Genomic DNA, 111796 nt, shown 5'->3' on the forward strand with positions numbered 1-111796 from the left:
GGCTTGATGTATCGCCAGGACATGGCGGACGACCATGGCATGCTGTTCGTCTTCGAGGTCCAGCAGCAGGTTGGCTTCTGGATGCACAACACGCCGATGCCGCTCGATCTGATCTTTGTCGGCCAGGACGGCAAGATCCGCGCGGTCAAGCACGGCGAGCCGCAATCCGACGCCGTCATTTCGCCCGGTGTACCCGTGCGCTTCGTGCTCGAACTCAAGGCAGGCACTGCCGCCAGGAACGGCATCGAGTATGGCGACCTTTTGCGCCATCCGGCCGTGGGCACGGTATCCGGCCCCGGCATGCCGCCGGCCGACAATGGCGATGCGCCAAATGGCGGTGGCGGTTGAGCACGCAGGCGGGATCGCAGATGCAGTCTTTCACCCATGACGGCTTCGAGCTTGCCTTCCTGGATCGCCAGCCGGCATCGGGCGAGGGCGACCCGGTGCTGATGATCCACGGCTTTGCCTCGAGCCATTATGTCAACTGGGTATCGCCCGGCTGGTTCAAGACGCTGAACGATGCCGGTTACCGCGCCATCGCCTTCGACAATCGCGGCCACGGCTCGTCGTCCAAGAGCTATGAGGAGGCCGACTATACGCCGATCAAGATGGCCTCCGATGCCGCCGCCTTGCTCGGCCATCTCGGCATCGAGCGCGCGCACGTCATGGGCTATTCGATGGGCGCGCGCATCGCGGCGTTCATGGCACTGTCCGATCCGGACAAGGTGGCGACGCTGGTTTTCGGCGGTCTCGGCATCGGCATGATCGATGGCGTTGGCGATTGGGATCCTATTGCAGCGGCCCTGCTTGCGGATGATCCCGCCGCGACCAGCCATCCGCGCGGCCGATCGTTTCGCGCCTTCGCCGACCAGACCCGCAGCGATCGCCGTGCCTTGGCCGCTTGCATCGCCAAATCGCGCGAATTGCTGAGCGAGCAGGATATTGCGCGCATTGCCCAGCCGACGCTGGTCGCCGTCGGCACCACCGACGACATTGGCGGTTCGCCCGATGAGCTTGCAGCATTGATGCCGAACGCCAGGGCCTTTCACATCGAGGGCCGTGACCATATGCTGGCCGTCGGGGACAAGACCTTCAAGCAGCGCGTGCTGGAGTTCTATGCCGAAAATCCGCTCTGAGCGGACGGCGATGCATCAGGCGGATTTGATGCTTGTGCTCAGTCCGGCGCTCTCGCTGCTTGAACCGACTTCGCCATCACGCACAGCAGCTCGAACATCATCGTCGCGCCGGCGAGCGCCGTCATTCCGCCCAGGTCGAAAGGCGGCGCCACCTCGACGACGTCGGCACCGACAATGGTCAATCCGTCGAGCAGGCGGACCATTTCCTGGGCCTCGCGGGTGGTGAAGCCGCCTAGCTCGGGCGTTCCGGTCCCAGGCGCCATCGACGGGTCGATGCAGTCGATGTCGAAGGTCACATAGATGGGCGTATCGCCGACGATGCCGCGCGCCTCTTCCATGACGCTGGCCGCGCCCCGCCTGACGAACTCCTCCATGTAGATGATGCGGATGCCCTGGGCGACCGCCCAGTCATGTTCGCCGGGTTCGTATATCGAGCCGCGGATGCCGATCTGGACGATGCGCTTGGGATCGAGCAGTCCTTCTTCGATGGCGCGGCGGAAGGGCGTGCCATGCGTATAGGGATTGTCGCCGAAATAACGGTCGTTGGTGTCGGAATGCGCGTCGAAATGGATCATGCCGACGGGCGCCTTGCGGGCCACGGCGCGCAGCACCGGCAACGTCGTCAGATGATCGCCGCCCGCTGCAAGCGGAATGGCGCCCGCCGTGACGATCGCCGCGATGCCGTCCTCGATGCGCTTCAGCCCGTCCAGGAGGTTGATTGGATTGACCGAGAGATCGCCGACATCGGCGACATTGGCGATGCTGAACGGCTCGGTCCCCGAGACGTGATGGGCGCGCCGCATCAGGCTCGACTGGTTGCGGATTTCGCGCGGGCCATGCCGCGCACCGGCGCGATTGGTGGTGCCACCGTCCCACGGTATGCCGACGAGCGCGATGTCGAGCCCCTCCGCACTCGCCACGGCCGGCAGTCTCATGAAGGTCGAAAGTCCGGCGAAACGAGGAACGGCGGAGGCATCGATCGGCTGGAAGAAATTGCTGCTCATGGTGTCGGCACCTCAGAAGAATTCACGTTTGACGATTTCCGCAATGCGGGTCTCGCAGTCGTCGAGCAGCCACCGGCCCTTTTCGGCCGATGAGCCCTCGGTCAGCGACAGCACGCCGGATGGCGGCACTTCCTCGGCTGGCTTGGGATAGCGATCATATGGCCTGAACTGCGCCGGGCCGTCATGCAGTGCCTTGCCGAGGTCGACGAACTCGGGACGCAGCGCCAGCATCATCGAGGTCTCGATGACGCTCGCATGTTCCAGCTCGATGCCGGGATAACCATCGGGGAACACTTTCGCCAGCGTCTCTGTGCGCACCATTTCCCAATGATCGATGCGCAGGATCGTCAGATCCGCCGCACGCTCGCGGCCGATGGCGTCGAGCGCCAGTTCGATGCCTTCGATCGACGGGCCGATGTTCTCGTAGTGGCCGTTGAGGACAACGATGCGCCGGACCTTCTGGCGATAGAGATCGCAGATCACATCCTTGACCAGCAGCGAAAACGTATGCGCCGTGATGTTGATCGTGCCGGGGAAGGCCGGGCCGCCGCCTGTTCTCGGCTGCGAGCGGTTGCCGTAGGCAATGGTCGGCGCGACGAGGCCGCCAACCTGCTTCGCCACCGTCTCGGCGATGGCGGTGGGAAGCACAACATCGACGTTCATCGCCATGTGGTGGCCGTGCTGTTCGGTCGAGCCGAGCGGCAGGAAGATGGGAGCGCCGGCGGCGATCCGCTTCTCGGCTTCGGGCCATGGCAGTTCAGCGAGGAAAACTCGGTCTTTCATGATCATCTCGTTTCAAAGCATCGCCGCGCCACCATTGGCGCCCAGGCATTGTCCAGTGAAGAAGGTGGCGCCGGGGCCGGCAAGGAAGACCACCGCGGAGGCGATTTCATCCGGCCGGCCGATCCGCCCTAACGGGTGTGTCGTTTCAAGCGCGCGCTGGCTCTCGCTCAGCGCCTCGAAACCGAGAAGCGGCGTGTCTGTCGGCCCCGGCGCCACGGCGTTGACCAGGATGCGAGGCGCAAGCTCGCGCGCCCAGGATCGGGTCAGGCCGAGCAATGCGGCCTTGGTCGCGCAATAGACCGAGGCGCTCGCCCGGCCGAGATAGGCAAGCTCGGAGGCGATGTTGATGATGCGGCCGCCATCGGGAAGGTACGGCAGGACTTCCCGCGCCACGATGATGGCGCCGCGCACATTGACGGCAAACATGCGGTCGACATGGTCGAGCGAAATCGCGCCAAGCGGTGCTTCCTGCAGGATGCCGGCATTGTTGATCAGGATGTCATAGCCGCCGATCCGTTCCGCTCCTTGCCTGACCGCGGCAATAATGTCGGCCTCATTGGCAAGGTCGCAGGCAAGGATCGGGATATCGCCTTCGGATGCCTTGAGATCGAAGCCGAGAACCATGGCTCCGGCGTCCCGCAAGGCGAGCGCGGTCGCGCGGCCGATGCCGCTGGCCGCACCGGTGATCAGCGCGCGTTTTCCGTGCAGCGGGGTTACCAAGGCACTTCTCCCCTGTCGACGCCGAGCGACTGCCCGGTGATGTTGGCCGCGAGATCCGACGCCAGGAACAGGTAGGTGCCGGCCATGTCGGCCGGCTCCATCAGGCCGGGCAGGGCTTGCGCGCCGACCATGTCTTCGAGCAGTGCTGGTTCACTGACGCCGCCTTGCTCGGCCATGCGGCCAAGCGAGCGCATCGATGCTTCCGTGCGGACCCATCCCGGACAGACCGCATTGACGCGGATGCCTTTCGATCCAAGTTCCTTGGCCCAGGTTTTCGTCAGGCCGATGATGGCGTGCTTGGAGGCGACATAGGCGCCGAACCGCGCTTCGGCGACGCGGCCCCAGATCGATGCGGTGTTGATGATCGAAGCGCCGGCCTGCATGCGCGGCAAGGCGCGCGCGGTGACAAGCGCCGTGCCGATGACGTTGATCTCGATGATGCGCCGGAAGGCGGCTTCGGCCTCGTCGCTGCTGTCAGTGATCGGCGTCATCAGCTCGAGGCCGGCATTGTTGATGAGCACGTCGATCCGGGAGATCGGTCCGAGGGCCGCGCCGACCGCCTCGCGGTCGGCGATGTCGGCCTCCGTGCCTGTGGCGCCCAAGTCGTGGGCCCGTTCGTGCACGGCCACGTCGTTGGCAATGAGGTGCAGGCTGGCGCCGGCCTGGGCGAAGCCCTTGGCGATGCCGAGCCCGATGCCTCGGCTCGCTCCGGTGATCACGACCGTCTTTCCGGAAAAGGAGAGGCTCATACGACCACTCCGGTTTCGTTGCGGATCAGATGCAGGACCTTGTTGCGCAGCTCGAAGAATTTCTGGGTTTCGCGAATCTCCAGCGGCCGGTCCGGGCCAAGCTCTGCCGCCACGTCGATATCGGCGACGATCGAGGCTGGACGGCGCGAGAACAGGATGATCCGGTCGGCGAGAAATACGGCTTCTTCGACGTCGTGGGTGACGAAGATGATGGTCTTTTCCTCGCGGATCTGGATCTGCCGCAGCTCGACCTGAAGCCGCTCGCGCGTCAGCGCGTCGAGCGCGCCGAAGGGCTCGTCCATCAACAGCACGTCCGAACCCGCGGCGAGCGTGCGGGCTATGGCCACGCGCTGGCGCATGCCTCCCGAGATACGGTTTGGATAGGAGTCGGCAAAGTCTGCGAGCCCGAACAGCTTGAGATAGTGGCTGATACGCTCGGCTCTTTCGGTGGCACCGAGGTCCTTCCTGTAGCGCATGCCGAAGGCGATGTTGTTTTTGACCGTCAGCCAGGGAAACGACGAATAGGACTGGAACACCATGCCGCGCCGACGGTCCGGCCTGACGACCTTTTCCCCACCGAGCAGGATCGAGCCCGAACTCGGTTCGTCGAGGCCGCCGACCATGCGCATCAGGGTGGTCTTGCCGCAGCCCGAGGGGCCGAGGAAGACGACCAGCGAATTGCGGTCGAGGCCAAGGCTGGTGTTTCGCACGACATCGACGGGGCCAAAGGACTTGGCCGTGTCGACGAATTGAACATATCCGGTCATGTCATGCTCCTTACAGATACCGGAACAGCCGGCGGTGAAGCAGGCGCAAAAGCTGGTCGGTGACAAGGCCGATCAGGCCGATGACGACGACGCCGGCCATGACCTCCGGTGTCTTGACGAAGCGCCGGGCCGTCCAGATCACATAGCCGATGCCGGAATCGGCGGCGACGATCTCGGCGATGATCAGATAGGTCCAGCACCAGCCGAGCGTGATGCGCAGATTGTCGAGCAGCGTCGGCCCCATCCAGCGCAGAGCGACGTCGACCATGACCTGCCTCGAATTGGCGCCGACGGTGCGGGCGACCTCGACGAACTCCTGCGGCACGCGCCGCATGTCGTCGGCGACGAGCAGCACGAGCTGGAAGAACGTCCCCAGCCAGAGCAGGAAGATCTTGGTTTCCTCGCCGACGCCGAACCAGATGATGGACAGCGGCACCAGCGCGGGGACCGGCAGATAGCGGATGAAATCGATCATCGGCTCGAGGGCGGCGCCGACGATCCGGTAGCTGCTCATCATGATGCCGATCGGGATCGCCATGACGGCGGCCAGCAGGAAGGCAATCCAGACACGGGTGGTCGAAACCGCGACGTGCCAGAGCAGGTTCTGTTCGGTCAGCATCGTCCATAGCGCGACGACGACGCGGCTCGGCGACGGCAGGAACTGCGGGGCAATGATGCCCGCGCGCGCCGCCAGCTCCCACAGGGCAATAACGAGCGCAGCCGCAGCGACACTGACGGCGAACTCCAGCATCGGCGATCCGCGTCCGCGGAAGACGAACAGGCTGCTGAACAAATCACTATCCCCGGATGATCGAAAGAACGGTCGTCACCGGCGGTAAGCCGGAATGACATCGCTGCCGACAGCCGAGACAAGCTGCCGGCCCGGCCGCGCGGCCGCTATTTCGCCGGGATCTTGTTGATCGCCGAATTGTCGATCTGGTCGGCCGCCACCAGTCTGTTGTCGGCGGCGCCGTTCTCCAGGTTTAGATCCATCACCGTGTCGAATATCCCGTGCAACGTGCCTTTTTCTCCCGGCTTGCCCATGTAGGCCAGGGATTCTGCAAGCGTCGTGTAGGACAGGCTGGAGTTGACGATGTCGGCCACTTCGGCAGGCGTCAGGCCGAAATGCTTGGACGCCATGTCGGCGAATTTTTCCGGCTCGGCCTTGATGAAATCGACCGCCTCATAGATGCAGCCGAGGAATTTTGCGTATTTGTCGGGGTTCGCCTTGAAGTCGTCGTTGCGGGCGATGATCGCGTCGATGATGATGCCGCGATGATCCTTGGACGAGATCAGCATGCGGGCACCGGTGCGGGTCGAGGCCTTCAGCGCCTGCGACATGAACGGTTCGTAGGTCGCGATCGCCGCGATCGATTCATCGACGAAAACCGCACCCGTATCGGCCGTCGCGATGTCCTTGATCTGCAGATCCTTCAGCGACAGGCCCGCCTGCTTCAGCTCCATCTGCAACAGCAGGCGCGAGGGGATGTTGGGCTCGGCCGCGACAACCTTGCCCTTGAGATCGGCAACCGACTTGATCTTGTCATCGGTGATGACGCCGTCGCCACCGACGGATTCGTCGATCGTTCCGATGATGATGCCGGGCGTCGAAGCATCGCGCGGGCGGCCCTGATATTCGCCGACCGAGCGCATCTGCATCTCGATGTCGCCGCGCGCCATCGCCGCCATGACGTTGGTCAGGTCATCCTCGAACTTGATGCTGACATCAAGGCCCTTGGCGGTGAAGCAGCCAAGGTCGCTGGCGATATGGACAGGCGCAAATCCCAGCCATGTCGGCGCCAGGATGCGGATCTGGTCGGCGCTGAGGGCGAGCTGCGAACTGGCGAGCAGCAGGGCTGCGGACAAGGCGGTGCCGAGTAACGGTTTCATGATTGTTCCCCAATTTTGTTCCGTACAGGCTCGCGATTTCTGACATTGATGTAAATGAGTTTATTTAGAACGATACATCGAATAACATCGATGTATCGTTCTGTGCATCATGGGGGGCGCCATGCGCCGGCTGGACAATATCGACATCCGCCTGCTGCGCGTTTTCGTGGCGCTGGCCGATTCAGGCGGGTTCGCCGCTGCGCAAATCACGCTCAACCTGTCGCAGCCGACGCTGAGCACGCATCTGGCGGAGCTGGAGAAACGCATCGGTGCGCAGCTCTGCCATCGCGGGCGCAAGCAATTCCGCCTGACCGAGGTTGGACAGGCAACCTACGATGCGGCGCAGAAGCTGTTCCGGGACCTTGACGATTTCGGACATCGCATTAATGCAGCCAGCGGCAGCCTGTCGGGCCGCTTGCGGGTCGGCACGTCGGATGGGGTCTTCACCAGTGGTGAACTGGGTATCCAGCACGCCCTCAGCCGCTTCATGGGGCCCGATTCCGACGTCTTCATCGACCTTTCGGTGGGTACGCCGTCCGAACTCGAGCAACAAGTTGCCGATGGCGGTCGCGACGTCGTCATCGGGCCGCTGTCGCAGAAAGCGCCTGGGGTCGTCTATCGCGACTATTGCGGCGAACCGCATCTTCTCTATTGCGGCCGTCGGCACCCGCTCTTTGCGATGCCCGATTCAAGGATCGATCAAGGCGCCGTCGACGCTGCGCGGTTCTCGGTGCGCAGCTATCGGCATTTCGACGACCTCTACCTGGTCGGCCATCCCAAGGCGAGTGCATCGGTCGTGCACATGGAAGCGCAGTTGATGCTGATCCTGTCGGGCAACTTCATCGGCTTTCTGCCGTGCCATTTTGCCGATCCCTGGGTCGCGGCCGGAGACATGCGGGCAATCAAGCCAAGGGCCTATTCGTTCAGTTCCATACACCGCGTCGCCTATCGCAAGACCGACGCCCAGCGCTCGCTTGTTCAGGCGTTTCTCGGTGCATTGTTCGATGCAACGCCCGTGGCGGGATAGGGAGACATGCAAGCGCGCCACCGGCGAAGATCACAAAGGGGTTTGCAGGGCCTGCAATGACCGCGTCATGTTTTCCCTGGCCTGCGGTTCGAAGCGCTGGCGAAACTCTTCAGTGTGGAAGATGTGCGGGCGGGCGAGGAAAGTCTTCAGGACAGCACTGCGTCCGGCCCGCCACATCGGCTCCTCCACCCAGTGGTACTCGCGCCGCACGGCGCGCTCATAGGCGTCGAAGGCGTCCGGCGCGGCTCCCAGGATCGACAGATCCATATCCAGGAAAAGACTTGCGTCCCGTGTGGCCGCCGCGTCTTCGAACGGCGACACCTGGTGCGTGGCGGTGGCGACGATCATTGCCGAGATGCGGTTGAGGCGTGAAGGATTTGCGCGGCCCGCCAGCTTTTTCTCGGCAAGGGCAGCACTTTGCGCCTCATTGTCCTTGGCCTTGCTGTCATAGACGGCATCGTGGAACCAGATCGCCGCTTCGATCGCCTCGGGGTCGCCGAGCAATTCTCGACAGTCGCCAGCGAGCGCCAGCATTGCCTCGATATGGAAAAGGTTGTGATAGTGGCGGCCTGGCGCCCGGTAGAGAGCCGAAAGCTCGCTTTTCAGCGCGTCGTCGATCAAGGGTTCGTTTTCCATGGCTGCTTGAATTCCCGCGAACCAAATCCATTTGACAAAGCACTAAGGAAAATTGAGTTCAATCGTGCTATCATCTGGCTTATATGTGCGGCCAGGCAACAGGCAAGCACAACAGGCAAGCCAGGCAGGACGCAGGACGAGACGGCGATGAACAGCATCAGCATTTCCCGACACAGCGCATTGAAGCCCGTCGATCCGATCTGGCGTTCGATCCGCGACGAGGCCATGGAGGCTGTCAACCGCGACCCGCTGCTCGCTGCATTCCTCTATTCGACCATCCTCAACCAGGACAGCCTGGAGGAAGCAGTCATTCACCGGCTGGCCGAGCGGCTGGCGCACCAGGACATCGGCTCCGATCTCATCCGCCAGACGTTCAAGTCCATGCTGGCCGACGACAAGGAGTGGCCGACGACGGTGCGTGTCGACATCCAGGCCTATTATGATCGCGATCCGGCTTGCGATCGCTTCATCATGCCTGTGCTCTATTTCAAGGGTTTCCACGCCATCCAGACCCATCGGCTGGCGCATTGGCTGTGGAATCAGGGGCGCAAGGATTTCGCGCTCTACCTGCAGAGCCGCTCGTCTTCGGTGTTCCAGACCGACATCAACCCGGCCGCCCGCATCGGCAAGGGCATCTTCATCGACCATGCCACCGGCCTCGTGGTCGGCGAGACCGCTGTCATCGAGGATGACGTGTCGATCCTGCACGGCGTGACACTGGGCGGCACCGGCAAGGCCGGCGGCGACCGCCACCCCAAGATCCGCTACGGCGTGCTGATCGGCGCCGGCGCCAAGATCCTCGGCAACATCGAAATCGGCCATTGCTCGAAGATTGCCGCCGGCTCGGTGGTGCTGTCGCCTGTGCCGCACAACAAGACAGTTGCCGGCGTGCCGGCCCGCGTCGTCGGCGAGACCGGCTGCGATCAGCCGTCGCGCCAGATGGACCAGCTTCTGCCGTCGCAGACGATGGATCAGGTCGTCAGCTTCGACATCTGATTTTCACGAGGCCGCCGCCTGCTGCCGGATTCCGGCCGCTGGCATGAGTAGGTGGTTGTCTCGCCTTATCAGGCCGCTTGCCTTTACATCGCCATTGTCGACGTGCCAGAAGCGCGTTCGAACGAGCAAGCCCGATGATCGGAGAAGACTGTTGAAGCCGGACGAAATCAGAAAGCTGGACGCCTATTTCAAGCGCGTCTTCCAGAACCCCAAGCTCGAGGTCAAGGCACGGCCGCGCAAGGACGATTCGGCCGAGGTCTATGTCGGCGACGAATTCCTCGGCATCGTCTTCAAGGACGAGGACGACGGCGATTACAATTTCTCGATGGCGATCCTCGACATCGATCTGGCCTGAGCCAGCGATTTTGCGCTCGGCCGGCTCCGCCTCGAATGCGGCCGGCCGGCCGCACCTTCCGAGGCTTTCTTACTGTCCTGTTTTCAGGACGCGCCCGGCTTCAGTGGCGATTGCCGCGTCGAGCGCCTGCCAATCGCCCAGAAACTCCCTTGGGAAGCGATAGGTGAGGCTGAGCTCGTCGCCGACCTGGATGTCGCGCTCGCAAGGCGCCAGCGATTGGTCGGCACTCGGTCCGCTCAGGCAACGGGCCACGAACGGCTCCTTGCCGGGGCGATTGCCGACAACCAGCACCTCGTTCAGATAGCCTGATTTCTCGTTGAAACCATAAATCATCGTGCCGCCAGGCCCGACAATGCCGGGTTGGGTGATCAACGAGCTGTAGATCGGCGCGAAGCGGCCACTCATGTCACGCGACATCATCTGCTGTTCGAAGGCCAGAAAGACGATGCTTTTGGCTGTCCCCGTATGGTTGAAATCATCCCGCGCCGCCTCGCTGTAGCCGTCCATCTGGGGATAGCGCAGATAGAGGTCGAGCCGCGAGGCGATGCCGTCGCGCCGGGCCTGGGCGAAACGGATGGCGTTGGCCGGGACCGTGATGACATTGTTGCCGATCACCACCTGGTGCATCGTTGCGTCGTCGGTGTATCCGGCCATGGCGATCGAATGGCCGAACCATTTGCCTGCAAGGCTGATCGCTGCTGAAAGCAGGGCCAGCGCCGCGAATCCGTAGAGCACCCGCTTCATCAGCCTAGAATCGACCACAGTGAGTTCGTTGGCGAGCACTGCCTGCTTCATCTCAGTCCTCGGATCTCGGGCCGTCCGTCCGCCTCCAGTGTCCCTGGGCGGCACACATCGTACGGCACGGCTCTTGCAGCCTGCGTGGAACGACTGTGCAATTTCATGGTAAATGGAAAGTTAAGATGGGACCGCTGGAACTCACACTCTTTGCTTTTGCCGTCGGGTTGACGGCCTGCGGGCTGGCCGGATCGGCTATGGAACTGGTGTCGGGCCGCAAGGTCGCCTTCACCGAACCCTATGTGTCGCCGTCACATGTCTTGCGCTCGCTGCTCGCCACGGCCTGTGCCGGACCCTTCATGCTGGTCAATGATGCCATCGATGCCCGGCGTCAGCGCCGCATTTCAACGTTGGCGCTGATGTCCTGCGGCTGCACGGCAATTGCGTGGACCTTGGCGCTGGGCGTCGTCGTGCTTGCCATTGCCTCATGGACGGTCCGTCTCCTAGGGTCCGAGCTGCCAGGCTGAGACGATTCGGAGAGCAGAAATGCCGCTTTATGCGATCGATGGAACAGAGCCCAGCTTCGCCGATGCGGATTCGAACTGGATCGCGCCCGATGCGACGCTGATCGGCGACGTCAGGGTCGGACGCAATGCCGGCTTCTGGTTTGGCGCCGTCATCCGTGGCGACAATGAGCCCATCGTCATCGGCGCCGATACCAACGTGCAGGAACATACTGTCATGCACACCGATCCCGGCTTCCCGCTGACGATCGGGGAAGGCTGCACGATCGGCCACCGCGCCTTGCTGCATGGCTGCACGATCGGCGACAACAGCCTGATCGGCATGGGCGCCATCGTGCTGAACGGCGCGAAAATCGGCAGGAATTCTCTGGTTGGCGCCGGTGCGCTGGTCACCGAAGGCAAGGAATTCCCGGACAATTCGCTGATCGTCGGCTCGCCTGCCAAGGCGATCAGGGTGCTGGACGACGCGGCCGTGGCAAGGTTGCGCGGCTCGGCGGCGCACTACGTTGCCAACGGCAAGCGCTTCCAGGCGGGGTTGAAGAAGGTCTGAGGTCGGCCTGGCATTTGCTGGCGGTGGTTCGTAGCGCCCCAACTCACTGTCTGTCGGAGTTGCGCCCGGCCATCGCATCGCGCAGCAAGGAGGCACCGGCTTCAAAGCCGGCAATCTCGGCTTCCTCGATCACGTTCCTGTAGTCATCGATGCGGGTTTCGAGCACCGGGTCGGCGCCCGCCGCCAAAAGCAGGCCGATCGCATCGACACTGCGGATGGCCACCGAATAGTGCAGCGGAGTCCAGTCGTTGACGCCCCGCATGTTGGGGTCGGCACCGCCGTCGATCAACACCCGCACGATGTCCAGCCGGTCGGCGCGGTCGGTGGACAGCGCTGCAATGATGGACGGAAACCCGCCGTGATCCTGATAGTTTGGATTCGAGCCGGCATCCAGCAAAGACGAGATGAAGCCGACGGGGCTCCAATAGATCGCATATTCCAGCGGATGCCCGAGGCCGAGCTCGAACGGCATGCGCTCGTCGAACCAGCGGGAAGAGCCGCCCAACGCCACGCCGAGGCCCTCGAAGTCGCCGGCCTTGAAGGCATCGTCGATAACGTTGAACAGGCGATGGCGCTCGCATCGATCTTCCGGGATTTCCAACATGGCCGTGATCCAGAAGGCGAAACTGACGGCCTATAGTGCCTCGATCTTCCGGGCGTGGGAAGGCGGGACGATTCGACTGAATGAGATTGGGATCTTCAGCCTACCGCAGGCTGATTGGTTTTCGATTCTCCGCCAGAAATGGCGGAGCCGGCCCGGGGACGGGGCCGGCTCCTTTCACCCGGTCGTTGGGGACGGGGAGGGTGGGGACTCGACCGGGTTTCTCCTGAAGCGCCTCGCATTCACGCGGCGCGCTTGAGCTCTGTTCTAGCGGACGCTGGCGACCGCGTCGGAGCGGCCGTCATTGATCGTCACCCAAACGCCGGAATTCTGGTCCGACTGGCGCTTGAGATAGGTGTAGTCGGTGTCCGTCCAGGACAGGACCTTGGTTTCCAGATTGTCGAGGATGAATTCTCCGAGGCTGGTGCGCACGGTCAGCACCGCGTGGCCGTCGCCATTCGGCTGGCGCGCCACCGTCATCAGCAGATTGCCGGCGGGGACGCCGGCATCCATCAACTCGCGGCGCTTTTCCAGCGCGTAGTCCTCGCAATCGCCATAGCCATTGGCCGGATAGGCCCAATATTCCTCGACACCGTAGTTTTCCATGTCGGTGCGCGGCTTGATGCGGGTGTTGACCGAATTGTTGATGTTGACGATCGTCGCCCACAGTTTGCGGGTCAGTTCGACCGGCGCACCCTTCGGGGTCCGTTCGCTGCATTCGCCAGGACTGCGCTGGCAGAACTCATAATGGCCAACAGGCTGGGTGGTGCGTCCGCCGGTGTGCATATAGGCCGGTCCCGCGGCATATGCTGATCCCCAAGCGGAAAGCTGCATCGCCATTGCCACCAGCAACAGCTTGCCCCTCGTTTTCTTCATTGTTGTAGTCTCCCCGTTCGAAGGAGACATTGCCACATGCGGATTTATTTGACGCAAAAGCTCGAAGTAGATATTGAGTAAAACTCCAGTAGAATAAACGTAAAATTTGAATCATTTCAGTATTAATTCGTTTGGATTTTGAGGCGCCAATCTCGACGCGCGGAGGGCTGCCAAGCCCCGCCAAGAGTGGCCTAAGCATGCAGGTCATGGCGTCGAAAACAAAAAACCGGCCACAAGGGCCGGTTTTCCTGGAGTGTCGCTGTCGGGCCTGTTCAGGTGCGTGGCGTGTTGAATTCGGAATCGAGCGTTTCGGGGCGCTGGATCACAGCGAATTCGATGGCGACGCCGTCCTCGAAATGACGCACGACCTGCCCGCGCATGGTGCCAAGCATAACCTGGATGCCAATCGCCGGCTTGACGTCGATCTCGACCGCGGCGCCGGAGAGCGAAAGGTCGATGATTCGGCACTGGTACTGGCGGCCGTCGGTGAGCTGCAGCACGCTGGTCGGATTGCGCGGCGCGACGCGCTCGTGGCGGCGATCTTCCGGCAGGTCGAGTTCATGCTTGTTGGCGAGCCAGGTCAATTGCGCGGCCAGCTTGTCCTTCTTGCGATCCGACGCGATGACGGTCATCGCGAAACCATCCTGCAAGGTGCGGGTGACGACACCTTCGATGCGGCCGATATGATCGATGTAGGCAATGATTTTTTCGCCGGGCATGCCGATGCGGTCGGTGCGAAACGCGACATTGCCCGGTGACATGTCGACGACCTGGCAGGGGTGTTCGGTGCGGTCTTCCAGCATGAAGCGTCCGTAGATTTTAACCCGGACGCGCTGAAAGTTACGCCTTTCAGCTTGGGACGGCGCATAGTCGACCGCCGCTGACCTCATGACTGCCTACACCCCGTTTGGCATCCCGCGCGCCGATGCGAGGAACTTCATCAGAGAAGTACAACAAAGCGGGTTAACAAAGGGAAAAAGCGGGCGCTCCAGGGTTTCCTTTTTGCAGGTCGCGGTGCCAAAACAGCCGCGCAGTTTTGGGCGACGTGCATCAGGCCGCAAACGGACTATTCCTCGCGCCCGCCATCGAACACGACGAGATGGCGGATGCGGCGCGCCCGGCCGAGCGCCGAGATCGTCTCGGGTGCTCCAAGTTCATCGGGAACGAGCGAGGGAACATCGATCGCCGGGCGATTGTTGAGAAGCTCCTTCTCCGGATCGATGACGCGTATCGAATCGATCAACGCGTCGGTGATCGGATCGGCACCCAGCCAGAAGGGCTTCTCCACGGCGCTGATGACGCCCAGGCAACGCGGATTTTCGACACCGCCGTCCAGCGGCAGGGCAAGCAGTTCGAACTTGTTGGAGCGCCCGTTGCGGCTGAAACCCTCATAGCTGATGAGCACGACCGACTTCTGCTCGAAGACGCCATGGATCAGCCGCGAGACGAGCCGCTGATCCTTCTCGCGCCACAGCGATGGAAAGGAAAACCCCTTGAGTTCGCGGCCGTAGCAGGCGCAAAGCCTGGTGCCGGCCAGCCGGAATACGGCCTGTCCGCGCGTGTCCCGCTCCAGGATAAAGGTGTCGGCCAGCAGCGACTTGATGTCGGCCGGCTCGACCTCCGAACGCTTCGGGGCAGGGCGTCCATCACGCAGGCGGTTCCAATATTGGAACAGCGTGATCGATCCATTCTGGTTCATACTATGCTGCTCCGCGCATTCTGTCGTCTGATGTCCCATCGGTGAACAGAAGGGCGCCCTCCGATGACCTACATGCGTTGCGGAGCAGGAAGCGTGCCAGCGTCGTTAACACTTGTTCACGGGTCGGGGCCGTTAAGGTTAACAAGTGGTTTACGTTGCATCGAAGCGAGCCCCGTGGCACACAAAAACCACTCCAGAAGCGGTCGTTTCGCGACGATCGGCAGCACTTCAGTCAAGAGTTTTAGGGGAGCAGGGGGCTCGACCAGCCGTTCAAGGGAAACCTTGAACGGCTTCTTTTTTGATTCGCGCCGCGGCGATTCGCGGTTTGCGGTTCGGTCCGTGGTGATCTAGATGCTCGAGCCCCGAATCCCGCAGAGTGCAATTTCAAATGAGTGAACCGGCATCTCCCTCGGAAGTCGACCCGGTCGAGGGCGCACCTGAACCGCGGCGCGAGCCGGTGTTCAACCTGCCGCCCGTCGTGCTGGCGGTGATCGGCATCTGTGTCGTCGTCTACCTGTTGCAGCAATATGTGTTGAGCGAATCCCAGCAGATGACATTGCTGTATGACGGGGCCTTCATCCCCGTTCTCTACACCGGGCAATACGGCTTCGACTGGTTCCTGTTTTCGCGGCCCTTCACTTATGCCTTCATGCATGGCGGCTTTGCCCATATCGCCATCAATATGGTGTGGCTCGCCGCGTTTGGTTCACCATTGGCAAACCGTCTGGGAGCGCTGTGGTTCGCGCTGTTTTTTGCCGCAACCGGGCTGGCTTCGGTCGCGCTTTTCTGGGCGATGCATCCTTATGGTGAGGCGCCGCTGGTCGGGGCTTCCGGTGCGATATCGGGCATGATGGGGGCTGCGGCGCGTTTCGGCTTCCGCACCGACCGTTCGGCCGGCAAGGCCGCCTTCGCCGGCCCTGTGCTGCCGATCGCATTCGTATTGCGCCTGCGCGGTGTCGTGATCTTCCTCGCCATGTGGATGGTCATCAATCTCGCCACCGGCCTGCTCGGGTTTGCCCCAGGGGTAGATGGTCAGATCGCCTGGGAGGCTCATATTGGCGGCTTTGTCGCGGGCTTCTTCGGCCTGCGCTGGTTCGACAGGCGATGGCAGGCGCCCGAGTGGGAAACGACTGACCACCGCACTTGAAATGCAACCGATCACGGCGCACGATGTTCACTCTTACGTGAAGGCCGGTCAGGGCAGGAACCGGCAGGCAAAGCAGAGGAGGACGCCATGACGGTGAAGGCAATTCTCGAGAGAAAAGGCCATGACGTGTTGACGCTCGGGCCGAACGAAAAGCTGAGCGAAGCCATCCGCATCCTGGCAGAGCACAAGATCGGTGCGCTGGTCATCACCAATGGCGATCGCAAGATCGTCGGCATCCTGTCAGAGCGCGACATCGTCCGGGTTGTCGCCCGGGAAGGTGGAGCCGCGCTCGATATCGCGGTGCGTTCGGCGATGACGCCGAAGGTGAAGATCTGCAACGAAAATCACACCGTCAACGAGGTGATGGAGATTATGACCCGCGGCCGTTTCCGCCATCTGCCGGTGGAAAAGGACGGCATGCTCGATGGCATCGTGTCCATCGGCGACGTGGTCAAGCGCCGCATCGAGGATGTCGAGCGCGAGGCCGACCAGATCAGGGCCTATATCGCCACTGCCTGAACGGTGAGGCGAACCGCCGGCCGGAGAACCGACCGGCGGAACCGCGGGCTACCTGTTGTCGAGTTCGGAGCGGACGAGTGCGAGCCCGCGCCGGGTGATGCGGTAGGGGCCGCCTCCCGACGAAGAAACCGCCTTCTTCCGCTTCAGCTTTCGAAACAGGTCGAGATCGACGTCCGGATAGTGCCAGCCGTCGCGGGTCAGGCATTTGACGGAGGCGATCCGCTTCTTGTCGTTCTTTTCGATTTCAATGCGTCCGCCCTGCGCGAGCAGGTGCAGGATGCGCTGTTCAGTGCGCGAAATATCCATGTGAGAGTTTTCCGGGAAAACAAAAAATGCCGCCGCCGCGAAGCTTCGCGGCACGGGGTTTCAGGTTTTCTGCCCTGCCTCGCCAAGAGGTCAGGGCCTTACCGGGACTGAGCGTAAGTGGACATCCACTCTCCATTGGAATGAGCGTCCTATAGGCGAAAGCGGCTGAAAAGGCCAGTCCGTGGCTTTGCGCTTGTCTCTTTTGGCGGTTTGCACTAGCGAATGATTTCACGTTCGACGTGAAATTCACGTTCAAACGTGAAATCACTCACCGCAATTCGCAGGCCGCCATGTCCCTCATCGACACCCGTACTCCTGACGCAAAACGCCTGATCCCCGGCGCCACCGGCGACTGGGAGATCATCATCGGCCTCGAGGTCCATGCGCAGGTCACGTCGGAAGCAAAGCTGTTTTCGGGCGCCTCGACGGCCTTCGGCGCGCCGCCCAACGCCAATGTCAGCCTGGTCGATGCGGCGATGCCGGGCATGCTGCCGGTCATCAACGAGGAATGCGTCAAGCAGGCGATCCGCACCGGCCTGGGGCTGAAGGCGCAGATCAACCACAAGTCGGTCTTCGATCGGAAGAACTACTTTTATCCCGACCTGCCGCAGGGCTACCAGATCTCGCAGTTCAAGCAGCCGATCGTCGGCGAAGGCACGGTGATCGTTTCGGTCGGCCCGGACCGCCAGGGCGAATTCGAGGACATCGAGGTCGGCATCGAGCGGCTGCATCTGGAGCAGGATGCCGGCAAGTCGATGCACGACCAGCATGCGACCATGTCCTATGTCGATCTCAACCGCTCCGGCGTGGCGCTGATGGAGATCGTCTCCAAGCCGGACATGCGCTCGGCCGACGAGGCCAAGGCTTATGTCACCAAGCTGCGCACCATCGTGCGCTATCTCGGCACCTGCGACGGCAACATGGACGAAGGTTCGATGCGCGCCGACGTCAACGTTTCGGTGCGCAAGCCGGGCGGCGAGTTCGGCACGCGCTGCGAGATCAAGAACGTCAACTCGATCCGCTTCATCGGCCAGGCCATCGACTATGAGGCGCGCCGGCAGATCGCCATTCTCGAGGATGGCGGCAAGATCGATCAGGAGACGCGGCTGTTCGACGCCGTCAAGGGCGAGACGCGCTCGATGCGCTCCAAGGAAGAGGCGCATGATTACCGCTACTTCCCCGATCCCGACCTTTTGCCGCTGGAATTCGACCAGGCCTATGTCGATGCGCTGGCCAAGGAATTGCCGGAACTGCCGGACGACAAGAAGGCGCGGCTGATCGCGTCGCTCGGCCTGTCCGTCTATGACGCCTCGATCCTGGTGTCGGAAAAGCCGATCGCCGACTATTTCGAGAAGGTGGCCGCCGGCCGCGACGGCAAGCTCGCCGCCAACTGGGTCATCAACGATCTGCTCGGGCAATTGAACAAGGCCGGAAAAGACATTGAAAACGCTCCGGTTTCGCCCGAGCAGCTCGGTGCGGTCATCGATCTGATCAAGGATGGCACCATCTCCGGCAAGATCGCCAAGGACCTGTTCGAGATCGTCTGGAATGAGGGCGGCGACCCTCGCCAACTGGTCGAGAGCCGTGGCATGAAGCAGGTCACCGACACCGGCGCCATCGAGAAGGCCGTCGACGACGTTATTGCCGCCAACCCTGACAAGGTCGAACAGGCGCGCGCCAAGCCGAGCATGGCCGGCTGGTTCGTCGGCCAGGTGATGAAGGCGACCGGCGGCAAGGCCAACCCGCAAGCCGTCAACGACCTCGTCAAGGCCAAGCTGGGCATCGAGTAGCGCCGTGTTCGTCCGCACCGCAGGTGAACGCGACCTTGCCGCTGTGCGGACGCTGCTGGTGGAAACGTGGCATGCGACCTATGACGCCATTTATGGCGCTGCCAAAGTCACCGAGATCACCGACGAATGGCACTCGATCGCTTCGCTCCGCTCGCGGCTGACGCGGCCGAATTCGGAATTCCTGGTGGCCGATGACGGCAAGCGGATCGGTGGCATGGCTTTCGCCGCCGCCACCGCCGATGCGAAAATCATCCTGCTGAACCAGCTCTACGTCCATCCGGACTGCCAAAGGCGCGGGATCGGGCAAGCACTGCTCGACGAGGTCGAGGCCAGTTTCCCGGAAGCGCGAACGCTGCGCGTCGAGGTCGAGGTCGAGGAGGCCAATGGCGGCGCCATCGCCTTCTATCGGTCGAAAGGGTTCTTGCCTGTCAGTGCCGCGGAGGAGTCCCGTGATACCTCAAGGCCGACGACGCTGAGTTTCGAGAAGTCGCTCGGATAGATTGACACCGGATGAATAGAGCGATCCGGCCATGCGTCATCGCGGCGTTTGCTGTGCCGGCTCACGACGGATATGCAAGGGCATGACCAAACTGTCCCGCATTACAGCGCTGGCGCTGCTCGCCATCATCATTTTCGCGACCTTGTCGCCGATCCAGATGCGGCCGCACCTCGCTGAAGCGAATGTCGAGCGTGCCTTGGCTTATGTCCTGCTGGGCTTCGCCCTGGCGATCGGCTTCCCCAACCGACTGTATCAGGTCGTCATCTTCGTGGCTGTGACCGCCGGCATGCTGGAACTGCTTCAGCTCATTGATCCCGGTCGCCATGCACGCCTCATCGATGCATTGGTGAAAGCCCTTGCCGGGGTGGTTGGGATCGTCGCGGGACACCTGATCGTCAGGGCCGGCCGACAAAAGAGCGAGAGCTAGGCGCGGCAGCAATCCGCCGCGGAGGATCGAGCCTTCGCGCTAGGCAGCGGGAACCCCCACATTGTCGATCAGCCTGGTCTTGCCGAGCCATGCTGCCGCGAGAAGACGCCCTTCGCGGTTTCGGCGCCATGGCGCAAGCGTCAGGCTTTGGCGTACCTCGACATAGTCGACCTTCTGAAAGCCGGCGGCGATGAGGGCGCGGCCGGCCTCTTCGGTTGCGTCGCTCTGCCCGGCGCCTGCCGCCAGCGCCGCAGCCGTATTGCGCAATGTGACGTTGAGTTGGCGGGCGATCTTCAGTTCGGCCTCATCGAGATAGGCGTTGCGTGACGACATGGCGAGACCATGCGCGTCGCGGATCGTCGGTGCGCCGATGATCTCGACAGGCAGGTCCAGGTCGCGGCAGAGCTGCCTCACCACGCAAAGCTGCTGGTAGTCCTTCTCGCCGAAGACCGCACAGTCGGGCGTTGCCTGCAGGAGGAGCTTTGCCACCACGGTGGCGACGCCGTCGAAAAAGGTCGGCCGAAAGTCCGATTCGAGCCCGGCTGAGGGGCCGCCGACCGAGATTTTCGTGGCGAAGCCGGCGGGATACATCTCGCCAACCGTCGGTGTGAAGGCAAGGTCGGCGTTTGCCGCGCCCAGTTGGTCGAGGTCGCGGGCGAGTTGGCGCGGGTACTTGTCGAGGTCTTCGCTCGGCGCGAACTGCGTCGGATTGACGAAGATCGACACGACGCAGCGCTCGGCTTTTTGGAGCGCGATCCTGACCAGCGAGATGTGTCCGTCATGCAAAGCACCCATGGTCGGCACCATGGCGACACGAAGGCCGTCGCGCCGCCAGTCCCGGATTTGCGCGCGCAGTGCGGCTACGCTGTCGACGACGACGGGTTGGCTCATGTGTCGTCCCTGCTGTTTGTCGCCGAAAAGACATGGCCGGGGCCGGGGAATGTCCGGCCCCGCACCTCGGCTGCATAGGTTTCCGCTGCATGCGAGATCACGCTGCGCAGGTCGGCGTATTCCTTGACGAATTTCGGCACGCGATCGACGGTCAGCCCGACCATGTCGTCGATGACCAGGATCTGGCCGTCGCATTCACCGCTGGCACCGATGCCGATGGTCGGAATGGCGAGGCGGCGGCTGATATCGGCGGCGACCCTCTCGACCGTGCCTTCGATGACCACCGAGAAAGCGCCGGCATTCTCGACGGCGAGCGCATCGCGAAGCAATGCCGCAACAGCCTCCTCGGTGCGGCCCTTGATCTTGTAGCCGCCGTCCTTCTCGACCGATTGCGGCTGCAGGCCGATATGTCCCATCACCGGAATCCCGGCGGCGACGATGGCCTCGATCTGGCTGACCATGTCGACGCCGCCTTCGAGCTTCACCGCCTGGCAGCCGGTTTCGTCGACGACCCGCCGCGCCGAGGCGACGGCTTGCGCTGCCGTTGCCTCATAGGTGCCGGCCGGCAGGTCGACGACGACGCAGGCTCTGGCCGAGCCGCGCATCACGGCCTGCCCATGTGCGATCATCATCTCCAGCGAGGCGCCCAGCGTCGTCTTGTGGCCATGCAGGACCATGGCGACACTGTCGCCGACCAGAAGCAGGTCAACATGGCGATCGAGCAGACGGGCGATGGGATAGGTATAAGCGGTCAGGCAAACGATCGGCGTGCCGCCCTTGCGGTGGCGAATCGCCTCGGCGCTGATGCGAATGTCGGTGGTCGGCAATTCCGTGGCCAATCGTCACCTCCTTGGCCTCAAGCCGGGCTGGATGCAGGCATGGGCGCGCAGAGCTTTAGAAATACCGCAAAGGCTTGGCAAGCGTGCATGCAGCGACCGGGAGGATCACAGGCTTGTGTCGGGCTTCAGGCAAGCCATTTGCGCGCACGCCGTGGCAAAAGCCTTGCCTTCGGCAAGGCCTGACGCCATAAGCAGGAAAACGGGCGCTGCCGGCGCGAGGGTTTTGAAATGAAGACTTTCCTTACGCAGTTTTTCACCTGGTGGAACAGCCAGACGATAGGAACCCGCCTGCATACCTGGCGGTACGGCAAGAAGGTCGGCCAGGACGAGACCGGCAATTTCTATTACGAAGGCGGCATCGATTCGGAAGGCCGCACGCGCCGTTGGGTCATCTACCGCAATTATTCGGAAGCTTCGGCGATACCGCCCGGCTGGCACGGCTGGATGCACCACCGTGTCGACGTCGCGCCGTCCAGCGAGGACTACAAGCCGCGCGACTGGCAAAAGCCGCATCAGCCCAATCTGACCGGCAGCCCGGCGGCCTATCGCCCGAAGGGCTCGGTGCTGACCAATCAGCACCGCCCGCAGGTCACCGGCGACTACGATGCCTGGACACCCGGGTCGTAGCGACAGGGTGCAAGCCGGTCCTTTATCGCCACAATTGGTGTTTAGCTGCTTGCTGATCAGAAAACGGCGACTAGCCTTGGCGATCGACAGAATCACCCGGGCGCGAACCACCGGTATCTTTGCATGAGCTTTTCTTACTCAATATCGGCTAGTCTGGCGTTAGCCGCCGGTCTTGCCGTCAGCACCGTGGCCTTCGCCGCTTCGCCTGAGCCCGCGGCACCCGCGCCGGCGCCGCCCGCGGGAGCGGACCGGGTCACCAATGCCGTTGCCGAGTTTGCCGGGATCGACAAGATCACCGGCCGCATCATCACCTTCGATGTCTATATCGACGAGACGGTGCAGTTCGGTGCTTTGCAGGTGACGCCGCGCGTCTGCTATTCGCGGCCACAGACCGAAGAGCCGAAGACAGATTCCTTCGTCGAGGTCGACGAGATCACGCTGGACCGCAAGATCCGCCGCATCTTCACCGGCTGGATGTTTGCCGAAAGCCCCGGCCTCAATGCCGTCGAGCATGCCGTCTATGACGTCTGGCTGAAGGCTTGCAAGCAGAAGTCGGATGTGCCGGCGCCCGATGGCGCCAAGGCAGACTCGACCAAAGCCGAGGCGCCCAAGCCCGCCGCGGCCAAACCGAAAGCCGCGATTGCTCCGGACGTGACAGAGCCTGGCGTGACGGAGCCGGACGCTTCGGACCCCGATACGACCGACACCAACTGATCCTCCGGAACCGTCCCTGCCACCATACGTTGGGGCACGGATGAGCGCGCATTTATGCGCAGGGAGGATTTTCCGATGTCAGACAGCAAGCGGATCACGGCCGGCAAGGCAGAGTTGCTGGAACTTGAAAAGGGATTCTGGACGGGCGACGCGGCCTACTATGCGGCCAATGTCGACACCGAATGCCTGGTGGCGTTTCCGCAGATGGCACAGGCGATGGACAATGCGGATCTCGCCAAGACCGCAACCAAGCCCAACCGCTGGCGCGACCTGAAAATCGACCTCAAGGGTATTATCGAGCCGGGCAGCGACATCATCATGCTGACCTACGAGGCACATGCGACACGCGAGAACGGCGAACCTTACGCCGCGCTGGTCAGCACCGGCTATGTCCATCGCGTCAATGGCTGGAAGATGATGTTCCATTCGCAGACGCCATTGGAAGCCGCCACTGGGAAGTAGGCTCAATCTTCAGGGATAGAATACGGCCTCGCCCTTCAGCGCGTCGGCCAGCAACTTTTCATATTTGCCGCGCGGCACGTCGACGGCGCCGAAGCGCTTGAGGTGCTCGGTGGTGAACTGCGTATCGAGCAGCGCGAAGCCGCGTGCCTTCAAGCGCTCGACGAGATAGAAAAGGCAGGTCTTGGAAGCGTCCGTCTCCCTGGCGAACATGCTCTCGCCAAAAAACACCCGGCCGAGCGACACGCCATAGAGGCCACCGACCAGTCGGTCCTCGCGCCACGCCTCGACCGAATGACAATGGCCTATCCGATGCAACTCGACATAGGCTTCGCGGATCGGCGCATTGATCCAGGTCGAGCGCCGTTCCACGCGCTTTTCGGCGCAGCCGTCGATGGTCGCTTCGAAATCGAAATCGAAACGGATGTCGAAGGGGTTCTTCTTGATCGTTTTCCTGAGGCTTTTCGGCGCGTGAAAACCATCGAGCGGAATGATGCCGCGCGTCTCCGGCCGCACCCAGAACACCTCCGGGTCGCCGGCACTTTCGGCCATCGGGAAGACGCCCGAGGCGTAGGCCTTGAGCAGAAGGTCGGTGGGGATGCGATAGCCGGGCGCGTAGGGGCGGGTCATCGCGTCTCCGCGCTACTCTTCCTTGGCCAGGTATTTTTCCAGCCAGTGGATGTCATAATCGCCATTGGCGATGTCGGCATTGCCGACGAGATCGCGAAACAGCGGCAACGTCGTCTTGATGCCGTCGACGACGAACTCGTCCAGGGCGCGGCGCAAGCGCATCATGCACTCGACGCGATTACGCCCATGCACGATCAGCTTGCCGATCAGGCTGTCGTAATAGGGCGGGATCTTGTAGCCGGAATAGACGCCGGAATCGACGCGGATGCCGAGACCACCCGGTGTGTGGAAATGGGTGATCGTACCGGGCGAGGGGGTGAAGGTGCGCGGGTCCTCGGCGTTGATGCGGCATTCGATGGCGTGGCCGTTGAACTTGATGTCCTCCTGCTTCACCGAGAGGCCGCCACCGGAGGCGACGCGGATCTGCTCGTGGACGAGATCGATGCCGGTGATCGCTTCCGTCACCGGATGCTCGACCTGCAGGCGCGTGTTCATCTCGATGAAGTAGAACTCGCCATTCTCGTAGAGGAACTCGATCGTGCCGGCGCCGGAATAGCCGAGGTCGGCGATCGCCTTGGCGCAGATGCCGCCGATGCGGGCGCGCTCTTCGGCATTGAGGGCGGGCGAGGGCGCCTCTTCCCAGACCTTCTGGTGGCGGCGCTGCAAGGAACAGTCGCGCTCGCCGAAATGCACGCCGCGGCCAAAGCCGTCACCAAACACCTGGACTTCGATATGGCGCGGCTTTTCCAGGTATTTTTCGATATAAACGGCATCGTCGCCGAACGCCGCACCGGCTTCCGTGCTCGCCGTCTGCAGGGCGACCTCCAGGTCAGCCTCGGTGAGGGCGACCTTCATGCCGCGTCCGCCACCGCCGGCCGATGCCTTGATGATCACGGGATAGCCGATCTCGGCGGCAATGCGCCTGGCTTCCTTCTGATCGGTGACAGCGCCGTCCGAACCGGGCACAACCGGAATGCCGAGGCGCTTGGCGGTTCGCTTGGCCTCGATCTTGTCGCCCATGATGCGGATATGGTCGCCGGACGGACCGATGAAGGTGATGTTGTGCGCGGCCAGTATGTCGGCGAACTTGGCGTTCTCCGACAGGAAGCCGTAACCCGGATGCACGGCGTCGGCGCCGGTGATTTCGCAGGCCGCAACGATCTGATGGATGTTGAGATAGCTGTCGCGCGATGGCGGCGGACCGATGCAGACGCTCTCGTCCGCGAGCCGCACATGCATGGCGTCGGCATCGGCGGTCGAATGCACCACCACCGTCTGGATGCCGAGTTCCTTGCAGGCGCGCAGCACCCGGAGGGCGATTTCGCCGCGATTGGCGATGAGGATCTTCTGAAACATCAGGCCCGCTCTATTCGATCACGACGAGCGGCATGCCATATTCGACCGGCTGCGAATCCTCGAAAAGGATCGCGGTCACCGTGCCGGCGCGTGGCGAGGGGATCTGGTTCATCGTCTTCATTGCTTCGATGATCAGCAAAGTCTGGCCTTCCTTGACCTTCTGGCCGACTTCGATGAATGCCTTGGCGTCCGGCGACGGCGCCAGGTAGGCGGTGCCGACCATCGGCGAGGTGACTGCGTTCTTGGAAATATCTGCCACAACGGGCAGAGCTACGGAGGCAGCTTGCGCTGCTGCCGGCGCATAGGCTTGCTGCGGCGCCGCGATTGCATGAACAGCCGGCGCCTGCCGCGAGACGCGCACCTTCAGGTCGCCCAGTTCAACCTCGATCTCGGTGAGGTTGGTGTCGTTCAGTATGCCCGCCAGATCGCGGATCAGTTGCTGGTCAACACCGGTCTTCTTTATCGACATTTTCGAGCCTTCTGTTTGTTGGCCGGTCATAGGCGTGCGGCCAGCGCCTGTAGCGCCAGCGTATAGCCGAGCGGCCCAAAGCCACAGATCATGCCGACGGCGACCGGCGCGACCATGGAGACGTGGCGGAATGGTTCCCGCGCATGGATGTTGGAAAGATGAACTTCGGCCACCGGCAACGGTGCGACGGCGCGAATGGCGTCGTGGATGGCAATCGAGGTGTGGCTGTAGGCGCCCGGATTGATGACGATGCCGACAGCCTTGTCGCCAGCTTCCTGAATCCAGTCGACAAGGTCGCCCTCATGGTTCGACTGGCGGAAATCGATCTCGAACCCCAGCGCCGTGCCTGCCTGCTTGCAGTCGTCGGCGATCGCGGCAAGCGTCTTGCCGCCATAGATGCCCGGCTCGCGCTTGCCGAGCGCGTTTAGATTGGGACCGTTCAGGACGAAAACCGTTTTCAAAAAGCCGACCTTTCCCGGCGCCGTCATCAAGCCGGCGCGCTGGGCCCTCTATAATGGGCATAGCCGCCCGCGGAAAGAGCGCAAGTGCGTTCTTTCACTGTCCACAACAGGCGGAAATGTGCCCGTGAGAAATAGCTGGCGAGCAAGATCAGAGCGCGGCTTTCGCCGCCTCGATCTTTTCTGCCAGCACTTCCTGCCCGAGTGCTCCGAACACCACCTCGTTGCCGACGACATAGGACGGCGTTCCGGTGATCGCCAGCTTGTTGGCAAGATCGTAGGTCTTGGCGAGGGCCTCGTTGATTGTCGGGTCCTTCATCTTCTCGCGCAGCGCCGCTTCGTCGGCGCCGAGCGACAGCGCGACCTTGATGGCCGCCGCCTCGGTGGCGCGTCCCTGGCCGCCGAGCAACGCATTGTGGAACTCGCCGTACTTTTCCGGGTGCATCAGGTGGAACGCCATCGAGACCACGCTCGCCTTCTGCGAATCCGGTCCGAGGATGGGGAATTCCTTGAGCACGAAACGCAGGTCCGGATCGGTCTTGGTCAACGCCTGCATGTCGTCGATGGCGCGTTTGCAGAAGCCGCAATTATAGTCGTAGAACTCGACGATGGTGACCTTGCCGTTCGGATTGCCGACGACGCCGTCAAAGGCGGAGTTGAAGATCTGGTCCTTGGCATTCTTGATCACGCCGAGATGAGCGATGCGCTGCTCTTCCTTCTGCTTGGCCTCAAGCGCATCCTGGACCTCCAGGAGGACTTCCGGGTTTTTCAACAAATAGTCGCGGATGATGCCTTCGACCTCGGTGCGGTCGATCTTGGTATCGGCCGCCGTGGTCTCGACCGGCTGTGCGGTGCCGGCCTTGGCGATCTGCGGGTTTCCGGCAACGAATCCGAAAGCCAGCATGGCCAGTGCGACCGCAACCCCCGTGGTGCCCAGCAGCAGTGCCTTTTTCATCGTTCCTGTTCCTTCTACCTGTTTTCCGGTCTGGCTATGTCGTGGCGCGCGGCCGGAAGGTTCACTTGATCTTGGTTGACGGCTTGTAGTTTATGATATCCTGGGCGCGAAGCCAGCGAGGCTCGCCGCGTTTCATCTGCTGCTGCGCCCGCATGGCGAAAATCTTCGCATCCTTGTAGTTGCCGGAATAGAAATGGCTTTCGGCGGTGGCAAGTTCAGCGCCCGGTATGTCACCTAACTCACCGTAGGCCTGTGCCAGATAGCGATACCCGGCTGGATTTTCCTTGTCGCGCCCGAGGCCGTTGTTGATCTGCACGACGGCTTTTTTGAGGGAGTCGGGCTTGCCGACGGCCATCAGCGCCTGGCCCATGGACACCGGCAGCAGACCGGACCGCGCCGAATCGAGGCTGACCGCCTTGGCGTAGGCGTCCGCGGCTTCCTTGGGTTTGTTTGCCTTCATCAGGATGTCGCCGCGCAGTTCCTGGAAGTAAGCGTTCTTGGGCTGCGCCTTGATCAGTGCATTGGTCTTGGCGAGCGCGGCGGCGATGTTGCCGAACAGGTAGGTCGACTGGGCGTCGCCATATAGCGCGGCGAGGGTCCCTTGCATCTTTCGCATCAGCCGCGACGCAGCCGCCTGGCCTTCCATGTAGACGGCGATCTTCACCCGCACCATGTCATGGCGCTGCTGCAGCGCGGGCGGGTCCGGCCTGTCGACATTGGGGCTCTGTTTCACCAGCACTTCGAGATTGGAGATACGATCCCGCGGCATCGGATGGCTGATCCGGTAGGGATCGACTTGCGCGCCCGAGAGCGACAGCGCAGTCTGGAAGCGGTGAAACGTCTTCAGCATGCCCATGCCGGACTGGCCGGTGGCGTTGAGATAGGTGATCGCCGAGCGGTCGGCCGTCATCTCCTCGGTGCGCTGGTAGGCGAGGATGCTGCGCTGTGCCATCTCGCCGCCGCCGGCGGCCACCCCCACGCCCGCACCGGCAAGGCCGCGGCTATTGGTTGTCGCGCCGGCGACCATGGCACCGGCACCCAGCAGCGTCGCGATGATGGCCATCGTCTTGGCTCGTTCGAGCTGGTCGCGCAGCTTCTGCTGGTGGCCGCCGGCGATATGACCGGCTTCGTGCGCGATGACGCCGATGATCTCGTTGGGCGTTTCAGCCGTCATCAGCGCGCCGGTGTTGATGAACAGCCGGCGCCCGGTCACGAAGGCGTTGAAACTCTGGTCATTGACCAGAACGATGTCGATGCCGTCATTCGCCAGGCCAGCCGCCCTGAAGATCGGCCGCGCGTAATCGCGAACCAGCGCCTCGATCTCGGCGTCGCGCACCACCGGCACGTTCTGGGCAAAGGCGCTGACCGAACTCGCCATTGCAACGGCAACGCCAAGCGAAAGCGTCGCGAAGACGCGCGCTGCCTGGGCAATCGTCGATCTGGGTCGGCTCAACATGATGGCTCCACTGGTAGACGAGCGGGCGAAAGATGAAAAGTCGGCGCCGGAAACTTCCTCAACTTGTGATCCTCACATCAATCGGGCATTTGTGCGGCACATGCGCCAGTGCCTGGCGCCGTCAGTCATCGGGAATACTGGTTAAATGGTCGTTTCGCTCTCACGTCGTGGCAATGTCGAGCCCTTCCATGCGATGGACATTCTGGCAGAGGCAAACCGGCTGAAGTCCCAGGGCGTGCCGGTTGTTTCGATGGCCGTCGGCCAGCCCTCCGATCCCGCACCGGTTCTGGTTCGCGCCGCAGCCGCCAAGGCGCTGCAGGACGGACGCATCGGCTACACCGACGCGCTGGGACTGGCAGGTTTGCGCAAGGCGATCGCCGGACACTACGCCGATCACTACGGGCTTGATATCGAGCCCGGCCGGATCGCGGTGACCACTGGATCGTCGGCCGCCTTCAACCTCGCCTTCCTGGCGATGTTCGACCCGGGTGACCGCGTCGCCATCGCGGCACCCGGCTATCCCGCCTATCGCAACATCATGGCCGCGCTCGGCATCGAGGTGGTCGAGATCGAGCTGGGCGACGCCGCCTACGTGCATGCCGGCCATCTCGAGACCGCGCATCGTGAAAAGCCGCTGAAAGGCGTTCTCTTCGCCAGTCCCGCCAATCCAACCGGCGCGGTCATACCGGCCGATGAACTGGCGGCCCTGGTGAGGACGGCACAAGACCTCGGCATCGCCGTCATCTCCGACGAAATCTATCACCGGCTCGCCTATGCCGCCCCCGACACCACGGCGCTTGCCTATGGAGGCGACGTGACCGTGATCAACTCCTTCTCCAAATATTACTGCATGACCGGCTGGCGCATCGGCTGGATGGTGCTGCCGCAAGAACTGGTGCGGCCGGTCGAGCGCGTCGCCCAGAGCCTCTACATCTCGCCGCCGGAACTGTCGCAGATCGCGGCGATCGAAGCGTTCAGGGCGACCGAGGAACTGGAAGCGGTCAAGGGTCGCTATGCCTGGAATCGCGAACTCTTGATGAAACGCCTCCCGGAACTCGGCTTTCCGCTGGCGGCGCCCATGGACGGCGCCTTTTATGCCTTTTGTGACGTCACCAGGCATAGCAATGACAGCATGGCCTTCGCGCGAAAGATGCTGGCCGAGGCGCATGTCGCGGCAACACCCGGCCAAGACTTCGACACTCAGGCCGGGCACCGGACGATGCGTTTCTCCTACGCCGGCAGCCACGACGACATGGTTGAGGCAATGGCGCGCATCGAACGCTGGTTGAGGTAGCACCATGCCGGAACTCGAACAGGCCCCCAAACTTGATCAGGCCCACAAACTTGATCAGGCCTCCAAACTTGATCAGGCATTGGCCGAAGTCGCTGCCGAAATGGCCGATCGCACCGATCGCGGTGACGTCGCTTCCTACATTCCGCAGTTGGGTAAGGTCAATCCGAAGAAATTCGGCATCGCAGCGGTTACCAATGACGGGCGCGTGCTGACGGCGGGGGACGCCGACCAGGCCTTTTCCATCCAGAGCATCTCGAAAGTGTTCACCCTGACACTGGCGCTCGGCAATGTCGGCGACGCGCTGTGGCAGCGGGTCGGCCGCGAACCGTCAGGCAATCCGTTCAACTCGATCGTGCAGCTCGAGCATGAGAACGGCATTCCGCGCAACCCGTTCATCAATGCCGGCGCCATCGTCATTTCCGACATCCTGCTTGCCGGCCACCAGCCACGCGAGGCGATCGGCGAGATCCTGCGCTTCATCCAGTTCCTCGCCGACGACGAGACGATCATCATCGATCGCGAGGTGGCGGCGTCCGAGCGCGCCACCGGCTACCGCAACTTCGCGCTTGCCAACTACATGAAATCCTTCGGCAATCTCCACCATGCGCCGGAACTGGCGCTGGGCGTCTACTTCCACCATTGCGCCATCGCCATGAGTTGCCGGCAACTGGCGCTCGCCGGCCGCTTCCTCGCCAATGGCGGCAAGAACCCGGCGACCGGGCATTCCGTGGTGTCGGCCGAACGGGCACGCCGCATCGGCGCCATGATGCTGACCTGCGGCCATTATGACGGCTCCGGCGATTTCGCCTTCCGCGTCGGCATCCCCGGCAAGAGCGGCGTCGGCGGCGGAATATTGGGCATCGTGCCGGGCGTGGCGTCGCTTGCCGTCTGGTCGCCAGGTCTCAATGCCAACGGCAACTCCAAGCTGGGGTCGATCGCGCTGGAAAAGCTTGCCAGGATGATGAACTGGTCGATCTTCGCGCCGTAGCCTTCGCGATCCGCCATAGCGCCAGATAAGAAAATCCCGCGCCGTCTTCGAGACGGCGCGGGATTTTTTTGTCAAAGAACTAGCTCATGCGATTGAAAGGCTTAGAAAAAGCCCTTCCGCTGCCACCAGCCGCCGCGCTTCGGCTTGTCCTCGGTCTTGTCCTCGGCCTTGGCCGCGGGCTCTTCCGCGACGATCGAAGACACGACCGGCTCGACCGGCGCATTCGCCGCCGCCGGCTTGCGCCGCGACGAGCGGGCCTTCGGTGCCTCCTCGACAGAAGCGATGGCTGCCTCGTCGGATGCGGTGACCGGCGTGTCGACCGGTGCTTCCACCTCCGCAGCCGGCTCATCGGCGACAATTTCGGCCGCGGCCTTCTTTGGCTTGGCGGCACGGCGTGGCTTCTTCGGCTTCTCCGTGCTCGGCGCGTCGTCATTGGCCGGGGCAAGCGCCACCGGCTCTTCGGCTGGTGCAGCAACGACCGGCTCGCCGGCGATCACCTCGGTTGCCCGGACTTCGCCTTCAGGCGCGTCTGCTGTTTCGCCAGCACTTGCCTCAGCCTCGCCTTCACCGTCTTCGCGACGGTTGCGCTTGCCGCCGCGCTTGCCGCGCCGGCGCTTTTTGCCCTGGCCTTCGTCCGAAGCTTCAGCTGTCTCAGACGTTTCGGCAACACCGACAGGGGCATTGTCGTCCGTTTCCGTGTCGCCATCGCTGGCGGCCGAGTCCGGGTCCGAAAACTCACCGGCCGGAGCCGAGACGGAAGCACCGTCCGCAGGGGCGCCATGTTCGCGATCGCGATCCTTGCCGCCGCGCCGGCGCCGACGCTTGCGGCGCTTGCGGTCGCGGCCGTCGCCTTCCTCGCCACCGGCAGCGGGCCGGGGCTGTTGTTGCTGCGGCTGCTGGCGTGGCTGTTCGGCCTGCACCGGCGCCTCGTCATCTTCCTCGACGACGACAATCTCGTCCTCGGGCTCTTCCGGCTCGACATAGGCCGGGAAGCTGCGCGCCTCGACGAAGCCTTCCGGCTTTTCAGCCAGCGCGCCGCGGAAGATCGCATAGTGCTGCGAACCCACCGAATCGTCGGCCTCGACGGTGATCGTCAGCCCGAAGCGGCTTTCGAGTTCGACCAGCGTGCCGCGCTTGTGATTGAGCACGTAGAGTGCGGTCGCCGCCGGCGTCCGCACCGTGATGTGGCTGCGGGAATCCTTGAGCAGGAATTCCTCAATCGCCCGCACCACCATCAGCGCGACCGACGAATCGGAGCGCACATGGCCGGTGCCGCCGCAATGCGGGCAAGGCTTCATTGTCGATTCCAGCACGCTGGCGCGGATGCGCTGGCGGGACATCTCCATCAGGCCGAAATGCGAGATACGGCCGACCTGGATGCGCGCACGATCGTTCTTGAGGTGATCCTTCAACCGCTTCTCGACGGAGCGGTTGTTGCGGTTCTCCTCCATGTCGATGAAGTCGATGACGATCAAGCCGGCGAGATCGCGCAGCCTGAGCTGACGCGCGACTTCCTCGGCCGCTTCCAGATTGGTGTGGAGTGCGGTGTCCTCGATCGAGTGCTCCTTGGTGGAGCGGCCCGAATTCACATCGATGGCAACCAGCGCCTCGGTCTGGTTGATGATGATGTAGCCGCCGCTCTTCAGCGTCACCTGCGGCTGCAGCATGCGGTCGAGCTGTGCCTCGATGCCGTTGCGCACGAAGATCGGCGTCGTGTCGCGGAACGGCTGAACCACCTTGGCGTGGCTCGGCATCAGCATGCGCATGAAGTCCTTGGCCTCGCGATAGCCTTCCTCGCCGGAGACAAGAATCTCGTCGATATCCTTGTTATAGAGGTCGCGCACCGAGCGCTTGATCAGGCTGCCTTCCTCGTAGACCAGGGCAGGGGCCGTGGACTGCAAGGTGAGATTGCGGACATTTTCCCAAAGCCGCATCAGATATTCGTAATCGCGCTTGATCTCGGCCTTGGTGCGGCTCTCGCCGGCGGTGCGCAGGATCACGCCCATGCCCTGCGGCACTTCGAGATCGGCAACGACCTCCTTCAGGCGCTTGCGGTCGACCGCGCTGGTGATCTTGCGCGAAATGCCGCCGCCACGCGCCGTGTTCGGCATCAGCACCGAATAGCGGCCGGCAAGCGACAGATAGGTGGTCAGTGCCGCACCCTTGTTGCCGCGCTCTTCCTTGACGACCTGCACCAAGAGGATCTGCCGGCGCTTGATCACTTCCTGGATCTTGTACTGGCGGCGCACCGGCTTGCGGCGGTTGCGCACTTCTTCCAGCGCGTCCTCGGCGCCGACCGATTCGACCTCGTGATCGTCCGGATGCGAGGACTGCACTTCTTCCAGCATGCCGCGATCATTGTCGCCGGAGGTCGCCTCGCTGCCTTGTTCGGCCTGCGGAACGGCTTCGGAAATCACATCGGCCTCGACCGAGGCGGCGATCGACGTCGGACCGCCTTCGCGGGTTTCGCCTTCGTCCTGCTCGGCGGAATCCTGGCCATGTTCGGACGCATCGGCATGTTCGGACGCATCGGCCGCATGTTCGATGATCTCGGACGTGTGCGAGATCTCCTCGAAACCAGCGTCGGCGCCCTCTTCCGCCTCGTCGGCAGTGTCGCTTGCCTCGCTGGAATCGGCTGCATCGCGCTTGTGCTCACCCCGGTCGCGGGGCTTGCCGCCGCGCCGGCGGCCGCGCCGTCCGCGATCGCGGCTCTGGCGATCATCGCCGTCGCCGTCCTCGTTCTCTTCGTCCTCAGCCTCCTGCGCTTCCGCGCGCAGCAGTGCCTGACGATCGGCGACCGGAATCTGGTAGTAGTCGGGGTGAATTTCACTGAAGGCGAGAAAACCGTGACGGTTGCCGCCATATTCGACAAAGGCTGCCTGAAGGGAGGGCTCTACGCGCGTTACGCGGGCTAGGTAGATGTTTCCTTTGAGCTGCTTCTTGTCCTGGGATTCAAAGTCGAATTCTTCAATACGGTTACCGCGTACGACGACGACGCGTGTTTCCTCCGGGTGGGAGGCGTCTATCAGCATTTTGTTGGGCATTATTTCGTTTCCCCCCGGCAGCCGTCAGCCGCAGCTTGCGAGGCAAAGCCTGCTGCTGCGTGCCTGGGATGTGGGTGCCGGATATTTGATCGTCCGTCGGCCGCCGCTTGAGCGCCATGGCGGTGCCGCCCGCAGCCATAATGGCGCGGTTTGATGCGGACCTTTCCATGATTGCGCTTGAAGCCATCGTCACCAACAGAACCTTTTGAACCAAAGCCCGGATGAACCGGACCAGCTTGTTTGCTCCTACAGAGCCGGCGCGGGAACAAACCCGGCCGTTTTCCTCACGCAGGCGATTCCCCCGCCACGGGAGCACGCCTGCGAAATTCGTCGCGATCACCTGAACCCTTTTCGCCTAAAGCGAAAGGAGCCGCCTTTACGTCTGACCCTGTAGCAAGAAGCTGCGGAGGAGGGCGGTTCCAGGATTGCAGTGATCCACCATCGCTTTTATGATTTGGCGGGGTGGAAGGCAACCCCGATTTCCGATGCCGGCAAAAAGCCGTTCCGTAGCGTAAGCCAACTTGCCGCCCTTGCATGAAAAGGCTTGGTTAACCTTCTCTGGATACCAATCGTTAATCGAGTTCGCGGCCTAACCGGCATTTCGACGAAACGACCCGGCGCCGGGCGCCAAACCGGGAGCGACTGGAAGAGAGATGGGATTGGCGGACTTCACAGACAAGGGATGTCGTGTCGGCGGCCGGATCCTGGCCGCTTTCTGCCTCTTGCTGCTGCTGGCGGTCTCATCTGCCTTGTCCTCAAAAGCCAATGCCGCCGACGCTCCGCTCGTGGCAAAAGGTTACAAGATGGCTGGCGATGCCACCAAGATGCGCATCGTCATGGACTTCGATCGCGAACCCGATATCAAATGGTTCCTGCTGCGCGGTCCCAACCGCCTTGTCATCGATCTCGCGAATACGAGATTCGCCGTTGATGCCAAGGATTTGAAGGCGCGGGGCCTGGTCAAGGGCGTGCGTCTGGGCGCGCTTAGCGAGGGCGTTTCGCGGCTGATCCTCACCGGCAAGGGACCCTTTGCCGTCAACAAGCTCGACGTGCTCAAGAACGAGGACAGAACCGGCTACCGCATTGCCATCGACATGTCGGCGGCATCCGAGCGCGAATTCGACGTGGCGCTGGCCAACCAGGCGCTGACCACCGGATCGACCGTTTCGACCGACAAGGGAGGGCGGGTCGGCACCGGACCGGTTTCCAATCCGGGTCATCGGTTCACCGTCGTCATCGATCCCGGCCATGGCGGCATCGACGGCGGTGCCGAGGGCCTGAACGGCACCATCGAGAAGAATGTCACGCTGGCCTTCGCCACGGAGCTGCGCGACAAACTCGCAGCCGTTGGCAATTATGATGTGTTCATGACGCGCGACACAGACGAATTCCTGCGTCTTGATGACCGCGTGCGCATCGCCCGTCAGCATGAGGCCGACCTGCTTATTTCGATCCATGCCGACACGATCAGCGTCAAGGGCATTCGCGGCGCCACCGTCTACACCGTCTCCGACAAGGCCTCGGACCCCGAGGCGCAGGCGCTCGCCGACCGAGAAAACCTCTCCGATCAGTTCGCCGGCATGGAAATCAAGAACGACAACAAGGAAGTCACCGACATCCTGATCGACCTGATCCGCCGCGAAACGCACAATTTCTCGATGAGTTTCGCCCACACGCTGGTTGGCCAGTTGTCGACCAGCGTCGGCCTCATCAACAATCCGCAGCGTTCGGCGGGCTTCAAGGTGCTCAAGGCACCCGACGTGCCGTCGGTGCTGGTCGAACTCGGTTATCTCTCGAACGCCAAGGACGAGGCGCAGTTGCTCAACGCCGACTGGCGCGGCAAGGCGGCCCAGAGCATAACCAACGCCGTCGCGCTGTTCGCGTCGGCCAAGGCCGGACCGGGAACCGGAGGTTGACATGACCGGCGGCGCCTGCAACCAGAGGCGGCGTTGCGCGACGACAACACCCAATGCTTTTTATTTCCGGCTCGCGACCGCGAAATCAGGCATTGCCGTATTTTGTCCACATGGCGGCGACAAGGGTTTTCGATTACGGATTGGGACCGGCTCGAAAGCTTGCGCGAAAGGCGGCTTCGTTTAGGAAATTCCCGAACCAAGGACTGGAGCGGGTATGATTCGTCTCATTGGCTATTTTTTCGGCATCGGCACGACGCTGGCCCTTCTGGTCGCGGCGGGCGTTGCGATCTACATCGGCCATTTGTCGAAAGATCTGCCCGATTACGAGGTGCTGGCGAAATACGAGCCGCCGGTGACCACCCGCATCCATGCGTCTGACGGCGCGCTGATGGCGGAATACGCGCGCGAACGGCGCCTGTATTTGCCGATCCAGGCCATACCGGACCGCGTCAAGGCGGCCTTCCTGTCGGCCGAAGACAAGAATTTCTACAATCACCCAGGCATCGATGTGACCGGCCTCGGCCGCGCCATCATCGTCAACCTGCAGAATCTCGGCTCGGGCCGGCGTCAGGTCGGCGCCTCGACGATTACCCAGCAGGTGGCGAAGAACTTCCTGTTGTCCTCGGACCAGACCTACGAGCGCAAGATCAAGGAGATGATCCTCGCCTTCCGCATCGAGCAGGCCTATCCCAAGGATCGCATTCTCGAGCTCTACCTCAACGAAATCTTCTTCGGTTTCGGCGCCTATGGCGTCGCCGGTGCGGCGCTGACCTATTTCGACAAGTCGGTCAACGAACTGTCCGTGGCCGAGGCCGCCTACCTGGCCTCGCTGCCCAAGGGGCCGAACAATTACCACCCTTTCAAGCATGCCGATCGCGCGATCGAGCGCCGCAACTGGGTCATCGACCAGATGGTCGAGAACGGCTACGTCACGCGTGAGGAAGGCAACAAGGCCAAGGCCGAGCCGTTGGGCGTGACGCCGCGCCGCAGCGGCACCTATCTGTTTGCCGGCGAGTACTTCACCGAAGAGGTGCGCCGCCAGATCATCGCCCGCTACGGCGAGAACGCGCTTTACGAAGGCGGCCTCTCCGTCCGCACCACGCTCGATCCGAAGATCCAGCTCATTGCCCGCAAATCGATGCAGAACGGGTTGATGAAATACGACACGCTGCGCGGCTATCGCGGGCCGGTAACATCGATCGACGTGTCGGGCGACTGGGGCGTGCCGCTTGGCGCCGTCAAGGGGCTGGAGGATGTTCCCGAATGGTCGCTCGCCGTCGTGCTCGACAGTTCGGCGACCGGGCTGTCGATCGGCCTGCAGCCCGCACGGCAGGCGTCGGGCGAGATTGTCAAGGAGCGCGTCGAAGGCACCGTCAGCAAGGAGGACATGGGTTTTGCCATGCGCCATGTGGTTGCCGGCAAGACCGTCAAGGCCAAGTCGCCGGCGGAGGTGCTGAAGCCGGGCGACGTCATCTTCGTGCAGAAAAACGATGGTGCCGATGGCGCCTACAGCCTGCGCCAGGTGCCCGAAGTGGAAGGCGGCCTGATCGCCATGGACCCGCACACCGGCCGCGTGCTGGCCATGGTCGGCGGTTTCTCCTATGCGCAGTCCGAATTCAACCGTGCCACGCAAGCCATGCGCCAGCCGGGCTCTTCGTTCAAGCCGATCGTCTATTCGGCCGCACTCGACAATGGCTATACGCCGGCCTCGGTGATCATGGACGGGCCGATCACGATCCAGAGCGGTAACACCAGCTGGACGCCCAAGAACTATGACGGCACCGTCGCCGGTCCGGCGACCCTGCGCTCCGGCATCGAGAAGTCGCGCAACCTGATGACGGTGCGGCTTGCCAATGACATGGGGATGAAGCTGGTCGTCGAATATGCCGAGCGCTTCGGTGTCTACGACCATCTGGCACCCTATCTACCGATGGCGCTGGGTTCCGGCGAAACCACCGTGATGCGCATGGTGTCGGCCTATTCGATCATGGCCAATGGCGGCAAGTCGATCAAACCGTCGCTCATCGACCGCATCCAGGACCGCTACGGCAAGACGGTGTTCAAGCAGGACGAACGTGGCTGCCAGGGCTGCAATGCGCCCGAATGGCAGAACCAGCCGGAGCCGGAACTCGTCGACAATTCCGAGCAGGTGCTCGATCCGATGACGGCCTACCAGATCACCTCGATGATGGAAGGTGTCGTGCAGCGCGGCACCGGCGCCACCATCAGTGAACTCGGCCGTCACATCGCCGGCAAGACCGGAACGACCAACGACGAAAAGGATGCCTGGTTCATCGGTTACACGCCCAACCTCGTCGTCGGCCTCTACATGGGCTACGACACGCCGCGCGGCCTCGGCCATGGCGCCACCGGTGGTGGCCTCGCGGCCCCGATCTTCAAGGACTTCATGCGGGTGGCGCTGGACGGCACGCCCAATGTCGACTTCAAGGTGCCCGAAGGCATGAACCTTGTCGCCATCAACCGCAAGACCGGCATGCGTGCCGCATCGGGCGATCCGGGCACCATCATCGAAGCCTTCAAGCCGGGTACCGGTCCCGCCGACAGCTATTGGGTCATCGGCATGGGCGCCGACGGCTCCAATGCCACCGGTGGCGCGTTGTCACCGCAGGCCAACCAGGCCATCCAGTCCGGCGGCGGCGGCCTCTACTGACGATTTTCATGAGCGGATGGGCTGGCCTTGGCGCCAGCCCATTTTGCTTTACAGCCGGCGGCGGCCTGCCTATGTATCGCGCCGACCGACTTCAGCAAACAGGACAGAACAGCCAGCCATGCGCGCGGAAACGCAGAATATTGTCGACGAGATCAGGCAGGCGATAACCCTGCTGAGGAGGCATCTTTGACTGGGATCAGGCCATAAAGCGGCTTGAATACCTCAATGTGCGCGCCGAGGACGCCAGCCTCTGGAACGAGCCGCTGGAAGCGCAGAAGCTGATGCGCGAGCGCCAGGGCCTCGAAGAGGGCATCGCCTCGGTGAAAGGTCTGACGCAGGCGCTGGAAGACAATATCGGCCTGATCGAGCTCGGCGAGGAAGAGCGCGACGAGGGGGTCATTGCCGAGGCCGAAGCCGCGATCCGCTCGATGCAAGGCGAAGCGAAGGCCCGCCAGGTAGAGACGTTGCTGTCGGGTGAAGCAGATTCCAACGACACCTATCTCGAAATCCATGCCGGTGCCGGCGGCACCGAAAGCCAGGACTGGGCCTCGATGCTGCTGCGCATGTACACGCGCTGGGCCGAGCGTCGTCGCTTCAAGGTCGAAGTGCTGGAAATGCATGACGGCGAAGAGGCCGGCATCAAGTCGGCCACGTTGATGATCAAAGGCCACAATGCCTATGGCTGGATGAAGACGGAATCGGGCGTTCATCGCCTGGTGCGTATTTCGCCCTATGACAGCAATGCGCGCCGGCATACGTCCTTCGCCAGCGTCTGGGTCTATCCGGTCATCGACGACACAATCGAGATCGACGTCTCGGAATCCGATGTCCGCATCGATACTTATCGCTCGTCCGGCTCGGGCGGCCAGCACGTCAACACCACCGATTCGGCGGTGCGCATCACGCATCTGGCCACCGGCATTGCGGTCGCCTGCCAGGCCGAACGTTCGCAGCACAAGAACAAGGCCAAGGCCTGGGAGATGCTGCGCTCGCGCCTTTACGAGGAAGAGCTGAAGAAGCGCGAGGCAGTTGCAAACGCCACCGAAGCGTCGAAGAGCGATATAGGCTGGGGTCACCAGATACGCTCCTATGTGCTGCAGCCCTACCAGCTGGTGAAGGATCTCCGCACCGGCGTCGAGAGCACCAGCCCGTCGAGCGTGCTCGATGGCGACCTCGACGATTTCATGGAAGCCTCGTTGTCGCAGCGCATCGAAGGCGGTGCGGGCGAAGCCGTAGCAGACCTGGATTAGGATATGTCCATGTTCAGGTGAGGCTAGCCTGACCTCAATCTGAACATATCCCTGCGCACCACAGCGACGGAGGAGAGGATTGGCGAGCAAGCTCACCGGAAAGTGCTTTTGCGGCGCGGTTCACTACGAGGTCGCCGACGAATTCCTCTATGCCGCGAATTGCCATTGTTCGGACTGCCGGCGCACCACCGGTTCGGCCTTCAAGCCTTTCGCCGGTATCGAGCGTGAAAAGCTTGTCCTCACCGAAGGCGGGGACAAGCTCCTGATCTTTGGCGACGAAAGCGGCCATAACGCGCATTGCGGCCGGTGCGGCTCCTTGCTTTATTCGCTGGTGCGCGACGGCGCCTACGTCCATGTCGCCATGGGAACGCTCGTCGACGACCCGTCCATCCGCCCGACTGAGCACATCTTCGTCGGTTCGAAGGCGGGCTGGTTCACCATCACCGATGACCTGCCGCAGTATCAAGAGCACGTGATTGCCGGCTCTGACCAGCAATAGGCTGGAACCACAGCGGGCCAATTCCGTTTATTCGACGCCCGTTTGCCGGGAATTGACCTTGGCCTCATCTCGTCGGCGGTAGCGGATACCTGACGTTTATAGAACGACGTCGGGAATGCATCTTCTTGCGCCGACCAAGGAATCAGCCCAGCATCCAAACGCTGGGAGAGAAAAAGCATTTATGGCCGGACGCGGCATATCTGCGACCCGACGATCCGGCCACTGGGAAGATACGTTCCGGGAACGGGCAAGCGAAACGCTTGAGCTCGTTTGAAAGGAACGCGTCATGTCTGCTGCCACACTCAGATCGGCCAATGCCGTTCAACCGGCTGGCCGACTTTTGTTTTCCCTGTTCGCGATCGGCGCTATGGCAATGCTGACGGCACCTGCCTTCGCGCATGACGCCACGCCCACGGCGGCAAAGCCACAGGGCTGGAGTTATCCGTTCGCATGCTGCGCCAACTATGATTGTCGCACGACCCATACAGGCGAAGTGCTGGAGAAACCCGAGGGCTATGTCATCGCCGGAACGGGTGAGATCGTTCCAATGACCGACAAGCGTGTCAAGGACAGCCCGGACGGCGAGTTCCATTGGTGTGCGCACCAAGCGGGCCTCGACGCCGGCAAGACAATCTGCCTGTTCGTGCCGCCGCGCTCTTATTGACGACAGGACGGCGGTCGGACGTCCGCGGTCGCGTGTGACCGGGGCCGCAGGCCGGGTTTGCGCGGTTCGGGTGATGCCTGCTGACGGACAGTTGTCAGGAGCACCTCTTTATGCTGCCTTTGCCGCACAGGGTGGCGGGCGACAGGAGGAGTTCGTTGATGACCATCAAGGCAAGCTGTCATTGCAAGGCGACGACATTCGAGGTTTCGCAGGCACCGCAGACGGTGACGCAATGCACCTGTTCTTTCTGCTCGAAGCGCGGCTCGCTCTGGGCCTACTACGTGCCTTCGCAATTCAAGCTCACCAGCCCGATGGAGAACGTCTCTTTCTACCGCTGGGGATCGAAAACCGTAAAGCACGGTTTTTGCGCCACCTGCGGCTGCGGCACCTTTACCGAAACGCCGGACTGGTCGACCGGCGAGCCGGATTTCGACAATCCCAAGATCAGCGTCAACTCGCGACTGTTCGACGATTTCGATCTCGACAAGGTCGAAGTGGTGGTCATAGACGGCAAGAACCTCTGGTAGCCTGATCCACATCGTTCTGGCACGGCGATGCGGCGCCACCACCGGGTACTGGTCTCCCGGGAAAAGCCGTGAGCGGCGCTTTTGCCGTTCCGCTTTTCGCCGCAATTCGTGGTACAAGTCGCGGGAAGGGCTGATTTGGCGCCACCGCAAGGCGTGACTTGGAGAGGGACCATCATATGAAAAAGACTGTGCTCGTCGTCGTGGCGACGGCTGTGCTCGTGAGCGCCTGCACCACCACCGATCCGTATACGGGCGACCAGAAGATTTCCAACACGGCGGCCGGCGCCGGCCTTGGTGCCCTGGCGGGTGCAAGCCTTGGCCTGCTTGCCGGCGGCAATGACCGCCGCAACGCACTGATCGGCGCCGGCATCGGCGCGCTGGCCGGCGGCGCCATCGGCGCCACCATGGACCAGAACGAGGCCGAACTGCGCCGGCAGCTCGAGGGCACCGGTGTCAGTGTCACCCGCAGCGGCGACCAGATCATCCTCAACATGCCGTCCGACATCACCTTCAACTCGGATCAGGATGCGGTGAAGCCCGGCTTCTACCAGGTCCTGAACTCTGTCGCGCTGGTGCTGAAGAAGTTCAAGCAGACCACGGTCGACGTGTTCGGCCACACCGATTCGACCGGTGGCGACCAGCACAATTTCGATCTGTCGCAGCGTCGTGCTTTGGCGGTGGCGAACTATCTGTCCGGTCAGGGCGTGGATCAGCGGCGCTTCGCAGTCACCGGCTTCGGCAAGACGCGCCCGGTCGCGTCCAATGCCACGGCCGAAGGTCGCGCCCAGAACCGCCGCGTCGAGATCCAGCTTTCGCCGCTCACCTGACTTGTACGGCAAACCAATGCGAAACGGCTCCCATGGGGGCCGTTTTTGTTTGAGCGGATATAGCGTTGTTTAATTAGCTGTTGCTAAAATGTATCTTTCCCGCAGCTATGGAAAGGAATAGCATCATCGCTGTTCCTGAGGGGATGAGGCGGTGTCACTGGCCGCGCAATCAGCATTTTTCCGCCTCGGTCTTGCACGGCCAGATCAGAAATCTGGGAGGAATGCATGACAAGAACAGCCAGCCTTGGGCGCTGCGGCGTCCTCGTTTTGACAGGTTTGGTAGGCGCGTGGCTGAACGTTGCTTCGGCTCGGGCCGAGGACGCCAACAAGGCCGACATCGAAGCCTTGAAGAAGTCGCTCGCCAAATATGAGGATTACACCGCTGCCGTCCGCGACCTCTATCTGTCGACCGTCGGCTGCGTCCACTACAGCGGAGAAAAGATACCGGGCGCGATGGACTACCCGAAGGGCGCCATGGGCATCCACTTCGTCAATGTCCCGAGTGTCGGCCAGAAACTCGATCCGATGAGGCCGAACGTGCTGATCTACGAGCCGACCAAGGAAGGCCTGAAGTTGGTCGGAGTGGAATGGCTGGTGCCGCTGACGCCGGACACCAAGGAGCCGCCCAAGCTGTTTGGCCAAACCTTCATGGGACCTATGGAGGGGCACTACCCTCTCATCCCGAAGGAGTTCGTCCATTACGACCTTCATGCCTGGCTCGGGGACAATCCGAACGGCATGTTCAGCCCGACGAACCCGAACGTGAAATGCAACGAGGCCGAGTTTCCGATGCTGGAAAAACCGACCAAGATGATGCCTGGGCCGATGTAACGGGCGAGCCAGGCTGAAAGAGCTTTGCCGAGAAGGCAAGCCCGATGGCTTGCTTGCTTTCGAAGCGGTCGGGATCAGACCTTGGCGACGATCCGCATGAAGGCCGGCATGTCGTCGCCGAAGCCAACGGTGGAATCATTGTCTTCCTGGTGGCGTTGGCGGGCAGGGCGGCTGTTGTCACGCTGCGGCCGGGTGTCGCCGCGTTCGGGTGCGCGCTGTTCATTGCGATCGGATGATTTGCGCTCGGTGTTTTCCGAACGGATCGCTTCCTTGCGCGAACGCCGTTCGCCGATGTCGGCGGCTGCGGCCTCGGCCACCGGCTGATCCTCGCGGACTGTTTCCGGTGCGGCATCTTCGCTGCGCTTGGCGTGGCGTTCGCGCGGTTTGCGCTCGCCGCTCTTCTCCCTGCTGCGGTCGTCGTCCTTGCGTCCGGCACGGCGCGGTGCGCCCTTGCCACGGCGCGGAGCATCGTCCTCGCCTTCGCTGGCAACCACCGTCGACAAGTCGCCGTCATGCCACTCGATCTTGTTGCCGATCAGACGTTCGATGGCATCGATGTATTTGGTGTCAGATTTGGTCGCGATGGTGAAGGATTTTCCGGAGCGTCCGGCGCGTCCGGTGCGGCCGATACGGTGGACATAGTCCTCGGCGTGGATCGGCACGTCATAGTTGAAGACATGGCTGACATCGGGGATGTCGAGGCCGCGCGCGGCAACGTCGGAAGCGACGAGGTAGCGCAGCTTGCCGTCGCGGAAATTGGCCAGCATCTGCATGCGCGCGCGCTGGTCCATGTCGCCATGCAGCGCACCGGCGTCGAAATCATGCTTCAGCAGCGAGCGGAACAGCTCCGACACTTCGACCTTGCGGTTGCAGAAGATGATGGCGTTCTTCAGTTCGGCGTCTTCGGCCTTGATCAGATTGCGCAGCGTCTCGCGCTTGTCCCACGGCTTGGAGCCTGATTTGACCAGCCGCTGGATGATGTTGGTGGCGGCGGATGCTGCCTTCGAAACCTCGACGCGGACCGGCGCGTGCAGGAACTTTTCGGTGAGCTTGGTGATTTCGGGCGGCATCGTCGCCGAAAAGAACAGCGTCTGCCTGGTGAACGGGATCATTTCGCAGATGCGCTCGATGTCGGGAATGAAGCCCATGTCGAGCATGCGGTCCGCTTCGTCGATGACGAGGATCTCGACGCCGTTGAGCAACAGCTTGCCGCGCTCGCGGTGATCGAGCAGGCGGCCGGGTGTCGCGATCAGCACGTCGGCGCCACGCTCCAGCTTCTTGTCCTGTTCGTCGAACGACACGCCGCCGATCAGAAGCGCGATGTTGAGCTTGTGGTTCTTGCCGTATTTGACGAAGTTTTCCTCGACCTGAGCAGCGAGCTCGCGCGTCGGCTCCAGAATGAGCGTGCGCGGCATGCGAGCGCGGGCGCGGCCCTTTTCCAGCCTTGTGAGCATCGGCAACACGAAGGAGGCCGTCTTGCCGGTGCCGGTCTGGGCAATGCCCAGCACGTCCTTGCCCAGCAGGGCATGCGGAATGGCGCCCGCCTGGATCGGCGTCGGCTCGGTGTAGCCGGCGTCGGTGACTGCGGAAAGGACCTTCGGCGACAGGCCGAGGTCTGAAAAGGTCAACGCTTCTGGAGCGGTCGTGGTGTCTGAGGACAAGTGTTGTTGTCTTTGGCTGGTTCGGGGAAGCGCAACGGCGTCTAATGGCGTCTGTCGCGGCAAGCGCCACGCGCCTGCAAGATTGGTATTGCAATTAGGAGCAAGCCCTCGATTTGTCAACAGAAACGGGCAGCAATGGCACGATTGTGAAGTTGTAACCTTAATCGGGATGCTTAATCGACCTGTCGGTCGCAGCGCCGGCTCAATAGCGGAACTGTTCGGCGAGAATACGCTCGTTCCAGGAATGATTGGGATCGAACAGCAACGTTGCTGTCGCCGTTGGTGATTCTCGCACCGTCACCGAGGTCACGGCCTTGACCTCGGTATGGTCGGCGGCGGCGTTCACCGGGCGCTTTTCCGGCTCGCGGATGTCGAAGCGCACGGTCGCCTTGTTGGAGAGCAGCGCGCCGCGCCAGCGGCGCGGGCGAAACGGGCTGACCGGGGTCAGCGCCAGCAGCGGTGCGTCGAGCGGCAGGATCGGTCCATGCGCCGAAAGATTGTAGGCGGTGGACCCGGCCGGGGTTGCGATCATGACGCCGTCGCAGTTCAGTTCCTCAAGCCGGACCTGTTCGTCGACGGTGATGCGGATCTTGGCCGTCTGGTACGACTGGCGCCACAGCGCCACCTCGTTGATCGCCAGTGCTGAAATCGTTTCGCCTTCCGAGGTCACGGCCAGCATCTCCAGCGGGCGGATCGTTTCGGCGACGGCGGCCTCGAGACGCTCGGTGAGGCCACCGGAACGATACTCGTTCATCAGGAAGCCGATGGTGCCACGGTTCATGCCGTAGACCTTCTTGCCGGTCCCCATCGTGTCGCGCAGGGTCTGCAGCAGGAAACCGTCACCCCCAAGCGCAACGACGATCCCGGCCTCCTCGACGGAAGACTGGCCATAGCGCGCCGACAGGCTTTCCAGCGCCGTCTTGGCGTCAGCGGTGTCGGACGAGACGAAGGCGATGCGGCTGGCGGCTTTGCTCATGGCTCCCCGATGACGACCGATTGGCAGCGGCCCGTTGCTGGGCCGCGCCAGCGCCGGGGTAGCATGGGCGGGGTATGTCTGCAAAGGGAGGTGCCATCCGGGATGGCAACGCCATCCCGGATGGTACGGCCATGCCGGTCGGCGGATGCGGGCATGCCGTTCGCGTATCATGTCAAAGGCTAAGCGAATGTGATGGTTAAGACGGGCCTTAAAGTCTCGTAAAGCCGGATCGGTCATGTTAGCCGGCAGTGGATGGGTGGCGTGGGGGCTAGCCAGTCGAGGCCGACATATTGCCGGTAACACGCCTGATCATCGTCTTCCTGATGCTGGGAAGCTTCGCGCTGCTCTTTGCCGAACTGGTGCGCCAGTCCGAAGAGACGAGCTTCCGGCCGCAGCCCACGGCGTCGCGCTGTGGTGATGCAGCCGGGGCGCCATGCCCGCAAAGGGCGCTGTAGCCCTGAAATGTCCTGATCATCCTCGCGATGACGGGCAGCATCGGCGGTCGCTTCGATGCGCGACATCGCGCGGCAGTTTCTCTGCTTAACAGCAGAGGCCGGTCGGCCGCCGCACGTTCCACTTGTGAAGGCTTGCTGTTTGCACTCGCGGCGCTTGGCGGTGTAGATGGGTGCATCGATTGGCGGAAAGGCTTTTGGGTAGCTCGCATCCGCTGTTGTTGGGAAACAAGCCCTGGGCTCGTTGACTGGCCGATGTCTGGAGCGGGGGTTTTCCATGTCACGCAGCGTGTTGATCTCTGGCGGCTGCGGTTTCCTGGGCTCGCATCTGGTCGACCGTCTGTTGCGGCGAAGCGATGTGGAAAAGCTGGTCGTCGTCGACAATCTTTGGACCGGGACGCGAGACAACATCGCGCATGTCGCCGATCCGCGTTTCGATCTGCAGATTGCCGACGCCGAAAGCTTTTCATCCCTTCAGCGCTTCGATGAGATCATCCATCTCGCGTCGCCGGCGTCGCCGCTTTGGTACATGCGCGAGCCGGTACGCACGATCAAGGCCAATATCGGCGGCGCGCTCAATCTCCTGACGCTGCTCAAGCCCGGCGGTCGCTTCTGCTTCGCCTCGACCTCGGAAGTCTACGGCGACCCCCTGGTTTCACCGCAACCCGAGAGTTACAGGGGATCGGTGGACTGCACCGGTCCCAGGGCTTCCTATGATGAAAGCAAGCGCTGCACAGAGGCATTGCTGTTCGAGCAGCAGCGGGTCGGCGGGCTCGACATTCGCGTCGTCAGGATATTCAACACATATGGGCCACGAACCCGCATCGACGACGGACGCGCCGTCTCGAATTTTGCCATCCAGGCACTGACAACCGGGGTTCTGACGGTTTATGGCGACGGCTCCCAATCGCGCAGTTGGGGTTATGTCGACGACACCGTCGAGGGGCTGGAACGTTACTTCTGGCGCGACGGCGTCTCGCATCGCGGTCCTCTGAACATTGGCAACGACCACGAGGTTTCGGTCCTGCGCATCGCGGAATTCGTAAGATCGCTTGTCCCCGGCAGCCGCATCGAGCACCACCCTCCAGCTCCCCAGGATCCGACAAATCGGTGTCCGGACCTGACTTTGGCGAGGCATGTCCTTCCTGGCTGGGAAGCGAGGACGAGCTATCAGGAAGGCATCGGGCGCACCTTCGATTGGTTCCGCCAGCGAATTGCGGCCGCGAGCATTTCGGCCTCCACGGCCTGACGCGTCCGGTATCGCGGCTAAACCTCTTTCTGCCTGCTCACTCAGTCACCATCTCATCGGGCGCATCGTCAATCGCCGAGCAATGGCCGTACCCGCGGAAAGATATTGACTGTATGTTTAGTCATAGTTACTCCTGAGGTCGCGAATTGAGTTGGACAGCCGGCGCCAGCCGGTGAATGGCCACAATGAAGAGGGAAATATCTCGACCACGATGCGGCTTGCCGTTGCCGGCGCGCCGCATGCCGCAACTGCGATGTCGACGGCCGGGCTCGAGCCGGTCGGCATTGCCGCGGCCATCTTTTCGTCAGCAGGAAACGGACCTGGGGCCGTAGTGCCGCCGGTCCCAACAATGGGAGCAAGCAGCATGAACTGGAAACTGACCGCGACGGCCATCGGCCTGTCGCTGCTGACTGTCACGGGCGTGGCCCGTGCCGACGGCGAGCTCAACATCTACAATTGGGGCAACTACACCAGCCCCGACCTGATCAAGAAGTTCGAGGAGACCTACAAGGTCAAGGTCACCGTCACCGACTATGACTCCAACGATACCGCCTTGGCCAAGGTCCGGCAGGGCGCCTCCGGCTATGACATCGTCGTGCCTTCGGCGAGCGTCGTGCCGGTCTGGATCAGCGAAGGTCTGCTCTTGGAGACCGATCCCAACAAGATGGAAAACTTCAAGAACGTCGATCCCAGGTGGGTCGATGTTCCATTCGATCCAGGCCGTAAATACACCGTTCCATGGCAGTGGGGCACGACCGGCATTTCGGTGAACAAGTCGGTCTATGCCGGCGATCCGAACACATCGGCGATCTTCCTCGACCCACCTCCCGAACTCGTCGGCAAGATCAATGTCGTACCCGAAATGGGTGACATCATGTTCCTCGCCATCGCCTACGAGGGTGGCAAATATTGCAGCAGCGACATGCAGATGCTGAAGAAGGTGCATGACAGGCTGGTGGAGGCGAAGGCGAAATGGCTTTCGCTCGACTATGCGGCCGTCGATGGCCTGGGCAGGGGCGACATCGCCGCGGGCGTCAACTGGAACGGCATATCGCTGCGCGAACGGCTTGAGAACGACAAGATCGTCTATGGCTATCCCAAGGAAGGCTATCCGATCTGGATGGACAATGTCGCTGTCCTCAAGGACGCCAAGAATGTCGACAACGCCAAGCTGTTCCAGAACTTCATCATGAATCCGCAGAATGCGGCACTGATCTCAGCCTTTGCGCGTTATTCGAACGGCATCAAGGGCTCGGAAGCCTTCATGCCCGACGACATGAAGACCGCGCCGGAAGTCAACATTCCCGCCGAGTTCGCCGCCAAGGGCCAGTTCATGCTGGCCTGCCCGCCCGATGTGCAGGCGCTCTACACGAAGATCTGGACCGACCTGCAGAAATGACCTGACCAGGCTTTCCCGCGCCGCCGCACGCGGCGCGGTCATCTTCCGTCCATGCCAAACGCGATGCGCAGATCGCAGGAGACTTCCCATGACCGATCTCGACCTTTGCTACATGCCGGCCAGCGAGGCGCTGCGGCTGTTCAAGGCAAAGAAGCTTTCGCCCGTCGAACTGATGCAGGCCACCATCCGCCGCGCCGAAGCAACCAAGGCGACGATCAACTGCCTCACCTTCACGCATTTCGACGAGGCGATAGACCTGGCCAGGAAAGCCGAGGTGAAATACGCCAGGGGCGCCCGGACCGGGGCGCTCGAGGGCCTGCCGATCGGCATAAAGGACGAGAGCTACATCAAGGGCAAGCCGACCTCGCACGGCTCGCTGCTGTCCGGGGATGCTATCGGTGGCCATACCTCGACGATGAACGAGCGCATCATCAAGGCCGGAGGCATTGTCCATGCCCGCACGGCGACGCCTGAATTCAGCTGCGCCGGCTACACCTGGTCGAAACGCTGGGGCGTGACGCGCAATCCGTGGAACCCGGATTTCACGCCCGGTGGTTCGTCGGGAGGCTCCGCGGCGACGCTGGCATCCGGCACGTCGTCGATCGCCACCGGTTCGGACATTGCGGGATCGATCCGGATTCCCGCGTCGGCCTGCGGTCTTGTCGGCTTCAAGCCGCCTTACGGGCGCAATCCGGACGAGCCGCCATTCAACCTCGACTTCTACTGCCACACCGGACCGCTGGCGCGAAACGTCGGGGATGCGATCCTGCTGCAGAATGTGATGGCCGGACCAAGCCCGCTCGACATCGCCACGCTGCGCCCGAAACTGCGCCTGCCGCTCGAGTACAAGCCGATCAAGGGCTGGAAGATTGCTTTCTCGATGGACCTTGGTTCTTTCGAAGTCGACCCGGACGTGCGCAAGAACACGCTTGCCGCCTGCGATGTGTTCCGTTCGCTCGGCGCCACGGTCGAGGAAGTCGATCTGGGCTGGGGCGACGAAGTGCTCAGGGCGGGCATGGCCTATCTCGAGCATCTGTTCGGCGCATCGCTGTCGCAGCTGCTCAAGAAGCACGGCAAGGACATGACGAGCTATGCCAGGCAGTTCGCCGAGGACGGGCAAAAGTCGAAGGCGACGGACTTTGTCGGAACACTCGACGTGGCGGCCAGGATGTACCAGACGCTGGGGCCGCTGCTGGAGACCTACGATGTGCTGATCTGCCCGACCAACGCGCTTCCCTCCGTGCCGGCGGAGTTCGATCAGACCACGGGTACGGTCGAGATCAACGGCAAGCAGGTGAACCCGTCGTTGGGATGGGTGATGACGACGCCGTTCAACATGATGAGCCGTTGTCCGGTTCTGTCCATCCCTTCGGGTCGGGCGGCAAGCGGCGTGCCGACAGGCATCCAGATCGTCGGCCGCACCTATTGCGATGCCGATGTTTTCCGAGCGGCCATGGCCTATGAGACGGCCAACGGGCAGTGGTACACAAACGCCGAAACGCGTCCGTCGCTATAACAGGGCGATGCGGCTCTTGCCGCGGTTGGAGAGCCGACGCCGGACACCTCGAATAGACGAATCTGTGGTGGCGCCGGTGATCGCGCCAGAAGGTCCGAAAGGAGCTGGACGAAGATGGCGCAACAAAAGGCTGCGGCGGCAAAACGCAAAGGCGCAACGGCGAAGAATGGGCGTGCGGCAAACGATGCCGCGCCGCCCAAGGACCGTCGGCGCGAGCGCGGCGAAGCCAGCGTACAGCGGATCATCGACGCCACCATCGAGCTGATCGCGGAGGAGGGGCTGGCAAGCGTCACCATGCAGCGCATCGCCGAACATGTCGGCTCGTCCAATGCCCTGGTCGTCTTCCATTTCCGCAGCAAGGAGAACCTGTTTCGCGCCGTCCTGCAGTATCTCAGCGATCGATATGATGAGCTGTGGGTGACGTTGGTGCGGGCGCCCGGCCTGTCGCCGGTTGAGCGGGCTCTGGGCGCGGTCGATTGCGCGCAACGTTTCGCCCGCCAGCATCCGAAATGGGTTTCAGTTTTTGTCGTGTTTTCCAGCGACCGCAAGAGCATGCAGATCTACAACGAAATCGGCCTGCCGAGCGACCTTGCCTACACCGCCGAGGCGCGCGAGCTGCTGATCGAGATTTCGCGCAGTGGCGGTTATACCGGCGTCGACATCGATACGCTGTCGGAGAGCCTGAATTATCTGGTCCATGGCGCCTGGTATTGGGATCATCTCAATCCGTCCAGCCGTGACACCAATGTGCTGCGCAAGACCATGCTGCTCCTGCTCCACCAAGCGTTCCCCCGGCATTTCGAACTGATGCGCTAACTGCTTCAGGGCTGCCGCAGATGGCAGCCGGCCTGCCGCTTCTGCGCCAGATACTCGTCGACAAGCTGGCGGTAGCGCACCTTGCCGAAGCTGGGAAAATGGCCGCCATGCACGACCGAGACATCGAGGTCGCGCAGGCGCATCAGCGTCGCCATGTAGTCGGGAATGTCTGAGTGGTAGACATCGTCGATCAGCGGGCCGTCATAGATGATATCGCCGGATAACAGGATGCCCGTCCTGTTTTCGTAGAGCGCGATGCCGCCGGGCGAATGGCCGGGCGTGTGGATCACCTCGAAGGCACGGTCGCCGAGATCGACGACATCGCCCTGGTCGAGCAAACGGCCTGCGGGCGCAGGCAAAATGCCGTAGCGCGCCGTGTCCCAGCCTTGCGGCATGCGATCGAACATCTCGTCGGTCGCATAGGTGCCGGCTGCCGTCCATTCATTGCGCGGATCGGCGAGGATGCCGGCCTCGGCGGCGTGCACGCATCGCTCGGGAAATTCGTGGTGGCAACCGATATGGTCGAAATGCGTGTGGCTGGCGACGCAAATCAGCTTGCGCTCGCTCACCAGCGGCACGTGACGCCGGAGGCTGAAATGGCCGAGGCCGGTGTCGAAGAGGAGATCGCGATCGCGACCGCGCACATGCCACATATTGCAGCGGAAGAACGGTTTTATCCACGGCTCGTGGATCAAGGTCACGCCATCGCTCATGCGGATGGTGTCGTACCAGTCGGGTGCCTCGATGAGCGGAAGTGTTGCCATGTTCAATCCGTCAGAAAAGCTCAGTCCGTCAGCAGAATAATCTGGTCGGTATTGCAGGAAATCGCGACCGTGTCGTCCGGCTGGACGGCCGCCGTCGCGGGCAATTTGGCGATGAAGTGAAGCGAGGGGTCCTCGATGGAAACCGCAAGCACGCGCTTGAAGCTGCCCTGGAAGACGACATCGCTCACCTCAGCCGTGCCGAGCCTGACACCGCCGCTGGCCTCGCCGAGGACAAGATGCTCCGGCCGTATGGCCAGCGCAACGGCGGAGCCCACCGGCAGCGCGCCGGGCAGCGAGACCGGCCCGACGGGCGTGGCGACGGTGCTTGTCCTCTCCTTCGCCTCTGTGACTGTGCCGGCAAGGATCGAGCTTTCGCCCATGAAGGTGGCGGAAAAGCGCGTCGCCGGCCTGTGATAGACGCGCTCGGGCGGGCCTTCGTCCTCGATGCGCCCGTCATTCATCACCACACAATGGTTGGCCAGCGCCATCGCTTCTTCCTGGTCGTGGGTGACGTGGATGAAGGCGGTGCCGACGCGCTTCTGGATCGCTTTCAACTCGTCCTGCATCTGCCTGCGTAATTTGAGATCGAGCGCGCCGAGCGGCTCGTCGAGCAGAAGCACCGCCGGCTCGATCACCAGCGCCCGCGCCAGCGCCACGCGCTGCCGCTGGCCGCCGGAGAGCTGGTGCGGCTTCTTGTCGAAGGCGACAGCCAATCCGACCAGCGCCAACGCCTCACGCGCCTTTGCAGCGCGCGTCGTACCGTCGACGCCCTGCATGCGCAGGCCGAAGCCGACATTGCTGCCGACGCTCATATGCGGGAACAGCGCATAGTCCTGGAACACCGTCGTCGTCGGCCGCTTGGCCGGCGGCACCGAGGTGCAGTCCTCGCCACGGATGAACACCTTGCCTTCGCTGGGGGTGACGAAGCCGCCCAGAATGGAGAGCAGCGTCGTCTTGCCGGAGCCGGACGGCCCGAGCAGGATCGTGTAGCTGCCGGGCTCGATCTGCAGCGAAACGTCTTTCAGCACGGTGTGCTGGCCGAAGCGATGCGAGACGGAGCGAATATCGACCAAAGGCGCAGTCATGCCTTTCTCCTGCGCAGCAATGTCAATTCGAACAGCACGACTAGCACGATGGAAACCGCGAAGACCAGCGAGCCGACGGCGTTGGTCTTGGGGTTGAGGCCGGAGCGCAGGAGGTTCCAGATTTCGACCGGCAGCGTGGTGTCGAAGCGGGTGAGCAGGAAGGAGATCACGAACTCGTCCCAGGAGAAGGTCATCGACAGGAAGAAGCCGGCGAAGATGGCGGGCGCCATGACCGGCACGGTTATCAGCAGCAGCACCTTCCATTCCGGCGCGCCGAGGTCGCGCGCGGCACGCTCGATGTTGATCTGGTGGTCGCCCATCTGGCTGTAGATGATGGCAAAGCACAGCGGCAGGTTGATCACGACATGGCCGATGCCGGCGGCAAGCAGCGATTTCGGCACGCCGGCCCAGTTGAACAGCACCAGCAGCCCCATCCCGATGATGAGATAGCTGACCGTCAGCGGCAGGGTGATCAGCCCGCGCAGCAGGCCGGAGCCAGGCAGGACGAAGCGGGCAAAGCCCCAGGCGGAGAGAAAGCCGAGCGTGACGGCTGCGAGCGAGGAGATGGATGCCACCAGCAGCGAGTTGACCAGCGCCGAAGTCAGCCGCGTGTCCGAAAGAACCGCATCGTACCAGCGCAGCGACGGGCCGGTGAAGGGCGGGATCGGGAACGACGTCGCCTGCAGCGAAAACAGCACCAGCACGACGACCGGCAGGAAGATGAAGCCGTAGACGGCGAGCGCGTAGAGCCAGGAGGCGATGCGGACAATCCGGCGCATCTCAGGCCCGCTCGATCTTCAGCCAGCGCGCGCAGGCGAGATAGGCTGATGTGACCACCGCCATCAGGATGATGGACAGTGCGGAGGCCAGCGGAAAATCGCCGCGCCTGCCGATCTGCATCATCACCAGCTGCGGCATCAGCAGCTCGTTGTTGCCGCCCAAGATCTGCGGCGTGATGTAATCGCCGATGCACAGCACGAAGGTCAGGAAGGCTCCGACCATGATGCCAGGCAAGGTCAGCGGCAGCACGACATGCAGGAAGGTGCGCACCGGCCCGGCGCCGAGATCGGCGGCCGCCTTGCGGTAGCTCGGGCTCAACTGCTTGAGGTTGGCAAAGATGGTCAGCGTCAACAGCATGACGAAGAAGTGCACGAAGCCGGTGACGGTGGCGAACCGCGTGTTGGCGAGCTGCAGCGGCTCACTGATGAGGCCGGAGCCGGTCAGCGCCCGGTTGACGACGCCGTTCTGCGCCAGCACCAGCAGCCAGGAGTAGGAGCGCACGACATAGGAGGTCCAGAACGGCAGCACGGCCAGCATCAGTGCCAGCCGCTGCCAGCGTTCCGGAACCTGTTCGGCGAGGATCCAGGCAAAGGGATAGGCGAGCAGCACCGAAATTACGGTGACGATCGCGGTCACCTGCAGCGAGTTCACCATCGCCTGCCAGTAGGACGGGTTGTTGAAGAACTGGCTGTAGTTGGACGCCGTGAAGCCGCCGCCCTCATGCGCCGTCAGGCTGGAAAACCCCATGGCGATGAAGGGCAGCACGAAGAACAGCAGCGTCCAGCCGAGCGCCGGCGTGACCAGCGCCCAGGGCAGGGCAGAGCCCGCCCGGGGCAGGGCCGCCCGGGGCAGAGCAGAGCCCGCCCGGGGCAGGGCACGTCCGTTGTTTGCCGAGCTGCTCATGAGCGCTATCGGCTCATTTCGCCTGCAGCATTTCGGTCCACATATCCTGCATCTTCTTGTCGAGATCGGCGTTCGGCGCCGGATAGGCCTGGGCGCGCGCCAGGAAGCCCGGCTGCTCGTCGAAGCGCAGGGCCTTCTTCTGGTCGTCGGTGAGTGCGGCCTTGGTGTTGGCCGGCATGCCCCAATAGCAGGAGGAGGTGGCAAGGCGCGCCTGGCCTTCCGGGCTCATAATGTACTGGATGAACTTCAGCGCCATGTCCTTGTTCTTGGAATCCTTGAACATGGCCAGCGACTGCGACCAGAGAATCGCACCCTCCTTGGGGACCGAGAAGTCCAGCGCCGGGTTTTCCTTGGCCAGGCCCGCCGTCACCCATTCGCCGCCGCCGACCAATATGTCGACCTCGCCGGTCGCAAGCGCCGTCTGGCTGGCGGTCACTTCGCCGACCAGCTTGGCATTGGCCTTCATCTTCAAGAGCTCGTCCTTGAGGGCGGGCAGGTCGGCTTCGGTGAGATCGGCCGTCTTCTTGCCGATCGCCAGTGCGGCCATGCCGATGACCGGCAGGTAGTAGTCGTAAATGGCGACCTTGCCCTTGTACTTGTCGCCGGTGAGTGCCGCCATCGACTGCATGTCGGCCGGATCGACCTTGGTCTTGTTGTAGCCGATCGTGTTGTAGCCGAACTTTTCGGTGATGCCGTAGCGCTTGCCGCCGGCCACGGTGGAGCTGTCCATCTTCACCTGCGGAAACAGATCGGCCAGCGGTAGTTTGTCTTCCGGCAATGGCTCGAACAGTCCCTTCTCGACGCCGCGCGGCACGTCGATGCTGTCGATCACCATCACGTCCCAGTCGCCCGGCTGCGACTGCTCCACGATGGCGAGGCCGGCGCCGGTGCCCTCGAATTCCTTGACGTTGACCTTGACGCCATTGGCCTCCTCGAAAGGCTGCAGCAAGGCCGGATCGGCATGATCGCACCAGATCAGCGCGTTGAGATCGGCGGCCTGCGCGCTCGTCGAAAGCAGCAGCGCCGCGGCTGCGGCAGCTGTGCGCAAACGGGTCTTCAGGATGGAAAGCGGATTGCTGGCTGTGTGTGACATCGAGTGTTCTCCCTTGCCTTTGTGGCTTCTTGCAAAAAATTGAACCAATTCTAAAATTGAGTCAATTCTGTTTTGTGGCAAGAGGCTGGGAATGAGCGGATTGCGGGCTAGGCAAAAGGCGGACCGGCACCGGCGTATCATCGAGGCGGCGGCCGAACTGTTTCGCGAGGCCGGCTACGAAGGCGCCAAGATCGAGGCGATCGCCGCGCAGGCCGAGGTCTCTGTCGGGACGATCTACAACTACTACGAGAACAAGGGCGACATCCTCGGCGCCATCGTCTCGCTGGAGGTCAACGAGGTGCTGAATGCCGGGCAAGGCGTCGTCGCCAAGCCGCCGGCCAATGTCGGCGACGCGCTGGACACGCTGGTCGGCATCTATATCGAGCACTCGCTGCACTATCTCAGCAAGGAGATGTGGCGGCAGGCGATGGCGATCTCGACGCAACTGCCCGACAGCCCGTTCGGCCAGGCCTACACCGCGCTCGACCGCGCCCTGACCGAACAGATCCGCGCCCTGATCGCCCGGCTGCAGGAGATTGGCCTGGTGCGCCAGGACATCGACGGTGCAGCGCTCGGCGAACTGATCTTCAACAACATGAACATGATGTTCATCGAATTCGTGAAGCGTGACGCGGCGAAGATACCGGAACTGCGCGCGGCGATACGGAGGCAGAATAGGATATTGGTGGCGGCGATTGGGGTGTGACACGTCAGGAGCAGGCAGGAGAAAGCGTCGCTTCCGCACAAGACCTGGTTTCAGACGCGGGTCGCCTCTTGAGTTGAGTTTGAAATCTGGTACAACCTAGGAGGGCATAATAGGGGGAGGGGTAAATGGGGACGTTTTCAGTCTGGCATTGGGCGATCTTGCTGCTGTTGATCGGCGTGCCTGTTTTCCTTGCCGTTCGATCAGCCGCGAAGCCGTCACAGAATCCTGAGGCTCTTGTGGGCTTCGGCGGCTGGCTGATGCTGCTGGCTATCGGTCAGGCAGTGTCACCATTGCGGACGCTTGCCGACTTCGCCAATTCGACCGACGGCTACCAGCAACTCATGACCCTCTCGAATGGGCCGCTGGCGGTGTATGGCGAGGTTGCCCTCAATCTGGCATTTCTGGCGCTTCAGCTGATTGTGCTCGTTTCGATGCTGCGGCGTAGCCGCCGCTTTCCGCAATTGTTTCTGCTCCAGTGGCTGGCGATTCCCGTCGTGTTTATCCTGGACACGATCTGGGTTGCGTCAGTTCTGGGCGTTCCGGTGAGCCTGGTGCTCGCAGGCGATGCGCTGGTGGCCCCCATAGTCTCGTTTGTGGTGACAGGGCTCTGGGTCGCCTACGTCAACAAGTCTGTCAGGGTGCGGAACACGTTCACCAGGATTGAGGCATCCGCCCAGGTTGCGAGCGCGTCATAGAAGGCAGCCAAATTGGGATATTTTGGAGCATAGATACCCGGAGCTGCGCGCGGCGATCCGCAGGCAGAACCGGATTTTGGCGGCGGCGATCAGGGTGTGACCTCGTGCACCACTATGTCGTCATCGAACCTGGAACGGCCAAATCCCGAGCCGAATGACCGCAACTGTTGTCCGTGACGGCTGCGAGCTTTTGGAAGGTCTTTATTTCGGCTTCGTTTATAGGTGCTGCCCGCGCTTTCGCCTGGAGATCAGCCAGGCGCGCCACGAGCGCTTGCGACGTCTCGACTTCAGGGCTCATCATTTTCATTTGTCCGATTTCAGCGGCGGTTTGACGAGCACACCCCGCCGCCATCCCTGCCGGCGGGCGTGGCCGGTTCGAAGTTTCAGTCGTAGACTTTCACAATCTTGCGTGTGCTCGGGTCCACCAGAACCGTTCGGTTGTCGACCAGCGGTATTTGACGTTGGGGACCTCGTGGAGCTCGACCGTGTCTGGCAGAGCCGTGCCGACGTTCAACTCCATCCCCGGAAGCTTCACAGAAGCCAAGGGTTGCTTCTTCACGTATTCGCGCACGACGGTGTCCTGTTCCTGTGTGACAACCACATCCTGTGCCGCAACTGCGCCGACGCTGGCCAACAGCAAGAGCGCCGCAGCGGCGCTGCTTAGGTGCATCCTCATAGTTTTTCTCCTCTGGTAACTGGCGGCAGCACGATCGGCTGGCCACCCGAACACGTCGCCAGGCCAAACGTTCCTCATACGGGCTTCTGGCTGAACCTGGCGCAGGACCAAAGTCTGATTGGCAAACGCAATGGTCTTACCCGTTGGGAGTAGGCGGAACGGCTTAGGCCTGAAGGTTGTTGTCTCTGCAAACGCGGAGAGAAACAGTGGAAAAAAGTGTCGGCCAGGCGCGATGGTTGCTCGCACCGATTTTGGCAACAGCCATCACCTTCCTGGTGATGGGGATAGTCCTTGGCTGACATGACGTGGATCGGCGCGGTACGTCCCTTCCTGCGCTGATAGGACCCGTGAGCCGCTTCGGCGGCTGGCGGGTCCTGTATTTCACCGTGCGCTGGGCTGCTCATTCGGCAGCGCGCTCTTTTTAGCTCAGGTACCTTGGGAGGTTTATTATGGATCGGCGATCCTTCTTGACTGCAATGTTTGGTGTTGCCGGGGCAGCGGCCCTTGCAAGCGCTGTCCGCCCAATCGACGCAGTGGCGGGTGTTCCAGGAGCCGGACGCGGCATCCTCGATGAACTTGAGACGCCACAAACAGCGACCTTTGACGAAGATGCACAGGCAGAAGTGCAGCAAGTCTACCATCGGGACTGGCACCACCGTCCCCACCGCCGCCGCCGGCGAGGCTGGAGACGGGTTTGCCGCAGTTACTGGCGGCATGGCCGCCGTCGCGTCCGGTGCTACCGCCGACGGGGACCTTCGGTCGTCCTTCGATTTTAACTAGTTTTCCGCCTTGGCCCGTTCCGGCTCGCGCGCCGAGAACGGGCCGGTTGGGATTTTTTTTGGTGAACGATAACAATGACATTGGTCCAAAGATTGAATGCGAGTGGCAGCGCAAACCAACCGGGAAATGACAACGACCATGCCGCGGGGTTTGCGGACGCCGTCTCGTTGCCGGACGAGGAAAACATTGCCGACCTTGTCAGGCGAACAGAGCGCATGGCCATTTTGGTGTTTCTAGGAATGGGCGGCTGGTTGATGTTAGTGCCCGCTATTTACCTTGTACTGACCCACGGGATATGAACGACTTTCGGTGTCGCGGTAGCTGACTGCAGCATGTCAGCGGAAGCTAACGCAACATCCATGCGCGTCCAAAGTTGAATTGCGGGAGCATCGCATCGCGGCTTCCGCACCCCGTTTCCTGTATCGGCAATATGGGGACGGGCTGTTTTGCTGGCGCGAGGCACAAGTGTCTGGAACCACCTATTATAGTGGTCCACGTCCGGCATGCTGGGAAGGCGCTCTCATCCAACCAGCCGCGCATACTCGGCCTCCGGTTTGCCGTAGGTGCCGTTTGCGCAAGCCGCAAGGCCGCTGCGGTCCCTGATATGCACTTCGCCTCGTCGAGAATAGATGAAACCGCGCCCTTCCAGCACTTGCAGTCCAACGGTAACCCCTGGGCGTCTTGCTCCAAGCATGATGGCGAGAAACTCGTGGGTGATCGCAAGGCGTTCGCCGTGGACCCGATCGTCACACATTAGAAGCCAGCGCGCCAACCGCTCTTCAAGGTTTGATTTTGCGTTGATCAGGGCCGTATAGCTGGTCTGGATGTGGAAGTAGTGGACATAGCGCAACAGGAACAGGCGCAACGTTGGGCTGTTCGCAAGAGCCTCCTTGAAGGGCTCGGCTCCGATCCTGAAAGCGCTGCCGGGCGACTGAATGTAACATTGATGCGCCGCATAGTCAGCGCCCATCACGAGCGCGGCACCGGTCATTCCCTCAAAGCCGACAAGACCTACCTCGGCCTCCTTACCTGAAGCCGCCGCGACCACAGAGGCAATGCCGTCTTCCAGGAAGTAAACCGTTTCGATCTCCGAATCGGCTTTCTCCAAGGTCATTTTCAGCTCGAGGTCACACAGTTCAAGGTGTGGCTGCAAAAGCCCCAGGTCACCAGGGTTAAGCCGACGCAACAATTGGTTTTTATAGGAATCGTTCTCTTGATTGGTCATAGCTCAATCCCGCTTGGGGCAAGAGCTTTCCAATCTCCCTGCCGTCCGCGCCCGTAAACACGTGCAGACGATTTAGAGAAGATACGCCCACTGGCGCGCGATTGACAGTGAAATGCGACCTGATGCACGGCGTCCCCCAGCCGCCGAGTTACAAAACAGGGGTGTGCAAAGTTAAAGGGTTGGAATCGTACAGAACTCTGCTTCGTACGAATCCGACAATTTCGTGATCGCGGCCAACGCCGGCATGATGTGCATGGTTATCGATGTCGAGGTAGAGCGACGAGAAGGCGACTGGCAGGACCGACTGGCAACGCGAAGGCTGTGCTCCATAACGGGTCAAACAATTTGGCATCTAAATTGCTCTGACAGGTATGGGGTGGGCGAGAGCCCGTCGCTTCGCAAATGGAGCGGCGGGTCTACTCTACCAGCGACTGTCGAATGGCCACAGCAACAGGATGTACCCGCTTTTCAGCAGAAGCTAACGGAACATCCGGGCGCGTCCAAAGTTGGATTGCAGGAAGCGCCGCATGCCGGCTTCCGCAGCCCGTTTCGTGTCACCGGCAATGTGGGCGGGACGGGCTGTTTTGCGTCGGTACGCGATTTTATCCAAGCGGTGACTACTTGTGGGTAATCCAGTCCAACAAGCCTGCGTCAACCTGCTCGCACCCGACATATTCGCGGACCAAGCTTTCAGCCAGGTGGCGCCATTCACACTCGGGAACGCCTGTTTCCCGGACCAGGTTTCGAAATGCAGAGCGGAGAATGTCGGCATCGAAGGCCGAGACGGCAACAGGATCTGGGTCCGGATCTTCCCAACCTCGGGCCAGGTCATCGCAGTGACGTTGGCGAAGGCGCTTGAGCAGTTCGCGCGAGGCCTCGATTGCCAGTCGGGAGTGGTCCATGCCGTGGCGGAATGAGGCGGTTCCGGCCAGGGAATGGTGCCGCAACCGAAAGCTGGTTTCTATAGCCGCGCGTGCGACGTCTATATGCGTTTCAACCATCGCGGCCTCCCTTCCTGCGAAGGGATTTATTTACTCTCTTTTCGCGCGCGACCCAAGAAGGATTCAACGTACGGTTTGATACGCAAGGGCGGCGTGCAGAGGGCTGCGGATCGTGGACGTCTCTAACGAGCATTCGGGCGTGAGCAAGCTGTTCGAGCAAGACCAGCATTTGCTGCTCGCTCATAGGCAAGGTCGGCACGCAAGATTCTCGCCAATACAATCTCGTCAAGCGCGCTGACCCCAGTTTTGGATCAGGGTCTAATGTGGCGGAAATACAACGGCACATATCGGCGCGCTCTGCTACGAGAGGGTGGGTTACAGGGGATCACCTATGAAGAAGCTGCTTCTTGGTTTGTCGTTGTCTCTGCTGGCTTCGTCGGCGTTCGCTGCCGATGCCATGGTCGAAGAAGTCGCCCCGGTTTTCAGCTGGACAGGTGGGTATATCGGTCTTCAGGCAGGCTACGCTCGGGGTGATGGAAATATACGGCAGGCCAACGGCCCGGGCTTCATTGAGACAGATCCTGACGGGTTCCTTGGAGGTGTCTACGCCGGTTACAACTACCAGATGCCGAACAATATCGTCATTGGTGCGGAACTGGACGTCGTATATGCGAATGTTGATGGCAGCGGCCAAATATTCGCCGCTCCCGGTCTCCCATTTCCGGGCGGCATCGGGATCGAGGAACTTAAGTGGAGTGGGGCGGCAAGACTTCGACTGGGATATGCCGTTGATCGCTTGCTTCCCTATGTCGCGGGTGGCGTTGCATTTGGCGACATCGACACAAGCAGTAATACCGTCTCAGGTTCTTTCGGAGACACATTTACTGGATGGACGATAGGCGCGGGCTTGGACTACGCCATGACCGACAATCTTCTGCTGCGCGCCGAGTATCGCTATACTGATTTCGGCACTGAATCATTGCCGACTGGTAATGTCGATCTGAAGATCAATGAGGTTCGCTTCGGCATCGCCTACAAATTCTAGTCCACTGAAGCCCATAGAGAGAGCCTGCCGCCAAACCGCGACGGGCTTTTTTCTTTGCGCGACAACAGAGAAATATCTCGGCAATGCGTCGTCGCATCCCTGGGACGGCGTCTCCCGCCTGGTTCCTGTCTTAGTGGTGGCTTTGGGCGTGACCGCTTTACATGCCTTGAGGAAAGTAGGAATATTATCCTCGGGTGGGGCGACTCTTAAAAGGTGTCGCAATGGCTCGGTCAAAACCTTCAAAGCGATTATCGCTGGCTGAAATCGAGCGCTTTCTCGTGGCGGCGGAAGCGCTGCACCTGAGCATCATCAAGCCGTTCATATCGCCGCATTGCGACCACTACAGACAGACGCGCGTCTTGCATGAGGTGCTGTTAAGGGCGGTGCGGGAAGTCACCGGGAAGGATGCTACGTTCATCCGGTGGAATTTGACCGGGCCAGCACAACAAGGGCCGGAGCGCCCGGCAGAAGAGCCCCCATAGCATTGTCCGGGACGGACGAGGGGCCTGAGCCGCGAACTATTTGCGATCCAGGCCCCTGGCCGTCGGGTTCGTGGCGACATTGCGCCCGCGGAATGCCATTCACAAGCTGGACCTTGGTCTTGCTATTCCTGCGGAGCGCGTCAACGTCGGAGACGCGCTGAACAGTTAGAATTTCATCGCGATGCCGACGCGGAAATCGTGCGTCTGAAGCGTGTGTTCCAGCGTGCATCCGCCGCCGCAATATTCAAGCGACTTCTTGCCGAAGAAGGAGAAGTCGTATTCGCCTCGCAAGAACACGTTGTGTGTGAGAGCGACGTCGATGCCTGCTCCAACAATACCACCGACCAAAGTTGCATCCCGCTCGGCGTTTCCACCTGGATAGAACGTCTTCAGCTTTGCGGCGGTTACACCAGCCGTGACAAACGGCATGTAGGCTCCGATGTCCATGCCAACGCGACCCTTTACGGATCCGAACAAACCTGTGGAGGCGTCGAGAACGCCTGGGCCTGGAATATCGTCGAAGGTGTTCTTCTTAAAGCGGTAGCCAAGCTCGCCTTCAACGCCATAGACAATCTTGCCGGATTGGAAGTTATAGCCTGCAAAGCCGCCGACCGCGGCCGAGCCGACGTTGTGCGTTGCGCCAGCCTGGGCGCCCGGCTCATAGATCTTGTAATGTTCCAACGTTCCGGCGCCGAACACGCCGGCGTATGGCCCTTGCCAAGTCCATTCAGGGGTGTCGACAGGAGCGGTCATCATATCGGCAGCGATGGCCGGAGCCGCCGAAAGCGCAACGAATGAAGCGAGCAAAAAAGCTTTCATGAAATCCCCATCAAATCGCCAAGCGCTTTATATCGATGAGCCTGCAACTTTGTATGTAGCTAGGAAGTCACACCTGTAGACTAAGTTGCTGCGCCTGAATTCGGCGACTAGGTATCAGGAAGGCCGGTGCAAACAGGCATCCCGCGAGGAGCTCCGGACTTCCGCGGCCGAACACCGGCGCCGCCACAACCTCTGGAATGAAACTCAACGCCGGCGAGGAATGGCAGTCAGGTTTCGACGCGGGCATTATCCAGAAATTCGAGAGCGGAGCGTGGAAGGTGCCGTTCTAATCTTCAATAAATCCCGCCGCCGCACGGTGGCGGGCTTTCCACATGGTGATGCTCCGGGGCGGATATTCTCGCGGGTAAGTGCATGATTTCCAACGTGGATCAGGCGGCGGATCGAACTCGATGACAATAGATTAACTGTCTGAATTTACTCAATTGCCGCACTTTTGCTGGTGCCCCCGGACGGAATCGAACCGCCGACCTTCGGTTTACAAAACCGCTGCTCTACCAGCTGAGCTACAAGGGCACGGCGCTCCGGTTAGCATATTTGTTGCGCCAGTAAAGACAAAACTCCGTTTTTTCCCGGCATGCCGCGTGGCCCGTCGACGAGGGCATCCTGAAAACCGCTAGATTGCTTCCTACATCTAGGGGAGGTGCAATCGCTTTGCGCAGGGGTGTGGCATGATCAGATTAGTCATCATTCTCCCGATCATCTTCGTGGCCTGGATGCTGCTGGTGAAAATCATCAGCGATGTGAAGAAGGCCAATGTCGACTGGACCGGCGTCACCACCATCATCGGCTTCATCGCGCTGGCGTTCTGGCTGCGCCATGTCACGGGGATGGGGTGAGAGAGAGCGAATAGTGAGTAGCGAATAGCGAATAGCGAATGGGAACGGCAACGTAGCGATTGGTAAGTGGCGTTCCTGCCTTTTCCTACTCGCTATTCGCTATTCACTATTCGCTTGGGCCAAAGGCCCCACAAAAAATCTCCTCGACCTATCGAACCTTTTGCCGCGCCGCGCCGACTGATGGTTAGAGGCGAATGGGTCGCCTCGATCAAGGATCCAGGAGATCATCATGTTCAAGCGCACTCTTACCTCAGGCCTCGTCGCCATTTTCGTCGCCACCGGCGCGCTCGCCGGCACTGTCGGCACGTCGTCCGCCCACGGCATGCACGGCCATCATCACAACCACCATCACAAGAAGCACTTCAAGAAGTTCTGGTGGAAGCACTACAACCACCACCACAACCATCACCACAGGCACGGCAGGGTGATCATTTTCCTTTGATGGAGGGACCCAGTTCTCCCAAGAGGGCGGCTTCGGCCGCCCTTTTTGCGTTGGCGTTGCGAAGTAGGGCGGGCAAAGCTAGCGATCTCGCCCGCAAGCTACGGCATGCACATTTCCAAACAACTGGTCTTTGGCGATAGGGTGCATGGCAGCTTGGCGCATGCATTGCCTTTTGCGGCGCTGGTCGACCCCCACTCCGTCTCGGCTTCGCCGAGCCACCTCTCCCCCGATCGACGGGGTAGAGGAAAGGCGCCAAGCTTTTGCCGTTAACGCTCGTCCAGCAACGCTCCTTTCCTTTCCCTCCGGAGGGGGGAAAGGTGGCGCTGCGAAGCAGCGACGGATTGGGGGAACCACGTGGTAATCAGGCATCGGGCAGATCAGAAGGTATGTGCATAGCGTAGACGTCCATCGGGGAGATCTGCATCGTCAATGTTCTCGCCAACCTCTTCCCGTCGCCGTCACAAAGACCTTCGGTCCCAGAAGATCGACAAAAGATTCGAACCTTTTTCCTGGCTGCGACGACAGATGATCAAGAGGCGGATGGATCGCCTCGGTCAATGAAGCAAGGAGATCGTCATGTTCAAGAACACACTCGTTTCCGGCCTTATCGCCACCGCCGTCGCCGCAGCCACGCTGGCCGGCACCGTGCAGCCTTCGGCCGCTCACAGCCATCACCACAATCACGGCCTCGGCATCGGCATTGCGGCCGGCGTCGGCGGCTTTGTCCTCGGCAGCCTGCTCGCCCAGCCGCGCACCGTCTATGTCGACGAAGGCGGCGGCTCGTGGCATGTCCGCCGCTGCTACGATCGTTACGCCAGCTACGACGCGGACTCCGATACCTATCTCGGCCGCGACGGATACCGCCACTATTGCCGTCTTTAGAGGGGAGGACCGTTTCAGCAACAGAGGGGCCCATGCGAGCCCCTCTTCTGCTGTCTGGATGGTAGCGGTGCGTGCTCCACCGGCCGATACAGCGCAGAAAGGATTGGCCTGAGCGGCAGACCGGGCGGTGTACAGAGATTTGCCGAGCGTCTATTCTGACCGCGAAACGCGGGGAGAGACCTTTGGACGAGCAGGACCCCAGAGAAGACCTGGTCGAAACGGTTTTCCGCAACGGCACCGTCACCGCCGTCGGCATCCTGCTGGCGTTTTCGCTGGGCTTCATCACGCATTGGGCCGCCAACCCGATCCCGTGGCAGACCTACCATCTTGTCGCCGTCCTGCCGATCCTGGCCGGCATTGCCTTGCAGATGCGGGCGCTCTCGCTGCTGCTCGACACGAAATGCCTGCAGCGGCGCATCTATGAACGTGCCAACCGCATCTTCATGGCCGGCCTGATATTCACCGCCTGCGGCGTCGGCATGGCCATCCTTCTCGATTTCTTTGATATCGCCACCAGGAGCGCGCTGCCCGGGACGGGCTGATCAGCCGGCTCGCACGCCGCCGATCATCCTGGTCACCTCGGCGGCGGCATCGCGCACCAGCGGGCCGATCTCGGCCAACCGCTCCGGCGTCACCCGCACCGTTGGTCCCGACACCGAAACGCCGCCGATCGGCTCGCCGAATTCATTGAAGATGGCGGCTGCCACGCAACGCATGCCGGGGTGCCGCTCCTCGTCGTCGACCGACCAGCCGCGCAGCTTGATCCGCGCCAGATCGTGGGCAAGCGCCGAAATGTCTGAAAGTGTCCTGTCCGTGAAGCGCTGCAGGCCTGCCTTGCGCAGGATGGTTCCGACGCGCTCCGGCTCGAGATGCGCCAGCACCGCCTTGCCGATGCCGGACGCATGGAAGGGACTGCGTGTGCCCGGACGGAAGAAGGCGCGGATCGCCTGGTGCGTCTCGACCTGGCTGACGAAGACCACGCAATCGTCCTCGGCGACGCCGAGATTGGCGGTCTCGCCGGTTCTTTCCATCAGCTCTTGCATGGCGACACGCGCGCGGTCGACCAGCTTGCGGCGGCGCAGGAAGGCCGCGCCCATGCGGTAGGTCTCGACGCCGATCGACCACAGTTGGTCTGATGTGTCGAATTCGACCATGCCGTGGTTTTGCAGCGTCGTCAGCATGCGATAGGCGGTGGAGGCGGCAAGGCCGCTCTGCGCCGAGATCTCGCTCAGCGACAGGCCGCTGCCTTCCGCGACAATGGCCAGGATGCGCAGTGCCCGGTCGAGCGACTGCACCGAACTGACCTCCGATGGCCCGTTGAAAGCGCGCGGCCGGCCGCGCTGGCGTTTTTCGGTCGTTTCCATGCCGCCATTCTCGGTCGTTTCTCAAAATGCGCAATGAAAAAGTTTTTCACTATGATCGCTACCCGAGTTCTTGGAAAACGGAAAACCAAATAAAATCAGAAGTTTGGTGCTGTTTTCTAAAAATGAAAAAATATTCTGAAAAAATTGAAAAATATCCGGCGTGCTGACATCCTTGGCCAATCCAACAATGACAAACCCCGTGGAGGGCTGGAAATGGCCAGGATGCGCGCTGTCGATGCCGCGGTTCTCGTTCTCGAAAAGGAAGGCATTTCCTGCGCTTTCGGCGTGCCGGGCGCGGCGATCAATCCATTCTATTCGGCGCTGAAGGCCAAGGGAACGGTCCGCCACGTGCTAGCCCGTCACGTCGAGGGCGCCTCGCACATGGCGGAAGGTTTTACCCGCGCCAAGGCAGGCAATATCGGCCTGTGCATCGGCACTTCGGGTCCGGCCGGCACCGACATGATCACCGGGCTCTATTCGGCCGCCGCGGATTCCATCCCGATCCTGTGCATCACCGGGCAGGCGCCACGGGCGCGGCTGAACAAGGAGGATTTCCAGGCCGTCGACATATCAGCCATTGCGGCACCCGTCGCCAAATGGGCGGTCACCGTCATGGAGCCCTATCTCGTCCCCATGGCGCTGCAGAAGGCATTTCATCTGATGCGCTCGTCACGTCCCGGCCCGGTGCTGATCGACCTGCCGGTCGACGTGCAACTCGCCGAAATCGAATTCGACATCGATGCCTATGAACCGCTGACGCCGTTCAAGCCGGCCATGACGCGCGCCCAGGCCGAAAAGGCGTTGACGATGCTCAATTCGGCCGAAAAGCCGCTGATCGTCGCCGGCGGCGGCATCATCAACGCCGATGCGTCCGATCTGCTGATCGAATTCGCCGAGATTTCAGGCGTGCCGGTCATCCCGACCTTGATGGGCTGGGGCGCCATCCCCGACGACCACCGGCTGATGGCCGGCATGTGCGGGCTGCAGACCTCGCACCGCTATGGCAATGCGACGATGCTGGAAGCCGACTTCGTCTTCGGCATCGGCAACCGCTGGGCCAACCGCCACACCGGCTCCGTCGATGTCTACACCAAGGGCAAAAAGTTCATTCATGTCGACATCGAGCCGACGCAGATCGGCCGTGTCTTCGCGCCGGATCTCGGCGTCGTTTCGGATGCCGGTGCCGCACTGAAGATGCTGCTCGACGTCGCCACCGAATGGAAGACGGCAGGCAGACTGCGCGACTGGTCCGGCTGGGCGAAGCAATGCCAGGCCCGCAAGAAGACGATGAAGCGCAAGACGCATTTCGACCAGGTGCCGCTGAAGCCGCAGCGTGTCTATGAGGAGATGAACAAGGCGTTCGGTCGCGACGTCACCTATGTCACCACGATCGGCCTGTCGCAGATCGCCGGTGCGCAGTTCCTGCATGTCTACAAGCCGCGCAACTGGATCAATTGCGGCCAGGCCGGCCCGCTTGGCTGGACCTTGCCGGCTGCCCTTGGCGTTCGCGCCGCCGATCCCGACCGGACCATCGTGGCGCTGTCGGGCGACTATGATTTCCAGTTCATGATCGAGGAACTGGCGGTCGGCGCACAGCACAAATTGCCCTATCTGCATGTTGTCGTGAACAACGCCTATCTCGGCCTGATCCGCCAGGCGCAGCGTGGGTTTTCGATGGACTTCGAGGTCGACCTTGCCTTCGAGAACATCAACCGGTCAGGCGATCCCGAGGCCGGCTACGGCGTCGATCACGTTGCCGTCGCCGAGGCCATGGGCTGCAAGGCGGTCAGGGTGCGCAAGCCGGAAGAATTCGCCGGAGCTTTCAAGGAGGCGCAGCGGCTGATGAAAGAGCACCGGGTTCCGGTCGTGCTCGAATTCATCCTCGAACGCGTCACCAACATCTCGATGGGCATCGAGATCGACAAGATCACCGAATTCGAGGACCTTGCCGAGAGCCATGAGGATGCGCCGACGGCGATCGTCATGCTGGACTAAGGCTTGGCGGAGAAAAGGAGAAAAAGAATGCCGCGTTTTTCAGCCAATCTTTCGATGCTCTTTGGTGAGCATGAGTTCCTCGACCGTTTCGATGCCGCCGCCCGCGCCGGCTTCAAGGGCGTCGAATATATCGGCCCCTATGACCATGCGCCCGATGTCGTCGCCGCCCGGTTGAAGAAGAACGGTCTGACCCAGGTGCTGTTCAACCTGCCGGCGGGCGACTGGGGCAAGGGCGAACGCGGCATTGCCGTGCTGCCGGACCGCGTGCCGGAATTCCGCCAGGGCATCACCAAGGCGATCACCTACGCGCAGGCGCTCGGCTGCCAGCAGGTCAATTGCCTGGCCGGCATCGCGCCGGCCGCCGCCGACCGCAAGGTGCTGGAGGATGTCTTTGCCGAAAACCTCGCCTTCGCGGCGGAAAAGCTGGAGCAGGCCGGCATCAGGCTGCTGATCGAGCCGATCAACACGCGCGATATTCCGGGCTTCTTCCTCAACTACTCCGACCAGGCGCTGGCGCTGATGGATCGCGTCGGCTCGAAAAACCTGTTCCTGCAATACGACATCTATCACATGCAGATCATGGAGGGGGATCTCGCCCGTACCATCGAGGCTAACCTCGGCCGCATCGCGCATATCCAGCTTGCGGACAATCCCGGCCGTCACGAGCCGGGGACGGGCGAGATCAATTTTCCCTTCCTGTACGAGCACATCGACCGCATCGGTTATGCCGGATGGGTCGGGGCGGAATACAAGCCGAAGGCAGGGACGGAGGCTGGGTTAGGCTGGTTTCGGGAGTTGAGCGGGCAGGGCAGTGCTGCGGCTTAGCGGCCAAGGCCCCCTCATCCGGCCCTTCGGGCCACCTTCTCCCCGGTGGGGAGAAGAGACAGGCATCAACGTCGGCATTCTCTTCTCCCCTCGGGGAGAAGGTGGTCGCGCTAGCGGCCGGATGAGGGGGCGTTTCACACAACCTTCTGGAGAACCACAATGGAAACCATCGGCTTCATCGGCCTCGGCATCATGGGCGCGCCGATGGCGGGGCATCTGCTGGACGCGGGCTATCATGTCATCGCCAGCGACCATCGCTCCAAGCCGCCGGCCGATCTCGTCGCCAAGGGGCTGAAGACCGTCACCGGCCACGCCGGCGTGGGCAAGGCTGCCGACATCATCATCCTGATGGTGCCCGACACGCCGCAGGTGGCCGATGTGCTGTTCGGCGACAACGGCGTCGCGTCCGGCCTGGCCAGGGGCAAGCTGGTCATCGACATGAGCTCGATCTCGCCGATCGAGACCAAAATGTTCGCAAAGAAGATCAACGATCTCGGCTGCGACTATCTAGATGCACCGGTCTCGGGCGGCGAGGTCGGCGCCAAGGCGGCGTCGCTGACCATCATGGTCGGCGGCGAGGAAACCCCATTCGAGCGCGCCAAGTCCGTGTTCGAGAAGATGGGCAAGAACATCACCCTGGTCGGGCCAAACGGGGTTGGCCAGACCACCAAGGTGGCCAACCAGATCGTCGTCGCGCTGACCATTGAAGCCATCGCCGAAGCGCTTGTTTTTGCTTCGAAAGCCGGCGCCGATCCGGCCAAGGTCAGGCAGGCGCTGATGGGCGGGCTGGCGGCTTCGCGCATTCTGGAAGTGCATGGCGAGCGCATGGTCAAGCGCACCTTCGCGCCTGGTTTCCGCGTCGAACTGCACCAGAAGGATCTGAACCTCGCGCTGGAGGGCGCGAAGGCGCTCGGCGTTTCCTTGCCCAACACCTCGACGACTCAACAGCTGTTCAATTCCTGCGCGGCCAATGGCGGCGCCAAGGAAGATCATTCGGCGCTGGTCAGGGCGCTGGAGCGGATGGCGGGGCATGAGGTGGGGTAGGAGGAGCGAGTAGCGAGTAGCGAATAGCGAATAGGGATTGCAGCCACGGATAGTCGGGATTCGACTTTCGCTACTCGCTACTCGCTACTCGCTACTCGCTACTCGCTAAAAACTTCCGCGCCACGTAAAGGCTGATCGCCGCGGCATTCGACACGTTGAGCGAATGGATGGCGCCGGGCATGTCGAGCCGCGCCAGCGTCGTCACCGTCTCGCGGGTCTTCTGGCGCAGGCCCTTGCCTTCGGCGCCCAGCACCAGGGCGATCTTTTCTCCGGCAAAGCTCTTTTCGAGTTCGGCCGGCGCGTCCGAATCAAGCCCGATGGTGCGAAAGCCGGCCTCGTGCAGCTGGCCGAGCGCGTCGGCGAGGTTCTTCACCTCGATCTGGTCGATGTGCTCCAGCGCGCCGGAGGCGGATTTCGCCAGCACGCCCGATTCCTGCGGGCTGTGGCGGGCTGTGGTGATCAGCGCGCCAGCGCCGAAGGCCACCGCCGAGCGCAGGATGGCGCCGACATTGTGCGGGTCGGTGATCTGGTCGAGCACCAGCACCAGCTTCGCGTCACCAAGCGCATCGAGCCGCTTGGCTTTAAGCGGCTCGGCCTCGATCAGCACACCCTGATGCACGGCATCCGACCCGGTGATCTTGTCGATGTCCCTGGGTTCGACCAGTTCGGTCTTGAAGGGCAGGGCGGCGAGATCGGCGATTTCGAGGCGCTCGGCCGCATTGCGCGTCACCAGCATCTTCCTGATCTTGCGGCGCGGATTGTCGAGTGCGGCACGCACCGTGTGCAGGCCGTAGAGCCGCACCAGGCCATCCGCGGCATTTTCGCCCGGCGGAACCGGCTGTCGAGCCCGGAATGCCGGCGCGCCGCCGCTTTTCTCGTCGCGATAGGCGCGGCGCAGCTTGGCGTAATGGGTGTCTTTGGGGGTGTTGGTTTTGTCGCTCATGGCTGGCTTCTATAGCGGTGTCCTCCGGCCAAGGATATGGCCTGTCACTACAGCCGGCGAACAGAAACGAAAAACCATGGTTGCGCGGTTGACACCCAATGGGCTTGCCGCCATAAGGCGCTGCGCTGGTTTCGGAGAACACATAACTCGGGTCCGGATCGGCGTGAATGCCTCGTTGCATGGCTCCGGCGGCAGACTGGAGAGGTGCCCGAGTGGTTAAAGGGGACGGACTGTAAATCCGTTAGCTTAGCTTACGTTGGTTCGAATCCAACCCTCTCCACCACTGCCGGCCCGGAAGCCCTGAAACGTAACAAGAATCGGACCGAAAAGTGCATGGCGCTTTTCGGATGAATCCGGTCCTTCAGGAACGGCGCGGGTATAGCTCAGTGGTAGAGCAGCAGCCTTCCAAGCTGAATATGCGGGTTCGATTCCCGCTACCCGCTCCAGACACTCATCCCATCCGGCAAATCGAAACACTGCGCACGAGGCGCAGCGCTCCAATTGTGGTGGCTGCGCCGCGTCAGCTGTTGAACGCGGTGGCGACCTGGTGCTGCTGCGGCACCTGGCCGTTCGGCGTCAGTCTGTCGACGATGCCGGGCAAGGCGGTGGACAGTTGTTTGAGCAGTTCCTGCTCGTCCAGCCCGGTCCGTTGCGCGATCTCGCGAATGATCTGCGGTCCGATCGCGGCGCCAAGATCGTTGGCGTTGATCGGCTGGTTCTGCCCGGTGCCGACCCAGGAGTCGGCGGCATTGCCGTGGCCGGCATTTCTGAGCTTGTCGAGCAGGCCGCCCAATCCGCCAGCCAGGCCACCATCGGCGGATGTGGTTTCCGTCGGGACGGGGGCGGTCGGAGCGGGCGCGGGAGACTGCTCTGGCTCTTCGGCATTTCTGCCGCTCAGCATCTTGCCGACCAGCAATGCGCCGAGCGCGATCATCAGGGGTTTGGTGATGTTGCCGCCGGGAACGGCATTGTCAAAAAGTCCCATCGTGGATCCTCCATAGCGAACAAGGCCCGACCCCTCCTCGACAATGAAGCATTCGGGCGGAATTTCAAGCTGGCTTGAGGTTTTGACAATCCTATGAAAATGTTCGGCTGGCGAGGGGATGGAGAGGAAAAAATGGGTATCATCAGCTGGATCATTCTCGGCGTGGTCGCCGGCTTCATCGGCAGCAAGATCGTCAACAAGACCGGCCAGGGTGTCGTCATGGATATCGTACTGGGCATCGTCGGCGCCATTGTCGGCGGTCTGATATTCAGTGCCTTCGGCGCGTCAGGCGTCACCGGCCTCTACATCTACAGCCTGATCGTTGCCGTCATCGGCGCGGTGGTCGTTCTGTGGGCTTACCATCAGTTCAGCGCAAGGCGGACGCTTTAGGCGCCTGCGGATCATCTGAGGTTTCGAGTTTCTGAAGGCGAGACCGGCTTGAGGCCGGTATGCTCAGAGTGGCTTGCCTATGGCATCGGGGCGGCGAAAAGCAGCAATGAAACGAGGCTAGGCGACGACGGCCAGCCGGCGCTGACGCTGATCCAGCGAGACGATGGTCAGCCCGCTGCCGACGACCAGCAGAATGCCGCAAATGGCCAGCGCGTTGGGGAACTGCCCGAACACCAGCAGGCCGGAAATGACCGCCCAGACGGTGAAGCAATAGTAGAACGGCGCCACGGCGCTGGTCGGTCCGATGCGATAGGCCATGAAGATGAAGAAATGGCCGAAGATCAGGAAAAATCCAGCACCGGCCATCAGCAGCAGGTGATGTGCCCCGGGCATGACCCAGCGCTCTGAAACCAGATGCGCGGCGCCGGCGCCGATCAGCACCACCACGACGGCGGAAATCGCCACGATCATCCCCGGCACCTCGGCCGCGACCCGCCGGCCGGCAAGGTCGCGCGCCGCCGCAAATGTGGCATTGCCGAGCGCCAGCAAGGCGTAGACCGAAATGCCTTGCATGGTCGGCTGCGCCACCATCAGCGCTCCGACGAAGCCGAGCCCGATCAGCGCCATGCGCCGGCCGCCGATCCGCTCGCCAAACAGGATCGAGGAGCCGACCAGCATCAAGAGCGGCGTGATCTGGCCGAGCGCGGTGGAATCGGCGATCTGCATGTTGGCGAGTGCGACCACATAGCAAAGGATCGCCGCCAGCTCGAGCATGTTCCGGCTCAGGACGCGCTTGTCGAAGATCCGCGGGATCTGCTTGCCGTAGCCCAGCGCGAACAACAGCGGGAAGCCCCAGAGTGCTGCCGCGGCACCCCGCAGAAACAGCACTTCGTAAGACGGCAGGCCAGCCGTCGCGAGCTTCATCATCGTGTCGTTGACGAGATACGACCCCGTCGAGACGATCATGAACAGCGGGCCGCGGATAGAGGCAGGGATGAAATGCATCCGGACACAAGATCAGAGGCGGGTGGCGGCGGCAATGGTCCATGGCCTGGCCATGATTCAGACAGGGCCGGGCAAGCACGCCAGCGCTTTCGCCGCCTCGATCGGTCGGCCCGCTACCCCTTCATTTTGCCCAGAGCCTTCCTATATCAGCGTCATATCCCGCAATCGGATCGATGGTTCGGACTGAGTGAGACGGCACCCGGCCAAAAGACGCTTGTGTTTTTTGGCCTTTGTCGCTAATCGCCCCGCATTCGACTGAACTGAAGGTCTTCGACCGAACTGAAGATCCGGGCCGTCCAAGGAAAGAGACAATGGCAAAAGGTAAATTCGAGCGTAACAAGCCTCACGTGAACATCGGCACGATTGGCCACGTCGACCATGGCAAGACGTCGCTGACGGCGGCGATCACCAAGTANAAAGGTAAATTCGAGCGTAACAAGCCTCACGTGAACATCGGCACGATTGGCCACGTCGACCATGGCAAGACGTCGCTGACGGCGGCGATCACCAAGTATTTTGGCGAATACAAGCGCTACGACCAGATCGACGCTGCTCCTGAGGAAAAGGCGCGCGGCATCACGATCTCGACGGCGCATGTCGAATACGAGACGGCTGCCCGCCACTACGCTCACGTCGACTGCCCCGGCCACGCCGACTATGTGAAGAACATGATCACCGGCGCCGCGCAGATGGACGGCGCGATCCTGGTCGTGTCGGCCGCCGACGGCCCGATGCCGCAGACCCGCGAGCACATCCTGCTGGCGCGTCAGGTCGGCGTGCCGTCGATCGTGGTGTTCCTCAACAAGGTCGACCAGGTCGACGACGCCGAGCTGCTCGAACTGGTCGAGCTCGAGGTTCGCGAGCTTCTGACCAAGAACGAATTCCCCGGCGACGACATTCCGATCGTCAAGGGTTCGGCTCTGGCTGCCCTGGAAGACAGCGACAAGAAGATCGGTGAAGACGCGATCCGCGAGCTGATGGCTGCGGTCGATGCCTACATCCCGACGCCGGTTCGTCCGCTCGACAAGCCGTTCCTGATGCCGATCGAAGACGTGTTCTCGATCTCGGGCCGYGGCACGGTCGTGACCGGCCGCGTCGAGCGCGGCGTGGTCAAGGTCGGCGAGGAGCTGGAGATYATCGGCATCCGTCCGACGACCAAGACGACCTGCACGGGCGTGGAAATGTTCCGCAAGCTGCTCGATCAGGGCCAGGCCGGCGACAACATCGGCGCGCTGCTGCGCGGCGTTGATCGTGAAGGTGTCGAGCGCGGCCAGGTTCTGGCCAAGCCGGGCACGGTGAAGCCGCACAAGAAGTTCGTGGCCGAAGCCTACATCCTGACCAAGGACGAAGGTGGCCGTCACACGCCGTTCTTCACCAACTACCGTCCGCAGTTCTACTTCCGCACGACGGACGTGACCGGCATCGTGTCGCTGCCGGAAGGCACCGAGATGGTGATGCCGGGCGACAACATCACGGTCGATGTCGAGCTGATCGTGCCGATCGCCATGGAAGAGAAGCTGCGCTTCGCTATCCGTGAAGGCGGCCGCACCGTCGGTGCCGGCATCGTCGTCACCATCAAAACCGGGCGGGCAGGGCGGGTCCTCAACCGGGCGGGCAGGGCGGGTCCTCGGGCGGTGAACGTCGTTTTGTCGAGACGCTGGCGCGCGCGGCCGTCGCTGTTGGCGTTGCCGGCGTGTTCATCGAGACCCACCAGGATCCTGACAATTCGACCTCGTCGGATGGCCCGAACATGCTGCCGTTAAAGGACATGCCAGCCTTGCTCGAGCGGCTGATGGCATTCGACCGTATCGCCAAGGGCCTCTAAGGCCGGACGCATACCCTGCCGACTGCCGGCGCTTGTGGAAGGCACGAGCCGGCTATACGCTTGCCTTGCAACTGAGCGTTTTGGCAGGAGGAAGCCATGTCCGTCGCCCGCGTCACCGAAATCACATCGTCGTCGAAGAAGAGCTTTCAGGACGCCATCGAACAGGGAATTGCGCGCGCCTCGAAAACCCTGAAGAACGTCGAGGGCGCTTAGATCCAGGACCAGAAGATCGTCGTCCAAGACGGCAAGATTGTTGCTTATCGCGTCAATATGAAGGTTACCTTCATCCTCTCGGAGTGACCGGGCGTCGCCGAAAAAGTCGGGAACCTTCGCCCGCGCCCCTCATTGTCCAAGTATGGTTCTAAACCACAATGAGGAGCACAATCATGACAACCCAGACAGGTCACACCCAAGCCATCGCCGCTTCACGGGTCATCGGTACATCGGTCTACAATACCGAAGGCACGAGCATCGGAAGCATCGAGGATGTGATGCTCGACAAGATGACGAACGGCATCATGTTCGCGGTGATCGGTTTTGGCGGCTTCCTCGGCATTGGCGAAAAATATCACGCCATTCCGTGGGCAAGCCTCGACTATGATGAGGACAAGGGCGGCTATGTCGTGCCGTTTTCCAAGGAACAACTCAGAGCGGCGCCTGCCTATTCGATCAACGAATTGAGCGGGGCGGATGGCGAGGTGGCGCGCGACGAATCTTACAATTACTACAAGGTCACGCCTTACTGGCATTGACAGCAACGACAAAGCGGCCCCGTCGAGAGACGGGGCCGCTTTGTATTCTGGCTTATTCGCTGACATGTAAGGGGGCCATCGCCTTCGGCGGCGACTGCTGATTGTCGCACGACGTCAGGAATGCCGCCGCGATCAGGAACAGACTCACGATACCACTCAACTGGGACATGGCGAAACTCCTCCTGTTTCGCCCCGCGCGCTGCACCTTAACCGGAAGTCAGCCGACCGTACATGACTTATGATGACAGCGATTTGCGCTTCGTGAATCGTTCAGAGGCTGATGCCGCGGCAATAATTGCCGGCCGGCCGATTGCCTTTTGCAGCACTTTGGCTAAGACGTGCGGCATTCTTCAGATCAATCGAGGACATCGCAAATGACCGCCATCATCGACATTGTCGGGCGTGAAATCCTGGACAGCCGTGGAAATCCGACCGTCGAGGTCGATGTCATTCTCGAAGACGGCTCGATGGGCCGCGCGGCGGTGCCGTCGGGTGCTTCGACCGGCGCCCACGAGGCCGTCGAACTGCGCGACGGTGGCGCCCGCTATCTCGGCAAGGGCGTGCTCAGGGCCGTCGAAGCGGTGAACGGCGAGCTGTTCGAGGCCATCGGCGGCATGGAAGCCGAAAACCAGATCCATATCGACCAGACCATGATCGAGCTTGACGGCACGCCCAACAAGAGCCGGCTTGGCGCCAATGCCATTCTTGGCGTTTCGCTAGCGGTGGCCAAGGCGGCCGCCGATGCCGCCGGCCTGCCGCTCTACCGCTATGTCGGCGGCACCAAGGCGCATCTCCTGCCGGTACCGATGATGAACATCATCAATGGCGGCGCGCATGCCGACAACCCGATCGATTTCCAGGAATTCATGATCCTGCCGATCGGCGCGCCGACGCTGCGCGAAGGTGTCCGCTGGGGTTCGGAAATCTTCCATACGCTGCGCAAGAAACTGAAGGACGCCGGCCACAACACCAATGTCGGCGACGAGGGCGGCTTTGCCCCGAACCTGAAAAGCGCGCCTGTGGCGCTCGATTTCATCATGGAATCGATCGAGCAGGCCGGCTTCAAGCCGGGCGACGAGATCGCGCTGGGCCTCGATTGCGCCGCGACCGAGTTCTTCAAGGACGGCAACTACGTCTATGAGGGCGAGAAGAAGACGCGCGATCCCAGGGCCCAGGCCAAATACCTGGCCAAGCTTGCCGCCGACTATCCGATCATCTCGATCGAGGACGGCTTGGCCGAGGACGACTGGGAAGGCTGGAAGTACCTGACCGGCCTGATCGGCAAGAAGACGCAGCTAGTCGGCGACGACCTGTTCGTCACCAATACGGCGCGGCTGCGCGACGGCATCCGCATGGGCGTTGCCAATTCGATCCTCGTCAAGGTCAACCAGATCGGCTCGCTGACGGAAACGCTCGACGCCGTAGAGACCGCGCACAAGGCCGGCTACACTGCCGTCATGTCGCACCGCTCGGGCGAAACCGAGGATTCGACCATCGCCGATCTCGCGGTTGCCACCAATTGCGGACAGATCAAGACAGGCTCGCTGTCGCGCTCCGACCGCATGGCCAAGTACAACCAGCTGATCCGCATCGAGGAAGAACTCGGCAAGCAGGCAAGCTATGCCGGCAAGTCGGTGGTCAAGGGCTGATCCAGAAACACCGGCTCATCGATACCGGACAAAAGGGCGGGAGCATTCCCGCCCTTTTTTGTTTCGACGCCGCCCAACAGGACACCCGTAACCGTCCGTTAAGCACAATCGGGCGAAAAAGATCGTGAGCCGCCTGAGTTCGCGGCCGCGAGGATTTGGATCATGTGGACGCGTCAGCACAAGCAGAGAAACACCGGCCGACTGATCATTCCCTCGCTTTGCGTGGCGTTCCTGGCCTATTTCGGCTTCCACGCCTATCACGGCGAATTCGGCATCTATTCGAAATATCAGCTGGAAGCCCAGACGGTGGCGCTGCAAGGCCAGCTCGATGTGATCAAGGCGCGCCGCATGGAACTCGAGCGCCGCGTTCGGTTGATGCATGAAGGCACGCTCGAAAAGGACATGCTCGATGAGCAGGCACGCAAGGCGCTCAATCTGTCCCAGGCTGACGAAATCACCATTATGTTGCCGACCTCGTCGAAATAACTGATTTCAAGTTAATCATCAATATTTTCAATGATTTTAATCGCTTAGGCGCATGCCAGCTATGCAAATTCGGCATGGCGCAACGCTTTGACGCGTGTTAGCCTCCCTTAAATCGGTGGGGAAGAGCTGATCTCCCCAGAGCAGATTTCATCTGCTCTAATGTCCACAAAGAGACGCCAACAGGGAGTGATGCATGGCCACCGCCGCCAGAAAAGCGCCTGCCAAATCCAAATCCGACGGCAAATCGGGGCTTTCGGCCCCCAAGCCTGCCGAATTCACCAAGGACGAAGAGCTTGCCGCTTACCGGCACATGCTGCTCATCCGTCGTTTCGAGGAAAAGGCCGGCCAGCTTTACGGCATGGGTTTCATCGGCGGCTTCTGCCACCTCTATATCGGCCAGGAAGCGGTCGTCACCGGCATGAAGATGGCACTGATCGATGGCGATCAGATGATCACCGCCTATCGCGACCACGGCCACATGCTGGCGATGGAACTGTCGCCGCGCGGCGTCATGGCCGAGTTGACCGGGCGTCGGGGCGGCCTGTCCCGGGGCAAGGGCGGCTCCATGCACATGTTCTCCAAGGAAAAGCACTTTTACGGCGGCCACGGCATCGTCGGCGCGCAGGTGTCGCTCGGCACGGGGTTGGCCTTCGCCAACCGCTACCGCGACAACAACAATGTTTCGCTGACCTATTTCGGCGATGGCGCGGCCAACCAGGGCCAGGTCTATGAAAGCTTCAACATGGCCTCGCTGTGGAAGCTGCCGGTGATCTACATCATCGAGAACAACCGCTATGCCATGGGCACCTCGGTGTCGCGCTCTTCGGCGGAAACCAATTTTTCGCACCGTGGCGCCTCGTTCAAGATTCCCGGCATCCAGGTCGACGGCATGGATGTCCGCGCCGTCAAGGCCGCCGGCGACCAGGCGACCGAATGGTGCCGCGCCGGCAATGGGCCGATCATTCTCGAAATGCAGACCTACCGCTATCGCGGTCACTCGATGTCCGACCCGGCCAAATACCGCTCGAAGGAAGAAGTGCAGAAGATGCGCTCGGACCATGACCCGATCGAGCAGGTCAAGGCACGGCTGATGGAAAAGAAGTGGGCGATCGAGGACGAGCTCAAGACCATCGACAAGGAGGTCCGCGACATTGTCGCGGATGCCGCCGAATTTGCCCAGAACGACGCGGAGCCGGATCCGTCCGAGCTCTGGACCGATATCGTATTGTAACGGGAGGGCAAGGACATGCCGATCGAAATTCTCATGCCCGCTCTCTCGCCGACCATGGAAGAGGGCAATCTTTCGAAGTGGTTGAAGAACGAGGGCGACAAAGTCGTCGCCGGCGACGTCATCGCCGAGATCGAGACCGACAAGGCGACGATGGAAGTCGAAGCCGTTGACGAAGGCACGCTGGGCAAGATCCTGATCGCCGCCGGTACCGAAGGCGTCAAGGTCAACACACCGATCGCCGTGCTGCTACAGGACGGCGAAAGTGCCGGGGATATCGGCAAGGCCGCGGCGCCCGCCAAGGCGGAAGCGCCTGCAAAGGCAGAGGCTCCGGCGGCCGCAGAGGATAAGGCGGAGGCCGCAAAGCCGGCTGCGCCGGTGGCTGCTGCTCCGAAGACGGAAATCGCCGCCGATCCGGACATTCCGGCCGGCACGGAAATGGTCTCGACCACGGTGCGCGAAGCGCTGCGCGATGCGATGGCCGAGGAAATGCGCCGCGACGGCGATGTCTTCGTCATGGGCGAGGAGGTTGCCGAATACCAGGGCGCCTACAAGATCACGCAAGGCCTGCTGCAGGAATTCGGGCCGCGGCGCGTCGTCGACACGCCGATCACCGAGCATGGCTTTGCCGGCGTTGGCGTGGGTGCGGCGATGGCCGGCCTGAAGCCGATCGTCGAGTTCATGACCTTCAACTTCGCCATGCAGGCGATCGACCAGATCATCAACTCGGCCGCCAAGACCCTCTATATGTCGGGCGGCCAGATGGGCGCGCCGATCGTGTTCCGTGGACCGAACGGCGCCGCCGCACGCGTCGCCGCTCAGCACTCGCAGTGCTATGCCGCCTGGTACAGCCACATTCCGGGCCTGAAAGTGGTGATGCCCTACACCGCCGCTGACGCCAAGGGCTTGTTGAAGGCAGCGATCCGCGATCCGAACCCGATCATCTTCCTCGAGAATGAAATCCTCTACGGTCAGTCCTTCGACGTGCCGAAGCTGGACGATTTCGTGCTGCCGATCGGCAAGGCGCGCATCCATAAATCAGGCAAGGATGTCACCATCGTCTCCTTCGGCATCGGCATGACCTATGCGGTCAAGGCTGAAGCGGAACTGCGTGGCCTTGGCATCGATGCCGAGATCATCGACTTGCGCACGATCCGGCCGCTCGATCTCGACACCATCATCGCCTCGGTCAAGAAGACCAACCGCCTGGTGGTGGTGGAGGAAGGTTATCCGCAGAACTCGGTCGGCGACCATATCGCCAACCAGGTGTCGCAGCGCGCCTTCGATTTTCTTGACGCGCCGGTCATCACCATCGCCGGCAAGGATGTGCCGATGCCTTATGCGGCGAACCTCGAGAAGCTGGCGTTGCCGAATGTCGGCGAAGTCATCGAGGCGGTCAAAGCCGTCATGTATCGCTGAACCGGGCGGGAGGACAAAATGCCAATCAACATCACCATGCCGGCCCTGTCGCCCACGATGGAAGAGGGCAATCTGTCCAAGTGGCTCGTCAAGGAAGGCGACAAGGTTTCGCCGGGCGATGTGATTGCCGAGATCGAGACCGACAAGGCGACGATGGAAGTCGAGGCTGTCGATGAGGGCACGGTTGCCAAGCTCGTCGTTCCCGCCGGCACCGAAGGCGTCAAGGTCAATGCGCTGATCGCCGTGCTCGCCGGAGAGGGCGAGGATGCGGGCGCTGCCGCGAAAAGCGGCGATACTGCCGCACCAGCCAAAGCCGAGACGCCGAAAGCGGAGGCTCCCAAGGCTGACGCACCGAAGGCTGAGACACCCAAGGCCGAACCGGTCGCGACCGCATCCAAGGCAGATGCGGCTCCGGTTGCCAACGGCCATGCGGCTGGCGAGCGCACCTTCGCGTCGCCGCTTGCACGCCGCATCGCGAAGGAGGCCGGTGTCGATGTGTCTGCCGTGACTGGCACCGGCCCACATGGCCGGGTGGTGAAGTCGGATGTCGACGCGGCGATTGCCGGTGGAGGTGCCCAGGCGGCGCCTGCCGCCAAGGCTCCTGCTGGCGCTCCTGCGCCTGCGGTAAAGGCGATGTCGGATGATCAGGTCCTGAAACTGTTCGAACAGGGCTCCTACGACCTCGTCCCGCATGACAATATGCGCAAGACCATTGCGCGGCGCCTGGTCGAGGCCAAGTCCACCATCCCGCATTTCTACCTGACGCTCGATTGCGAACTCGATGCGCTGCTGGCGCTGCGCACGCAGATCAATGCGGCTGCCCCGGTGAAGAAGACTGACAAGGGCGACGCTCCGGCCTACAAGCTGTCGGTCAACGATATGGTCATCAAGGCGATGGCCATGGCGCTGAAGGCGGTGCCGGATGCCAATGCCTCATGGACCGAAAGCGCCATGGTCAAGCACAAGCATGCCGATGTCGGCGTTGCCGTGTCGATCCCCGGTGGCCTGATCACGCCGATTATCCGCAAGGCCGACGAAAAGACGCTGTCCACCATCTCCAACGAGATGAAGGACCTGGCCAGCCGTGCGCGCAGCCGCAAGCTGAAGCCGGAAGAGTATCAGGGCGGCACCACGGCGGTGTCCAACCTCGGCATGTTCGGCATCAAGGATTTTGCTGCGGTCATCAACCCGCCGCATGCGACCATCCTGGCGGTCGGCGCCGGCGAGGAGCGGGCGGTGGTCAAGAATGGCGAGATCAAGATCGCCACCGTGATGTCGGTGACGCTGTCGACCGATCACCGCGCCGTCGACGGCGCGCTTGGGGCTGAACTGCTGGTCGCCTTCAAGCGGCTGATCGAGAACCCGATGGGCATGCTGGTCTAGGACGGAGAGGGCGGTGCGGATCTTCTTCACCTCCCTCATGGCGTTTTTCCTGTCAGGATTGGCAGGCGGCCTGGTTGCTCAACAGCTGGCGGTCGCAACCCATGCGCAGGAAGAATACATTCTGGTGTTCATGACGTCGGTGCTTGTCACCATTGTTGCAACGATCGTGTTTTTCATCGCGCAGCTTTTTTCGAACGCACCGACGATCATCAACTGGCTGGCCCTCTGCGCAATTCTCCTGTTCGTGCTGATCGGGCTCGGCCTGATCGGTTGGACGTTCTCTCAACCGATCGGCAAGCGCCAGTGGGGAGGCGACCTGCCAATCATCGCCGGCCTGGTTTTGCCGAACCTGGCCACTGTGCTGGTTCACTGGCTGTTCGTGCGCTGGCGGTTGAGGCGCGGCTCGATTAACGCACAGGTGGGCGCATGAAGACGGTTCTTTGCTACGGCGACTCGCTAACCTGGGGCTACAATGCCGAAGGTGGCCGCCATGCGCTGGAAGACCGCTGGCCGAGCGTGCTGCAGGCAGCGTTAGGCGCCGGCGTGCAAGTGATTGCCGATGGCCTCAACGGCCGCACCACGGCCTTCGACGATCATCTGGCCGGTGCGGACCGCAACGGTGCAAAACTGCTGCCAACCGTCCTGACGACCCATGCGCCGATCGACCTGATTGCCATCATGCTCGGCGCCAACGACATGAAGCCGTGGATCCACGGCAATCCCGTCGCGGCCAAGCAGGGCATTCAGCGGCTGATCGACATCGTGCGCGGTCACGACTATCCGTTCGACTGGCCCGCGCCGCAGATACTGATCGTCTCGCCGCCTGTCGTCAGCCGCACCGAAAATGCCGACTTCAAGGAAATGTTCGCCGGTGGCGATGACGCCTCGAAGTTTTTGGCACCGCAATATGCCGCGCTCGCCGACGAAGCCGGCTGTGGCTTCTTCGACGCCGGCAGCGTGGCGCAAACCACCCCTCTCGACGGCGTCCATCTCGACGCCGAAAACACGCGAAACATCGGCAAGGCGCTGGCGCCGCTGGTGCGTGTGATGTTAGCGACATGATAGTCGATGCATTTCTGATCATCGGCATCTGGTTGGCTGTGCATTGGCAAGGCCGCCGAAGTCGGCTTCTTGCAGGCTACGCGCTTCTAGGGCTCTGGGTTTCCGATGCCCTTTCGGTATTGATGCATGAGCCCACTTTCAGGCCTCCAATGCTGAAGCAAGAGCCATGGTCGATACCAAAACCTTCTTTCGGTGAAGCCTCGCTTCAATAAGGACCATAAAATGTCTGAATCCTACGACGTCATCATCATCGGCTCCGGCCCTGGCGGCTATGTCACCGCGGTGCGTTCCGCGCAACTCGGCTTCAAGACGGCGATCGTCGAGCGCGAGCATCTCGGCGGCATTTGCCTTAACTGGGGCTGCATCCCGACCAAGGCGCTGCTGCGTTCGGCCGAGATCATGCACTATTCGGATCACCTGAAGGATTACGGGTTGAAGCTCGACGGCAAAGTCAGCGTCGATACAGCGGCCGTGGTCGATCGCTCGCGAAAGGTCTCGCTGCGGTTGAATGGCGGCGTTGCCTTCCTGATGAAGAAGAACAAGGTCGACGTCATCTGGGGCGAGGCCAAGCTTTCGAAGCCGGGTGAGATCGTTGTATCCAAGACGGCCAAGAAGCCGATGGAGCCGCAGCCGCCGGTGCCGAAAGGCGTCAAGGGCGAGGGCACCTACACCGCCAAGCACATCATCCTGGCGACCGGCGCGCGGCCACGCGCGCTGCCCGGCATCGAGCCTGACGGCAGACTGATCTGGACCTATTTCGAGGCCATGGTGCCGAAGGAGATGCCGAAGTCGCTGCTGGTCATGGGATCGGGTGCCATCGGCATCGAATTCGCCTCCTTCTACCGCACCATGGGCGCCGAAGTAACGGTGGTCGAGCTGCTGCCGGCAGTGATGCCGGTCGAGGATGCCGAAGTCTCGAAATTCGCGCAAAAGCAGTTCGAGAAGCAAGGCATGGAGATCATCCTCGAAGCCAAGGTGACCAAAGTCGAGAAGGGTCCCAATTCGGTCACGGCGCATGTCGAGATGAAGGACGGCAAGGTTGAGAAGATCACCGCCGATCGAATGATCTCGGCCGTCGGCGTGCAGGGCAACATCGAGGGCCTCGGACTCGAGGCGCTTGGCGTGAAGACGGAGCGTGGCTGCGTCGTCATCGATGGCTACGGCAAGACCAACGTGCCGGGCATCTATGCCATCGGCGATGTCGCCGGCCCGCCGATGCTTGCCCACAAGGCCGAACATGAAGGCGTGGTGTGCATCGAGAAGATCGCCAATTTTCCCGGCGTGCATGCCACCGACAAGCTGAAGATTCCGGGCTGCACCTACTGCAATCCACAGGTTGCCTCGGTCGGCCTGACGGAAGCGAAAGCCAAGGCCGAGGGCAAGGATATCCGCGTCGGCCGCTTCCAGTTCGCCGCCAACGGCAAGGCCATTGCGCTCGGCGAGGATCAGGGCTTCATCAAGACCATCTTCGACAGGAAGACTGGCCAGTTGCTCGGCGCTCACATGGTGGGTGCCGAAGTGACCGAACTGATCCAGGGCTTTGTCGTGGCGATTAACCTGGAGACGACCGAGGAAGAGCTGATGCACACCATCTTCCCGCACCCGACGCTGTCGGAGATGATGAAGGAAAGCGTGCTCGACGCCTATGGCCGCGCGCTCAACGCCTGATAGATTGAAAGCGCTGCTACAGATGGAACCCGGCGGCAAGGTACTTCGTTTGCGGATGCGTTTTCACGCATCACACAAGGAGAAGGCATATGCACCTGAATGGCGTCGGCTGGATAGCAGCCATCATCATCGGCGGCCTGGCAGGCTGGTTCGCCGAAATGTTCATGAAGAGCGACACCGGCATCTTCATGAACATCGTTATGGGCATCGTCGGCGCGGTCGTGCTGAACGCCATTCTGCAGGCTCTCAATTTTGGCCCGTTCGGCGTCGGCTGGATTGCCTATCTGATCACCGGCTTTATCGGTGCCTGCCTGCTGATCTGGGCCGGGCGTCTGGTGCGTCGTTAGCATCACTGAAAAGCTGCCATGCGAAAAAGGCTGTTGCGGCATGCGCCGCGGCGGCCTTTTTCTTTGCGTTGAAAAGTCCTAGATGACGTTATGACAGCGAACGCCTGACTGGCGTCGCGAATGAACCAGGTTTCCCGATGGTCACTGTCCTCGATACGATCGCCAACGCCCCGCGCTTGCGGCATCCGGAAAAGGCGCACAAGCCTGACCAGGACGTGCTGCGCAAGCCCGACTGGATCCGCGTCAAGGCGCCGATGTCGAAGGGCTATGCCGAAACGCGCGAAATCGTCAAATCGCACAAGCTGGTGACGGTCTGCGAAGAGGCCGGCTGCCCCAACATCGGCGAATGCTGGGAAAAGAAGCACGCCACCTTCATGATCATGGGCGAGATCTGCACCCGCGCCTGCGCCTTCTGCAACGTCGCCACGGGCATTCCAACCGCGCTTGACCCGGATGAGCCGGCCCGTGTCGCGCATGCGGTCAAGCAGATGGGCCTTACCCATGTCGTCATCACCTCGGTCGACCGCGACGATCTCGCCGATGGCGGTGCGCAGCATTTCGCCGAAGTCATTCGCGCCATCCGGGCGGCAACGCCGCTGACGACGATCGAAATCCTGACGCCCGACTTCCTGCGCAAGGACGGCGCGCTGGAGGTCGTCGTGGCCGCCAAGCCCGACGTCTTCAACCACAATCTCGAAACCGTACCGTCGAACTATCTGACGGTTCGTCCGGGCGCCCGCTATTTCCATTCGATCCGGCTGTTGCAGCGGGTCAAGGAGCTTGATCCGTCGATCTTCACCAAGTCCGGCATCATGGTGGGGCTGGGCGAAGAACGGAATGAAATCCTGCAGCTGATGGACGATCTGCGGTCCGCCAATGTCGACTTCATGACCATCGGCCAGTACCTGCAGCCGTCGAAGAAGCACCATCCGGTGATCCGCTTCGTCACTCCGGAGGAGTTTAAATCTTTCGAGACGATCGGCCGGACCAAGGGTTTCCTGCTGGTGGCGTCCAGCCCGCTGACGCGTTCGTCGCATCACGCCGGCGACGATTTCGCCAAGCTGCGTGCGGCACGGGAAGCGATTCTCAAGAAAACAGCTTAACCCGCTGGTTTCATGCCAAAATTCGAAGCCACCCGACGCGTATCCCATACACCCGAGCAGATGTTCGCGCTGGTCGCCGATGTTGAATCCTATCCGCAATTCCTGCCGCTTTGCGAAGCGCTGACGGTTCGCTCGCGCAAGGAGCGTGACGGGCGCACGGTTCTGCTTGCCGACATGAGCATCGGCTACAAGGCGATCCGCGAAACCTTCACGACGCAGGTGCTGCTGAAGCCCGCCGAGAACACCATCGAGGTGAAGTACATCGACGGGCCGTTCAAATATTTGAGCAACGTCTGGCGTTTCGAAGCGGACGGCGTCGGTTGCACCGTCCGCTTCTTCATCGACTACGAGTTCAAGAGCCGTATTCTGGGCGCGGTCATGGGGACCATGTTCGATCGCGCCTTCCGCATGTTCGCCGAAGCCTTTGAGAAGCGCGCCGACGTCATCTACGGTGCAGCACCCCGGGTCTAGAGCAGTTCACCGTTTCACGGAAACGGCGACCCGCTCTAACTCCTTGTTTTTACGCAATTCCGGACGGAAAAGCGTTTCACACTTTTCCTGGAATTGCTCTAAGGTTAGCCGAGCGCAAGCAGGCCCAGCTCCAGCGCTTGCCGGACCGTTTCGCGACGAATGAAATCGCGGCCTTTGTCTGCAAAGAGCTGGTGCTCGGCGACAATCGGTCGGCCGTCCAGCGCAACCCCGAACCAGACCAGGCCGACCGGTTTTTCCGCCGAACCGCCGCCAGGCCCAGCGATCCCGGTGACCGCCAGGGTCAGCCCGGCGCGCGAACGGGCAAGCGCGCCTGCCGCCATTTCAATTGCAGTCTCGCCTGAAACCGCGCCATGCGCCTCGAGCGTGGCGGCGGAAACACCGAGCATGTCCATCTTGGCTTCGTTGGAATAGGTGATGAAGCCACGATCGATCACGGCGGACGAGCCGGCGATGTCAGTCAACGCGGCGATGATCATGCCGCCGGTGCAGCTTTCCGCCGTTGCCAGCATAATGCCGCGTCTCTGGCAGGCTTGCAGCAGGGCATTTGCCAGCTCGTTGTGGGTCATTCCGGCACCTCGCCGGGAAACACCACGCTGGCGGTGGCGATCGCCGCAATGCCTTCCTCACGCCCGACAAAGCCGAGCTTCTCATTGGTTGTGGCCTTGATCGAGATGCGATCCGGCGTAATTGCCAGCATCTGCGAAAGGGCTGCGGTCATGGCCTCGCGATGCGGGCCGACGCGCGGCGCTTCGCAGATCAGCGTGATGTCGGCATTGGCGATGCGGCCGCCGCGCGCGCGGACCAGTTTCGCCGCATGCTCGACGAATATGCGCGACGCAGCGCCTTTCCACTGCGGGTCGGATGGCGGAAAATGCGTGCCGATGTCGCCGGCGCCGCAAGTCGCCAGCAGCGCATCGGTCAAGGCGTGCAGACCGACATCGGCGTCGGAATGGCCGGACAGCTTCTTGTCGTGCGCTATGGCGACGCCACACAAAGTGACATGGTCTCCCGGTTCGAAGGCGTGGACGTCGTAGCCATTGCCGGTACGGATGTCGGGAAAGCGCACGCGTTCGCCGGAAAGCCGCTGGTCCGCCATCGCAATATCCCGTGCCCAGGTGAGTTTGACATTGTCCGGCGAGCCCGGAACGATCTTGACCGGAATATGCGCCCATTCGGCGATCGCGGCATCGTCGGTAAAATCCATTTTTCCCAGATGATGGGCTTTCTCGTGCGCGGCAAGAATGGGCCAGAACGGAAAGCCCTGTGGCGTTTGCGCCGCGTGAAGCCCGCTGCGCGATACGGTTTCGCCAACCACGCCGGAGGCCGATTCGCGCTTCAGCGTGTCGGCGACGGGCAAAGCGGGCAACGCGCCCTCGCGCTCGCCGATGGCGGCGATGGTGCGATCTATCAGGTCCGCATCGACAAACGGACGCACGGCGTCATGGATCAGGACCTGCGCCGGCGCCTGGCCTCTAAGGGCAAGCAGGCCGAGCCGAACGGATTCCTGCCTCGTCGCCCCGCCCATGATGGCGATGACGCGCTCGGCATTGGCGCCCGCCGCCTGCCGGAACAGCTCATGGTCATCGGCATGAATGGCGACGACGATCTCGCTGGTCCGCGGGTGGGCCAGAAAAATGTCCAGCGTGTGTGCAATGACGGCAAAGCCGCCAATGTGTTGATATTGCTTCGGTCCGTTGGCCTGTCCGGCGCGCGCACCACGGCCGGCCGCAACGATCACCACCGCGACCTTGCCATCCGCACCCGAAACGTGATTTTCACTTGCGTCAGTCATGCCTGTTTGGTCCTAGCGCACGATCCCGAAAAGTGTAATCGGTTTTCGGAAAGATCGTGCGCTAAGTATGAAATTCCAAAGCGTCTTTTGCGCGTCCTCAGGGACGCGCGGCGCTTTGGTCGCGGCCAAAGCCGAAGGCCGGCATTTTCCCAATTGCGCCTTAATGTGGCGTCATTCCGCGTTGCACATTGCGCCGGTTCTGGCTAGAGAATGTGCAACGAATGAAGATGCTTGGTTTTTGTGCATGGTTAACTTGACCAAATTGGCCGCGCCGCTCGATGTCGGGGGCGTGAGAATCCGCAATCGCGTGTTCCTCGCACCGATGTCGGGGATTACGGACGAGCCGTTCCGGCAGCGTGCCCACGCGCATGGAGCAGGCCTGGTCGTATCCGAAATGGTTGCCAGCGGCGAGCTCGCCAAGGGCAGGGCCGGTTTCAACCTGCGCATACGCCACTCCGGCCTGCCCGTCCATATGGTTCAGCTGGCAGGCCGTGAGGCGATGCACATGGCCGAAGGTGCCAGAATCGCCGCCGGTGAGGGCGCCGACATCATCGACATCAACATGGGATGCCCGGCCAAGAAGGTTACCGGCGGTTATGCGGGTTCGGCATTGATGCTGGATCTCGACCACGCACTGTCGCTGATCGACGCCGTTGTCGGCGCGGTCGAGGTGCCGGTGACGGTCAAGATGCGGCTTGGCTGGGACGAAGGCGCGCTCAATGCGCCGATGCTCGCGCGCCGCGCCGAGCAGGCCGGTGTCAGCATGGTGACCGTGCACGGCCGCACGCGCTGCCAGTTCTACCAGGGCAAGGCCGACTGGCGCGCCATCGCCCGCGTCAAGGAAGCCGTGTCCATCCCGGTCGTCGCCAATGGTGACGTCTCTTCGCCGGCGGAAGCGGCCGACATTCTCGATCAATCGGGTGCCGACGCCGTGATGATCGGCCGTGCCCATTATGGCGCGCCCTGGATCGCAGGCGGCATTGCGGCCGCAGCGACCGGCGAGGCGACGCCAAACATGCCACGGGACTCGACGGCGGTCGCCGACTACATCGTGGCCCACTATGAGGACATGCTGGCGCTCTACGGCGCCGAAAGCGGCCTGCGCCAGGCGCGCAAACACCTTGGCTGGTATCTCGACCGGCATGCCGGCGGCGTCGCCGACGACAGCCGAAAGGCCATACTGACCGCATTCGAGCCCGCGCGCGTCATTGCCTTGCTGCGCGATGTGTTTTCGCGCGATCCGCAACCCTTGAACCTGCGGAGCGCCGCATGAACGCCGCCGCTGACCAAGGCGCTGAAATGGCGGATGCCGCCCAGATCGTGCTCAACACCATCCGTCGCCCGGTGATCATGATCAGCGAGGAAGGTTTCATCACCTATGCCAACGCCGACGCGGAAGATTTCTTTCGCTCGAGTGCAAACATGCTCGCCCGCAACACGCTGTCAAAACTCATTCCCTTCGGCAGCCCGCTGCTGACGCTGGTCGATCAGGTGCGCGAGCGTCGGGCTCCGGTCAACGAGTATCGGGTCGACGTGTCGTCGCCGCGTCTCGGCATCGAGAAGGTCGTCGATCTCTACGTCGCGCCGGTGCCGGAATATCCGGGCTCCGTCGTGGTGATGTTCCAGGAACGGTCGATGGCCGACAAGATCGACCGGCAGATGACGCATCGGGGTGCCGCACGTTCGGTGACCGGTCTGGCGGCAATGCTTGCCCATGAGATCAAGAACCCGCTCTCCGGCATCCGGGGCGCGGCCCAACTGCTTGAACTGTCGGCTTCCGACGAGGACCGTGCGCTGACGCGGCTGATCACCGACGAGACGGACCGCATCGTATCGCTGGTCGACCGCATGGAGGTGTTTTCAGACGAGCGGCCGATCGACCGCTATCCCGTCAACATCCATGTCGTGCTCGACCATGTGAAGGCGATTGCCAAGAACGGTTTTTCCAAGAAAATCAAGATAATGGAGGATTATGATCCTTCATTGCCTCCGGTGTTTGCCAACCGCGATCAACTCATCCAGGTGTTCCTCAACCTGGTCAAGAACGCTGCCGAGGCGATCGGCAGCGACCCGCAGGGCGAGATCGTGCTGTCGACCGCCTTCCGGCCGGGCATCCGTGTTTCCGTTCCGGGCACGCAGGACCGCGTGTCGCTGCCGCTGGAATTCTGCGTGCGCGACAATGGCTCCGGCGTCTCCGAAGACATCCTGCCGATCCTGTTCGACCCGTTCATCACCACCAAGCCGAACGGCTCCGGGTTGGGTCTTGCGCTGGTCGCCAAGATCGTCGGCGAGCATGGCGGCATCATCGAATGCGAATCGACGCCGCGCGGCACCACATTCCGCATCCTGATGCCGGCCTGGAAAGAAGCGCCAAACGGCGCCGATGATGACGGCGAAGGAGACCTCAAATGACCGTTCGCGGCAATATTCTCGTCGCCGACGACGACGCGGCGATCCGCACCGTCCTCAACCAGGCGCTTTCACGCGCCGGTCATGAGGTGCGCGTCACCTCCAACGCTTCGACGCTTTGGCGCTGGGTGGCGGCGGGCGAGGGCGATCTGGTCATCACCGATGTGGTGATGCCGGACGAAAACGCCTTCGACATGCTGCCGCGCATCAAGAAGGCGAGGCCGGAGCTGCCGGTTATCGTCATGAGCGCCCAGAACACATTCATGACGGCGATCCGCGCCTCCGAAACCGGCGCTTACGAATATCTGCCCAAGCCCTTCGACCTGACCGAACTGCTCAACATCGTCAACCGGGCGCTTTCCGAGCCGCGCCGGCCGAAGATCGATACGCGGCCGGAAGAGCAGCCCGATGCAATGCCGCTGGTCGGCCGCTCGGCGGCCATGCAGGACATCTACCGCATGCTGGCGCGCATGATGCAGACCGACCTGACGGTGATGATCTCGGGCGAATCCGGCACCGGCAAGGAGCTGGTGGCGCGCGCGCTGCATGAATATGGCCGCCGCCGCGGCGGCCCCTTCGTCGCCATCAATATGGCGGCGATCCCGCGTGACCTGATCGAATCGGAACTGTTCGGTCACGAGAAGGGTGCCTTCACCGGCGCGCAGAACCGCTCGACCGGCCGCTTCGAGCAGGCCGAAGGCGGCACGCTGTTCCTCGATGAAATCGGCGACATGCCGATGGAGGCGCAGACGCGCCTGCTGCGCGTGCTGCAGCAGGGCGAGTACACCACGGTCGGCGGACGCACGCCGATCAAGACCGACGTGCGCATCGTCGCTGCCACCAACAAGGATCTGCGCACGCTGATCAACCAGGGGCTCTTCCGCGAGGATCTTTTCTATCGCCTCAACGTCGTGCCGCTCCGGCTGCCGGCGCTGCGTGAGCGCTCCGAGGATGTGCCGGACCTCGTCCGCCACTTCTTCAAGCTCGGCGAAATGGAAGGCCTGCAGACCAAGCGCATTTCTTCCGGCGGCATCGAGTTGATGAAGCGCTATCCGTGGCCGGGGAATGTGCGCGAACTGGAAAACCTGGTTCGCAGGCTCGCCGCGCTCTATTCGCAGGACGAGATTTCCGCCGAGATCATCGAGGCGGAGCTCAAGACCGGCGAACGTCCGGTGGTGCCGGGTGGCGGCAATCTGATCCCCGACGATTTGTCGATCGGGCAGGCGGTCGAGCACTTCCTGCAGCGCTATTTCGCTTCCTTTGCCGGCGAATTGCCGCCGGCGGGGCTTTATCAGCGCATCCTGTCCGAGGTCGAGTTCCCCCTCGTCCTGGCTTCGATGACGGCAACCCGCGGCAACCAGATCAAGGCTGCGGAATTGCTGGGCTTGAACCGCAACACGCTGCGCAAGAAGATTCGCGAACTCGGCGTCAACGTCTACAAATCATCGCGGCAGAGCTGAGCCTTGATCTGAGCCCGCGCTCTTTTCAGGGGATCGGCTCGCGAAAGATTTCCGTCTCGGTCACACTTGTTGCATAATCGCCACAATGCGTTGCATACATCCGACGCAATCATGGCTCTAGACGGCGACATGGCTCCGCAGGCACCGACAACAAACCAACCGCTTTTCAGCGAACCCGGCGCTCGTGACGGGCGCCGGCTGCTTGCGCTGCCGGGTGTGATCGCGGTCGTCGGCGCGCTGATGACGGCGGCGATCTCGTTCACCATCCTCGTTGGCGCCACGCCGATCACACCGAACGAGTCGACGACGCTGGCGTTGATTGCCCTCAACGCGGCTTTCGTCCTGTTTCTTATCGCGCTGGTCGGGCGTGAGGTGCACCGCATCCTGATGGCGCGCCGGCATGGTAAGGCCGCTTCGCGGCTGCATGTGCGCATTGTCGCCATGTTCGCCCTGGTTGCCGCCATTCCCGCCATCATGGTGGCCATCATTGCCTCGATCACGCTCGACATCGGCCTTGACCGCTGGTTCGAGATCCGCACCAAGACGATCGTCAATTCATCCCTCTCGATCGCCGACGCCTATGTCCAGGAAAATGCCCGCAACCTCCAGGGCACGACATTGTCCATGGCCTATGATCTCGATGCGTCGCGCACGCTCTACGGCCTTGATCGTACCGGCTTTCTCGACTTGATGAACAAGGAAGCCGTGGGCCGTTCGCTGGCCCATGCGGCGCTGATCAAGCCGGACGGCTCTTTCGTCATGAGCGCCAAGACCGATACGGAGTTCGCCATGCCCGAGCCGCCGGAAGGCGCGGTGGCCAGCGCTGCCGACGGCAAGCCGGTGCTGATCGAACCGAAAACGCGCAACATCATGGGCGCCATCGTCAAGCTGCGGGAGATCGAAGGACTCTACCTCTACACCATTCGGCTCGTCGATCCCGAAGTGATCAAGGCAAGGCAGATCGTCAGGTCCAACACCGACGAATATCGGGGGCTGGAAGATAACCGCCGTACCTCGCAGGTGGCCTTCGCGCTGCCCTATCTGTCGCTGACGCTCATCATCATCCTGTCCGCGATCTGGACCGGCATTGCGGTCGCCGACCGTCTGGTGCGGCCTATTCGCCAGCTCATCGGCGCCGCCGACGAGGTGGCGACCGGCAATCTCGACGTCGCGGTTCCCGTCAGGCCTTCGGACGGCGATGTCGCCTCGCTCGGCGATACCTTCAACAAGATGCTTCTCGAACTGAAATCGCAGCGCAATGAGATCCTGTCGGCCAAGGACCTGATCGACGAACGGCGCCGCTTCTCGGAAGCCGTGCTTGCCGGCGTTACCGCCGGCGTCATCGGCGTCGACCCTTACGGCATCGTCACCATCGTCAACCGCTCGGCCGAGGCGATGCTGGCGATTTCGGCCAGCGCAGCCCTTGGGCAGAATCTTTCCGCCGTGCTGCCGCATGTCGGCCGCGTCTTCGAGATCGGTCGCAAGTCCGGCAAACCCGTCTATCGCGAGCAGGTGACCTTTTACCGCGCCGGTGCCGAGCGGACCTTCAACGTGCAGATCACCATCGAGGCCGGCGACGACGGCTCGGAGGAAAAATCCTATGTCGTGACGGTCGACGACATCACCGACCTGGTTCAGGCGCAGCGCTCGTCGGCCTGGGCGGATGTGGCGCGGCGTATCGCCCACGAGATCAAGAACCCGCTGACGCCGATCCAGCTCTCGGCCGAACGTATCAAGCGCCGTTACGGCAAGGTGATTACCGAGGACCGCGAGGTTTTCGACCAATGCACCGACACCATCATCCGTCAGGTTGAGGATATCGGCCGTATGGTGGACGAATTCTCGGCGTTCGCGCGCATGCCAAAGCCTGAGATGAAGGCGATAGATCTGCGCGAATCGCTGCGTGAGGCCTCGTTCCTGGTCGAGGTCAGCCGCGCCGACATCACCTTCGAGCGGATATTCGGCACGGAGCCGCTCAAGGGCACTTTCGACAGCCGCCTGATGGCGCAGGCTTTCGGCAATGTGATCAAGAACGCCGCCGAGGCGATCGACGGATTGGAACAGAAGGACGGTTCGCACGGCATAATCCGGATTCAAGCCGGGCGCCAGAATGGTGCGATTCGAATCGACGTCATCGACAATGGCAAAGGCCTGCCGCGCGAGAATCGCCAACGGCTGCTCGAGCCCTACATGACCACACGCGAGAAGGGCACCGGACTTGGCCTCGCTATCGTCAAGAAGATCGTGGAGGACCATGGCGGCAGGCTGGAACTACACGATGCTCCAGCGGACTTCCACGATGGGCGCGGCGCGATGATCAGCATCATCCTGCCGCCTGCGGCCGCAACGGCTCCGCGCGGCGAAAGCAGGGCGGAAAACGAAAGAGAAACTGAAAAGGTCGGTAATGGCGTCTGATATTCTCATCGTCGATGACGAGGAAGACATCCGTGAACTCGTCGCGGGCATACTGAGCGACGAAGGTCACGAAACCCGCACGGCATTCGATGCCGACAGTGCGCTCGCTGCTATAGCTGATCGCGCGCCGCGGCTGATTTTCCTCGATATCTGGCTGCAGGGCTCGCGCTTGGACGGGCTGGCGCTGCTCGACGAGATCAAGACCATGCATCCGACCTTGCCGGTGGTGATGATTTCCGGCCACGGCAACATCGAAACGGCGGTCTCCGCCATCCGGCGCGGCGCCTATGACTTCATCGAAAAGCCGTTCAAGGCCGACAGGCTGATCCTTATTGCCGAGCGTGCGCTGGAGACCTCGAAATTGCGGCGCGAGGTTTCCGACCTCAAGCTGCGCAGCGGCGAAACCTTCGATCTGATCGGCATGTCGTCGGCGATGAGCCAGTTGCGCCAGACCATCGAACGCGTCGCGCCGACCAACAGCCGCGTGATGATCATCGGACCGTCTGGCTCGGGCAAGGAACTGGCCGCGCGCGCCATCCACACGCTGTCGGCGCGCAAGAGCGCACCTTTCGTGACGCTGAGCGCCGCCAACATCACGCCCGAGCGCATGGAAATCGAGCTGTTCGGTACCGAATCGAATGGCGTCGAGCGCAAGGTCGGCGCGCTGGAGGAGGCCCATCGCGGTATCCTCTACATCGACGAGGTGGCCGACATGCCGCGCGAGACGCAGAACAAGATCCTGCGCGTGCTGGTCGAGCAGCAGTTCGAGCGGGTAGGGGGAACCAAGCGGGTCAAGGTCGATGTCCGCATCATCTCCTCGACCTCGCAGAACCTCGAGGCGATGATTGCCGACGGGCGTTTCCGCGAGGATCTTTACCATCGCCTCGCGGTGGTTCCGGTCATCGTGCCGGGATTGGCCGAGCGGCGCGAGGATATTCCCTACCTCGTCGACAATTTCATGAAGCAGATCGCCCGCCAGGCCGGCATCAAGCCGCGCCGCATCGGCGACGACGCGCTGGCCGTGCTGCAGGCGCACAACTGGCCGGGCAACGTTCGTCAGCTGCGCAACAATGTCGAGCGCCTGATGATCCTGGCGCGCGGCGACGACGTCGACGCGCCGATCACCGCGGACCTGTTGCCGGCCGAGATCGGCGATGTCATGCCACGCACGCCGAATCAATCCGACCAGCACATCATGGCGCTGCCGTTGCGCGAAGCGCGTGAGCAGTTCGAGAAGGACTACCTGATCGCCCAGATCAACCGTTTCGGCGGCAACATCTCGAAGACCGCCGAGTTCATCGGCATGGAACGCTCCGCTCTGCATCGCAAGCTGAAGTCGCTGGGCGTGTGAGCGCGACATATCCAGCCGCCGCGCTGGGCCAAGCATTTGCCGGTTACGGCAACGGCGGAATCGCATAAGAAAAGCCCGATAATTTCTTCAGGGGTTGCCCATGCCGCGCATTGCTTATGTCAACGGGCGCTACGTCGCTCACGCGGACGCTGCCGTGCATATCGAGGATCGCGGCTATCAGTTCGCCGACGGTGTTTATGAGGTCTGCGAGGTGGCGCGTGGCTTCATCGTAGACATGCCGCGCCATCTGGCGCGGCTGAACCGCTCGCTGACCGAATTGTCGATCGCCTGGCCAGTCACCTCTCACGTGCTGCCGCTTATCCTGCGCGAGGTGGTCAACCGCAACCATGTCGCCAACGGCCTGGTCTATGTCCAGGTGACGCGCGGCGTCGCCAGCCGCGACTTTGTCTTCCCTTCCGCCAACACCAAGCCGGCCCTGGTGGTGACCGCCAGGAAGGCCGACCCCGCAGCCGGAGCAAAGCGAGCCGAGACCGGCATCGCGGTCATCACCGTGCCGGAGAACCGCTGGGACCGCGTCGACATCAAGACCGTCGGGCTGCTGCCCAATGTATTGGCCAAGCAGAAGGCAAAGGAGGCCGGTGCGCAGGAAGCCTGGTTCGTCGACGCCGAAGGCAACGTAAAAGAAGGCGGCTCGTCCAATGCCTGGATCGTCACTCGGGACGGCGTCCTGGTCACCAGGCCGGCCGAGCACGGCATCCTGCGCGGCATCACCCGCACGACCATGTTCGAAGTGGCGGCCAAGCTCGGCCTGAAGATCGAGGAGCGCGGCTTTTCCGTCGCCGAGGCCAAGGCGGCACGCGAGGCGTTCATCAGCTCCGCAACGACACTCGCCATGCCGGTGGTGGCTATCGACGGCGATACGGTCGCCAATGGGCACCCCGGCTCAATAACACTTTCCTTGCGGCAGGCCTTTTTTGACATTGCGGAAAAAAGTCCAGCCTGATAACCGCACAGGTGGAATGAACATCAATATATCTCGTTCTGCTTGTCGTTACTGACGACAAGACGGTGTTTGCGAGCTTGACATGCGCCCGTTAATTTGGCGCATTGGCTTGCAAACCGAAGGGGATCGGCGAAAGACAAGAACAATGGCGGAACGATCGCAAAACCTTCAGGACCTGTTCCTGAATTCAGTTCGCAAGAGCAAGAACCCGCTCACCATCTTCCTTATCAACGGCGTCAAGCTGACCGGCGTGGTCACTTCGTTCGACAATTTCTGTGTCCTGCTGCGCCGTGACGGTCACTCCCAGCTCGTCTACAAGCACGCCATTTCCACGATCATGCCGAGCCAGCCGGTTCAGATGTTCGATGGCGAGGAAAGCCAGGGCGCCTGATTGGCACGTGAGAAAGACGCGGACGCCACCGTTCGCGGGAAACCAACGCATCATCCCGGGACGGAAGCCAAGGGCCCGACCCGGGCTGTTGTCATTGTGCCCGTCCTTACCCGCCACCAGCGCAACGACGACGAGACCAACCGTCCTCGGCTGATGCGTTCGGCTGATGCTCGCCACGACGAGGCCGTCGGCCTTGCCCGCGCCATCAACCTGGATCTGATCCACACTGCGGTGGTGACCGTCAACGATCCGCGCCCGGCGACGCTGCTCGGCAGCGGCAAGGTTGCGGAGTTCGCGGAAATCGTCAAAGAGGGACATGCGGAAGTGGTCGTCGTCGACCATCCGCTGACCCCGGTGCAGCAGCGCAATCTCGAAAAAGAGCTGAACTCCAAGGTGCTGGACCGCACCGGGCTGATTCTCGAGATCTTCGGCGAGCGCGCGCGCACCAAGGAAGGCACGCTGCAGGTCGAACTCGCCCATCTCAACTACCAGAAGGGCCGCCTCGTGCGCAGCTGGACCCATCTGGAGCGCCAGCGCGGCGGCGCCGGCTTCCTCGGGGGCCCCGGCGAAACGCAGATCGAATCCGACCGGCGGCAGTTGCAGGAAAAGATCATCAAGCTGAAGCAGGAGCTGGAAACGGTGCGGCGCACGCGCGACCTGCACCGCGCCAAGCGCAGGAAGGTGCCGTTCCCGGTGGTGGCGATCGTCGGCTACACCAACGCCGGCAAGTCGACGCTGTTCAACCGGCTGACCGGGGCGGATGTGCTGGCGCAGGACATGCTGTTCGCCACGCTCGACCCGACGCTGCGCCGCGTGCGCCTCCCACATGGCACGCCGATCATCCTCTCCGATACGGTCGGCTTCATTTCGGACCTGCCGACGCATCTGATCGCGGCTTTCCGCGCCACCCTGGAAGAGGTGGTCGAGGCCGATCTCGTGCTTCATCTGCGCGACATTTCCGATCCGGACACTGCTGCACAAGCGGAAGATGTCGAGCGCATCCTGGCCGACCTCGGTGTCGACGCCGGCGACGCCAAGCGCGTGATAGAAGTGTGGAACAAGATCGACCGGCTCGACGAAGGCAACCGGACCCGGCTGCTTGCCGACGGCGCCGATGCCAACAAGGCGCCGCCGATTGCGGTGTCGGCGGTGACCGGCGAGGGCATTGATGCGCTGAAGGCGATCATCGAAACACGGATGGCGGGCGAACTCGAAGACCTCACCGTGACGATTGAGCCGGCCCAGTTCGGCCTTGTCGACTGGCTTTACCGCAATGGCGATGTCGTTTCGCGAAGCGACAATGATGACGGCAGCGCCACCATCTCGCTCAAGGCCACGCAAAGCGCGCGCGAAGAGATCGAAAGCAGATTGCGTCGTAAAAACAACGGTTAGTGCGGGTTATTTCGCGCTTTTTGCTTCCTGCCAGAGCGCTTCCATCTCGGCCAGATCAGCCTTTTCCAGCGTGCTGCCGGATTTTTCCAGGGCCTGTTCGACATAGTGGAAGCGCGAGCGGAATTTTTCGTTGGTGCCGCTCAGCGCTGCTTCGGAATCGAGCTTGAGGTGACGGCCGAGGTTGACGACGGCAAACAGCATGTCGCCGAACTCATCCTTGATCGAGGCGGTGTCGCCCTTGGCCAGGGCCTCGCGCAATTCGCCGATCTCTTCCTCGATCTTGTCGAGGATGGGCGCTGCCTCGCTCCAGTCGAAGCCGACGCGGGCGGCCTTCTCCTGAAGTTTCAGCGCCCGGGTCAGCGCGGGCAGGGCGACCGGAACGCTGTCCAGAAACCCCTTGCCATTGTCTTCGGGATCGAGACCGCGGGCGAGACGAGCGCTTCGCTTCTCCGCCTTCTCTTCGGCCTTGATCTTTTCCCACATGCCCTTGGCCATGCCGGCGCTACGGGCTTTTTCGTCGCCGAAGACATGTGGGTGGCGACGGATCATCTTCGTCGTGATGGCTTGCACCACGTCAGGGAACGAGAATTCACCGGCCTCCTCGCCCATCTGGGCATGATAGACGACCTGCAGCAGCAGGTCGCCGAGTTCGTCGCGCAGATCGTCGAGATCGCCGCGCGCGATGGCATCCGCCACCTCATAGGCTTCCTCGATCGTATAGGGCGCGATGGTCGAGAAATCCTGTTCGATGTCCCAGGGGCAGCCGGTCTTCGGCGCCCGTAGCGCCGCCATGATCTCGATCAGGCGCGAAATGTCTTTCGATGGTGTCATAGGGCTGATGCTATCGCGCGGCCGGCCGCGCGGCCAACGCTGTCAGCCGGCGAGAGTGCCTTGTCCACAGGCGAGCCACGTCAGTCGAGCACAGAAACGATCGCCTTGGCGAGCTCGTCCATGCCGTCTTCGGGCAGGCCGGCGACGTTGATGCGGCTGTCGCCGACCATATAGATGCCGTGCTCGGCACGCAGCCGTTCGACCTGCGCTTCCGTGAGGCCAAGGCGGGAGAACATGCCGCGATGGCTGGCGACGAAGTCGAAGCGATCGGAATTGGACTGCCGGCGCAGTGCCTCGGCGAACTGCACGCGTAGCCTGAGCATGCGCAGGCGCATCTCTTCGAGCTCGGCTTCCCAGTCGGCGCGCAAGGCGGCATCTTCGAGCACGATGCGCACGGCCGCCGCACCATGGTCCGGCGGCATCGAATACATGGCGCGCGCCGCCGACAGCATCTGGCTCATCGCCACATCCGCCTGTGCGCCGTCCCTGGCCAGGATCATCGCCGCGCCGACGCGGTCGCGGTAGACAGCGAAATTCTTCGAGCAGCTCGAGGCGACGACCATTTCCGGAACTTTTGCCGTCAGCAGGCGCAAGCCGAGCGCATCGGCCTCAAGCCCATCGCCAAAGCCCTGATAGGCGATGTCGACAAACGGCAGCAGCTCGCGCTCGACGACCAGATCGGAAACGGCAGCCCACTGGGCCGGATCCAGATTGGCGCCGGTCGGGTTGTGGCAGCAGCCATGCAGCAACACGACGTCGCCGCTCTTTGCGGTCCGCAGCGCTGCCAGCATGTCGTCGAAGCGAACAGCGCCCGAGTCGGCGTCGAAATAGGGGTATTCACGGATCTGCAGGCCGGCGGCGCGCATCACCGGCATATGGTTCGGCCAGGTCGGGTCCGACAGCCAGATGGTTGCATCCGAGCGTGTCCGCTTCAGCAGTTCCGCCACCAGCCGCAGTGCGCCGGAGCCGCCGGGCGCTTGTGCGGCGCGGATGCGCGTCATGTCGGCGCCCGGACCGAAGGCGAGCTTGGCCATTACCGTGTTGAAGCCGGTATCGCCGGCAAGGCCGAGATAGGTCTTGGTGTCCTGACCCTGCAGCAGGCGCTTTTCCGCTTCGCGCACGGCGCGCATGACCGGCGTCTTGCCGTCGCGATCCTTGTAGACGCCGACACCGAGATCGACCTTGTCTGGACGCGGATCGGCTCGATAAAGGCCGATCAGGGCCAGGATCTTGTCGGCGGGGGCGGGCTGCAGGGCTTCAAACATCGAAAATGGTTCCATTGGCGCGGCGGAGTGATACGCAAATCGGTCGCGTTTCGCCAGCGGTTTTAGCTAGGTGCTCCAGCCCGAGGCGGGGGTGCCGGGAAGCCTGCCCTGCCTGCTCCTTTCAGCTTTGCCTCGGCCAGCGGTCAGCCCCCGCCGTGTTTCCCAGTCTGCCGCAACAGATAGACGACCGCGCCCAGCACCATCAAGGCCAGCCCGAACCATGTCAGGGCATAGGCCAGATGGTTGTTGTGGAACGAAACGACCGTCAGGCCGCCGACCGGCCACCCTCCCGGATTGGGCGCGGCATCGGCATCGATGAAATAAGGAGCGACCTGCCCGAGGCCTTGCGTCGTGGCGATTGCCTGCACATCGCGCGAATACCAGCGGTTGGCGGCCGGATCGTTGTTGCGCAGGAAGCCGCCCTTCGGTTCGGTCAGGCGCAGCAGGCCGCGAATTCCGGTGTGATCGCCCGAGGGCTTGCCTGCGAGGCGGGTTGCCGGATCGCGCTTGTCCGTCGGCACGAAGCCCCTGTTCACCAGAATCGTGAAGCCATCATCCGCTCGGAACGGCGCCATTACCCAGAAACCACCGCCGCGATCGGTGACCGCCTGGACCAGGGTCTCGCGATCACCGAGAAACCGGCCCGTGACGGCAAGCTGGCGATACTCGTCATCCCTGGCGTTGATCTCTGGCCAGGCCGAAGGCGCCGGGGCGGCCACAGGTACCGCCTTGAGACGCTGGTCGACACGCTCGATCAGGTCGAGTTTCCAGACGCGGCGCTCCAGCTGCCAGACACCAAGCGCCGAGAACCCTGCGACGCCGATGGCACCGCAAAGGCAAAGCACCAACAGCGTCCATGGTGAACGCGTAACCCTTTGGCCGTCGCCTGTAGTCGAATGCGGTGTCGTCCGCGCCTGTTCATCCAAAGCCAGGTCCCTCTCTCAGGGTATCTGACTCATGTCATGGCCGGGCATCATGTTGGCGTTCAGATGGTACATGACCCAGAGCGAGCCCGTCAGCGCGATCACCACCAGGATGAGGGTGAAGATCAGGGCCATCATGGTCCAGCCGCTCTCCGACCTGGTGTTCATATGCAGAAAGAACACCATGTGGACGATGATTTGCACGACGGCGAAGGCCATGATGGCAATCGCCGAAGCCATCTGATTGCCGAGTGCGTTGGTCATGACCAGCCAGAAGGGAATGGCGGTCAGCACGACGGACAGGCCGAAGCCTGTCAGATAGCCGCGCAGAGAGCCGTGATCGACGCCGTGACGCGCGTGGCTCTGGTCGCTGGTGTCTGTGTGGTGGCCGGCGCTCATCGCAACATTCCCATCAGATAAACGAAGGTAAAGACGCCGATCCAGATGACGTCAAGGAAGTGCCAGAACATGCTCAGGCACATCAGGCGCCGCTGGTTCGCGGCGATCAGCCCGTGCCTGGAGACCTGCACCATCAGCACCACCAGCCAGACCAGGCCGAAGGTGACGTGCAGGCCGTGCGTTCCGACCAGCGTGAAGAACGACGACAGGAAGCCGCTGCGCTGCGGCGTCGCCCCCTCGTGGATGAAATGGGCGAATTCGTAGAGTTCGATGCTGAGAAAGGCGAGGCCGAACAGGCCAGTGATCACCAGCCACACCTGCATGGGTTTCGCCCGTCCCTTCGCCATCTCCAGCATCGCGAAGCCGTAAGTGATGGAGGACAGGAGCAGCATGGTGGTGTTCAGCGCGACCAGCGGAAGATCGAACAGGTCCTTCGGCGCGGGTCCGGCCGCGTAGTTGCCACCGAGCACGCCATAGACCGCGAACAGCATCGCGAAGATGAGGCAGTCGCTCATCAGATAGATCCAGAAGCCGAGCATGGTGCTGCTGCCGCTCTCGGCATGGCCGTGGTCATCTTCCAGGTGGAAGATCGTGTCGTCGATCACCGTGTCGGCGTGTGCCATGGTGCTTATCCCGCCTGGCTGGTGGCTGCGAGCAGGCGTGTCCGCTCGTCCTCGACGCGGGTGACGTCACTGGACGGAATGTGGAAGTCCCGGTCGTAGTTGAAGGTATGCGCGATGGCGTAGCCGATCAGGGCGACGAAGCTGACGATCGCCAGCCACCAAATGTACCAGATGAGCGCCACGGCAAGCACCACGCTCAACCCGGCCAGGACGACGCCGGCTCCGGTGTTGCGCGGCATGTGGATGTCGCGGAAGCCCGTCAACGGACGCTGGTAGCCGCGATTCTTCATGTCCGCCCAGGCGTCGAGATCGTGGACGACCGGCGTGAAGGCGAAATTGTAGGCCGGGGGCGGCGACGAGGTTGCCCATTCGAGGGTGCGCCCGTCCCAGGGATCACCGGTATCGTCGCGAAGCTGCTCGCGCCGCCGCACGCTGACGAAGATCTGGATGAGGAAGGACAGGATACCAAGCAGGATCAGGAAGGCGCCGAAGGCGGCGATAATGAACCAGATCTGCAGCGAGGGATCCTCAAAGGTGCGCAGCCGGCGCGTTACGCCCATCAAGCCGAGGATGTAGAGCGGCATGAAGGCGAACCAGAAGCCGACCACCCAGAACCAGAACGACATCTTTCCCCAGAACGGATCGAGCCGGAAGCCGAATGCCTTGGGGAACCAGTAGCTGATGCCGGCAAACAGGCCGAACAGCACGCCGCCGATGATGACGTTGTGGAAATGCGCGACCAGGAACAGGCTGTTGTGGAGCACGAAGTCGGCTGGCGGAACCGCGAGCAGCACGCCGGTCATGCCGCCGACAGTGAAGGTCAGCATGAAGGCGACCGTCCACATCATCGGCAGTTCGAAGCGGATGCGGCCGCGGTACATGGTGAACAGCCAGTTGAATATCTTGGCGCCTGTCGGGATCGAAATGATCATCGTTGTGATGCCGAAGAACGAGTTGACGCTCGCTCCCGATCCCATGGTGAAGAAGTGATGCAGCCAGACCAGATAGGACAGGATGGTGATGACGACTGTCGCGTAGACCATCGACGTGTAGCCGAAGAGCCGCTTGCCGCAGAAGGCCGAGGTCACTTCCGAAAATATGCCGAAGGCCGGCAGGATCAGGATGTAGACCTCGGGGTGGCCCCAGATCCAGATCAGGTTCACGTACATCATCGGATTGCCGCCGAAGTCGTTCGTGAAGAAGTTGGTGCCGACATAGCGGTCGAGAGCCAGCAGGGCCAGCACCGCCGTCAGCACCGGGAAGGCGGCGACGATGAGCACATTGGTGCAAAGCGCGGTCCAGGTGAAGATCGGCATTCTCATCATGGTCATGCCAGGCGCGCGCATCTTGACGATGGTGCAGACCAGGTTCACGCCCGACAGCAGCGTGCCGACGCCCGCCACTTGCAGGGCCCAGATATAATAATCGACACCGACATCGGGACTGTAGCCGATCCCCGACAACGGCGGATAGGCAAGCCAGCCGGTGCGGGCGAATTCGCCGACGAACAGCGACATCATGACGATGACCGCGCCGCCGACCGTCATCCAGAAGCTGAAATTGTTGAGGAACGGAAACGACACGTCGCGGGCGCCGATCTGCAGCGGGACGACGAAATTCATCAGGCCCGTCACCAGCGGCATCGCCACGAAGAAGATCATGATCACGCCGTGCGCGGTGAAGATCTGGTCGTAGTGATGCGAATTGAGATAGCCTTCCGAACCGCCGAAGGCCATCGCCTGCTGGAGCCGCATCATGATGGCGTCACTGAAGCCGCGCAGCAGCATGACGATGCCGAGCACCATGTACATCACGCCGATGCGCTTGTGGTCGACGCTGGTGAACCATTCGCGCCACAGATAGCCCCAGAGCTTGAAATAGGTCAGCGCGCCGACGAGTGCCACGCCGCCCAGCGCGACGACCATGAAGGTCGCGACCACGATGGGTTCGTGCAGCGGCAGCGACTCGAGCGTAAGCCGGCCGAAGATCGCCTTGAGAAAAGCAGGATTGTCGAACATGTCTTGCGTGGCGCCTCAGGAGTTGAAGGGCGACCGAAGCGTGCCGGTTGCGGAAGGTGACGGCAGTCGGATCGACAGGGGCAGTGGCCGTTGCAGACCAGCGCCGACGATCGGCGTCGAGGTCATCGGCGTGACGGATTGATCGGCCTTCGAAGCCGCCAGTGCTTCTTCGGTTGTGCATATGCTGGCGACATAGGATGGGGCAGGGCCGAATATCGTGCCGCGCCGGGCGAACTTGTCATACAGCAGCGGCAGGGTGTTGCGGATGCCGGCCATTCCCAGACCGCCCTTGGCATCGATCTGCGACATCTCGCTCATGCACATCTTGCCGGGCTCGACGCACATGTTGAGGATCGCCTTGTAGAGATCGGCATCCACCGCCGCATAGTGGCGCACGGGTTGGTTCTCGCTGGGCTGTTCGAGCTCCAGATAGCCGTTTCGGTCGAGCTTGCCGCCGCCGTCCTTTGCCTTCGCGATCCATGCCTGGAAACCGGCATCGTCCAGGCCGTGGAACGCGAAGCGCATTCCCGAGAAGCCGGCGCCGCTGTAGTTGGCGGAGAACCCTTCATAGTCGCCGGACTTGTTTATGACGGCGTGCAGCCTGGTTTCCATACCCGGCATTGCATAGATCTGGCCGGCCAGTGCTGGAATGTAGAAGGAGTTCATCACCGATGCGGAGGTGATGCGAAAGCTGATCGGCCGGTCGACCGGCGCAGCCAGTTCGTTGACCATGGCGACGCCGTACTCCGGATAGATGAACAGCCATTTCCAGTCGAGCGCGACGACTTCGACCTCAAGCGGACGCACGTCCGGCGGCAGCGGCTTGCCGGCCGCTACACGTCCGATCGGACGATAGGGGTCGAGCAGATGGGTGCCCATCCAGGTCACTGCGCCCAGGCAGATTATGATCAGAAGCGGCACCGCCCAAATGACGAGTTCGAGATGGGTCGAGTGGTCCCAATCCGGCTCGTAGCGCGCCTCGCGGTTGGACTGGCGGTATCGCCAGGCAAAGAATATGCTGAGAGCCATCACCGGTATGATGACGATCAGCATCAGTGCCGTGGACACCATCAGCAGGTCGCGCTGCTGCGCGGCGACGTCGCCGGCAGGGTTCATGACGACCATGCTGCAGGAGCCGAGCGATGCCAGCAGGGGCAGCAGGAAAAGGGTACGGAGACGGCTCAATGTATGACCTGTCGGTTGTTCCCCCCAGTGCTAGCCGTACCGCGGCAATGAAGGCATTGGACAATTTGTCCAATGCCGCAATGACGCGGCAGGCGTCATCAAAGCACCTGGCCCGCGCACATGGCAAGCGATCGTATGAGACCGCGGCGGGGCGACGGAGAATGCTGTGAGCCCAACTTCGAAGATCGAAGCCGACGCAAGACGGATCAACGCGCGGCATCATGAGGTGAAGCCCGGCGAAATCGCCGTCGGCGTCATCATAGGCAGGACGTCGGAATTCTTCGACTTCTTCGTCTACGCGATCGCTTCCGTCATCGTTTTTCCGAAGCTCGTATTTCCTTATGCCGACCCGTTGACCGGCACGCTCTACTCCTTCGCCATCTTCGCGCTTGCCTTCATCGCGCGGCCGATCGGGACGGCGATCTTCACGGCGCTCGACCGTGCCTACGGACGCAGCGCCAAGCTCACCATCGCGCTGTTCCTGCTGGGGACCTCGACCGTGTCGATCGCCTTCGTGCCCGGTTACGACCAGATCGGCCAGGCTTCGGCCTGGCTGCTGGCCATGTTCCGGATCGGTCAGGGACTGGCGCTGGGCGGGACATGGGACGGACTTGCCTCGCTGCTGGCGTTGAATGCGCCCGAAAAGCGCCGCGGCTGGTATGCGATGATCCCGCAGCTGGGCGCACCACTCGGGCTCATCGTTGCCAGCGCCCTGTTTGCATATTTCGTCGGCAACCTGTCGGCCGAAGACTTCTTCAGCTGGGGCTGGCGCTACCCGTTCTTCGTCGCCTTCGCCATCAATGTCGTCGCCCTGTTCGCACGGCTGCGCATCGTGGTGACGCCGGAATACACCAAACTGTTCGAAGGCCAGGAACTGGAGCCGACTTCCGTCCGCGAGACGTTGCGCGCCGAAGGGCGCACTGTCGTGCTCGGCGCCTTCGCGCCGCTGGCGAGCTTCGCCCTGTTCCACATGGTGACGGTGTTTCCTCTGTCCTGGATTTTCCTGTTCACGCGCGAGGGACCGGCACGGTTCCTCGTCATCGAGACGATCGGAGCTTTCTTCGGCCTGGCGGCAATCGCGATCTCGGGCTTCGTCGCCGACCGGGTTGGGCGCTGGCCCTTGCTCGGAGGCTCGGCGGTGGCCATTGCCGTGTTCAGCGGTTTCGCGCCACAGCTGCTCGATGGCGGCTTCGTCGGAGAGTCCGTCTTCATGGTCTTGGGCTTCGTCCTGCTCGGCCTGTCGTTCGGCCAGTCTTCAGGAGCACTCGCCTCGAACTTTTCAAAGACCTACCGCTATACAGGGGCGGCGCTGACCTCGGATCTCGCCTGGCTGTTCGGGGCGGGCTTCGCCCCCATAGTCGCCCTGTTCCTGTCCGCCCATTTCGGGCTGATCTCATCAGGCGCCTATCTGTTGTCGGGAGCGCTATGCACGTTGCTTGCGCTGAGGCTCAACCAGCGCCTGGATCGGACGCCCGCTTGAGTGACCTGCTTGGCCAGGGCTGGGGACCTCCCGGCCCAATGACTCTGCACGACAAGACCAACAAACAGAATTTCCTGCTTCTGATCCAACTGCGCTGGATCGCGGTCGGTGGTCAGATCGTGACGATCCTGTTCGTCCGCTACGCGCTTGGCATCGGCCTGCCGCTGGTGCCGATGGCGGTGGTGATCCTGCTGCTGATCGCTCTCAATGTCGCCAGCCTGCGCCGGCACAGCAGCCAGGACGCGATCACCAACACCGAGCTGTTTCTTGGGCTGCTGCTCGACGTCACCGCGTTGACGGTCCAGCTTTACCTGAGCGGCGGCGCGTCCAATCCCTTCATTTCGCTTTACCTGCTCCAGGTCATCCTGGGCGCGGTGCTGCTGGAGACATGGTCGGTCTGGGCCCTTGTCCTCATTGCAAGCACGTGCTTCATTGCGCTGACCACCTTCTACCGTGAGATCAGTCTGCCCGCCGCACACGGTGCCGGGCTGTTCAGCCTGCACATCCAGGGCATGTTCATCTGTTTCGTCCTGGCGGCAACGCTTCTGGTGCTGTTCATCACCAGGGTCCAGAACAACATTCGCACCCGCGACGCCCATCTTGCGGATTTGCGCCAGCAGTCGGCGGAGGAGGCTCACATCGTCAGGATGGGCCTGCTCGCCTCCGGTGCCGCGCATGAGCTCGGCACGCCGCTGGCCACGCTTTCCGTCATCCTCAACGACTGGCAGCGCATGCCGGCTCTCGAGGCAGATCCGGATTTGGCGCAGGAAATCCGGGAGATGCAGGGCCAGTTGGACCGTTGCAAGAAGATCGTTTCGGGAATCCTGATGTCGTCGGGCGAATTGCGCGGCGAAGGCACGGTTCGCACCTCCGTCGACGCCTTCCTGGCGGAGCTGGTGACCGAATGGAAATCGACACGGCTGCCGCAAGGTTTCGAATACACCAGGCGTTTCGGCGCCAACCAGGAGATCGTCTCCGATCCCGCGCTCAAACAGGTGATGTTCAATGTACTGGACAACGCACTTGAAGCGTCGCCTCTATGGGTCGGGTTGATCGTCAGCCGCCACGCGGACGATCTCATCGTCGAAGTCGTCGACTCGGGACCAGGATTTGAAGAAGCCATGCTTGCAGAATTCGGCAAGCCCTACACGTCGACCAAAAACCGGCCAGGTAGTGGGCTCGGCCTGTTTCTGGTCGTCAATGTCATCCGCAAGCTGGGGGGTACCGTCACCGTAAGAAATAGAACCGAGGGGGGAGCTTCGGTTACGTTGCATCTGCCACTGGCTGCTCTGTCTGCGCGAGGGCACAATGCCGACTAAACGCACGCTGTTGATCGTCGAGGACGACATCGCCTTTGCCAACGCACTGCGCCGGTCTTTCGAACGGCGTGATTACGAAACACATAGCTGCCGGAGCGTCGACGGCGTGCATGCGCTGATCGGCACCGTTGCCTTCCAATATGCCGTCGTCGATCTCAAGCTTGCCAGCGGCTCGGGCCTGGAATGCGTCAGGGCGCTGCACGAGCACGATCCTGAAATGCGGATCGTCGTGTTGACCGGCTTTGCAAGCATCGCCACCGCTGTCGAGGCGATCAAGCTCGGCGCCTGCCAGTATCTCGCCAAACCCGCCAATACAGACGACATTGAAGCGGCTTTCGGCCAGGTCGAAGGCAATGCTTCGGTGCCGCTCGCCGAGCGACCAACCTCGATAAAGAACCTCGAATGGGAGCGCATCCACGAGACGTTAGTGGAGGCCGACTTCAACATTTCGGAGACGGCACGACGGCTGGGCATGCACCGCCGGACTCTGGCGCGGAAGCTGGAGAAGAGGCGTGTGAAGTAGGCACGATCTACTGCATTCCAGTCGCCACATTGGGCTCACTGCCGCCATGCCTGCCATCGATGCACCGATGGAAATCACCCGCACAACGATTCCGGGAGCTTGTATTCTCGGCTTCATCATGCGGTTCCAGGGATAGCCCCTCGATGCTGCGAGGCGAGGGTAGAGGCGAACGATGTCCTCAAAGGGAAAAAATTGGCAGGGCAGGGATTAAAATCCCTACATGCTCCGTAAACAGGACATGAAACCGCCGGTGCCACGCTTTGACATCATAGGACAGCTCGGTTCGCTGCGTCGCTATGCGCGCTCGCTGACGCGCGACAGCACCGACGCCGAGGATCTTGTCCATGACGCGCTGGTGCGCGCCTATGAGCGGCGCAGCACGTTCCGCTCCGGCGGAAACCTGCGCGCGTGGCTGCTGTCGATCGTCCACAACACCTTCATCGACAAGATGCGGTCCCGCAAGTCCGAAGCGTCGCGCGTCGAACAGGCTGGATACCTGGCCGACGGCAGCACGCCGGCACCACAGGAACATTCGGTGCGCCTGGCGCAGGTGCGCGAGGCTTTCTTCAGCCTGCCGGAAGAACAGCGTTCAGCGCTGCACCTCGTCGCCATCGAAGGCCTCTCCTATCAACAGGCCGCCGATGCCAGCGGCGTGCCGCTCGGCACGCTGATGTCACGCATCGGCAGGGCGCGCGCGGCACTGCGCGAGATGGAGGAGCCCGCGAAGGCAAAAAACCACCTCAGGATCGTTGGAGGCCCGTCATGACCGCAACTGTCGATCCCGTGACCGATGTCGACCTCGACGCCTATGTCGACGACCAGGTCGACGTCACCCGCCGCATCGAGGTCGAAGCATTCTTGTCCGCTCGCCCGGAGGCGGCGGCGCGCGTGATGTCGGATCTCAGGACCCGGGATGAACTGCGCGTGGCGCTTGCCGGCTCCAAGGGCATGGCGCGCCCCGCGACCGCCGATGCCGCGCGGCGGCTGGAGAGGGGGCTTGCCCGCGGCCGGCTCTTCGGCGTGTTGCAGCGCGCGGCGGCGGTCGCCGGCTTCGTCGCCGCCGGCTGGCTGGCAAACGGCATCATCGGGCCGATGTCGGTGACCAAGGTCGTCGCCTCGCCGCAGCCGCCCGCCTATGTCGACGAGGCGGTGCAGGCCCACAGGACGACGCTGGTGCGCGAGAGCATGCCATCGCAGGCGGAAACGCCCAATTACAACGCCGGCGAAATCCGCGCCGCCACTGCCATCGTCATGCCGTCGCTGCCGACGGATTGGAGGGTGCGCGACGTGCAGATCTATCCGTCGCGCTTTGGGCCGAGCGTCGAGATGGCGGTCGAGACGAAAGACATGGGGCTGGTGTCGCTGTTTGCGATCCGGCCCGGAACCTTCGACGTCGTCAAGCCGGCGATAGCGCCCTCGGGCGACATTTCGTCGGCCTATTTCCAGATCGGCGATGTCGCCTATGCGGTGGTCGGACGAAGCGAGGTCCACGACCTCGACCGCGCCGCCGAGACGCTTGCCAAGACGCTTTACTGATCGATCCACAAAGGAGAACGCAAATGAACACCCCCAATCTGGGATATCGCGTCGGCGCCGGCGCCCAAACCGGAGCCATCTTCGACGAGGGCCTGCGCCAGCATATGCTGCGCGTCTACAACTACATGGGCGTCGGCCTGGTGGTCACCGGCCTCGTCGCCTTCATGATCTCATCGACGCCGGCGCTCTACGTGCCGATCTTCTCCAGCC

Annotated in this window: 116 protein-coding genes, 3 tRNA genes and 4 pseudogenes (2 of these 123 only partly in view); 74 read left to right on the forward strand and 49 right to left on the reverse strand. The window is 62.1% G+C overall.

All coding sequences use genetic code 11. The features are described 5' to 3' along the window. Both EJ079_RS23145 and EJ079_RS23150 read left to right on the forward strand, forming a co-directional pair. On the forward strand, positions 1-348 hold the 3' portion of the coding sequence (locus EJ079_RS23145; protein WP_127810280.1) for a DUF192 domain-containing protein. 216 nt of this gene lie to the left of the window's left edge; only the last 348 of its 564 coding nucleotides appear in the window; its start codon lies beyond the left edge, outside the window; it ends in the stop codon at positions 346-348. Between the two features lie 20 nt (positions 349-368). Beyond that, on the forward strand, positions 369-1136 hold the full coding sequence (locus EJ079_RS23150) for an alpha/beta hydrolase (protein WP_164873840.1): 768 nt from the start codon (positions 369-371) through the stop codon (positions 1134-1136). Between the two features lie 38 nt (positions 1137-1174). Here EJ079_RS23150 and speB read toward each other — a convergent pair whose 3' ends face one another. The 7 genes from speB to EJ079_RS23185 all read right to left on the reverse strand — a co-directional run bounded on the left by speB (position 1175) and on the right by EJ079_RS23185 (position 7049). Further along, positions 1175-2140 (reverse strand): agmatinase, encoded by a 966-nt coding sequence (gene speB, locus EJ079_RS23155; protein WP_127396854.1) that lies wholly within the window; start codon positions 2138-2140, stop codon positions 1175-1177. Positions 2141-2152: 12 nt separating this feature from the next. After that, complete coding sequence (locus EJ079_RS23160; protein ID WP_127396855.1) at positions 2153-2923, reverse strand: creatininase; 771 nt, start codon at positions 2921-2923, stop codon at positions 2153-2155. A gap of 12 nt (positions 2924-2935) precedes the next feature. Beyond that, the gene (locus tag EJ079_RS23165; RefSeq protein ID WP_127396856.1) at positions 2936-3643 is read right to left on the reverse strand and encodes an SDR family oxidoreductase; all 708 of its coding nucleotides are present in this window, start codon (positions 3641-3643) and stop codon (positions 2936-2938) included. Then, complete coding sequence (locus EJ079_RS23170; protein WP_127810282.1) at positions 3637-4392, reverse strand: SDR family oxidoreductase; 756 nt, start codon at positions 4390-4392, stop codon at positions 3637-3639. The genes EJ079_RS23165 and EJ079_RS23170 overlap by 7 nt, the downstream gene beginning before the upstream one ends. Then, positions 4389-5159, reverse strand: coding sequence for an ABC transporter ATP-binding protein (locus EJ079_RS23175; RefSeq protein WP_127396858.1), 771 nt, complete (start codon positions 5157-5159; stop codon positions 4389-4391). Before EJ079_RS23175 ends, EJ079_RS23170 begins: the two co-directional genes overlap by 4 nt. 10 nt (positions 5160-5169) lie before the next feature. Next, positions 5170-5952 carry an ABC transporter permease gene (locus tag EJ079_RS23180; RefSeq protein WP_245466500.1) on the reverse strand — a complete coding sequence of 261 codons (783 nt, stop codon included), beginning with the start codon at positions 5950-5952 and terminating at the stop codon, positions 5170-5172. Positions 5953-6056: 104 nt separating this feature from the next. Then, positions 6057-7049 carry an ABC transporter substrate-binding protein gene (locus EJ079_RS23185; RefSeq protein ID WP_127810283.1) on the reverse strand — a complete coding sequence of 331 codons (993 nt, stop codon included), beginning with the start codon at positions 7047-7049 and terminating at the stop codon, positions 6057-6059. Between the two features lie 121 nt (positions 7050-7170). On the opposite strand from EJ079_RS23185, the gene EJ079_RS23190 reads away from it, so the two are divergent. Further along, positions 7171-8076, forward strand: coding sequence for a LysR family transcriptional regulator (locus EJ079_RS23190; RefSeq protein WP_127810284.1), 906 nt, complete (start codon positions 7171-7173; stop codon positions 8074-8076). A gap of 30 nt (positions 8077-8106) precedes the next feature. On the opposite strand, the gene EJ079_RS33995 is transcribed toward EJ079_RS23190, so the two are convergent. Continuing rightward, on the reverse strand, positions 8107-8712 hold the full coding sequence (locus EJ079_RS33995) for a hypothetical protein (RefSeq protein WP_245481723.1): 606 nt from the start codon (positions 8710-8712) through the stop codon (positions 8107-8109). 147 nt (positions 8713-8859) lie between these two features. On the opposite strand from EJ079_RS33995, the gene cysE reads away from it, so the two are divergent. Both cysE and EJ079_RS23205 read left to right on the forward strand, forming a co-directional pair. Further along, positions 8860-9708, forward strand: coding sequence for a serine O-acetyltransferase (cysE, locus tag EJ079_RS23200; RefSeq protein ID WP_013531333.1), 849 nt, complete (start codon positions 8860-8862; stop codon positions 9706-9708). A gap of 151 nt (positions 9709-9859) precedes the next feature. Continuing rightward, positions 9860-10063, forward strand: a complete 204-nt coding sequence (locus tag EJ079_RS23205; protein ID WP_013531334.1) for a DUF3126 family protein — start codon at positions 9860-9862, stop codon at positions 10061-10063. A 69-nt stretch (positions 10064-10132) separates the two neighbouring features. Here the strand turns inward: EJ079_RS23205 and EJ079_RS23210 are convergent, their stop codons facing one another. Then, positions 10133-10858 (reverse strand): hypothetical protein, encoded by a 726-nt coding sequence (locus EJ079_RS23210; protein ID WP_127810285.1) that lies wholly within the window; start codon positions 10856-10858, stop codon positions 10133-10135. A gap of 125 nt (positions 10859-10983) precedes the next feature. Between EJ079_RS23210 and EJ079_RS23215 the strand changes: the two genes are divergently transcribed. Both EJ079_RS23215 and EJ079_RS23220 read left to right on the forward strand, forming a co-directional pair. Next, positions 10984-11325, forward strand: coding sequence for a hypothetical protein (locus EJ079_RS23215; RefSeq protein WP_127291442.1), 342 nt, complete (start codon positions 10984-10986; stop codon positions 11323-11325). 19 nt (positions 11326-11344) lie between these two features. After that, on the forward strand, positions 11345-11872 hold the full coding sequence (locus EJ079_RS23220) for a gamma carbonic anhydrase family protein (protein ID WP_127332112.1): 528 nt from the start codon (positions 11345-11347) through the stop codon (positions 11870-11872). Positions 11873-11915: 43 nt separating this feature from the next. Here EJ079_RS23220 and EJ079_RS23225 read toward each other — a convergent pair whose 3' ends face one another. The 4 genes from EJ079_RS23225 to EJ079_RS23240 all read right to left on the reverse strand — a co-directional run bounded on the left by EJ079_RS23225 (position 11916) and on the right by EJ079_RS23240 (position 15048). Next, the gene (locus EJ079_RS23225; protein ID WP_127397558.1) at positions 11916-12476 is read right to left on the reverse strand and encodes an ankyrin repeat domain-containing protein; all 561 of its coding nucleotides are present in this window, start codon (positions 12474-12476) and stop codon (positions 11916-11918) included. A gap of 264 nt (positions 12477-12740) precedes the next feature. After that, entirely contained in the window at positions 12741-13349 is a 609-nt protein-coding gene (locus EJ079_RS23230; RefSeq protein ID WP_127810286.1) for a transglutaminase-like cysteine peptidase, read from the reverse strand. A 272-nt stretch (positions 13350-13621) separates the two neighbouring features. After that, positions 13622-14239 carry a PilZ domain-containing protein gene (locus EJ079_RS23235; protein ID WP_023812149.1) on the reverse strand — a complete coding sequence of 206 codons (618 nt, stop codon included), beginning with the start codon at positions 14237-14239 and terminating at the stop codon, positions 13622-13624. A gap of 176 nt (positions 14240-14415) precedes the next feature. Continuing rightward, positions 14416-15048 carry a PAS domain-containing protein gene (locus tag EJ079_RS23240; protein WP_023812148.1) on the reverse strand — a complete coding sequence of 211 codons (633 nt, stop codon included), beginning with the start codon at positions 15046-15048 and terminating at the stop codon, positions 14416-14418. 388 nt (positions 15049-15436) lie between these two features. Between EJ079_RS23240 and EJ079_RS23245 the strand changes: the two genes are divergently transcribed. Next, entirely contained in the window at positions 15437-16195 is a 759-nt protein-coding gene (locus tag EJ079_RS23245) for a rhomboid family intramembrane serine protease (protein WP_127269621.1), read from the forward strand. An 87-nt stretch (positions 16196-16282) separates the two neighbouring features. Next, positions 16283-16714, forward strand: coding sequence for a CBS domain-containing protein (locus EJ079_RS23250; RefSeq protein ID WP_027039198.1), 432 nt, complete (start codon positions 16283-16285; stop codon positions 16712-16714). A 48-nt stretch (positions 16715-16762) separates the two neighbouring features. Here EJ079_RS23250 and EJ079_RS23255 read toward each other — a convergent pair whose 3' ends face one another. Continuing rightward, positions 16763-17020 (reverse strand): YjhX family toxin, encoded by a 258-nt coding sequence (locus EJ079_RS23255; protein ID WP_127280952.1) that lies wholly within the window; start codon positions 17018-17020, stop codon positions 16763-16765. 290 nt (positions 17021-17310) lie between these two features. Between EJ079_RS23255 and gatB the strand changes: the two genes are divergently transcribed. The 3 genes from gatB to EJ079_RS23275 all read left to right on the forward strand — a co-directional run bounded on the left by gatB (position 17311) and on the right by EJ079_RS23275 (position 19736). Further along, positions 17311-18810, forward strand: a complete 1500-nt coding sequence (gene gatB, locus EJ079_RS23265) for an Asp-tRNA(Asn)/Glu-tRNA(Gln) amidotransferase subunit GatB (RefSeq protein WP_127810287.1) — start codon at positions 17311-17313, stop codon at positions 18808-18810. A gap of 4 nt (positions 18811-18814) precedes the next feature. Next, the gene (locus EJ079_RS23270; RefSeq protein ID WP_127810288.1) at positions 18815-19309 is read left to right on the forward strand and encodes a GNAT family N-acetyltransferase; all 495 of its coding nucleotides are present in this window, start codon (positions 18815-18817) and stop codon (positions 19307-19309) included. 82 nt (positions 19310-19391) lie between these two features. Continuing rightward, complete coding sequence (locus EJ079_RS23275; RefSeq protein WP_027039201.1) at positions 19392-19736, forward strand: hypothetical protein; 345 nt, start codon at positions 19392-19394, stop codon at positions 19734-19736. A gap of 39 nt (positions 19737-19775) precedes the next feature. On the opposite strand, the gene panC is transcribed toward EJ079_RS23275, so the two are convergent. Both panC and panB read right to left on the reverse strand, forming a co-directional pair. Then, positions 19776-20627, reverse strand: coding sequence for a pantoate--beta-alanine ligase (gene panC / locus EJ079_RS23280; protein WP_127810289.1), 852 nt, complete (start codon positions 20625-20627; stop codon positions 19776-19778). Further along, positions 20624-21466, reverse strand: coding sequence for a 3-methyl-2-oxobutanoate hydroxymethyltransferase (gene panB / locus EJ079_RS23285; RefSeq protein ID WP_127810290.1), 843 nt, complete (start codon positions 21464-21466; stop codon positions 20624-20626). Before panB ends, panC begins: the two co-directional genes overlap by 4 nt. A 228-nt stretch (positions 21467-21694) precedes the next feature. Between panB and EJ079_RS23290 the strand changes: the two genes are divergently transcribed. The 3 genes from EJ079_RS23290 (at position 21695) to EJ079_RS23300 (ending at position 23269) form a co-directional block, all read left to right on the forward strand. Then, positions 21695-22093, forward strand: coding sequence for an NADH:ubiquinone oxidoreductase subunit NDUFA12 (locus EJ079_RS23290; RefSeq protein WP_013531353.1), 399 nt, complete (start codon positions 21695-21697; stop codon positions 22091-22093). Positions 22094-22216: 123 nt separating this feature from the next. After that, on the forward strand, positions 22217-22807 hold the full coding sequence (locus EJ079_RS23295; RefSeq protein WP_127330802.1) for a DUF2155 domain-containing protein: 591 nt from the start codon (positions 22217-22219) through the stop codon (positions 22805-22807). A gap of 75 nt (positions 22808-22882) precedes the next feature. After that, positions 22883-23269, forward strand: a complete 387-nt coding sequence (locus EJ079_RS23300) for a hypothetical protein (RefSeq protein WP_127330800.1) — start codon at positions 22883-22885, stop codon at positions 23267-23269. 9 nt (positions 23270-23278) lie between these two features. On the opposite strand, the gene aat is transcribed toward EJ079_RS23300, so the two are convergent. The 6 genes from aat to EJ079_RS23330 all read right to left on the reverse strand — a co-directional run bounded on the left by aat (position 23279) and on the right by EJ079_RS23330 (position 28590). Beyond that, the gene (gene aat, locus EJ079_RS23305) at positions 23279-23896 is read right to left on the reverse strand and encodes a leucyl/phenylalanyl-tRNA--protein transferase (protein ID WP_127396902.1); all 618 of its coding nucleotides are present in this window, start codon (positions 23894-23896) and stop codon (positions 23279-23281) included. Between the two features lie 12 nt (positions 23897-23908). Continuing rightward, complete coding sequence (accC, locus tag EJ079_RS23310; protein ID WP_013531357.1) at positions 23909-25252, reverse strand: acetyl-CoA carboxylase biotin carboxylase subunit; 1344 nt, start codon at positions 25250-25252, stop codon at positions 23909-23911. 10 nt (positions 25253-25262) lie between these two features. After that, entirely contained in the window at positions 25263-25721 is a 459-nt protein-coding gene (gene accB / locus EJ079_RS23315) for an acetyl-CoA carboxylase biotin carboxyl carrier protein (RefSeq protein ID WP_023812132.1), read from the reverse strand. Between the two features lie 26 nt (positions 25722-25747). Next, positions 25748-26182, reverse strand: a complete 435-nt coding sequence (gene aroQ / locus EJ079_RS23320) for a type II 3-dehydroquinate dehydratase (RefSeq protein WP_013531359.1) — start codon at positions 26180-26182, stop codon at positions 25748-25750. A gap of 148 nt (positions 26183-26330) precedes the next feature. After that, entirely contained in the window at positions 26331-27134 is an 804-nt protein-coding gene (locus EJ079_RS23325) for a DsbA family protein (protein ID WP_127396903.1), read from the reverse strand. A gap of 61 nt (positions 27135-27195) precedes the next feature. Continuing rightward, positions 27196-28590, reverse strand: a complete 1395-nt coding sequence (locus EJ079_RS23330; protein WP_127810291.1) for a M48 family metalloprotease — start codon at positions 28588-28590, stop codon at positions 27196-27198. 145 nt (positions 28591-28735) lie between these two features. Between EJ079_RS23330 and EJ079_RS23335 the strand changes: the two genes are divergently transcribed. Next, positions 28736-29884 (forward strand): aminotransferase class I/II-fold pyridoxal phosphate-dependent enzyme, encoded by a 1149-nt coding sequence (locus tag EJ079_RS23335; RefSeq protein WP_127810292.1) that lies wholly within the window; start codon positions 28736-28738, stop codon positions 29882-29884. Between the two features lie 4 nt (positions 29885-29888). Beyond that, entirely contained in the window at positions 29889-30872 is a 984-nt protein-coding gene (locus EJ079_RS23340; RefSeq protein WP_127810293.1) for a glutaminase, read from the forward strand. A gap of 101 nt (positions 30873-30973) precedes the next feature. Here the strand turns inward: EJ079_RS23340 and EJ079_RS23345 are convergent, their stop codons facing one another. After that, complete coding sequence (locus EJ079_RS23345; RefSeq protein ID WP_127810294.1) at positions 30974-33916, reverse strand: ribonuclease E/G; 2943 nt, start codon at positions 33914-33916, stop codon at positions 30974-30976. A gap of 653 nt (positions 33917-34569) precedes the next feature. Here EJ079_RS23345 and EJ079_RS23350 point away from each other — a divergent pair. The 9 genes from EJ079_RS23350 to EJ079_RS23390 all read left to right on the forward strand — a co-directional run bounded on the left by EJ079_RS23350 (position 34570) and on the right by EJ079_RS23390 (position 43101). Continuing rightward, positions 34570-35832: an N-acetylmuramoyl-L-alanine amidase gene (locus EJ079_RS23350; protein WP_127810295.1), complete on the forward strand. Its 1263-nt coding sequence runs from the start codon at positions 34570-34572 to the stop codon at positions 35830-35832. Position 35833: 1 nt separating this feature from the next. Then, positions 35834-36016 (forward strand): hypothetical protein, encoded by a 183-nt coding sequence (locus tag EJ079_RS23355; RefSeq protein WP_127323273.1) that lies wholly within the window; start codon positions 35834-35836, stop codon positions 36014-36016. 30 nt (positions 36017-36046) lie between these two features. Next, complete coding sequence (locus EJ079_RS23360) at positions 36047-38503, forward strand: penicillin-binding protein 1A (RefSeq protein ID WP_027039214.1); 2457 nt, start codon at positions 36047-36049, stop codon at positions 38501-38503. Positions 38504-38621: 118 nt separating this feature from the next. After that, positions 38622-39753 (forward strand): peptide chain release factor 2 gene (prfB, locus tag EJ079_RS23365; RefSeq protein WP_127272597.1). Its coding sequence is split into 2 segments (ribosomal slippage): positions 38622-38687 and positions 38689-39753, totalling 1131 coding nucleotides; the frame shifts between segments, so codons are not numbered across the junction. A 79-nt stretch (positions 39754-39832) separates the two neighbouring features. After that, positions 39833-40252: a GFA family protein gene (locus EJ079_RS23370; RefSeq protein WP_127810296.1), complete on the forward strand. Its 420-nt coding sequence runs from the start codon at positions 39833-39835 to the stop codon at positions 40250-40252. Between the two features lie 286 nt (positions 40253-40538). Further along, positions 40539-40916 (forward strand): hypothetical protein, encoded by a 378-nt coding sequence (locus tag EJ079_RS23375; protein ID WP_023812122.1) that lies wholly within the window; start codon positions 40539-40541, stop codon positions 40914-40916. 158 nt (positions 40917-41074) lie between these two features. Next, complete coding sequence (locus tag EJ079_RS23380; protein ID WP_024503891.1) at positions 41075-41443, forward strand: GFA family protein; 369 nt, start codon at positions 41075-41077, stop codon at positions 41441-41443. A 176-nt stretch (positions 41444-41619) separates the two neighbouring features. Beyond that, positions 41620-42270: an OmpA family protein gene (locus EJ079_RS23385; RefSeq protein WP_013531371.1), complete on the forward strand. Its 651-nt coding sequence runs from the start codon at positions 41620-41622 to the stop codon at positions 42268-42270. A 225-nt stretch (positions 42271-42495) separates the two neighbouring features. Next, positions 42496-43101 (forward strand): hypothetical protein, encoded by a 606-nt coding sequence (locus tag EJ079_RS23390; RefSeq protein ID WP_127330776.1) that lies wholly within the window; start codon positions 42496-42498, stop codon positions 43099-43101. Between the two features lie 74 nt (positions 43102-43175). Here EJ079_RS23390 and EJ079_RS23395 read toward each other — a convergent pair whose 3' ends face one another. Together EJ079_RS23395 and EJ079_RS23400 are read right to left on the reverse strand one after the other, a co-directional pair. Continuing rightward, positions 43176-44762 carry a DEAD/DEAH box helicase gene (locus tag EJ079_RS23395; protein WP_164781703.1) on the reverse strand — a complete coding sequence of 529 codons (1587 nt, stop codon included), beginning with the start codon at positions 44760-44762 and terminating at the stop codon, positions 43176-43178. A 202-nt stretch (positions 44763-44964) separates the two neighbouring features. Further along, positions 44965-45738 carry an NAD kinase gene (locus EJ079_RS23400; RefSeq protein ID WP_023812117.1) on the reverse strand — a complete coding sequence of 258 codons (774 nt, stop codon included), beginning with the start codon at positions 45736-45738 and terminating at the stop codon, positions 44965-44967. 290 nt (positions 45739-46028) lie between these two features. Between EJ079_RS23400 and EJ079_RS33405 the strand changes: the two genes are divergently transcribed. Both EJ079_RS33405 and EJ079_RS23405 read left to right on the forward strand, forming a co-directional pair. Then, entirely contained in the window at positions 46029-46193 is a 165-nt protein-coding gene (locus EJ079_RS33405; protein WP_164748845.1) for a hypothetical protein, read from the forward strand. A gap of 274 nt (positions 46194-46467) precedes the next feature. After that, positions 46468-47439 carry an NAD-dependent epimerase/dehydratase family protein gene (locus EJ079_RS23405; RefSeq protein WP_127810297.1) on the forward strand — a complete coding sequence of 324 codons (972 nt, stop codon included), beginning with the start codon at positions 46468-46470 and terminating at the stop codon, positions 47437-47439. A 117-nt stretch (positions 47440-47556) separates the two neighbouring features. Here the strand turns inward: EJ079_RS23405 and EJ079_RS23410 are convergent, their stop codons facing one another. After that, complete coding sequence (locus tag EJ079_RS23410) at positions 47557-47736, reverse strand: hypothetical protein (protein ID WP_127381575.1); 180 nt, start codon at positions 47734-47736, stop codon at positions 47557-47559. Positions 47737-47803: 67 nt separating this feature from the next. Between EJ079_RS23410 and EJ079_RS23415 the strand changes: the two genes are divergently transcribed. The 3 genes from EJ079_RS23415 (at position 47804) to EJ079_RS23425 (ending at position 51170) form a co-directional block, all read left to right on the forward strand. Then, a complete protein-coding gene (locus tag EJ079_RS23415; RefSeq protein WP_127810298.1) occupies positions 47804-48838 on the forward strand; it encodes an extracellular solute-binding protein in 1035 nt (344 codons plus the stop codon). 88 nt (positions 48839-48926) lie between these two features. Beyond that, positions 48927-50354, forward strand: coding sequence for an amidase (locus EJ079_RS23420; RefSeq protein ID WP_127810299.1), 1428 nt, complete (start codon positions 48927-48929; stop codon positions 50352-50354). A gap of 114 nt (positions 50355-50468) precedes the next feature. After that, positions 50469-51170 carry a TetR/AcrR family transcriptional regulator gene (locus tag EJ079_RS23425; RefSeq protein WP_013531378.1) on the forward strand — a complete coding sequence of 234 codons (702 nt, stop codon included), beginning with the start codon at positions 50469-50471 and terminating at the stop codon, positions 51168-51170. Between the two features lie 5 nt (positions 51171-51175). Here EJ079_RS23425 and EJ079_RS23430 read toward each other — a convergent pair whose 3' ends face one another. From EJ079_RS23430 to EJ079_RS23450, 5 genes are read right to left on the reverse strand one after another with little or no spacing between them, the layout of a single operon-like run. Continuing rightward, positions 51176-51934, reverse strand: coding sequence for an MBL fold metallo-hydrolase (locus tag EJ079_RS23430; RefSeq protein WP_127810300.1), 759 nt, complete (start codon positions 51932-51934; stop codon positions 51176-51178). 20 nt (positions 51935-51954) lie between these two features. After that, entirely contained in the window at positions 51955-53019 is a 1065-nt protein-coding gene (locus tag EJ079_RS23435; protein ID WP_127810301.1) for an ABC transporter ATP-binding protein, read from the reverse strand. Next, the gene (locus EJ079_RS23440) at positions 53016-53798 is read right to left on the reverse strand and encodes an ABC transporter permease (RefSeq protein WP_127810302.1); all 783 of its coding nucleotides are present in this window, start codon (positions 53796-53798) and stop codon (positions 53016-53018) included. Before EJ079_RS23440 ends, EJ079_RS23435 begins: the two co-directional genes overlap by 4 nt. 1 nt (position 53799) lies before the next feature. Further along, positions 53800-54702, reverse strand: a complete 903-nt coding sequence (locus tag EJ079_RS23445) for an ABC transporter permease (protein ID WP_127810303.1) — start codon at positions 54700-54702, stop codon at positions 53800-53802. A 13-nt stretch (positions 54703-54715) separates the two neighbouring features. Next, complete coding sequence (locus tag EJ079_RS23450; RefSeq protein WP_127396425.1) at positions 54716-55795, reverse strand: spermidine/putrescine ABC transporter substrate-binding protein; 1080 nt, start codon at positions 55793-55795, stop codon at positions 54716-54718. 91 nt (positions 55796-55886) lie between these two features. Here EJ079_RS23450 and EJ079_RS23455 point away from each other — a divergent pair, with 91 nt between their 5' ends. Both EJ079_RS23455 and EJ079_RS23460 read left to right on the forward strand, forming a co-directional pair. Further along, positions 55887-56501 (forward strand): TetR/AcrR family transcriptional regulator, encoded by a 615-nt coding sequence (locus EJ079_RS23455; protein ID WP_127396424.1) that lies wholly within the window; start codon positions 55887-55889, stop codon positions 56499-56501. A gap of 125 nt (positions 56502-56626) precedes the next feature. Then, entirely contained in the window at positions 56627-57196 is a 570-nt protein-coding gene (locus EJ079_RS23460) for a DUF2569 family protein (RefSeq protein ID WP_127810304.1), read from the forward strand. A gap of 383 nt (positions 57197-57579) precedes the next feature. Here the strand turns inward: EJ079_RS23460 and EJ079_RS23465 are convergent. The 3 genes and pseudogenes from EJ079_RS23465 to EJ079_RS23485 all read right to left on the reverse strand — a co-directional run bounded on the left by EJ079_RS23465 (position 57580) and on the right by EJ079_RS23485 (position 60878). Continuing rightward, a pseudogene (locus EJ079_RS23465) lies at positions 57580-57872 on the reverse strand (DUF1236 domain-containing protein). 1300 nt (positions 57873-59172) lie between these two features. Beyond that, entirely contained in the window at positions 59173-59877 is a 705-nt protein-coding gene (locus EJ079_RS23480; protein WP_127810305.1) for a Crp/Fnr family transcriptional regulator, read from the reverse strand. A gap of 617 nt (positions 59878-60494) precedes the next feature. Next, the gene (locus tag EJ079_RS23485; protein ID WP_127810306.1) at positions 60495-60878 is read right to left on the reverse strand and encodes a hypothetical protein; all 384 of its coding nucleotides are present in this window, start codon (positions 60876-60878) and stop codon (positions 60495-60497) included. 331 nt (positions 60879-61209) lie between these two features. On the opposite strand from EJ079_RS23485, the gene EJ079_RS23490 reads away from it, so the two are divergent. Continuing rightward, on the forward strand, positions 61210-61863 hold the full coding sequence (locus EJ079_RS23490) for an outer membrane protein (RefSeq protein ID WP_127810307.1): 654 nt from the start codon (positions 61210-61212) through the stop codon (positions 61861-61863). Positions 61864-62084: 221 nt separating this feature from the next. Then, on the forward strand, positions 62085-62345 hold the full coding sequence (locus EJ079_RS23495; protein ID WP_127268735.1) for a hypothetical protein: 261 nt from the start codon (positions 62085-62087) through the stop codon (positions 62343-62345). A gap of 165 nt (positions 62346-62510) precedes the next feature. Here EJ079_RS23495 and EJ079_RS23500 read toward each other — a convergent pair whose 3' ends face one another. Beyond that, positions 62511-63164, reverse strand: coding sequence for an outer membrane beta-barrel protein (locus tag EJ079_RS23500; RefSeq protein WP_127321675.1), 654 nt, complete (start codon positions 63162-63164; stop codon positions 62511-62513). Positions 63165-63622: 458 nt separating this feature from the next. After that, positions 63623-63698 (reverse strand) — tRNA-Thr (locus tag EJ079_RS23505). 155 nt (positions 63699-63853) lie between these two features. On the opposite strand from EJ079_RS23505, the gene EJ079_RS23510 reads away from it, so the two are divergent. The 4 genes from EJ079_RS23510 to EJ079_RS23525 all read left to right on the forward strand — a co-directional run bounded on the left by EJ079_RS23510 (position 63854) and on the right by EJ079_RS23525 (position 65887). Then, positions 63854-64021: a hypothetical protein gene (locus EJ079_RS23510; protein ID WP_127268088.1), complete on the forward strand. Its 168-nt coding sequence runs from the start codon at positions 63854-63856 to the stop codon at positions 64019-64021. A gap of 229 nt (positions 64022-64250) precedes the next feature. Then, entirely contained in the window at positions 64251-64463 is a 213-nt protein-coding gene (locus tag EJ079_RS23515) for a hypothetical protein (RefSeq protein WP_127396883.1), read from the forward strand. Positions 64464-65039: 576 nt separating this feature from the next. Continuing rightward, positions 65040-65345 carry a BA14K family protein gene (locus EJ079_RS23520; protein ID WP_127268086.1) on the forward strand — a complete coding sequence of 102 codons (306 nt, stop codon included), beginning with the start codon at positions 65040-65042 and terminating at the stop codon, positions 65343-65345. Positions 65346-65527: 182 nt separating this feature from the next. After that, positions 65528-65887, forward strand: a complete 360-nt coding sequence (locus tag EJ079_RS23525) for a hypothetical protein (RefSeq protein WP_127268085.1) — start codon at positions 65528-65530, stop codon at positions 65885-65887. On the opposite strand, the gene bhcR is transcribed toward EJ079_RS23525, so the two are convergent. Beyond that, positions 65888-66709, reverse strand: a complete 822-nt coding sequence (gene bhcR, locus EJ079_RS23530; RefSeq protein WP_127810308.1) for an HTH-type transcriptional regulator BhcR — start codon at positions 66707-66709, stop codon at positions 65888-65890. 213 nt (positions 66710-66922) lie between these two features. Here bhcR and gcl point away from each other — a divergent pair, with 213 nt between their 5' ends. From gcl to EJ079_RS23545, 3 genes are all read left to right on the forward strand, one after another. Beyond that, a complete protein-coding gene (gene gcl / locus EJ079_RS23535; protein WP_127810309.1) occupies positions 66923-68704 on the forward strand; it encodes a glyoxylate carboligase in 1782 nt (593 codons plus the stop codon). Between the two features lie 27 nt (positions 68705-68731). Continuing rightward, complete coding sequence (gene otnI / locus EJ079_RS23540; RefSeq protein ID WP_127810310.1) at positions 68732-69529, forward strand: 2-oxo-tetronate isomerase; 798 nt, start codon at positions 68732-68734, stop codon at positions 69527-69529. Between the two features lie 159 nt (positions 69530-69688). Next, positions 69689-70573 carry a 2-hydroxy-3-oxopropionate reductase gene (locus tag EJ079_RS23545; RefSeq protein ID WP_127810311.1) on the forward strand — a complete coding sequence of 295 codons (885 nt, stop codon included), beginning with the start codon at positions 69689-69691 and terminating at the stop codon, positions 70571-70573. A 91-nt stretch (positions 70574-70664) separates the two neighbouring features. Here the strand turns inward: EJ079_RS23545 and rlmB are convergent, their stop codons facing one another. Then, on the reverse strand, positions 70665-71516 hold the full coding sequence (rlmB, locus tag EJ079_RS23550; protein ID WP_127810312.1) for a 23S rRNA (guanosine(2251)-2'-O)-methyltransferase RlmB: 852 nt from the start codon (positions 71514-71516) through the stop codon (positions 70665-70667). 198 nt (positions 71517-71714) lie between these two features. Here rlmB and EJ079_RS23555 point away from each other — a divergent pair. Together EJ079_RS23555 and EJ079_RS23560 are read left to right on the forward strand one after the other, a co-directional pair. Continuing rightward, positions 71715-71799 (forward strand) — tRNA-Tyr (locus EJ079_RS23555). Positions 71800-71888: 89 nt separating this feature from the next. Next, a tRNA-Gly gene (locus tag EJ079_RS23560) sits at positions 71889-71962 on the forward strand. Positions 71963-72036: 74 nt separating this feature from the next. Here the strand turns inward: EJ079_RS23560 and EJ079_RS23565 are convergent. Next, complete coding sequence (locus tag EJ079_RS23565; protein WP_127322983.1) at positions 72037-72501, reverse strand: YidB family protein; 465 nt, start codon at positions 72499-72501, stop codon at positions 72037-72039. A 132-nt stretch (positions 72502-72633) separates the two neighbouring features. On the opposite strand from EJ079_RS23565, the gene EJ079_RS23570 reads away from it, so the two are divergent. Beyond that, on the forward strand, positions 72634-72891 hold the full coding sequence (locus tag EJ079_RS23570) for a GlsB/YeaQ/YmgE family stress response membrane protein (RefSeq protein ID WP_127810313.1): 258 nt from the start codon (positions 72634-72636) through the stop codon (positions 72889-72891). Positions 72892-73008: 117 nt separating this feature from the next. Here the strand turns inward: EJ079_RS23570 and EJ079_RS23575 are convergent, their stop codons facing one another. After that, on the reverse strand, positions 73009-73896 hold the full coding sequence (locus EJ079_RS23575; protein WP_127396092.1) for a DMT family transporter: 888 nt from the start codon (positions 73894-73896) through the stop codon (positions 73009-73011). Between the two features lie 311 nt (positions 73897-74207). Here EJ079_RS23575 and tuf point away from each other — a divergent pair. From tuf to EJ079_RS23655, 15 genes and pseudogenes are all read left to right on the forward strand, one after another. After that, positions 74208-75464, forward strand: a pseudogene (gene tuf, locus EJ079_RS23580) (elongation factor Tu); the annotation flags it as partial. Positions 75465-75499: 35 nt separating this feature from the next. Beyond that, a pseudogene (locus EJ079_RS33600) lies at positions 75500-75721 on the forward strand (3-deoxy-8-phosphooctulonate synthase); the annotation flags it as partial. Positions 75722-75817: 96 nt separating this feature from the next. Beyond that, positions 75818-76021, forward strand: a pseudogene (locus tag EJ079_RS23590) (dodecin family protein). 86 nt (positions 76022-76107) lie between these two features. Continuing rightward, positions 76108-76473, forward strand: coding sequence for a PRC-barrel domain-containing protein (locus EJ079_RS23595; RefSeq protein ID WP_127397501.1), 366 nt, complete (start codon positions 76108-76110; stop codon positions 76471-76473). A 374-nt stretch (positions 76474-76847) separates the two neighbouring features. Then, positions 76848-78122 carry a phosphopyruvate hydratase gene (gene eno, locus EJ079_RS23605; protein ID WP_127397502.1) on the forward strand — a complete coding sequence of 425 codons (1275 nt, stop codon included), beginning with the start codon at positions 76848-76850 and terminating at the stop codon, positions 78120-78122. 162 nt (positions 78123-78284) lie between these two features. Next, entirely contained in the window at positions 78285-78608 is a 324-nt protein-coding gene (locus EJ079_RS23610) for a septum formation initiator family protein (protein ID WP_127270588.1), read from the forward strand. Between the two features lie 193 nt (positions 78609-78801). Beyond that, complete coding sequence (gene pdhA, locus EJ079_RS23615) at positions 78802-79839, forward strand: pyruvate dehydrogenase (acetyl-transferring) E1 component subunit alpha (RefSeq protein WP_127810314.1); 1038 nt, start codon at positions 78802-78804, stop codon at positions 79837-79839. A gap of 15 nt (positions 79840-79854) precedes the next feature. After that, entirely contained in the window at positions 79855-81255 is a 1401-nt protein-coding gene (locus EJ079_RS23620) for a pyruvate dehydrogenase complex E1 component subunit beta (protein WP_127810315.1), read from the forward strand. 18 nt (positions 81256-81273) lie between these two features. Continuing rightward, complete coding sequence (locus tag EJ079_RS23625; RefSeq protein ID WP_127810316.1) at positions 81274-82638, forward strand: pyruvate dehydrogenase complex dihydrolipoamide acetyltransferase; 1365 nt, start codon at positions 81274-81276, stop codon at positions 82636-82638. A gap of 13 nt (positions 82639-82651) precedes the next feature. Continuing rightward, a complete protein-coding gene (locus EJ079_RS23630) occupies positions 82652-83068 on the forward strand; it encodes a hypothetical protein (RefSeq protein WP_127810317.1) in 417 nt (138 codons plus the stop codon). Continuing rightward, the gene (locus EJ079_RS23635) at positions 83065-83700 is read left to right on the forward strand and encodes an SGNH/GDSL hydrolase family protein (protein ID WP_127810318.1); all 636 of its coding nucleotides are present in this window, start codon (positions 83065-83067) and stop codon (positions 83698-83700) included. The genes EJ079_RS23630 and EJ079_RS23635 overlap by 4 nt, the downstream gene beginning before the upstream one ends. Before the next feature lie 222 nt (positions 83701-83922). Further along, positions 83923-85368, forward strand: a complete 1446-nt coding sequence (gene lpdA / locus EJ079_RS23640; RefSeq protein WP_127810319.1) for a dihydrolipoyl dehydrogenase — start codon at positions 83923-83925, stop codon at positions 85366-85368. 89 nt (positions 85369-85457) lie between these two features. After that, the gene (locus EJ079_RS23645) at positions 85458-85715 is read left to right on the forward strand and encodes a GlsB/YeaQ/YmgE family stress response membrane protein (RefSeq protein WP_127322932.1); all 258 of its coding nucleotides are present in this window, start codon (positions 85458-85460) and stop codon (positions 85713-85715) included. 137 nt (positions 85716-85852) lie between these two features. After that, positions 85853-86818 carry a lipoyl synthase gene (lipA, locus tag EJ079_RS23650; RefSeq protein WP_127408712.1) on the forward strand — a complete coding sequence of 322 codons (966 nt, stop codon included), beginning with the start codon at positions 85853-85855 and terminating at the stop codon, positions 86816-86818. 12 nt (positions 86819-86830) lie between these two features. Beyond that, positions 86831-87289, forward strand: a complete 459-nt coding sequence (locus EJ079_RS23655; RefSeq protein WP_127810320.1) for a type II toxin-antitoxin system RatA family toxin — start codon at positions 86831-86833, stop codon at positions 87287-87289. Positions 87290-87393: 104 nt separating this feature from the next. On the opposite strand, the gene EJ079_RS23665 is transcribed toward EJ079_RS23655, so the two are convergent. Together EJ079_RS23665 and EJ079_RS23670 are read right to left on the reverse strand one after the other, a co-directional pair. Further along, positions 87394-87876, reverse strand: a complete 483-nt coding sequence (locus tag EJ079_RS23665; protein WP_127810322.1) for a CinA family protein — start codon at positions 87874-87876, stop codon at positions 87394-87396. Then, positions 87873-89102: a bifunctional 2-C-methyl-D-erythritol 4-phosphate cytidylyltransferase/2-C-methyl-D-erythritol 2,4-cyclodiphosphate synthase gene (locus EJ079_RS23670; RefSeq protein WP_127810323.1), complete on the reverse strand. Its 1230-nt coding sequence runs from the start codon at positions 89100-89102 to the stop codon at positions 87873-87875. The genes EJ079_RS23665 and EJ079_RS23670 overlap by 4 nt, the downstream gene beginning before the upstream one ends. Before the next feature lie 244 nt (positions 89103-89346). Here EJ079_RS23670 and dusB point away from each other — a divergent pair, with 244 nt between their 5' ends. The 8 genes from dusB (at position 89347) to hflX (ending at position 99484) form a co-directional block, all read left to right on the forward strand. Continuing rightward, on the forward strand, positions 89347-90375 hold the full coding sequence (gene dusB, locus EJ079_RS23675; protein ID WP_127810324.1) for a tRNA dihydrouridine synthase DusB: 1029 nt from the start codon (positions 89347-89349) through the stop codon (positions 90373-90375). Continuing rightward, a complete protein-coding gene (locus tag EJ079_RS23680; RefSeq protein WP_127810325.1) occupies positions 90372-91514 on the forward strand; it encodes a nitrogen regulation protein NR(II) in 1143 nt (380 codons plus the stop codon). Before dusB ends, EJ079_RS23680 begins: the two co-directional genes overlap by 4 nt. Further along, the gene (gene ntrC / locus EJ079_RS23685) at positions 91511-92971 is read left to right on the forward strand and encodes a nitrogen regulation protein NR(I) (RefSeq protein WP_127397068.1); all 1461 of its coding nucleotides are present in this window, start codon (positions 91511-91513) and stop codon (positions 92969-92971) included. The genes EJ079_RS23680 and ntrC overlap by 4 nt, the downstream gene beginning before the upstream one ends. A gap of 129 nt (positions 92972-93100) precedes the next feature. After that, positions 93101-95386: a PAS domain-containing sensor histidine kinase gene (locus EJ079_RS23690; RefSeq protein ID WP_164762666.1), complete on the forward strand. Its 2286-nt coding sequence runs from the start codon at positions 93101-93103 to the stop codon at positions 95384-95386. Beyond that, positions 95376-96737 (forward strand): sigma-54 dependent transcriptional regulator, encoded by a 1362-nt coding sequence (locus tag EJ079_RS23695; RefSeq protein WP_023812026.1) that lies wholly within the window; start codon positions 95376-95378, stop codon positions 96735-96737. The genes EJ079_RS23690 and EJ079_RS23695 overlap by 11 nt, the downstream gene beginning before the upstream one ends. Positions 96738-96837: 100 nt before the next feature. Continuing rightward, the gene (locus EJ079_RS23700) at positions 96838-97701 is read left to right on the forward strand and encodes a D-amino-acid transaminase (RefSeq protein WP_127810326.1); all 864 of its coding nucleotides are present in this window, start codon (positions 96838-96840) and stop codon (positions 97699-97701) included. Between the two features lie 145 nt (positions 97702-97846). Continuing rightward, positions 97847-98092 (forward strand): RNA chaperone Hfq, encoded by a 246-nt coding sequence (gene hfq, locus EJ079_RS23705; RefSeq protein ID WP_006202172.1) that lies wholly within the window; start codon positions 97847-97849, stop codon positions 98090-98092. Continuing rightward, entirely contained in the window at positions 98093-99484 is a 1392-nt protein-coding gene (hflX, locus tag EJ079_RS23710; RefSeq protein WP_127810327.1) for a GTPase HflX, read from the forward strand. A gap of 6 nt (positions 99485-99490) precedes the next feature. Here hflX and mazG read toward each other — a convergent pair whose 3' ends face one another. From mazG to cyoA, 7 genes are all read right to left on the reverse strand, one after another. Beyond that, a complete protein-coding gene (gene mazG, locus EJ079_RS23715; RefSeq protein WP_127810328.1) occupies positions 99491-100315 on the reverse strand; it encodes a nucleoside triphosphate pyrophosphohydrolase in 825 nt (274 codons plus the stop codon). A gap of 80 nt (positions 100316-100395) precedes the next feature. Continuing rightward, a complete protein-coding gene (locus EJ079_RS23720; protein WP_127810329.1) occupies positions 100396-101580 on the reverse strand; it encodes an amino acid aminotransferase in 1185 nt (394 codons plus the stop codon). A gap of 143 nt (positions 101581-101723) precedes the next feature. Then, positions 101724-102425, reverse strand: a complete 702-nt coding sequence (locus EJ079_RS23725; RefSeq protein WP_127811392.1) for an SURF1 family protein — start codon at positions 102423-102425, stop codon at positions 101724-101726. 96 nt (positions 102426-102521) lie between these two features. After that, positions 102522-102902, reverse strand: coding sequence for a cytochrome o ubiquinol oxidase subunit IV (cyoD, locus tag EJ079_RS23730; RefSeq protein ID WP_127270910.1), 381 nt, complete (start codon positions 102900-102902; stop codon positions 102522-102524). Then, complete coding sequence (gene cyoC / locus EJ079_RS23735; protein WP_127810330.1) at positions 102899-103525, reverse strand: cytochrome o ubiquinol oxidase subunit III; 627 nt, start codon at positions 103523-103525, stop codon at positions 102899-102901. The genes cyoD and cyoC overlap by 4 nt, the downstream gene beginning before the upstream one ends. A gap of 5 nt (positions 103526-103530) precedes the next feature. Beyond that, positions 103531-105543: a cytochrome o ubiquinol oxidase subunit I gene (cyoB, locus tag EJ079_RS23740; protein WP_127810331.1), complete on the reverse strand. Its 2013-nt coding sequence runs from the start codon at positions 105541-105543 to the stop codon at positions 103531-103533. A 15-nt stretch (positions 105544-105558) separates the two neighbouring features. After that, positions 105559-106728 carry a ubiquinol oxidase subunit II gene (cyoA, locus tag EJ079_RS23745; protein ID WP_127810332.1) on the reverse strand — a complete coding sequence of 390 codons (1170 nt, stop codon included), beginning with the start codon at positions 106726-106728 and terminating at the stop codon, positions 105559-105561. Between the two features lie 166 nt (positions 106729-106894). Here cyoA and EJ079_RS23750 point away from each other — a divergent pair, with 166 nt between their 5' ends. From EJ079_RS23750 to EJ079_RS23775, 6 genes are all read left to right on the forward strand, one after another. Next, entirely contained in the window at positions 106895-108208 is a 1314-nt protein-coding gene (locus EJ079_RS23750; protein WP_127268838.1) for an MFS transporter, read from the forward strand. A 38-nt stretch (positions 108209-108246) separates the two neighbouring features. Beyond that, positions 108247-109527, forward strand: coding sequence for an ATP-binding protein (locus EJ079_RS23755; protein WP_164873842.1), 1281 nt, complete (start codon positions 108247-108249; stop codon positions 109525-109527). Continuing rightward, a complete protein-coding gene (locus tag EJ079_RS23760) occupies positions 109517-110050 on the forward strand; it encodes a response regulator transcription factor (protein WP_127321068.1) in 534 nt (177 codons plus the stop codon). The genes EJ079_RS23755 and EJ079_RS23760 overlap by 11 nt, the downstream gene beginning before the upstream one ends. A gap of 220 nt (positions 110051-110270) precedes the next feature. Next, positions 110271-110816: a sigma-70 family RNA polymerase sigma factor gene (locus tag EJ079_RS23765; protein WP_127321069.1), complete on the forward strand. Its 546-nt coding sequence runs from the start codon at positions 110271-110273 to the stop codon at positions 110814-110816. Beyond that, positions 110813-111586: an anti-sigma factor gene (locus tag EJ079_RS23770; protein ID WP_127810334.1), complete on the forward strand. Its 774-nt coding sequence runs from the start codon at positions 110813-110815 to the stop codon at positions 111584-111586. Before EJ079_RS23765 ends, EJ079_RS23770 begins: the two co-directional genes overlap by 4 nt. 23 nt (positions 111587-111609) lie before the next feature. Continuing rightward, a protein-coding gene (locus tag EJ079_RS23775; protein WP_127810335.1) for a Bax inhibitor-1/YccA family protein crosses the window boundary here: on the forward strand, positions 111610-111796 show its 5' end (the start). The gene runs 530 nt beyond the window's last position; 187 of the gene's 717 nt are visible here — the first part of the coding sequence; its start codon is at positions 111610-111612; the stop codon falls past the right edge of the window.

This window comes from Mesorhizobium sp. M7A.F.Ce.TU.012.03.2.1 (assembly GCF_004006095.1).
Taxonomy (GTDB): Bacteria; Pseudomonadota; Alphaproteobacteria; order Rhizobiales; family Rhizobiaceae; genus Mesorhizobium.

Excerpts from the sequence above, each read along its gene's own strand:
- EJ079_RS23255 (WP_127280952.1), bottom strand. The coding sequence starts at position 17,020 with ATGGATATTTCGCGCACTGAACAGCGCATCCTGCACCTGCTCGCGCAG.
- EJ079_RS23695 (WP_023812026.1), top strand. The coding sequence starts at position 95,376 with ATGGCGTCTGATATTCTCATCGTCGATGACGAGGAAGACATCCGTGAA.
- EJ079_RS23430 (WP_127810300.1), bottom strand. The coding sequence starts at position 51,934 with ATGGCAACACTTCCGCTCATCGAGGCACCCGACTGGTACGACACCATC.
- EJ079_RS23405 (WP_127810297.1), top strand. The coding sequence starts at position 46,468 with ATGTCACGCAGCGTGTTGATCTCTGGCGGCTGCGGTTTCCTGGGCTCG.
- pdhA (WP_127810314.1), top strand. The coding sequence starts at position 78,802 with ATGGCCACCGCCGCCAGAAAAGCGCCTGCCAAATCCAAATCCGACGGC.
- EJ079_RS23575 (WP_127396092.1), bottom strand. The coding sequence starts at position 73,896 with ATGCATTTCATCCCTGCCTCTATCCGCGGCCCGCTGTTCATGATCGTC.
- EJ079_RS23275 (WP_027039201.1), top strand. The coding sequence starts at position 19,392 with ATGACCAAACTGTCCCGCATTACAGCGCTGGCGCTGCTCGCCATCATC.
- EJ079_RS23510 (WP_127268088.1), top strand. The coding sequence starts at position 63,854 with ATGATCAGATTAGTCATCATTCTCCCGATCATCTTCGTGGCCTGGATG.
- gcl (WP_127810309.1), top strand. The coding sequence starts at position 66,923 with ATGGCCAGGATGCGCGCTGTCGATGCCGCGGTTCTCGTTCTCGAAAAG.
- EJ079_RS23485 (WP_127810306.1), bottom strand. The coding sequence starts at position 60,878 with ATGGTTGAAACGCATATAGACGTCGCACGCGCGGCTATAGAAACCAGC.
- EJ079_RS23645 (WP_127322932.1), top strand. The coding sequence starts at position 85,458 with ATGCACCTGAATGGCGTCGGCTGGATAGCAGCCATCATCATCGGCGGC.
- EJ079_RS23375 (WP_023812122.1), top strand. The coding sequence starts at position 40,539 with ATGTCTGCTGCCACACTCAGATCGGCCAATGCCGTTCAACCGGCTGGC.
- EJ079_RS23325 (WP_127396903.1), bottom strand. The coding sequence starts at position 27,134 with ATGAAAAAGGCACTGCTGCTGGGCACCACGGGGGTTGCGGTCGCACTG.
- EJ079_RS23160 (WP_127396855.1), bottom strand. The coding sequence starts at position 2,923 with ATGAAAGACCGAGTTTTCCTCGCTGAACTGCCATGGCCCGAAGCCGAG.
- EJ079_RS23425 (WP_013531378.1), top strand. The coding sequence starts at position 50,469 with ATGGCGCAACAAAAGGCTGCGGCGGCAAAACGCAAAGGCGCAACGGCG.
- hfq (WP_006202172.1), top strand. The coding sequence starts at position 97,847 with ATGGCGGAACGATCGCAAAACCTTCAGGACCTGTTCCTGAATTCAGTT.
- EJ079_RS23170 (WP_127810282.1), bottom strand. The coding sequence starts at position 4,392 with ATGAGCCTCTCCTTTTCCGGAAAGACGGTCGTGATCACCGGAGCGAGC.
- EJ079_RS23445 (WP_127810303.1), bottom strand. The coding sequence starts at position 54,702 with ATGAGCAGCTCGGCAAACAACGGACGTGCCCTGCCCCGGGCGGGCTCT.
- EJ079_RS23380 (WP_024503891.1), top strand. The coding sequence starts at position 41,075 with ATGACCATCAAGGCAAGCTGTCATTGCAAGGCGACGACATTCGAGGTT.
- EJ079_RS23720 (WP_127810329.1), bottom strand. The coding sequence starts at position 101,580 with ATGTTTGAAGCCCTGCAGCCCGCCCCCGCCGACAAGATCCTGGCCCTG.
- EJ079_RS23390 (WP_127330776.1), top strand. The coding sequence starts at position 42,496 with ATGACAAGAACAGCCAGCCTTGGGCGCTGCGGCGTCCTCGTTTTGACA.
- EJ079_RS23295 (WP_127330802.1), top strand. The coding sequence starts at position 22,217 with ATGAGCTTTTCTTACTCAATATCGGCTAGTCTGGCGTTAGCCGCCGGT.
- EJ079_RS23490 (WP_127810307.1), top strand. The coding sequence starts at position 61,210 with ATGAAGAAGCTGCTTCTTGGTTTGTCGTTGTCTCTGCTGGCTTCGTCG.
- EJ079_RS23415 (WP_127810298.1), top strand. The coding sequence starts at position 47,804 with ATGAACTGGAAACTGACCGCGACGGCCATCGGCCTGTCGCTGCTGACT.
- EJ079_RS23410 (WP_127381575.1), bottom strand. The coding sequence starts at position 47,736 with ATGGCCGCGGCAATGCCGACCGGCTCGAGCCCGGCCGTCGACATCGCA.
- EJ079_RS23335 (WP_127810292.1), top strand. The coding sequence starts at position 28,736 with ATGGTCGTTTCGCTCTCACGTCGTGGCAATGTCGAGCCCTTCCATGCG.
- EJ079_RS23150 (WP_164873840.1), top strand. The coding sequence starts at position 369 with ATGCAGTCTTTCACCCATGACGGCTTCGAGCTTGCCTTCCTGGATCGC.
- EJ079_RS23620 (WP_127810315.1), top strand. The coding sequence starts at position 79,855 with ATGCCGATCGAAATTCTCATGCCCGCTCTCTCGCCGACCATGGAAGAG.
- eno (WP_127397502.1), top strand. The coding sequence starts at position 76,848 with ATGACCGCCATCATCGACATTGTCGGGCGTGAAATCCTGGACAGCCGT.
- EJ079_RS23655 (WP_127810320.1), top strand. The coding sequence starts at position 86,831 with ATGCCAAAATTCGAAGCCACCCGACGCGTATCCCATACACCCGAGCAG.
- EJ079_RS23215 (WP_127291442.1), top strand. The coding sequence starts at position 10,984 with ATGGGACCGCTGGAACTCACACTCTTTGCTTTTGCCGTCGGGTTGACG.
- EJ079_RS23225 (WP_127397558.1), bottom strand. The coding sequence starts at position 12,476 with ATGTTGGAAATCCCGGAAGATCGATGCGAGCGCCATCGCCTGTTCAAC.
- EJ079_RS23755 (WP_164873842.1), top strand. The coding sequence starts at position 108,247 with ATGACTCTGCACGACAAGACCAACAAACAGAATTTCCTGCTTCTGATC.
- accB (WP_023812132.1), bottom strand. The coding sequence starts at position 25,721 with ATGTCGATAAAGAAGACCGGTGTTGACCAGCAACTGATCCGCGATCTG.
- EJ079_RS23670 (WP_127810323.1), bottom strand. The coding sequence starts at position 89,102 with ATGACTGACGCAAGTGAAAATCACGTTTCGGGTGCGGATGGCAAGGTC.
- EJ079_RS23290 (WP_013531353.1), top strand. The coding sequence starts at position 21,695 with ATGAAGACTTTCCTTACGCAGTTTTTCACCTGGTGGAACAGCCAGACG.
- EJ079_RS23770 (WP_127810334.1), top strand. The coding sequence starts at position 110,813 with ATGACCGCAACTGTCGATCCCGTGACCGATGTCGACCTCGACGCCTAT.
- EJ079_RS23235 (WP_023812149.1), bottom strand. The coding sequence starts at position 14,239 with ATGAGGTCAGCGGCGGTCGACTATGCGCCGTCCCAAGCTGAAAGGCGT.
- EJ079_RS23185 (WP_127810283.1), bottom strand. The coding sequence starts at position 7,049 with ATGAAACCGTTACTCGGCACCGCCTTGTCCGCAGCCCTGCTGCTCGCC.
- panC (WP_127810289.1), bottom strand. The coding sequence starts at position 20,627 with ATGAGCCAACCCGTCGTCGTCGACAGCGTAGCCGCACTGCGCGCGCAA.
- EJ079_RS23345 (WP_127810294.1), bottom strand. The coding sequence starts at position 33,916 with ATGCCCAACAAAATGCTGATAGACGCCTCCCACCCGGAGGAAACACGC.
- EJ079_RS23330 (WP_127810291.1), bottom strand. The coding sequence starts at position 28,590 with ATGTTGAGCCGACCCAGATCGACGATTGCCCAGGCAGCGCGCGTCTTC.
- accC (WP_013531357.1), bottom strand. The coding sequence starts at position 25,252 with ATGTTTCAGAAGATCCTCATCGCCAATCGCGGCGAAATCGCCCTCCGG.
- EJ079_RS23500 (WP_127321675.1), bottom strand. The coding sequence starts at position 63,164 with ATGAAAGCTTTTTTGCTCGCTTCATTCGTTGCGCTTTCGGCGGCTCCG.
- EJ079_RS23440 (WP_127810302.1), bottom strand. The coding sequence starts at position 53,798 with ATGCGCCGGATTGTCCGCATCGCCTCCTGGCTCTACGCGCTCGCCGTC.
- EJ079_RS23495 (WP_127268735.1), top strand. The coding sequence starts at position 62,085 with ATGGCTCGGTCAAAACCTTCAAAGCGATTATCGCTGGCTGAAATCGAG.
- EJ079_RS23610 (WP_127270588.1), top strand. The coding sequence starts at position 78,285 with ATGTGGACGCGTCAGCACAAGCAGAGAAACACCGGCCGACTGATCATT.
- EJ079_RS23760 (WP_127321068.1), top strand. The coding sequence starts at position 109,517 with ATGCCGACTAAACGCACGCTGTTGATCGTCGAGGACGACATCGCCTTT.
- bhcR (WP_127810308.1), bottom strand. The coding sequence starts at position 66,709 with ATGGAAACGACCGAAAAACGCCAGCGCGGCCGGCCGCGCGCTTTCAAC.
- EJ079_RS23545 (WP_127810311.1), top strand. The coding sequence starts at position 69,689 with ATGGAAACCATCGGCTTCATCGGCCTCGGCATCATGGGCGCGCCGATG.
- EJ079_RS23340 (WP_127810293.1), top strand. The coding sequence starts at position 29,889 with ATGCCGGAACTCGAACAGGCCCCCAAACTTGATCAGGCCCACAAACTT.
- cyoC (WP_127810330.1), bottom strand. The coding sequence starts at position 103,525 with ATGGCACACGCCGACACGGTGATCGACGACACGATCTTCCACCTGGAA.
- EJ079_RS23385 (WP_013531371.1), top strand. The coding sequence starts at position 41,620 with ATGAAAAAGACTGTGCTCGTCGTCGTGGCGACGGCTGTGCTCGTGAGC.
- EJ079_RS23665 (WP_127810322.1), bottom strand. The coding sequence starts at position 87,876 with ATGACCCACAACGAGCTGGCAAATGCCCTGCTGCAAGCCTGCCAGAGA.
- EJ079_RS23360 (WP_027039214.1), top strand. The coding sequence starts at position 36,047 with ATGATTCGTCTCATTGGCTATTTTTTCGGCATCGGCACGACGCTGGCC.
- otnI (WP_127810310.1), top strand. The coding sequence starts at position 68,732 with ATGCCGCGTTTTTCAGCCAATCTTTCGATGCTCTTTGGTGAGCATGAG.
- rlmB (WP_127810312.1), bottom strand. The coding sequence starts at position 71,516 with ATGAGCGACAAAACCAACACCCCCAAAGACACCCATTACGCCAAGCTG.
- EJ079_RS23250 (WP_027039198.1), top strand. The coding sequence starts at position 16,283 with ATGACGGTGAAGGCAATTCTCGAGAGAAAAGGCCATGACGTGTTGACG.
- cyoD (WP_127270910.1), bottom strand. The coding sequence starts at position 102,902 with ATGAGCGCCGGCCACCACACAGACACCAGCGACCAGAGCCACGCGCGT.
- EJ079_RS23455 (WP_127396424.1), top strand. The coding sequence starts at position 55,887 with ATGAGCGGATTGCGGGCTAGGCAAAAGGCGGACCGGCACCGGCGTATC.
- EJ079_RS23515 (WP_127396883.1), top strand. The coding sequence starts at position 64,251 with ATGTTCAAGCGCACTCTTACCTCAGGCCTCGTCGCCATTTTCGTCGCC.
- EJ079_RS33995 (WP_245481723.1), bottom strand. The coding sequence starts at position 8,712 with ATGGAAAACGAACCCTTGATCGACGACGCGCTGAAAAGCGAGCTTTCG.
- EJ079_RS23300 (WP_127330800.1), top strand. The coding sequence starts at position 22,883 with ATGTCAGACAGCAAGCGGATCACGGCCGGCAAGGCAGAGTTGCTGGAA.
- EJ079_RS23570 (WP_127810313.1), top strand. The coding sequence starts at position 72,634 with ATGGGTATCATCAGCTGGATCATTCTCGGCGTGGTCGCCGGCTTCATC.
- EJ079_RS23210 (WP_127810285.1), bottom strand. The coding sequence starts at position 10,858 with ATGAAGCAGGCAGTGCTCGCCAACGAACTCACTGTGGTCGATTCTAGG.
- EJ079_RS23190 (WP_127810284.1), top strand. The coding sequence starts at position 7,171 with ATGCGCCGGCTGGACAATATCGACATCCGCCTGCTGCGCGTTTTCGTG.
- EJ079_RS23240 (WP_023812148.1), bottom strand. The coding sequence starts at position 15,048 with ATGAACCAGAATGGATCGATCACGCTGTTCCAATATTGGAACCGCCTG.
- EJ079_RS23420 (WP_127810299.1), top strand. The coding sequence starts at position 48,927 with ATGACCGATCTCGACCTTTGCTACATGCCGGCCAGCGAGGCGCTGCGG.
- EJ079_RS23245 (WP_127269621.1), top strand. The coding sequence starts at position 15,437 with ATGAGTGAACCGGCATCTCCCTCGGAAGTCGACCCGGTCGAGGGCGCA.
- dusB (WP_127810324.1), top strand. The coding sequence starts at position 89,347 with ATGGTTAACTTGACCAAATTGGCCGCGCCGCTCGATGTCGGGGGCGTG.
- EJ079_RS23565 (WP_127322983.1), bottom strand. The coding sequence starts at position 72,501 with ATGGGACTTTTTGACAATGCCGTTCCCGGCGGCAACATCACCAAACCC.
- EJ079_RS23595 (WP_127397501.1), top strand. The coding sequence starts at position 76,108 with ATGACAACCCAGACAGGTCACACCCAAGCCATCGCCGCTTCACGGGTC.
- aat (WP_127396902.1), bottom strand. The coding sequence starts at position 23,896 with ATGACCCGCCCCTACGCGCCCGGCTATCGCATCCCCACCGACCTTCTG.
- EJ079_RS23400 (WP_023812117.1), bottom strand. The coding sequence starts at position 45,738 with ATGAGCAAAGCCGCCAGCCGCATCGCCTTCGTCTCGTCCGACACCGCT.
- EJ079_RS23350 (WP_127810295.1), top strand. The coding sequence starts at position 34,570 with ATGGGATTGGCGGACTTCACAGACAAGGGATGTCGTGTCGGCGGCCGG.
- EJ079_RS23625 (WP_127810316.1), top strand. The coding sequence starts at position 81,274 with ATGCCAATCAACATCACCATGCCGGCCCTGTCGCCCACGATGGAAGAG.
- EJ079_RS23635 (WP_127810318.1), top strand. The coding sequence starts at position 83,065 with ATGAAGACGGTTCTTTGCTACGGCGACTCGCTAACCTGGGGCTACAAT.
- speB (WP_127396854.1), bottom strand. The coding sequence starts at position 2,140 with ATGAGCAGCAATTTCTTCCAGCCGATCGATGCCTCCGCCGTTCCTCGT.
- EJ079_RS23175 (WP_127396858.1), bottom strand. The coding sequence starts at position 5,159 with ATGACCGGATATGTTCAATTCGTCGACACGGCCAAGTCCTTTGGCCCC.
- EJ079_RS23435 (WP_127810301.1), bottom strand. The coding sequence starts at position 53,019 with ATGACTGCGCCTTTGGTCGATATTCGCTCCGTCTCGCATCGCTTCGGC.
- gatB (WP_127810287.1), top strand. The coding sequence starts at position 17,311 with ATGTCCCTCATCGACACCCGTACTCCTGACGCAAAACGCCTGATCCCC.
- EJ079_RS23220 (WP_127332112.1), top strand. The coding sequence starts at position 11,345 with ATGCCGCTTTATGCGATCGATGGAACAGAGCCCAGCTTCGCCGATGCG.
- EJ079_RS23355 (WP_127323273.1), top strand. The coding sequence starts at position 35,834 with ATGACCGGCGGCGCCTGCAACCAGAGGCGGCGTTGCGCGACGACAACA.
- EJ079_RS23480 (WP_127810305.1), bottom strand. The coding sequence starts at position 59,877 with ATGACCAATCAAGAGAACGATTCCTATAAAAACCAATTGTTGCGTCGG.
- EJ079_RS23230 (WP_127810286.1), bottom strand. The coding sequence starts at position 13,349 with ATGAAGAAAACGAGGGGCAAGCTGTTGCTGGTGGCAATGGCGATGCAG.
- EJ079_RS23450 (WP_127396425.1), bottom strand. The coding sequence starts at position 55,795 with ATGTCACACACAGCCAGCAATCCGCTTTCCATCCTGAAGACCCGTTTG.
- mazG (WP_127810328.1), bottom strand. The coding sequence starts at position 100,315 with ATGACACCATCGAAAGACATTTCGCGCCTGATCGAGATCATGGCGGCG.
- cyoB (WP_127810331.1), bottom strand. The coding sequence starts at position 105,543 with ATGTTCGACAATCCTGCTTTTCTCAAGGCGATCTTCGGCCGGCTTACG.
- lipA (WP_127408712.1), top strand. The coding sequence starts at position 85,853 with ATGGTCACTGTCCTCGATACGATCGCCAACGCCCCGCGCTTGCGGCAT.
- EJ079_RS23765 (WP_127321069.1), top strand. The coding sequence starts at position 110,271 with ATGCTCCGTAAACAGGACATGAAACCGCCGGTGCCACGCTTTGACATC.
- EJ079_RS23520 (WP_127268086.1), top strand. The coding sequence starts at position 65,040 with ATGTTCAAGAACACACTCGTTTCCGGCCTTATCGCCACCGCCGTCGCC.
- ntrC (WP_127397068.1), top strand. The coding sequence starts at position 91,511 with ATGACCGTTCGCGGCAATATTCTCGTCGCCGACGACGACGCGGCGATC.
- EJ079_RS23460 (WP_127810304.1), top strand. The coding sequence starts at position 56,627 with ATGGGGACGTTTTCAGTCTGGCATTGGGCGATCTTGCTGCTGTTGATC.
- EJ079_RS23700 (WP_127810326.1), top strand. The coding sequence starts at position 96,838 with ATGCCGCGCATTGCTTATGTCAACGGGCGCTACGTCGCTCACGCGGAC.
- cysE (WP_013531333.1), top strand. The coding sequence starts at position 8,860 with ATGAACAGCATCAGCATTTCCCGACACAGCGCATTGAAGCCCGTCGAT.
- lpdA (WP_127810319.1), top strand. The coding sequence starts at position 83,923 with ATGTCTGAATCCTACGACGTCATCATCATCGGCTCCGGCCCTGGCGGC.
- EJ079_RS23690 (WP_164762666.1), top strand. The coding sequence starts at position 93,101 with ATGGCTCCGCAGGCACCGACAACAAACCAACCGCTTTTCAGCGAACCC.
- EJ079_RS23680 (WP_127810325.1), top strand. The coding sequence starts at position 90,372 with ATGAACGCCGCCGCTGACCAAGGCGCTGAAATGGCGGATGCCGCCCAG.